The 108,113-nt window shown below is 63.8% G+C and carries 115 protein-coding genes; 62 read left to right on the top strand and 53 right to left on the bottom strand.

Going from position 1 to position 108,113, the window contains the following annotated elements; genetic code table 11:
- From LB565_RS22415 to LB565_RS22400, 4 genes are all read right to left on the bottom strand, one after another.
- Positions 1-195: hypothetical protein (locus LB565_RS22415; protein WP_224587870.1), on the bottom strand; the 195-nt coding region annotated here is incomplete at its 3' end.
- A gap of 114 nt (positions 196-309) precedes the next feature.
- A complete protein-coding gene (locus LB565_RS22410) occupies positions 310-918 on the bottom strand; it encodes a glutathione S-transferase family protein (protein WP_224587865.1) in 609 nt (202 codons plus the stop codon).
- 146 nt (positions 919-1,064) lie between these two features.
- The gene (locus LB565_RS22405; protein WP_224587864.1) at positions 1,065-1,925 is read right to left on the bottom strand and encodes an EAL domain-containing protein; all 861 of its coding nucleotides are present in this window, start codon (positions 1,923-1,925) and stop codon (positions 1,065-1,067) included.
- On the bottom strand, positions 1,922-2,821 hold the full coding sequence (locus LB565_RS22400; RefSeq protein WP_224587853.1) for an EAL domain-containing protein: 900 nt from the start codon (positions 2,819-2,821) through the stop codon (positions 1,922-1,924). Before LB565_RS22400 ends, LB565_RS22405 begins: the two co-directional genes overlap by 4 nt.
- Positions 2,822-3,040: 219 nt before the next feature.
- On the opposite strand from LB565_RS22400, the gene LB565_RS22395 reads away from it, so the two are divergent.
- Entirely contained in the window at positions 3,041-4,243 is a 1,203-nt protein-coding gene (locus LB565_RS22395) for a pyridoxal phosphate-dependent aminotransferase (RefSeq protein WP_224587851.1), read from the top strand.
- Between the two features lie 62 nt (positions 4,244-4,305).
- Here the strand turns inward: LB565_RS22395 and LB565_RS22390 are convergent, their stop codons facing one another.
- On the bottom strand, positions 4,306-4,701 hold the full coding sequence (locus LB565_RS22390; RefSeq protein ID WP_224587850.1) for a cupin domain-containing protein: 396 nt from the start codon (positions 4,699-4,701) through the stop codon (positions 4,306-4,308).
- A gap of 280 nt (positions 4,702-4,981) precedes the next feature.
- On the opposite strand from LB565_RS22390, the gene LB565_RS22385 reads away from it, so the two are divergent.
- The 3 genes from LB565_RS22385 to LB565_RS22375 all read left to right on the top strand — a co-directional run bounded on the left by LB565_RS22385 (position 4,982) and on the right by LB565_RS22375 (position 10,069).
- Entirely contained in the window at positions 4,982-6,511 is a 1,530-nt protein-coding gene (locus LB565_RS22385) for a putative bifunctional diguanylate cyclase/phosphodiesterase (RefSeq protein ID WP_224587847.1), read from the top strand.
- Between the two features lie 222 nt (positions 6,512-6,733).
- Complete coding sequence (locus LB565_RS22380; protein ID WP_224587846.1) at positions 6,734-8,782, top strand: elongation factor G; 2,049 nt, start codon at positions 6,734-6,736, stop codon at positions 8,780-8,782.
- Between the two features lie 789 nt (positions 8,783-9,571).
- Complete coding sequence (locus LB565_RS22375) at positions 9,572-10,069, top strand: methyltransferase family protein (RefSeq protein WP_224587843.1); 498 nt, start codon at positions 9,572-9,574, stop codon at positions 10,067-10,069.
- A 146-nt stretch (positions 10,070-10,215) separates the two neighbouring features.
- Here LB565_RS22375 and LB565_RS22370 read toward each other — a convergent pair whose 3' ends face one another.
- Positions 10,216-11,112 carry a LysR family transcriptional regulator gene (locus LB565_RS22370; protein WP_224587841.1) on the bottom strand — a complete coding sequence of 299 codons (897 nt, stop codon included), beginning with the start codon at positions 11,110-11,112 and terminating at the stop codon, positions 10,216-10,218.
- A 70-nt stretch (positions 11,113-11,182) separates the two neighbouring features.
- Complete coding sequence (gene trxB, locus LB565_RS22365; RefSeq protein WP_224587839.1) at positions 11,183-12,157, bottom strand: thioredoxin-disulfide reductase; 975 nt, start codon at positions 12,155-12,157, stop codon at positions 11,183-11,185.
- Positions 12,158-12,419: 262 nt separating this feature from the next.
- Between trxB and LB565_RS22360 the strand changes: the two genes are divergently transcribed.
- Complete coding sequence (locus LB565_RS22360; RefSeq protein ID WP_040989590.1) at positions 12,420-12,896, top strand: Lrp/AsnC family transcriptional regulator; 477 nt, start codon at positions 12,420-12,422, stop codon at positions 12,894-12,896.
- Positions 12,897-12,957: 61 nt separating this feature from the next.
- On the opposite strand, the gene LB565_RS22355 is transcribed toward LB565_RS22360, so the two are convergent.
- From LB565_RS22355 to LB565_RS22330, 6 genes are all read right to left on the bottom strand, one after another.
- Positions 12,958-13,587: a D-glycero-alpha-D-manno-heptose-1,7-bisphosphate 7-phosphatase gene (locus tag LB565_RS22355; protein ID WP_224587837.1), complete on the bottom strand. Its 630-nt coding sequence runs from the start codon at positions 13,585-13,587 to the stop codon at positions 12,958-12,960.
- Positions 13,580-14,152, bottom strand: a complete 573-nt coding sequence (locus tag LB565_RS22350; protein ID WP_112126837.1) for an SIS domain-containing protein — start codon at positions 14,150-14,152, stop codon at positions 13,580-13,582. Before LB565_RS22350 ends, LB565_RS22355 begins: the two co-directional genes overlap by 8 nt.
- Before the next feature lie 7 nt (positions 14,153-14,159).
- Positions 14,160-15,644: a D-glycero-beta-D-manno-heptose-7-phosphate kinase gene (rfaE1, locus tag LB565_RS22345; RefSeq protein WP_224587824.1), complete on the bottom strand. Its 1,485-nt coding sequence runs from the start codon at positions 15,642-15,644 to the stop codon at positions 14,160-14,162.
- 155 nt (positions 15,645-15,799) lie between these two features.
- On the bottom strand, positions 15,800-16,432 hold the full coding sequence (locus LB565_RS22340) for a LysE family translocator (protein WP_224587822.1): 633 nt from the start codon (positions 16,430-16,432) through the stop codon (positions 15,800-15,802).
- Positions 16,433-16,461: 29 nt separating this feature from the next.
- Complete coding sequence (locus tag LB565_RS22335; protein ID WP_318012185.1) at positions 16,462-16,875, bottom strand: hypothetical protein; 414 nt, start codon at positions 16,873-16,875, stop codon at positions 16,462-16,464.
- Positions 16,868-17,104, bottom strand: a complete 237-nt coding sequence (locus LB565_RS22330; RefSeq protein ID WP_217575619.1) for a type II toxin-antitoxin system Phd/YefM family antitoxin — start codon at positions 17,102-17,104, stop codon at positions 16,868-16,870. Before LB565_RS22330 ends, LB565_RS22335 begins: the two co-directional genes overlap by 8 nt.
- A gap of 141 nt (positions 17,105-17,245) precedes the next feature.
- Between LB565_RS22330 and rfaD the strand changes: the two genes are divergently transcribed.
- From rfaD to waaC, 3 genes are read left to right on the top strand one after another with little or no spacing between them, the layout of a single operon-like run.
- On the top strand, positions 17,246-18,196 hold the full coding sequence (gene rfaD / locus LB565_RS22325) for an ADP-glyceromanno-heptose 6-epimerase (RefSeq protein ID WP_224587820.1): 951 nt from the start codon (positions 17,246-17,248) through the stop codon (positions 18,194-18,196).
- The gene (gene waaF, locus LB565_RS22320; protein ID WP_224587818.1) at positions 18,169-19,176 is read left to right on the top strand and encodes a lipopolysaccharide heptosyltransferase II; all 1,008 of its coding nucleotides are present in this window, start codon (positions 18,169-18,171) and stop codon (positions 19,174-19,176) included. Before rfaD ends, waaF begins: the two co-directional genes overlap by 28 nt.
- Positions 19,173-20,147, top strand: a complete 975-nt coding sequence (waaC, locus tag LB565_RS22315) for a lipopolysaccharide heptosyltransferase I (protein ID WP_224587816.1) — start codon at positions 19,173-19,175, stop codon at positions 20,145-20,147. The genes waaF and waaC overlap by 4 nt, the downstream gene beginning before the upstream one ends.
- A 205-nt stretch (positions 20,148-20,352) precedes the next feature.
- On the opposite strand, the gene greA is transcribed toward waaC, so the two are convergent.
- Positions 20,353-20,826, bottom strand: coding sequence for a transcription elongation factor GreA (greA, locus tag LB565_RS22310; RefSeq protein WP_027168132.1), 474 nt, complete (start codon positions 20,824-20,826; stop codon positions 20,353-20,355).
- Between the two features lie 261 nt (positions 20,827-21,087).
- Complete coding sequence (locus tag LB565_RS22305) at positions 21,088-21,624, bottom strand: tetratricopeptide repeat protein (protein WP_224587814.1); 537 nt, start codon at positions 21,622-21,624, stop codon at positions 21,088-21,090.
- A gap of 178 nt (positions 21,625-21,802) precedes the next feature.
- Between LB565_RS22305 and LB565_RS22300 the strand changes: the two genes are divergently transcribed.
- From LB565_RS22300 to LB565_RS22280, 5 genes are all read left to right on the top strand, one after another.
- Positions 21,803-22,228: a DUF3775 domain-containing protein gene (locus LB565_RS22300; protein WP_224587811.1), complete on the top strand. Its 426-nt coding sequence runs from the start codon at positions 21,803-21,805 to the stop codon at positions 22,226-22,228.
- Positions 22,229-22,360: 132 nt separating this feature from the next.
- The gene (locus LB565_RS22295; protein ID WP_318012184.1) at positions 22,361-23,350 is read left to right on the top strand and encodes an extensin family protein; all 990 of its coding nucleotides are present in this window, start codon (positions 22,361-22,363) and stop codon (positions 23,348-23,350) included.
- 165 nt (positions 23,351-23,515) lie between these two features.
- Entirely contained in the window at positions 23,516-24,346 is an 831-nt protein-coding gene (locus LB565_RS22290) for an extensin family protein (protein WP_224587807.1), read from the top strand.
- 67 nt (positions 24,347-24,413) lie between these two features.
- Positions 24,414-25,121, top strand: a complete 708-nt coding sequence (locus LB565_RS22285) for an LssY C-terminal domain-containing protein (protein ID WP_224587806.1) — start codon at positions 24,414-24,416, stop codon at positions 25,119-25,121.
- A gap of 170 nt (positions 25,122-25,291) precedes the next feature.
- The gene (locus tag LB565_RS22280; RefSeq protein WP_224587804.1) at positions 25,292-26,602 is read left to right on the top strand and encodes a hemolysin family protein; all 1,311 of its coding nucleotides are present in this window, start codon (positions 25,292-25,294) and stop codon (positions 26,600-26,602) included.
- 40 nt (positions 26,603-26,642) lie between these two features.
- On the opposite strand, the gene LB565_RS22275 is transcribed toward LB565_RS22280, so the two are convergent.
- Complete coding sequence (locus tag LB565_RS22275; protein ID WP_224587802.1) at positions 26,643-27,236, bottom strand: GNAT family N-acetyltransferase; 594 nt, start codon at positions 27,234-27,236, stop codon at positions 26,643-26,645.
- On the opposite strand from LB565_RS22275, the gene LB565_RS22270 reads away from it, so the two are divergent.
- Complete coding sequence (locus LB565_RS22270) at positions 27,135-27,545, top strand: gamma-glutamylcyclotransferase family protein (protein WP_224587800.1); 411 nt, start codon at positions 27,135-27,137, stop codon at positions 27,543-27,545. The genes LB565_RS22275 and LB565_RS22270 overlap by 102 nt on opposite strands.
- A 129-nt stretch (positions 27,546-27,674) precedes the next feature.
- Here LB565_RS22270 and LB565_RS22265 read toward each other — a convergent pair whose 3' ends face one another.
- Positions 27,675-28,040 (bottom strand): avidin/streptavidin family protein, encoded by a 366-nt coding sequence (locus tag LB565_RS22265; protein WP_224587789.1) that lies wholly within the window; start codon positions 28,038-28,040, stop codon positions 27,675-27,677.
- A gap of 210 nt (positions 28,041-28,250) precedes the next feature.
- Positions 28,251-28,856 (bottom strand): NADPH-dependent FMN reductase, encoded by a 606-nt coding sequence (locus LB565_RS22260; RefSeq protein ID WP_224587787.1) that lies wholly within the window; start codon positions 28,854-28,856, stop codon positions 28,251-28,253.
- Positions 28,857-28,946: 90 nt separating this feature from the next.
- Here LB565_RS22260 and LB565_RS22255 point away from each other — a divergent pair, with 90 nt between their 5' ends.
- The gene (locus LB565_RS22255) at positions 28,947-29,315 is read left to right on the top strand and encodes a winged helix-turn-helix transcriptional regulator (RefSeq protein WP_224587785.1); all 369 of its coding nucleotides are present in this window, start codon (positions 28,947-28,949) and stop codon (positions 29,313-29,315) included.
- 170 nt (positions 29,316-29,485) lie between these two features.
- On the opposite strand, the gene LB565_RS22250 is transcribed toward LB565_RS22255, so the two are convergent.
- Together LB565_RS22250 and LB565_RS22245 are read right to left on the bottom strand one after the other, a co-directional pair.
- Positions 29,486-29,689 (bottom strand): hypothetical protein, encoded by a 204-nt coding sequence (locus tag LB565_RS22250; RefSeq protein ID WP_224587783.1) that lies wholly within the window; start codon positions 29,687-29,689, stop codon positions 29,486-29,488.
- A 117-nt stretch (positions 29,690-29,806) separates the two neighbouring features.
- Entirely contained in the window at positions 29,807-30,202 is a 396-nt protein-coding gene (locus LB565_RS22245; RefSeq protein WP_224587781.1) for an acyl-CoA thioesterase, read from the bottom strand.
- Positions 30,203-30,362: 160 nt separating this feature from the next.
- Between LB565_RS22245 and LB565_RS22240 the strand changes: the two genes are divergently transcribed.
- From LB565_RS22240 to LB565_RS22225, 4 genes are all read left to right on the top strand, one after another.
- Positions 30,363-30,923 (top strand): GNAT family N-acetyltransferase, encoded by a 561-nt coding sequence (locus LB565_RS22240; protein WP_224587779.1) that lies wholly within the window; start codon positions 30,363-30,365, stop codon positions 30,921-30,923.
- A 162-nt stretch (positions 30,924-31,085) separates the two neighbouring features.
- The gene (locus tag LB565_RS22235; protein ID WP_224587777.1) at positions 31,086-32,702 is read left to right on the top strand and encodes a GMC family oxidoreductase; all 1,617 of its coding nucleotides are present in this window, start codon (positions 31,086-31,088) and stop codon (positions 32,700-32,702) included.
- Complete coding sequence (locus LB565_RS22230) at positions 32,699-33,910, top strand: mandelate racemase/muconate lactonizing enzyme family protein (RefSeq protein ID WP_224587775.1); 1,212 nt, start codon at positions 32,699-32,701, stop codon at positions 33,908-33,910. The genes LB565_RS22235 and LB565_RS22230 overlap by 4 nt, the downstream gene beginning before the upstream one ends.
- On the top strand, positions 33,907-34,824 hold the full coding sequence (locus LB565_RS22225; protein WP_224587773.1) for an NAD(P)-dependent oxidoreductase: 918 nt from the start codon (positions 33,907-33,909) through the stop codon (positions 34,822-34,824). Before LB565_RS22230 ends, LB565_RS22225 begins: the two co-directional genes overlap by 4 nt.
- Positions 34,825-34,896: 72 nt before the next feature.
- Here the strand turns inward: LB565_RS22225 and LB565_RS22220 are convergent, their stop codons facing one another.
- Positions 34,897-35,835, bottom strand: coding sequence for a diacylglycerol/lipid kinase family protein (locus LB565_RS22220; RefSeq protein WP_224587770.1), 939 nt, complete (start codon positions 35,833-35,835; stop codon positions 34,897-34,899).
- Positions 35,836-36,792: 957 nt separating this feature from the next.
- On the opposite strand from LB565_RS22220, the gene LB565_RS22215 reads away from it, so the two are divergent.
- Positions 36,793-37,308, top strand: a complete 516-nt coding sequence (locus LB565_RS22215) for a hypothetical protein (RefSeq protein ID WP_224587768.1) — start codon at positions 36,793-36,795, stop codon at positions 37,306-37,308.
- Positions 37,309-37,490: 182 nt separating this feature from the next.
- Positions 37,491-37,973 (top strand): YegJ family protein, encoded by a 483-nt coding sequence (locus tag LB565_RS22210; protein ID WP_224587767.1) that lies wholly within the window; start codon positions 37,491-37,493, stop codon positions 37,971-37,973.
- A 3-nt stretch (positions 37,974-37,976) separates the two neighbouring features.
- On the opposite strand, the gene LB565_RS22205 is transcribed toward LB565_RS22210, so the two are convergent.
- Positions 37,977-39,050 (bottom strand): CapA family protein, encoded by a 1,074-nt coding sequence (locus LB565_RS22205; protein WP_224587765.1) that lies wholly within the window; start codon positions 39,048-39,050, stop codon positions 37,977-37,979.
- Between the two features lie 131 nt (positions 39,051-39,181).
- Here LB565_RS22205 and LB565_RS22200 point away from each other — a divergent pair, with 131 nt between their 5' ends.
- The 8 genes from LB565_RS22200 (at position 39,182) to LB565_RS22165 (ending at position 48,599) form a co-directional block, all read left to right on the top strand.
- On the top strand, positions 39,182-40,432 hold the full coding sequence (locus LB565_RS22200) for a hypothetical protein (protein WP_411970685.1): 1,251 nt from the start codon (positions 39,182-39,184) through the stop codon (positions 40,430-40,432).
- Positions 40,433-40,752: 320 nt separating this feature from the next.
- Complete coding sequence (gene uvrB / locus LB565_RS22195; RefSeq protein ID WP_224587761.1) at positions 40,753-43,863, top strand: excinuclease ABC subunit UvrB; 3,111 nt, start codon at positions 40,753-40,755, stop codon at positions 43,861-43,863.
- A gap of 122 nt (positions 43,864-43,985) precedes the next feature.
- Positions 43,986-44,903 (top strand): DMT family transporter, encoded by a 918-nt coding sequence (locus LB565_RS22190; protein ID WP_224587760.1) that lies wholly within the window; start codon positions 43,986-43,988, stop codon positions 44,901-44,903.
- A gap of 242 nt (positions 44,904-45,145) precedes the next feature.
- Positions 45,146-46,672, top strand: coding sequence for an ABC-F family ATP-binding cassette domain-containing protein (locus LB565_RS22185; protein WP_224587758.1), 1,527 nt, complete (start codon positions 45,146-45,148; stop codon positions 46,670-46,672).
- Between the two features lie 121 nt (positions 46,673-46,793).
- Positions 46,794-47,183, top strand: coding sequence for a nuclear transport factor 2 family protein (locus LB565_RS22180; protein WP_140689296.1), 390 nt, complete (start codon positions 46,794-46,796; stop codon positions 47,181-47,183).
- Between the two features lie 91 nt (positions 47,184-47,274).
- The gene (locus LB565_RS22175; RefSeq protein WP_224587753.1) at positions 47,275-47,457 is read left to right on the top strand and encodes a hypothetical protein; all 183 of its coding nucleotides are present in this window, start codon (positions 47,275-47,277) and stop codon (positions 47,455-47,457) included.
- Positions 47,458-47,719: 262 nt separating this feature from the next.
- Positions 47,720-48,136, top strand: coding sequence for a VOC family protein (locus LB565_RS22170; RefSeq protein ID WP_127864537.1), 417 nt, complete (start codon positions 47,720-47,722; stop codon positions 48,134-48,136).
- 109 nt (positions 48,137-48,245) lie between these two features.
- Positions 48,246-48,599 carry a DUF1428 domain-containing protein gene (locus LB565_RS22165; RefSeq protein ID WP_224587751.1) on the top strand — a complete coding sequence of 118 codons (354 nt, stop codon included), beginning with the start codon at positions 48,246-48,248 and terminating at the stop codon, positions 48,597-48,599.
- 55 nt (positions 48,600-48,654) lie between these two features.
- On the opposite strand, the gene LB565_RS22160 is transcribed toward LB565_RS22165, so the two are convergent.
- Together LB565_RS22160 and LB565_RS22155 are read right to left on the bottom strand one after the other, a co-directional pair.
- The gene (locus LB565_RS22160; RefSeq protein WP_411970684.1) at positions 48,655-50,289 is read right to left on the bottom strand and encodes a tetratricopeptide repeat-containing sulfotransferase family protein; all 1,635 of its coding nucleotides are present in this window, start codon (positions 50,287-50,289) and stop codon (positions 48,655-48,657) included.
- Positions 50,290-50,481: 192 nt separating this feature from the next.
- Positions 50,482-50,871 (bottom strand): Kazal-type serine protease inhibitor domain-containing protein, encoded by a 390-nt coding sequence (locus LB565_RS22155; protein ID WP_224587747.1) that lies wholly within the window; start codon positions 50,869-50,871, stop codon positions 50,482-50,484.
- Between the two features lie 451 nt (positions 50,872-51,322).
- Between LB565_RS22155 and LB565_RS22150 the strand changes: the two genes are divergently transcribed.
- The 3 genes from LB565_RS22150 (at position 51,323) to LB565_RS22140 (ending at position 52,713) form a co-directional block, all read left to right on the top strand.
- Complete coding sequence (locus LB565_RS22150) at positions 51,323-51,535, top strand: cold-shock protein (RefSeq protein ID WP_006202520.1); 213 nt, start codon at positions 51,323-51,325, stop codon at positions 51,533-51,535.
- 235 nt (positions 51,536-51,770) lie between these two features.
- Positions 51,771-51,983, top strand: coding sequence for a cold-shock protein (locus tag LB565_RS22145; RefSeq protein ID WP_006202521.1), 213 nt, complete (start codon positions 51,771-51,773; stop codon positions 51,981-51,983).
- A 319-nt stretch (positions 51,984-52,302) separates the two neighbouring features.
- Positions 52,303-52,713 carry a BA14K family protein gene (locus tag LB565_RS22140; RefSeq protein WP_224587744.1) on the top strand — a complete coding sequence of 137 codons (411 nt, stop codon included), beginning with the start codon at positions 52,303-52,305 and terminating at the stop codon, positions 52,711-52,713.
- Positions 52,714-52,785: 72 nt separating this feature from the next.
- Here the strand turns inward: LB565_RS22140 and LB565_RS22135 are convergent, their stop codons facing one another.
- From LB565_RS22135 to LB565_RS22125, 3 genes are all read right to left on the bottom strand, one after another.
- A complete protein-coding gene (locus tag LB565_RS22135) occupies positions 52,786-53,427 on the bottom strand; it encodes an MBL fold metallo-hydrolase (RefSeq protein WP_224587742.1) in 642 nt (213 codons plus the stop codon).
- A gap of 211 nt (positions 53,428-53,638) precedes the next feature.
- Complete coding sequence (locus tag LB565_RS22130; protein WP_224587740.1) at positions 53,639-53,944, bottom strand: hypothetical protein; 306 nt, start codon at positions 53,942-53,944, stop codon at positions 53,639-53,641.
- 146 nt (positions 53,945-54,090) lie between these two features.
- Positions 54,091-54,984 (bottom strand): branched-chain amino acid aminotransferase, encoded by an 894-nt coding sequence (locus LB565_RS22125; protein ID WP_224587738.1) that lies wholly within the window; start codon positions 54,982-54,984, stop codon positions 54,091-54,093.
- A 262-nt stretch (positions 54,985-55,246) separates the two neighbouring features.
- On the opposite strand from LB565_RS22125, the gene LB565_RS22120 reads away from it, so the two are divergent.
- The 4 genes from LB565_RS22120 to LB565_RS22105 all read left to right on the top strand — a co-directional run bounded on the left by LB565_RS22120 (position 55,247) and on the right by LB565_RS22105 (position 59,350).
- A complete protein-coding gene (locus LB565_RS22120; protein WP_224587736.1) occupies positions 55,247-55,780 on the top strand; it encodes a MarR family winged helix-turn-helix transcriptional regulator in 534 nt (177 codons plus the stop codon).
- Positions 55,767-56,486: a response regulator gene (locus LB565_RS22115; RefSeq protein WP_040989639.1), complete on the top strand. Its 720-nt coding sequence runs from the start codon at positions 55,767-55,769 to the stop codon at positions 56,484-56,486. The genes LB565_RS22120 and LB565_RS22115 overlap by 14 nt, the downstream gene beginning before the upstream one ends.
- Positions 56,487-56,537: 51 nt before the next feature.
- Complete coding sequence (locus LB565_RS22110) at positions 56,538-57,953, top strand: ATP-binding protein (protein WP_224587735.1); 1,416 nt, start codon at positions 56,538-56,540, stop codon at positions 57,951-57,953.
- A gap of 332 nt (positions 57,954-58,285) precedes the next feature.
- On the top strand, positions 58,286-59,350 hold the full coding sequence (locus LB565_RS22105; RefSeq protein WP_224587868.1) for a glycosyltransferase family 4 protein: 1,065 nt from the start codon (positions 58,286-58,288) through the stop codon (positions 59,348-59,350).
- On the opposite strand, the gene LB565_RS22100 is transcribed toward LB565_RS22105, so the two are convergent.
- From LB565_RS22100 to LB565_RS22090, 3 genes are all read right to left on the bottom strand, one after another.
- Positions 59,342-59,701, bottom strand: a complete 360-nt coding sequence (locus LB565_RS22100; RefSeq protein ID WP_040989641.1) for a tRNA-binding protein — start codon at positions 59,699-59,701, stop codon at positions 59,342-59,344. The two genes, LB565_RS22105 and LB565_RS22100, sit on opposite strands and share 9 nt — an antisense overlap.
- 18 nt (positions 59,702-59,719) lie before the next feature.
- Positions 59,720-60,220, bottom strand: a complete 501-nt coding sequence (locus tag LB565_RS22095) for a YbjN domain-containing protein (RefSeq protein WP_112098904.1) — start codon at positions 60,218-60,220, stop codon at positions 59,720-59,722.
- 313 nt (positions 60,221-60,533) lie between these two features.
- Positions 60,534-60,836: an accessory factor UbiK family protein gene (locus LB565_RS22090; RefSeq protein ID WP_224587733.1), complete on the bottom strand. Its 303-nt coding sequence runs from the start codon at positions 60,834-60,836 to the stop codon at positions 60,534-60,536.
- Between the two features lie 132 nt (positions 60,837-60,968).
- Between LB565_RS22090 and lgt the strand changes: the two genes are divergently transcribed.
- The 6 genes from lgt (at position 60,969) to LB565_RS22060 (ending at position 66,725) form a co-directional block, all read left to right on the top strand.
- Positions 60,969-61,823 carry a prolipoprotein diacylglyceryl transferase gene (gene lgt / locus LB565_RS22085; RefSeq protein WP_224587731.1) on the top strand — a complete coding sequence of 285 codons (855 nt, stop codon included), beginning with the start codon at positions 60,969-60,971 and terminating at the stop codon, positions 61,821-61,823.
- The gene (locus LB565_RS22080) at positions 61,820-62,887 is read left to right on the top strand and encodes a class I SAM-dependent methyltransferase (protein ID WP_224587729.1); all 1,068 of its coding nucleotides are present in this window, start codon (positions 61,820-61,822) and stop codon (positions 62,885-62,887) included. Before lgt ends, LB565_RS22080 begins: the two co-directional genes overlap by 4 nt.
- Positions 62,888-62,970: 83 nt before the next feature.
- Entirely contained in the window at positions 62,971-63,759 is a 789-nt protein-coding gene (gene pgeF / locus LB565_RS22075; RefSeq protein WP_224587726.1) for a peptidoglycan editing factor PgeF, read from the top strand.
- On the top strand, positions 63,759-64,910 hold the full coding sequence (locus tag LB565_RS22070; RefSeq protein ID WP_224587724.1) for a M24 family metallopeptidase: 1,152 nt from the start codon (positions 63,759-63,761) through the stop codon (positions 64,908-64,910). The genes pgeF and LB565_RS22070 overlap by 1 nt, the downstream gene beginning before the upstream one ends.
- Before the next feature lie 55 nt (positions 64,911-64,965).
- Entirely contained in the window at positions 64,966-65,592 is a 627-nt protein-coding gene (locus LB565_RS22065) for a hypothetical protein (protein ID WP_224587722.1), read from the top strand.
- 197 nt (positions 65,593-65,789) lie between these two features.
- Positions 65,790-66,725: a ribose-phosphate pyrophosphokinase gene (locus tag LB565_RS22060; protein WP_126081663.1), complete on the top strand. Its 936-nt coding sequence runs from the start codon at positions 65,790-65,792 to the stop codon at positions 66,723-66,725.
- Here LB565_RS22060 and LB565_RS22055 read toward each other — a convergent pair whose 3' ends face one another.
- Both LB565_RS22055 and LB565_RS22050 read right to left on the bottom strand, forming a co-directional pair.
- Positions 66,726-67,289, bottom strand: coding sequence for a dihydrofolate reductase family protein (locus LB565_RS22055; protein ID WP_224587720.1), 564 nt, complete (start codon positions 67,287-67,289; stop codon positions 66,726-66,728). It lies immediately after the preceding gene.
- A 124-nt stretch (positions 67,290-67,413) separates the two neighbouring features.
- Positions 67,414-68,283, bottom strand: coding sequence for an AraC family transcriptional regulator (locus LB565_RS22050; protein WP_224587718.1), 870 nt, complete (start codon positions 68,281-68,283; stop codon positions 67,414-67,416).
- A 109-nt stretch (positions 68,284-68,392) separates the two neighbouring features.
- Between LB565_RS22050 and LB565_RS22045 the strand changes: the two genes are divergently transcribed.
- A complete protein-coding gene (locus LB565_RS22045; protein ID WP_224587715.1) occupies positions 68,393-69,622 on the top strand; it encodes an MFS transporter in 1,230 nt (409 codons plus the stop codon).
- 79 nt (positions 69,623-69,701) lie between these two features.
- Here LB565_RS22045 and LB565_RS22040 read toward each other — a convergent pair whose 3' ends face one another.
- On the bottom strand, positions 69,702-70,559 hold the full coding sequence (locus tag LB565_RS22040; protein WP_224587713.1) for an alpha/beta fold hydrolase: 858 nt from the start codon (positions 70,557-70,559) through the stop codon (positions 69,702-69,704).
- A gap of 147 nt (positions 70,560-70,706) precedes the next feature.
- Between LB565_RS22040 and LB565_RS22035 the strand changes: the two genes are divergently transcribed.
- A complete protein-coding gene (locus tag LB565_RS22035) occupies positions 70,707-71,150 on the top strand; it encodes a MarR family winged helix-turn-helix transcriptional regulator (protein WP_224587867.1) in 444 nt (147 codons plus the stop codon).
- Between the two features lie 47 nt (positions 71,151-71,197).
- On the opposite strand, the gene LB565_RS22030 is transcribed toward LB565_RS22035, so the two are convergent.
- The 6 genes from LB565_RS22030 to LB565_RS22005 all read right to left on the bottom strand — a co-directional run bounded on the left by LB565_RS22030 (position 71,198) and on the right by LB565_RS22005 (position 76,636).
- Positions 71,198-71,959: an ABC transporter ATP-binding protein gene (locus LB565_RS22030; protein WP_224587712.1), complete on the bottom strand. Its 762-nt coding sequence runs from the start codon at positions 71,957-71,959 to the stop codon at positions 71,198-71,200.
- 17 nt (positions 71,960-71,976) lie between these two features.
- Positions 71,977-72,972 carry an ABC transporter substrate-binding protein gene (locus LB565_RS22025; RefSeq protein ID WP_224587710.1) on the bottom strand — a complete coding sequence of 332 codons (996 nt, stop codon included), beginning with the start codon at positions 72,970-72,972 and terminating at the stop codon, positions 71,977-71,979.
- A 47-nt stretch (positions 72,973-73,019) separates the two neighbouring features.
- Entirely contained in the window at positions 73,020-73,868 is an 849-nt protein-coding gene (locus LB565_RS22020) for an ABC transporter permease (RefSeq protein WP_224587708.1), read from the bottom strand.
- A 25-nt stretch (positions 73,869-73,893) separates the two neighbouring features.
- Positions 73,894-75,258 carry an LLM class flavin-dependent oxidoreductase gene (locus LB565_RS22015; RefSeq protein WP_224587706.1) on the bottom strand — a complete coding sequence of 455 codons (1,365 nt, stop codon included), beginning with the start codon at positions 75,256-75,258 and terminating at the stop codon, positions 73,894-73,896.
- Between the two features lie 36 nt (positions 75,259-75,294).
- On the bottom strand, positions 75,295-75,852 hold the full coding sequence (gene msuE / locus LB565_RS22010) for an FMN reductase (protein ID WP_224587704.1): 558 nt from the start codon (positions 75,850-75,852) through the stop codon (positions 75,295-75,297).
- A gap of 139 nt (positions 75,853-75,991) precedes the next feature.
- Positions 75,992-76,636, bottom strand: a complete 645-nt coding sequence (locus tag LB565_RS22005; RefSeq protein ID WP_224587702.1) for a glutathione S-transferase family protein — start codon at positions 76,634-76,636, stop codon at positions 75,992-75,994.
- Between the two features lie 344 nt (positions 76,637-76,980).
- On the opposite strand from LB565_RS22005, the gene LB565_RS22000 reads away from it, so the two are divergent.
- From LB565_RS22000 to LB565_RS21980, 5 genes are all read left to right on the top strand, one after another.
- Positions 76,981-77,625, top strand: a complete 645-nt coding sequence (locus LB565_RS22000) for a 50S ribosomal protein L25/general stress protein Ctc (protein WP_224587693.1) — start codon at positions 76,981-76,983, stop codon at positions 77,623-77,625.
- 112 nt (positions 77,626-77,737) lie between these two features.
- A complete protein-coding gene (pth, locus tag LB565_RS21995) occupies positions 77,738-78,460 on the top strand; it encodes an aminoacyl-tRNA hydrolase (protein WP_224587691.1) in 723 nt (240 codons plus the stop codon).
- Between the two features lie 92 nt (positions 78,461-78,552).
- Positions 78,553-79,656 (top strand): redox-regulated ATPase YchF, encoded by a 1,104-nt coding sequence (gene ychF, locus LB565_RS21990; RefSeq protein ID WP_224587689.1) that lies wholly within the window; start codon positions 78,553-78,555, stop codon positions 79,654-79,656.
- A gap of 91 nt (positions 79,657-79,747) precedes the next feature.
- On the top strand, positions 79,748-80,218 hold the full coding sequence (locus tag LB565_RS21985; RefSeq protein ID WP_224587682.1) for a MaoC family dehydratase: 471 nt from the start codon (positions 79,748-79,750) through the stop codon (positions 80,216-80,218).
- The gene (locus LB565_RS21980; protein ID WP_224587681.1) at positions 80,215-80,685 is read left to right on the top strand and encodes a MaoC family dehydratase; all 471 of its coding nucleotides are present in this window, start codon (positions 80,215-80,217) and stop codon (positions 80,683-80,685) included. Before LB565_RS21985 ends, LB565_RS21980 begins: the two co-directional genes overlap by 4 nt.
- 164 nt (positions 80,686-80,849) lie before the next feature.
- On the opposite strand, the gene LB565_RS21975 is transcribed toward LB565_RS21980, so the two are convergent.
- The 5 genes from LB565_RS21975 to petA all read right to left on the bottom strand — a co-directional run bounded on the left by LB565_RS21975 (position 80,850) and on the right by petA (position 85,178).
- Positions 80,850-81,395, bottom strand: coding sequence for an adenine phosphoribosyltransferase (locus tag LB565_RS21975; protein WP_040989677.1), 546 nt, complete (start codon positions 81,393-81,395; stop codon positions 80,850-80,852).
- Positions 81,396-81,587: 192 nt separating this feature from the next.
- The gene (locus tag LB565_RS21970; RefSeq protein WP_224587680.1) at positions 81,588-82,283 is read right to left on the bottom strand and encodes an acid phosphatase; all 696 of its coding nucleotides are present in this window, start codon (positions 82,281-82,283) and stop codon (positions 81,588-81,590) included.
- A 140-nt stretch (positions 82,284-82,423) separates the two neighbouring features.
- Positions 82,424-83,278, bottom strand: coding sequence for a cytochrome c1 (locus LB565_RS21965; protein WP_224587679.1), 855 nt, complete (start codon positions 83,276-83,278; stop codon positions 82,424-82,426).
- A 21-nt stretch (positions 83,279-83,299) separates the two neighbouring features.
- Positions 83,300-84,601, bottom strand: a complete 1,302-nt coding sequence (locus tag LB565_RS21960) for a cytochrome b (protein WP_224587678.1) — start codon at positions 84,599-84,601, stop codon at positions 83,300-83,302.
- Positions 84,602-84,617: 16 nt separating this feature from the next.
- On the bottom strand, positions 84,618-85,178 hold the full coding sequence (gene petA, locus LB565_RS21955) for a ubiquinol-cytochrome c reductase iron-sulfur subunit (protein WP_112126775.1): 561 nt from the start codon (positions 85,176-85,178) through the stop codon (positions 84,618-84,620).
- 312 nt (positions 85,179-85,490) lie between these two features.
- Here petA and LB565_RS21950 point away from each other — a divergent pair, with 312 nt between their 5' ends.
- Positions 85,491-85,835: a cupin domain-containing protein gene (locus tag LB565_RS21950; RefSeq protein ID WP_224587866.1), complete on the top strand. Its 345-nt coding sequence runs from the start codon at positions 85,491-85,493 to the stop codon at positions 85,833-85,835.
- Positions 85,836-85,839: 4 nt separating this feature from the next.
- Here the strand turns inward: LB565_RS21950 and LB565_RS21945 are convergent, their stop codons facing one another.
- From LB565_RS21945 to LB565_RS21925, 5 genes are all read right to left on the bottom strand, one after another.
- On the bottom strand, positions 85,840-86,151 hold the full coding sequence (locus LB565_RS21945) for a DUF6665 family protein (protein ID WP_224587676.1): 312 nt from the start codon (positions 86,149-86,151) through the stop codon (positions 85,840-85,842).
- Between the two features lie 9 nt (positions 86,152-86,160).
- Complete coding sequence (locus LB565_RS21940) at positions 86,161-88,044, bottom strand: ABC transporter ATP-binding protein (protein WP_224587674.1); 1,884 nt, start codon at positions 88,042-88,044, stop codon at positions 86,161-86,163.
- A 9-nt stretch (positions 88,045-88,053) separates the two neighbouring features.
- Positions 88,054-89,940 carry an ABC transporter ATP-binding protein gene (locus tag LB565_RS21935; RefSeq protein ID WP_224587672.1) on the bottom strand — a complete coding sequence of 629 codons (1,887 nt, stop codon included), beginning with the start codon at positions 89,938-89,940 and terminating at the stop codon, positions 88,054-88,056.
- Positions 89,941-90,171: 231 nt separating this feature from the next.
- Positions 90,172-92,052: an ABC transporter ATP-binding protein gene (locus LB565_RS21930; RefSeq protein ID WP_224587670.1), complete on the bottom strand. Its 1,881-nt coding sequence runs from the start codon at positions 92,050-92,052 to the stop codon at positions 90,172-90,174.
- A gap of 26 nt (positions 92,053-92,078) precedes the next feature.
- Complete coding sequence (locus LB565_RS21925; protein WP_224587668.1) at positions 92,079-92,696, bottom strand: hypothetical protein; 618 nt, start codon at positions 92,694-92,696, stop codon at positions 92,079-92,081.
- A gap of 284 nt (positions 92,697-92,980) precedes the next feature.
- Between LB565_RS21925 and LB565_RS21920 the strand changes: the two genes are divergently transcribed.
- From LB565_RS21920 to LB565_RS21910, 3 genes are all read left to right on the top strand, one after another.
- The gene (locus LB565_RS21920) at positions 92,981-93,442 is read left to right on the top strand and encodes a tRNA (cytidine(34)-2'-O)-methyltransferase (protein WP_224587666.1); all 462 of its coding nucleotides are present in this window, start codon (positions 92,981-92,983) and stop codon (positions 93,440-93,442) included.
- A gap of 146 nt (positions 93,443-93,588) precedes the next feature.
- Entirely contained in the window at positions 93,589-94,032 is a 444-nt protein-coding gene (gene soxR, locus LB565_RS21915) for a redox-sensitive transcriptional activator SoxR (RefSeq protein ID WP_224587664.1), read from the top strand.
- Between the two features lie 43 nt (positions 94,033-94,075).
- Complete coding sequence (locus LB565_RS21910) at positions 94,076-94,276, top strand: hypothetical protein (RefSeq protein WP_224587662.1); 201 nt, start codon at positions 94,076-94,078, stop codon at positions 94,274-94,276.
- Between the two features lie 6 nt (positions 94,277-94,282).
- Here the strand turns inward: LB565_RS21910 and LB565_RS21905 are convergent, their stop codons facing one another.
- Positions 94,283-94,540, bottom strand: a complete 258-nt coding sequence (locus LB565_RS21905) for a hypothetical protein (protein ID WP_112099415.1) — start codon at positions 94,538-94,540, stop codon at positions 94,283-94,285.
- 121 nt (positions 94,541-94,661) lie between these two features.
- On the opposite strand from LB565_RS21905, the gene hemF reads away from it, so the two are divergent.
- From hemF to LB565_RS21880, 5 genes are all read left to right on the top strand, one after another.
- Complete coding sequence (gene hemF, locus LB565_RS21900) at positions 94,662-95,576, top strand: oxygen-dependent coproporphyrinogen oxidase (RefSeq protein ID WP_224587660.1); 915 nt, start codon at positions 94,662-94,664, stop codon at positions 95,574-95,576.
- 259 nt (positions 95,577-95,835) lie between these two features.
- Positions 95,836-96,096, top strand: a complete 261-nt coding sequence (locus LB565_RS21895; protein ID WP_224516736.1) for a DUF1344 domain-containing protein — start codon at positions 95,836-95,838, stop codon at positions 96,094-96,096.
- A 239-nt stretch (positions 96,097-96,335) separates the two neighbouring features.
- Positions 96,336-96,521, top strand: a complete 186-nt coding sequence (locus LB565_RS21890) for a DUF1059 domain-containing protein (protein WP_040989704.1) — start codon at positions 96,336-96,338, stop codon at positions 96,519-96,521.
- 275 nt (positions 96,522-96,796) lie between these two features.
- Complete coding sequence (locus LB565_RS21885; protein ID WP_224587658.1) at positions 96,797-97,372, top strand: hypothetical protein; 576 nt, start codon at positions 96,797-96,799, stop codon at positions 97,370-97,372.
- 84 nt (positions 97,373-97,456) lie between these two features.
- Positions 97,457-98,416 carry a S8 family serine peptidase gene (locus tag LB565_RS21880; protein ID WP_224587656.1) on the top strand — a complete coding sequence of 320 codons (960 nt, stop codon included), beginning with the start codon at positions 97,457-97,459 and terminating at the stop codon, positions 98,414-98,416.
- A 28-nt stretch (positions 98,417-98,444) separates the two neighbouring features.
- Here the strand turns inward: LB565_RS21880 and LB565_RS21875 are convergent, their stop codons facing one another.
- Genes LB565_RS21875 through LB565_RS21865 form a run of 3 tightly spaced genes read right to left on the bottom strand, consistent with a single transcriptional unit; the run spans position 98,445 to position 101,031 of the window.
- Complete coding sequence (locus LB565_RS21875; RefSeq protein WP_224587654.1) at positions 98,445-99,713, bottom strand: CCA tRNA nucleotidyltransferase; 1,269 nt, start codon at positions 99,711-99,713, stop codon at positions 98,445-98,447.
- Positions 99,710-100,342: a CoA pyrophosphatase gene (locus LB565_RS21870; protein WP_224587652.1), complete on the bottom strand. Its 633-nt coding sequence runs from the start codon at positions 100,340-100,342 to the stop codon at positions 99,710-99,712. Before LB565_RS21870 ends, LB565_RS21875 begins: the two co-directional genes overlap by 4 nt.
- On the bottom strand, positions 100,342-101,031 hold the full coding sequence (locus LB565_RS21865; RefSeq protein ID WP_263488593.1) for a DUF1285 domain-containing protein: 690 nt from the start codon (positions 101,029-101,031) through the stop codon (positions 100,342-100,344). Before LB565_RS21865 ends, LB565_RS21870 begins: the two co-directional genes overlap by 1 nt.
- A gap of 154 nt (positions 101,032-101,185) precedes the next feature.
- Between LB565_RS21865 and LB565_RS21860 the strand changes: the two genes are divergently transcribed.
- The 4 genes from LB565_RS21860 to LB565_RS21845 are packed head-to-tail and all read left to right on the top strand — an operon-like array spanning position 101,186 to position 108,017.
- Positions 101,186-102,190 carry an AAA family ATPase gene (locus LB565_RS21860; protein ID WP_224587648.1) on the top strand — a complete coding sequence of 335 codons (1,005 nt, stop codon included), beginning with the start codon at positions 101,186-101,188 and terminating at the stop codon, positions 102,188-102,190.
- Positions 102,190-103,104 carry a DUF58 domain-containing protein gene (locus LB565_RS21855; RefSeq protein WP_224587646.1) on the top strand — a complete coding sequence of 305 codons (915 nt, stop codon included), beginning with the start codon at positions 102,190-102,192 and terminating at the stop codon, positions 103,102-103,104. The genes LB565_RS21860 and LB565_RS21855 overlap by 1 nt, the downstream gene beginning before the upstream one ends.
- Positions 103,101-105,926 carry a DUF4159 domain-containing protein gene (locus tag LB565_RS21850; RefSeq protein ID WP_224587644.1) on the top strand — a complete coding sequence of 942 codons (2,826 nt, stop codon included), beginning with the start codon at positions 103,101-103,103 and terminating at the stop codon, positions 105,924-105,926. The genes LB565_RS21855 and LB565_RS21850 overlap by 4 nt, the downstream gene beginning before the upstream one ends.
- Before the next feature lie 3 nt (positions 105,927-105,929).
- Positions 105,930-108,017, top strand: coding sequence for a hypothetical protein (locus LB565_RS21845; RefSeq protein WP_224587642.1), 2,088 nt, complete (start codon positions 105,930-105,932; stop codon positions 108,015-108,017).
- Positions 108,018-108,113 lie beyond the last annotated feature (96 nt).

Below are 108,113 nucleotides of genomic sequence, written 5' to 3'. Positions count from 1 at the left end.
TGCCTGTTCGAACGCCGAAGAATCGAGGCCATCAACAAGCCACCTCCGGTCAATCCCGGCCGCCGAAGCAACCGAACTTCCCCAAACCAGTTGGACTTCGCCTATGAATAACTTTCCCCGGACAGCCCTGCGTTCACGGGGAGAAGTGCCCGGCAGGGCGATGAGGGGCAGCGCCAACGTTTTCAGGACTGTCATTTTGGCTGACCTAGTAAGGCCGGCGCAGCCCCTCATCTGGCTGCCGCCATATTCTCCCCGTGAACGGGGAGAAGGAAGCTGTCCCCCAGCCTTTCGCCAATCGCCGGCGCTGCCTTAAGGCACCCACCCGATCGGCACATGCCCCTTATCCGCCTCGACCCGCTTCAGCCAGGCGGCGACGGCCGGATAGGCGTCGAGCTGAAAGCCGCCCATCCCGGCGGTGTGGGTATAGGCGTACAAGGCGATGTCAGCGACGCTATAGGCGCTGCCGGCGAAGAATTCGTTCCGCTGCAGATGCTGGTTCATAACGCCGAGCGCCTTGTTGCCGCGATCCAGTGTCTGCGCCAATCGTTCCGGCGTGGCGTCCTTCGCCCGTTCCGGGAAGGTCAGCAGCGCCTTGCGCACCGCGATATAGGGCTCATGGCTGTATTGTTCGAAGAACAGCCATTGGTAAGCCAGTGCGCGTTCATACTTGTCGGCCGGCAGGAAGCGCGTGCCTTCGGCAAGATAAAGCAGGATGGCGTTGCTCTCGGTGATGCGCCTGCCGTCGTCGAGCTCGAGCATCGGCACCATCGCGTTCGGATTTTTTGCGACGTAGTCCGGTTTGCGCGTCTCACCGGTATGCGAGCTCACCTCGATACGGGTGAAGGGAATGCCGAGCTTCGCCATCAACAGCCGCGGCTTGTAGCAATTGCCGCTGTCGGCCATGTCGTAAAGGATCATGCCTCTTACCCTCTCGCGTCTTGCCGGAAGGCTCTAGCGCGCGGGTCGGGTCTCATCCAGTGATTTGTTTTTGAGAAGAACCATCAGCGGCGCTGATGCGTCTTTGGATCTGCATCAGCGATGCCGATGCGCTTTTCGGGTTTGCATCAGCGATGCTGATGCAGGGGCACGACCTTGTTGCCAGCGCCGAGCAGGGCTTCTACGGAAAGCGGTTCTTCGTTGAAGATCGTGCCGGCGAGCGCAGGGCGGGCGAGATGGAAACCCTGCATCAGGTCGACGCCGCCCTCGAGCGCGACGCGTAAGTGCTGGGCGTTCTCGATGCCCTCGACCAGCACCTTGGCGCCTCGCTCGTGCAGCCTCGCCACCAGCGGCCGGAAGAAGCGCTCGGCGGCAGCATGGCGGCAGAGCTCGCCAAACCAGGCGCCATCGATCTTGACGATGTCGGGCGCAAGCAGATCGATGCGCGCCTCGGTCGAATGTCCCGTGCCGAAATCGTCGATGGCGATGCGGATGCCGTCACGCCGCATTTCACGCACCAGGCTGGCAAGAATGTGGTCGTCGGCTGCCTGCTCGGTGATCTCGCAGACCAGCAGGCCGGGCTCCAGCTCGAAATCGCCGAGATGCCTGGTCATCAGCCGGATCTCGGCCAGCGCTCGTCCGAGATGGTCGTTGACATTCGGATTATAGTTGAAGAACAGCGTCAATCCCTCGACGCCGATGTTGCGGTAGTTGCCGAGATGCAGCATCCGGCACATCGTTTCGACAAACAGCCGGTCGGATGCGGGAACGCCGCTGAAGAAGGTCGAAGGGGCTACCGGCTCCGCAATACGCCGCGGCTCGATCAGCCCCTCGACGGCAATCGCCCTGAGCACCTTGCCTTCCGGCGCAAAGATCGGCTGATAGGCGCTCCACAGCCGGAACTCGCCATAGACGCCGAAATGGAGGCCGATCTCGTCGGCGAAGATCGCCTCGGCGACGTTGCGCCGCCTGTCTGGTTGTCCGCTCATGGCGCGACCTTGCGCCCGAACACTCTTGCCGGCCGCGCCTGCGGCGCCGGGCCCGGGCTTGCGGCGACTTGCGCCTTGTTTTCTTCGGCCGAAGGCTGCCGCTCGACCTTGCCGAAGTCGCGAAAGCTGGTGGGGGCGAGTTCCGGCCGGGCCAGCACATAGCCCTGGACCATGGAGGCGCCGGACCTCTCGGCAAGCTCCAGCTGCCAGCCTTCCTCGATTCCTTCGAAGACGGTGCGGATGCCCTGGCTCTCGAAGCTCTGCACCATCGCCGTGAGCAAGGCGAAGCCGGCGCCGGACTCCATCAGCTGGGTGATCCAATGCGCGTCGAATTTGACGATGTCGGGCTTGAGTTCCTTGATCCGGTTGATGTCGGACTCATCGGCGCCGTAGTCGTCCACCGCAATGCGGAAGCCGTTCGCCCTCAGCGCCTCGACAAAATCGTAGAGCGTTTCCTGCGAAGCGGACTTCTGCTCGGTGACCTCGCAGACGATGCGGCGCGGATCGATACCGGCTTCGTGCAGCACCAGCCGCATGTCGCGCAGTGCGTTGTCGGCGATGTGGCGATCGGTGAAGACCGACGGGTCGAAATTGACGAAGATGGACGCCTCTTGCGGCAGGCAGGCGCCGGCGTTCAGAAGATGCAACGTGCGCGTCAGCGCCTCGATATGCAGCCGGTCGGCCGCCGGGCAGGTGCCGAAAAACGTCACCGGCGACTGCGGCTCGCCATCGCGGAACGGCCGGATCAGCCCCTCGAAAGCGGTGACCGAAAGCTTGCCCTCCTTGAAGGCGAAGATCGGCTGGAACGCGCTCTGCAGCGTATGGATGCCCCAGACACCCGTGGAGGTGCCGTCATCATGACGGATGATGTGGGCAAGCCCGATGCTGCGCGACAAGGTTTCTCGCTCCGCGAATAGGCGCAATCCGATCTGCGATCCTGCCAGCCAAGGGTTTACCGGCCGTTGATGAATTTAGCGTTGCCGCTCACGCAGGCTGACTTTGGTCACGCCTCCTTGACCTCTGGTTCATCGCACAATGCTTGCGCTTGGCGCGATGATGCGACATGAGAGGCGCCGCGGCCGCTCCTGGCCGCTTTTCCTAGGAGACATTTTGTCATGGCCTTTCTCGCCGACGCCCTTTCCCGCGTTAAGCCTTCCGCGACCATCGCGGTGACGCAGAAAGCGCGCGAGCTGAAAAATGCCGGCCGTGACGTGATCGGCCTGGGCGCCGGCGAGCCGGACTTCGATACGCCCGACAACATCAAGAACGCGGCGATCGAGGCGATCCGCCGCGGCGAGACCAAATATCCGCCGGTCTCCGGCATCGTGCCGCTGCGCGAGGCGATCGCGAAAAAATTCAAGCGCGAGAACAATCTCGACTACCGGCCGGAGCAGACCATCGTCGGGACCGGCGGCAAGCAGATCCTGTTCAATGCCTTCATGGCGACGCTGAACCCGGGCGACGAGGTCATCATTCCCCGCCCCTACTGGGTGAGCTATCCCGAGATGGTGGCGATCTGCGGCGGCACGTCGGTCTTCGCCGACACTTCGATCGACAACGGTTTCAAGCTGACGGCGGAAGTGCTGGAAAAGGCGATCACGCCGAAAACCAAATGGCTGCTGATGAATTCGCCGTCCAACCCCTCGGGCGCCGCCTACACCGAGGCCGAACTGCGCGCGCTGGCCGACGTGCTGCTCAGGCATCCGCATGTCTGGACGCTGACCGACGACATGTATGAGCACCTGACCTATGGCGATTTCGTCTTCAAGACTATCGCCCAGGTCGAGCCGAGCCTTTATGAGCGCACGCTGACCATGAACGGCGTGTCGAAAGCCTATGCCATGACAGGCTGGCGCATCGGCTATGCCGCGGGCCCGGTGCCGCTGATCAAGGCGATGGACATGATCCAGGGCCAGCAGACCTCGGGCGCCTGCACCATCGCGCAATGGGCTTCCGTCGAGGCACTCAACGGCCCGCAGGATTTCATCGCCAAAAACAAAGCGATCTTCCAGGGCCGGCGCGACCTCGTGGTCTCGATGCTCAACCAAGCACGCGGCATCTCTTGCCCCTCGCCGGAAGGCGCTTTCTACGTCTATCCGTCCTGCGCTGATCTGATCGGCAAGAAGACCAAGACGGGCAAGGTGATCGACAATGACGAGGCCTTCTGCTCCGAACTGCTCGAGGCGGAAGGGGTCGCGGTGGTGTTCGGCTCGGCCTTCGGCCTCGGACCGAACTTCCGCATCTCCTACGCCACGTCGGAGGCGCTGCTCGAGGAAGCCTGCACGCGCATCCAGCGGTTCACCGCATCGCTGACTTGATCGACGCGAACCCACCAATCGAGGAAAACCCGGCTCCGGCCGGGTTTTTTGTTGAGCGCTAGTCAGCCGCCATATTGCTCGTCGGAAACCTGCTCCAGCCAGTCGGCGTGGACGCCGTCCAGTGCCTCCTGCATGGCGATGTGGGTCATGGCGGTTTTCCGGCCGGCGCCATGCCAGTGCTTTTCGCCTGGCGCGAAGGAAACGACATCCCCTGCCCTGATCTCCTGCACAGCGCCGCCCCAGCTTTGCGCCAGACCGGCGCCGGCGGTGACATAGAGCGTCTGCCCAAGCGGATGCGTATGCCAATGCGTGCGCGCGCCGGGCTCGAAGCTGACCAGCGTGGCTCTCAGCCGCGCCGGCGCTTCCTTCTCGATGATCGGCGTCTGCAGCACCCGTCCGGTGAAATAGGTCTGAGGGGCGACGACCGTCGCCACGCCGCCGCACGCAATGATCTTCATCGTTCAGATCCTCGTCTTGATGAAACGTCCGCCGCGAGCGCGGCAGCTTCCAACCCAGTTTCACCCTCGCATCGCGATAGCGCAACCGGGCTTTGCAATTGTGGTCGAAGATAAGAACACGCGCTGGGGATGTTCAAAAAACTGTCACAAATCGTTGCTTTTTAACTATAAAAGCCGAGCAGACAGCCAAGCTTTGCCGAATGCGGCGCGGCGGCGGTCGCACTCAGTGTTTTTTAACGGCTGAGGTCCTAGCCATGGCGCGTGCTGTGGGGGCGCGGACATGAGCATCTTGGCGACGATCAGGGATCACAGCGGCCGCATCTATCGCGGCATCCAGGCCTTGCTCGTGGTGAGCATCGCCGCCACCGGCCTTGCCGCCTTCGCGCTGACGGACAACGCCTCCCGCGCCGGCGCTCTCGCGGTGTCGGTGACATCGACCTTAATGGCGCTTCTGGTGCTGATGTATATGCGCGCGAGCGTCGTCCAGCGCCTGCAATCGGCGGCGGACGCCGAGGCCGAGAAGCACCGCTTTCTCAGTGTCGATGCCATGACCGGCGCCACGGCCCGGCGCTATTTCATCGAAGCGCTGGGCGACTGGCTGGGCGGCTTGCGCAACCGTCGCCAGGCGAGTCTGCTTTTGATCGACCTTGATCATTTCAAGCAGCTCAACGACACGTTCGGACACCAGTTCGGCGATCTGGCGCTGGCCCATCTGGTCGCGGAAGCGCAACGCATTTTCGAAGACGGCGTCATCGGACGGCTCGGCGGCGACGAGTTCGGCGTCATGGTTCCGCATGGCGACATCGCCCTCATCAACAGGGACACGCGCCGGCTGCTGGATGCCATGCGCGCCGGCAAAAGGCACGAGGGCAAGATCATTCCGCTGTCGATCTCGATCGGCGTCGCGCTTGCGCCGCTGCATGCTTCGAACGCAACCGAATTGATGCTTTTGGCCGACCTCGCGCTCTACGAAAGCAAGGCCGGCGGGCGCGGCCGCGTCACCATCTTCGACGAGGAGATGCTGTCGGACAAACGCTATCGCCGGCTGGTGGAACGCGAGTTGCGCGCCGCGATTTATCTCGGCGAGCTGGAACTGCACTACCAGCCGATCGTCGATCCCGACGGCTCCGTCGACGCGCTGGAAGGATTGATCCGCTGGCGCCATCCCGTGCGCGGCTTGATCTCGCCGGCGGAATTCATTCCGATCGCCGAGCGCTCGACGCTGATCGACATGACCGGCGAGTGGGTCTTCAAGCGAGCCTGCGCCGATATCGGGCATTTTCCCGGACGGCGCATCTCGATCAACGTCTCCGGCGAGCAGTTGAAGCGCGACGAGATCGTCACGATGTGCGACCGGGTCCTGCGCGAAACCGGCCGGTCGGCATCGCAATTCATCATCGAGATCACCGAGACGGTGGCTACGGCCGCGACGCCCGAGGTGCTGAGGCGCCTGGAAGCGCTCCGCGGCCTCGGCTTCCACATCGCGCTCGACGACTTCGGCACCGGCCATTGCGGCTTCAACTATCTGAAGTCGCTGCCCATCGACAGCATCAAGATCGACCGCTCCTATATCCGCAGCCTCGCCCATGACCAGGTGGCGCAGATCTTCGTTTCTGCGCTTGCCCAGATCGCCCGCATCCAGGAGATCGCCATCGTCGCGGAGGGCGTCGAGACCGAGCAGGAATTCACCCTCGCCCGAACGGCCGGCTGCAGCCGCTTCCAGGGCTATTTCTTCGGCAAGCCGGCGCCGCGCGACAAGGCAAGCGCGTTGTGTGCCGCCGCCCGCGAGCCGCTCGCCCTCACAGCCTGACAAACAGGAAATGGCAGCCTGCCCAACCCAAGCCGGCGAACATCCTATTTTTCTTGCCCTCCCGGCAAACCCGTGTGACGATGGTTTTGGGAAGAGGTGAAAACCCCGCCCGCGACGGCCGAACAGGCCGGCCGCCGCTCTGCACAGGGTGCGATCGGACGCAAACCGGTTTCCACTTTTGCTGATCGTTCTCTTGGGAAACGCCTGAGTGGAGGTTCAGCCATGGGTACTCGCGCCGGAGGACGACGCACGGGACCGAAATGCATTGCCATAGTCGGTCCCTTCGCAAGCGGTAAGACGACACTTCTCGAAGCCATCCTCGCCCGCACGGGCGCCATCCCCCGCCAGAACCCCGTTTCGTCGGGCAACACCGTTTCCGATCATTCGCCCGAAGCCCGCGCTCATGCCATGAGCGTCGAGGCGACCTTCGCCACCACCGATTTCATGGGCGAGCAGATCACTTTCGTCGACTGCCCCGGCTCCATCGAATTCGCCTTCGAGGCCGAACCCGTGCTTGCCGCCTGCGACCTCGCGGTCGTCGTCGCCGAGGCCGACGAGAAGAAGATCCCGGCGCTGCAGCTCATCATGCGCAAGCTCGACGATCTCGCCATTCCGCGCATCCTGTTCCTCAACAAGGTCGACAAGGCGGTCGCAGGCGTGCGCGAGACGCTGAAGATGCTGCAGCCGGCAAGCTCGGTACCGCTGCTGCTGCGCCAGATTCCGGTGCGCAAGGACGGCATCGTCATCGGCTCGATCGACCTAGCGCTGGAGCGTGCCTACATCTATCGCGAATATGCCGAAAGCCAGGTCGCCGAGATCCCGAACGACGACAAGGCGCGCGAGCTGGAAGCGCGTTTCTCCATGCTGGAGACGCTCGCCGACCACGACGATCACCTGATGGAGCAGTTGCTGGAGGAGATCGAGCCGCCGAAGGACGCGATCTTCGACGATCTCTCGGCCGATCTGCGCGCCGGCGCGGTGACGCCGGTGCTGATCGGCACGGCCGAGAAAGGCAATGGCGTGCTGCGCCTGTTGAAAGCCATTCGCCATGACGCACCGGATGTCGAGGCGACGCGGACGCGCCTTGGCGCCCCGGACGGCCAGACGGTGGTGCAGGTGATGAAGACCATCCATACCGCGCATGGCGGCAAGCTTTCGGTGTCGCGCGTGCTTTCCGGCCAATTGGCCGACGCGGCGGAGCTCTTCCTGTCCAACGGCGACACGGCGAAGGTCTCCGGCATCTACAGGATGCTCGGCAAGGACCAGATCAAGCAGACGTCGGCCAAGGCCGGCGACACGGTCGCGCTCGGCAAGCTCGACAACGTCAAGACCGGCCAGACGCTGAGCTCGGCCAAGGGCGGCATCCGGCCCTTGGTCACGCTGGAGCCGCCGCAGCCGGTCTTTGCCTTCGCGCTTCGTCCCAAGGAGCGCAAGGACGAGGTCAAGATGTCGGCGGCGATCCAGCGGCTGGCCGAGGAAGATCCATCGCTCAGCTTGCGTCACAACCAGGACTCCGCCGAAACCGTCCTGTCGGGCCACGGCGAGATGCATCTGCGCGTGGTGCGTGAGCGCCTCGAGGGCAAGAACCAGATTCCGATCGAGGGCCATGCTCCGGCGGTGCCTTACCGGGAGACGATCCGCAAACCGGCACAGCAGCGCGGCCGCCACAAAAAGCAATCCGGCGGCCACGGCCAATTCGGCGACGTGGTGATCGAGATCAAGCCGCTGCCGCGCGGTTCCGGCTTCCAGTTCTCCGACACCATCACCGGCGGCGTGGTGCCGAAAACCTATATCCAGTCGGTGGAGACCGGCATTCGCGACTATCTGAAGACGGGTCCGCTCGGCTTCCCGGTCGTCGATGTCGCCGTCAACCTGTCGGACGGCTCCTACCATGCGGTCGATTCCTCCGACATGGCCTTCCAGATGGCGGCGAAGCTCGCGATGAAGGAAGGCATGGCCGCCTGTTCGCCTGTCCTGCTCGAGCCGATCATGAAGGTCGAGATCGTCACGCCGTCCGACGCGACCTCGAAGATCATCGCGCTGATCCCGCAGCGGCGCGGCCAGATCCTCGGCTATGACGCAAGGCCGGACTGGCCGGGCTGGGATGTCGTCGAGGCGACCATGCCTCAGGCCGAAATCGGAGATCTGATCATCGAGCTGCGCTCGGCCACCGCCGGCGTCGCCAGCTACAAGGCCACTTTCGACCACATGGCCGAGCTCACCGGCAGGCTGGCCGACGAGGCGATGAACGCCAACGGCAAAGCCGCCTAGAGCAATTCCAGGAAAAGTGTGAGCGGTTTTCCGTCCGGAATTGCGTAGGAACAAGGAGATAGTGCGGTTCGCCGTTTCCGTGAAACGGTGAAACGCACTCGCAGGCCGGCCTGCCTGACAGACTTCTGTTGGAAATACGAAAAACGGCGTCCGGATCATCCGGACGCCGTTCCTATCGCGGACCGTTTTCCTGGGAGGCAACGGCTGGTCCGCCGCATCCGGAAAAAAGGTTCGGACGCGGTGCTTGCCTGAGCCCGGCCTTTCGAGTGATGCCCCCATCTCCCGAACCGACCAACCGCGTCCTATCGTCTACTTAAACGATAGAGTGCGTCTGCAACATGTTACCCGATGTTACATGTCACTGTTACGTGGCGGATCCAGTCGTTTTTTTGCCGGCTCGAAGGCGTGCGGGCAACAAAAAAGCCGGATCAATAAAGATCCGGCTGAGTTTGATTGGAAGTGCCGATTAGGGCTAACCTCCAGAGGGGAACACTCAAGGGCGCTAATGGGAGGAGAACGCGCCCTGGAGATGTGACTATATATGTGCTCATCATGCTCAAGAAACAAGCATCTATTTTGCAACACACGCATGCAAAAAGACGCAGGCTGTGGTCCAACCTGTTCCTGGAACCCATAGGACCAGAAAAATCGCCGGTTCCGGGGCGTTTCTGGCTCTAAAGCGACTGCTTAAATGCAAAATCGAGCCCGATTTTGCTCGGAAATAGGCGAGTCGGTGAAATGGTGTCGATTTCGGCACGCCAAGTTTATTTTTATGGCAGGAGACGGCTAATGCGAACTTTTTCAGCAATCGCCGGCAGCGTGCTGTTCCTTGTCGCGGCACCCGGCGTTGTCGCCGGACTGGCGCCCTGGCTGTTGACCGATCATTATCGCAAACCGCCGTCGGCCCTGCCGGGCTTCGTGCCTGCGGGCTCGATTCTTGTGATCGGAGCGGCCGCCATCCTGCTTCATGCCTTCGCCCGCTTCGCCCTCGAGGGGTTGGGCACGCCCGCTCCCGTGGCGCCGACCGAGAAACTGGTCGTCGGCGGCATCTACCGCCATGTGCGCAACCCAATGTATGTCGCGGTGCTGGCGATCATCCTTGGCCAGGCACTGATCTTCTCGAGCTGGGGGGTGCTGGTCTACGGCCTCATCGCCGCGGCAGCGATGATCTCCTTCGTCAAGCTCTACGAAGAGCCGACGCTCGCCGACCGCTACGGCGAAGGATACGAGGCCTATCGCCGTGCCGTGCCCGGCTGGCTGCCGCGGCTGACACCCTGGCGCGGATGAGCCGCCCTATCCGAGGGGGGTGCCGATATTCAGGTCAGGCCGAGTCGAGAACGGTAGGCTCCAAGAACCGGAACGGAGCGTACTTCAGTACGTGAGTACCGGAAGCGCAGGAGCCTGCCGTTCGCAGACCGGCCTCACCTGAATATTCAGTAGGACCAGCTGCGCGCCTTCGCGATGATGAAGTCGCGAAAAACATGCAGCTTCGCCTGGTTCTTCATTGCGTCGGGATAGGCGAAATAGGTGTCGAAAGACGGCACCTCGGTCTCCGGCAGCAGCTGGACCAGGTTCGAATCCTTGTTGATCACATAGTCCGGCAGCATGGCGATGCCGGCGCCGCCCTGCACCGCCCGCTTGATCGACAGGATGTCGTTGATCTGCAGGGTCGGCACCCGCTGCGCGCCTTCGAAATCGCCCACCGTCTCAAGCCAGTTCAGCTCCGACAGATGCGAAGGCACTGGGAGGCCGAAAGTGACGATGCGGTGGTTCCTGAGCTCGGCGATCGACGCCGGCCTGCCGAACTTGGCGATATAGGACGGCGCCGCGTAAAGGTGGAAATGCACCGTGAACAGCCGGCGCTGGATTAGGTCCGGCTGTTGCGGCTGGCGCAGCCGGATGGCGCAATCGGCCTGGCGCATGGTGAGATCGAGCTCCTCATTGGCCAGGATCAGCTGCAAGCTGATCTCGGGATAGAGCTCGATGAATTCCTGCACGCGCTCGGTCAGCCAGCCGGCGCCCAGGCCCACCGTGGTCGTCACCCTGAGCACGCCCGACGGCCGGTCCTTGGTCTCGGTCAGCCGCGTCTTGATGGTTTCCAGCTTCATCAGCACGTCATGCGCCGTGCGGAACAGCATCTCGCCCTGCTCGGTCAGCACCAGGCCGCGCGCGTGGCGGTGGAACAGCGCGACGCCGACGTCATGCTCCAGCGCGCTGACCTGCCGCGAAATGGCCGATTGCGACAGATGCAGCGTCTCGGCGGCATGGGTGAACGACCCAGCCTCCGCCGCTGCGTGGAATACGCGTAATTTATCCCAGTCCAGCGCCATGATTCCCCTCGCGTTGCCTTTGGCGTCTGAATGAAAAATCAGGCTTTTAAACGGCTTTTTAGCCGATCTGTCATTCCGCCGCTTCGCGGTGGACCTCGATGCCCGCCAGATATTTTTCCGCCTCGAGCGCCGCCATGCAGCCAAGCCCGGCCGCAGTCACCGCCTGGCGGTAGACGTCGTCGGTGACGTCGCCGGCGGCGAACACGCCGGGCACGTCGGTGCGGGTCGAGTCGGGCGCCGTCCACAGATAGCCGTTCGGCTTCTGCTTCAGCTTGCCGACAAAGAGCTCGACCGCAGGCGCATGGCCGATCGCGACGAACACGCCGTCGACCGGCAGCTTCGATTCCTGGCCGGTCACGACGTTGCGCAGGGTGAGCCCTTCGACGGAAGGCGGCAGCGGCGCCTTGCCCGGCCGTCCGGTGATCTCGTCCACTACCGTGTCCCATATGACGCGGACATTGTCCTTCTTGAGCAGCCGCTCGCGCAGGATGCGCTCTGCACGGAAATCGCTGCGCCGGTGGATGACGGTGACGCTCTTGGCGAGATTAGACAGATAGAGCGCTTCCTCGACCGCGGAATTGCCGCCGCCGACCACCGCGACATCCTTGCCGCGGTAGAAGAAGCCGTCGCAGGTGGCGCAGGCCGAAACGCCGAAGCCCATGAAGGTCTGCTCCGACGGGATGCCCAGCCACTTGGCCTGCGCGCCAGTGGCGATGATCAGCGCATCGGCGCTGTAGACGGTGCCGGAATCGCCGGTGGCGCGGAACGGCCGCACATTGAGATCGACCTCGGTGATGATGTCGTTGATGATATCGGTGCCGACATGCTCGGCCTGCGCCAACATCTGGCTCATCAGCCAAGGGCCCTGGATCGGATCGGCGAAACCAGGATAGTTTTCGACGTCGGTGGTGATCATCAATTGGCCGCCCTGCTGCAGGCCGGCGACCAGCATGGGCTTCAGCATGGCTCGGGCGGCATAGATCGCCGCCGTGTAGCCGGCCGGGCCGGAACCGATGATAAGAACGGGCGCATGTTTGGTGTTCATGAAAGTCCCCTGCGGCGCGCAGCCGTGGTTTGTCGCGCGTAATGTAAGTGTTGCCCGTGGGACCAGCAAGGCAAGTTGGCCTTCGTCCCCGGAAAGCTTCGTCCACTGCATGTCGGGCCATATCGCCGCCCGTCACCAACGCGTGTCACCCAGAGGTGTGGCTCCGAGGCATCAAAATAAGGAGAAAATCATCGCAAAGGGATGGCCTCCCAGGCGAAACCAAATTACAAAATCACGAAAGATTCTTGCGCGAAAGCCGTCTATGCCGCTCAAAGCCGATCTCGACGCCATCGACTGGAAGATCCTGCGCGAACTGCAGGGCGACGGCCGCATGACCAATGTCGAGCTGTCCAACCGGGTCGGCATTTCGGCGCCGCCCTGCCTGCGCCGTGTCAGGCGGCTGGAAGAGGCCGGCATCATCCGCGGTTACCGCGCGCTGCTGAATGCGCCTGCGCTCGGCATGGATGTCGTCGCCTTCTGCCTGATCGGCCTGCATCATCAGGCCGATGCTGAGCTGAAGACCTTCGCCGAACGCACGCGCGGCTGGCCCATCGTGCGCGACGCCTGGATGGTTTCGGGCGAATCCGATTTCCTGCTGCATTGTGTGGCGAGCGACCTCGGCACCTTCCAGACCTTCGTCATCGAGGAACTGGCGTCGGCCCCGAATGTGGACACGGTACGCACCGCCTTGACGATCCGCCGGGTCAAGGACGAAGGGCTGGTGGCTTTTCCAACTTAATGTGCCGGCTTCCGGAAATTCGCTTGCGCAAACAAAGGGCTGGTTTTGAATCAATCCGCGATCAGAGCGACCGTATCGCGGCAAGCAGTCCCTCAAGGTCCGTGGCGTCGCGCAACGGCGAAACCGAAAACCCGCTTATCGTCGAGGCTTCGCCGTCGACGAGCCAGCCACGTATGAGGCCGGCGCGCCGACCGGCTTCCACGTCGGCCGGCTTGTCGCCGATGATCAGCGATCGCTTCAGGTCGAGGCCGAGGCCGCGGCCCGCCTCCAGCAGCATGCCCGGATTGGGCTTGCGCATCGGGTGATCGGCAATGGCGAGAGGACCTGAACCGGCTTCGTGATAGGCGCAGGCCAGCACCATGTCGACAAACGCGTTTTGCTCAGCCAGCAGCTTGAGCACGCGCCCGTTCACCCGCGCAAACGCGTCCCAGCCGAAATAGCCGCGCGCGATGCCTGATTGGTTGGTGACGACAACGACCGGAACGCCGCGCTGGTTCGCAGCCTCGATGACCGGCGCGATGCCGTCGCGCAGCACCATGGCCGCCGGATCGTCTGGATAGCCGGTATCGACATTGATCGTGCCGTCGCGATCGAGGAACAGCGCCGGCCCGTCGGCCGGAAAGCTCGTGGCGGTGGTCCGCTCGACCCAAAGGCCCGGCTCGGCCAGCGGAAAGCTTTCGTTTTCAGCCATTGCTGAGACGCGCTTCGACCGCCTCGCACAGATGGTGATAGAGGCACAGATGCCCCTGCTGGATGATCGGCGTCGAAGTCGACGGCACGTTGAGCAGGATGTCGGTCAGCGGCTTGAGCTTGCCGCCGGTCTCGCCGGTGAGGCTGATAACCGTCATCCCCATCGCCCGCGCCTGCTCGGCGGCGGCAAGGATGCTCGGCGAATTGCCGCTGGTGGAAATGGCGAGCAGCACCGCGCCTTCCGATCCATGCGCCTCGACCTGGCGCGAGAACACGGTGTCGAAGCCGTAGTCGTTGCCCCAGGCGGTCAGCACCGCGGCGTTGGCCGGCAGCGCGATGACGTTGTAGGCCTTGCGTTCCTTCAGGAAGCGGCCGACCAGCTCGCCGGCGATGTGGATGGCATCGCTGGCCGAGCCGCCATTGCCGCAGATCAGCAGCGCCTTGCCTTGCGAGAGCGCCGTCACCACGGTGCTCACGGCGCGTTCCATCTCGCCGGTGAGATCGCGCTCGACCATCGCCGAGATCGCCGCCGCGGAGCGGACCAGGTAGTCGTTCAAATCGGACATGAGACCCTCAGTTTGCGGCACGCAGCTTGCCGATCGTGTTCGTCGTGCTCTTGCCGGCGACGAGGTCGACCAGCACCACGCGCCCGCCCGCCTTCTGCACCACGTCGGCGCCGACCACGGTCTCGATCGTGTAATCCGCACCCTTGACCAGAATGTCCGGCAAAAGCGCCTCGATGAGCTTGAGCGGCGTATCTTCCTCGAAGACGACGACGGCATCGACCGAGGCAAGTGCTGCCAGCACGCAGGCGCGATCATGCTGATTGTTGACCGGGCGCCCCGGCCCTTTCAGCCGGTGCACCGAGGCGTCGCTGTTGAGGCCGAGCACCAGCCTGTCGCACTGACTGCGCGCGGCATGCAGCAGGCTGACATGGCCGGCATGCAGGATGTCGAAGCAGCCATTGGTGAAGCCGACGGTCAGCCCCTCCTCCTTCCACGCCGCGACCATCCGGGCCGCCGCATTGGCGTCGAGAATGGCATCGGTATGGGTCGTCGGGCCGTGCGAACGGAACAGCGCGCCGGACAATTCCTCGACATTGAGCCGTGCCGTGCCGCGCTTGCCGACCACGACGCCGCCGGCCGCGTTGGCAATGACGGCGGCATGCACCCGGTCGGCGCCGGCGGCGAGCGACAGCGCGAAGCTTGCGATGACCGTATCGCCGGCGCCGGAAACGTCGAACACTTCGCGCGCCTGGGTGGAGATGTGGCGGGCATCCTCGGCGGAGACCACGCTCATGCCCTTCTCGCTGCGCGTGGCAACGATGAACTCGAAATCATGCGTGGCGATCAGGTCGCGCGCCGCGGTCACGATCTCGTCGTCGCCGAACACCTTGCGTCCGACCGCCTCGCCAAGTTCCTTGCGGTTCGGCGTCACCGCCGTGGCGCCTGCATAGCGCGCGTAATCGCGCCCCTTCGGATCGACCAGCACCGGCTTGCCGGCATCGCGGCAGATCGCGATCAGCTCGCCGGCGACGCCGTCGAGCAGGATGCCCTTGCCGTAATCGGAGAGGATGACAATGTCGGCGCGGCCAAGCGCAGCCTGGAAGTGATCGATGAGCTTCGCCCGCTCAGCGGAGGTGAGCGGCTTGATCTCTTCCTCGTCAAACCGCAGCACCTGCTGGTTGAGGGCGCTGAAGCGGCTTTTCGATGAGGTCATGCGGTCCTGGCGCTGCAGGAGGCCGTCGGTGTCGACGCCGATTTCGCCGAGCATGCGCATCAGATTGTCGCCGGCCTGGTCGGCACCGATCACCGACACCGGGATCGCGGCCCCGCCCAGCGAAACGATGTTGGAGACGACATTGCCGGCGCCGCCGATATTCAACGTCTCGCCCTTGCCATGTAGCACGGGTATTGGGGCTTCCGGCGAGATGCGTTCGATCACGCCGCTGACGAAACGGTCGAGGATGAAATCGCCCACAATCAGTACGGAAACGTTGCCGAACCGGGCGATGGTGCGATGCAAAGGTTCCGGAGAGGGCGGATTGTGCTTGATCATCTCACTCGAGGCATGCCTGAAGAAGGCCGGACTTGATTAGGTTTCAGCGCCGGAATTGTGGCGCGGGTCGCTTAAAGCGATGCCGATATACCGCAATTCGGGCGAGTGCAACGGCAAGGCCGGGTGCGGACCGCAAGCCGAAGCCGGCTGGGCGATCAGCTCTTCTGCAGGGCGACATGGACGCCGAGGCCGACCAGCACGGCGCCGCCCGCGCGTCGCATTAGCCGCTGGGCGCGTCCCGAACGCCGCAATCGCGCGATCATCGCGCCGGCAAGGAAAACGCAAACGATGTCCGCCGAGGAGAACATCAGATTGACGATAGTTCCTAGCACCACGAATTGCAGCCAGACCGGCAGCGCCGCCGAGGCATCGATGAATTGCGGCAGGAACGCCATGAAGAAGATCGCCGTCTTCGGATTGAGCACCTCGACGGTGACGCTTTCGAAAAAGGCGCGACGGGCCGATTTCCGTTCGATGGCGGGCAGAGCCATATCGCCGTTCGTCCGTTTGCGGAACATCAAAACGCCGAGCCAGATCAGATAGAGCGCGCCGACGAGCTTGACCGCAAGATAGAGCGGCGGCACCGCGTGAAACAGGACGGACAGGCCGGCAGCGGCGGCAAAGACATGCACATAGCCGCCGAGATGGATGCCGAGAGCCGCCGTCAGCCCCGACCAGCGCCCGCGCGCCATCGTCTGCGCAGCGGCGTAGAGCATGGCGGGGCCAGGAATATAGGCGAAGACCGCGGTGGTGGCGAAAAAAGCGATGAGCAGTTCGGTCGACGGCATTTGTCCCTCATGATCCGGTCGCAGCCTGTTCAGTCCGCACGCGGGACGGCTTTGGATTGGCCTGTGCGGACAACCGCAATGAAAGCAGCCATGACTTTCTTGTGGAATGACGGACTGAACGCGCCGATGCGCGCGCCCGGCTCGAAATAGGCTGACGATTCCAGGATATCGTGATTGTATTCGTCGACTATGACCCAAAGAGGAATAGGGTCAAGGCCGGCGCGGCGGCGTTCGATTTCCGGAACGGAAACGGCAACACGATCGCGACCCGGTTGCGTAGAGGTGATTGCGAGGATGAAGAGGTTCGTGCCGCCGGCTTTCCCGGGAAGGACGGCCACGAAGGCAACGGGCCGTCTCTTGCGGCCTTCGGTCTCGCCGTCTCCATGCTGCCGATACCAAAGATATGGATATCGCCAGACGTCGGCGGCAACCGGCTTAATCACGATCCAACTCCGCAGCGTACTCCTCAAGCATCTCGACATGGTCTGACGGAGCATCCTTGGCAGCGTAAGCGCGACGGCTGTCGTTGGCAAAGCGAGCCTCGTAGGCCTCGATGCTCATTAGGACATATCTCGGCTTGTTGTGACGGGTAATGGAGACAGGCTGCTGGCTCGCGGCCGCAAGCACGTCACCGAGATTTTGTTTCAGATCAGTAGACGGGTATTGCTTCATGAAGTCCTCCATCTTGTACAAAATAGGCAAAACAGACGAAATAGACAAGCTCAACGACCTAAGACGGGACGATGCCTGCTTTGTCGACAGCCCGACTGGCCTCCCCTATAAGAGCCGGAATCGCAAGCAGCAGAGGCCTTCATGATCATCGTCACGGGCGGCGCCGGCATGATCGGCTCCAACATCGTCGCCGCTCTCAATGCCGAGGGCCATGATAACATCGTCGTCGTCGACGATCTCACCGACGGCCACAAGATCGCCAACCTCGCCGACCTGCGCATCGCCGACTATCTCGACAAGGACGAATTTCTCGCCCGGCTCGAGGACGGCGCGCTCGGCCGCATCGAGGCTGTGTTCCATCAAGGCGCCTGCTCGACCACCACCGAGTGGAACGGCAAGTTCATGATGGAGGTGAACTACGCCTATTCGAAGCGGCTGCTGCATGCCTGCCTGAAGCTGCGCGTGCCCTTCCTCTATGCGTCGTCGGCTTCGGTCTATGGCGGCGGCAGCGAGTTTCGCGAGGAGCCGGACTTCGAGCGGCCGCTCAACGTCTATGCCTATTCGAAGAAGCTGTTCGACGACTATGTCCGCCGCACCGTCTTCGACACCGATCATTCGCAGGTCGCCGGCCTGCGCTATTTCAACGTCTACGGCCCGCGCGAGGCGCATAAGGGCGCCATGGCCTCCGTTGCCTTTCATCTCTTCAACCAGGTCGAGCGCGGCGAAAATCCGAAGCTGTTCGGCGCCTATGGCGACTTCGGTCCAGGCGAGCAGAGCCGCGACTTCATCCATGTCGGCGACGTCGCCGAGGTGAATCTGTGGCTGTGGAAACGCGGCTTGAGCGGCATCTTCAACTGCGGCACCGGCCGCGCCCAGCCGTTCCGGGCGATCGCCGAGACGGTGATCGACACGCTGGGCAAGGGCGAGATCGAATTCATCCCCTTTCCCGATCACCTCAAGGGCAGCTACCAGAGTTTCACGCAGGCTGATATGTCCCGCTTGCGCGCGGCCGGCTACAATGGCCAATTCCGCACAGTCGAAACCGGCGTCAGGGACTATGTCGAATGGCTGAAGGCCCAACGATCCTCGTGATCGGCCCACGCTGGGTGGGCGACATGGTCATGGCGCAGTGCCTGTTTGCGGCGCTGAAGGAAAAACATCCGAATGCGGCCATCGACGTGCTGGCGCCGGCATGGGCGGCCCCGCTGGTCAAGCGCATGCCCGAGATCCGCAGCCAGATCGACTTTCCGTTGATGCCGGGAGCCCTCGAATTCCGCAGCCGCAGGCGCTTCGGCCGCCTGCTGCGCGGCCGCTACGACATGGCCTATGTGCTGCCGGGAAGCTGGAAATCGGCCTTGATCCCGTTCTTTGCCCGCATCCCGCACCGCGTCGGCAATTTGCGCGAAATGCGCTACGGCCTGCTGACCGACATCGTGCCGCTGCCCGAAACGCTGAAACGGCGCACGGCGCGCGCCTATTTCGGCCTCGCGCGCGGCGGCACCTTTCGCGCGCCGAGACTTGCCGTCGACGAGGCTAACCAGGCCGATCTGCTGGCGCGCTTCGGGCTGACCGGCCGCAAATTCGTGGCGCTCATGCCCGGCGCCGAATTCGGCCCGGCAAAACGCTGGCCGAGCGATCATTATGCCGGGCTTGCACGGGACATGATGGCCAAGGGCTTGGGCGTCGCGCTGCTCGGCTCGAAGAACGATGCCGACGTGACGGGCGAGATCGCAGCCCTTGCCCCAGGCGCCGTCGACCTTGCCGGCAAGACGCGGCTGGAGGACGCCATCGACCTAATCGCGGCGGCAAAGCTTGCGGTCTCGAACGACAGCGGGCTGATGCATGTCGCCGCCGCCGTCGGCACGCCGATCGTCGCCGTCTATGGTTCGACCTCGCCGGAAAACACGCCGCCGCTCAGCGAGCGCTCCGAGCTGATCTGGCTGCATCTGTCCTGTTCGCCCTGCCATAAAAAGATCTGCCCGCTCGGGCATCTCAACTGCCTCAAGACTCTTGATGTCGCTCGAGTCGCGGCCGCGGCCGACCGCTTGCTCAACGTTCCGGCAGCGGCATGAAAGTGCTTATCGTCAAGACATCGTCGATGGGCGATGTCATTCACACGTTTCCCGCCATCGAGGACGCGGTGCGCAATCGCCTCGATGTCAGCTTCGACTGGTGCGTGGAAGAACCCTTTGCTGGGATAGTGGCGCTACATCCAGCCATCGGAGTGATCCACAAGGTGGTGATCCGGCGCTGGCGCAAGCGGCTTTTCGGCGGCCAAACCTGGCGCGAGATGGCAAGTCTGCGGCGGGCCCTGCGAGCGGGAAACTACGACCTTGTCATCGACGCGCAAGGCCTGTTGAAGTCGGCCCTGGTCGCCATCCAGGCCGGCGCGCCGATTGCCGGCTTCGACCGGGCGAGCGCCCGCGAGCCTTCGGCAACGCTGTTCTATCAACGCAAATACGCCGTGCCGCGCGACCTGCACGCCATCGAACGCACCAGGCGGCTGTTCGGGCTGGCGCTTGGCTACCAGCCGGATTTGTCGGCGCTCAACTCCGGTATCGTGCCGCCGGCGGGCGGCCTGGCTGGCATTGAAGGCAAAACCGCCTTCCTGCTGCACGGCACCAGCCGCGCGGACAAGAAGTGGCCGGTCGAGGATTGGATCGAAACCGCGCGCCGACTGGCCGACCGGCAATTCACGCCGGTTGCCACCTGGTCGAACGAGGCGGAAAACAAAGTGGCGGAAGCCATTGCCGGTGCCGTGCCAGGGACGGTGCTGGTTGCAAAATCGCCGCTCGCGGATATCGCCGCGATCCTCGGCCGTTCGACGCTGGTCATCGGCGCCGATACCGGCCTCACCCATCTTGCCAGCGCCTTCGGCCTGCCGACGGTCGCCATCTTCTTGGCGACGGAACCCGGTCTCACCGGCCCGCGCGGGCCGTTCGCATCGACGTTGCTTGCGCCTGCTGGCGGCAGGGTGACGCCGGCTGAAGTAATGGCTGAGGTTGAGCGCATGCTGGCGCTCAGATCAAACGCGCCAGCGTGAGGACCTTTTCAGAATTCGCTCTGGTGAGTCGAATAGCGTGGTTTTCGAGAACCGGCCTACGCCGGCCGTAGCCTTCATAGAGCGGAGACGCTTATCAGGGCTTCGGCTGGCGAAGGCCGGAGCGGAGCGTACTTAAAGTACGTGAGCACCGAAAGCGCAGAAAACCGCGCTAGTCGGCCGCCAGAGTAGAATTATCAAAAGGTCCTTAGATAAACTGCACCTGGACGATCTCATACCCTCTGGCGCCGCCCGGAGCATTGACCTCGATGGCATCGCCGACTTCCTTGCCGATCAGCGCACGCGCGATCGGCGAGGAGATTGAGATACGGCCGGACTTCACGTCCGCTTCCTGGTCGCCGACAATCTGGTAGGTTTTCTTCTCTTCGGTGTCCTCGTCGACGAGCACGACAGTTGCGCCGAATTTCACCTTGTCGCCGGAAAGCTTCGAAACGTCGATAACTTCGGCCCGCGCGATCAGATCCTCGAGCTCGTTGATGCGGCCTTCATTGTGGCTCTGCGACTCCTTGGCCGCGTGATATTCGGCATTTTCGGACAGGTCGCCATGCGAGCGTGCTTCGGAAATCGCCTCGATGATACGAGGACGTTCCTCCTGCTGACGCCAGCGAAGTTCTTCCTTCAATGACGCGAACCCCTCGCCTGTCATCGGGACCTTGATCATGTGCCTGACCTTTCCTGCCGCCGCCCCCGTTTTCGGGAGCGGCCTTGTCAATGGGTACAAAAAGAAAACGGTCCGGCAGCCTCGGGCTAACGGAACCGTCTCACCACAATTTCCACGAATATAGCAATCTTCGCGCGATTTTCACGCCCAAAAATGAAATTCGGCAAAATGATCACCGCTTTCGCGGGTCCCCGGCTTCGCGGCAAACGAAAAACCGGCCGCGATTGCCCGCAGCCGGTTCGAGGAGCGTCGAAGCCCTGTTCAGCTCCTCAGGAAATGATCGATCTGCTCGGACAGCATGCCGTATTCGCGCGAGCTCTTGCCGGTCCGCTTTTCGATTTCCTGGAGCTGCTGCTGCGCGCCGGCGAGATCGCCGATCTGCAGATGCGCTTCGCCAAGATATTCGCGCACCAGCGTGTAGTTCGGGTCGATCCGCAGCGCTTCCTCGTAATAGCCGAGGCCGACGGTGACGCGGCCCGAATGGCGGTGCGAATAGCCGAGATAGTTGAGGATGCGCGGATCCTGCTTGTTGGCGGCGAGCGTCAGCACCGAGATCGCCTCGTCATAGCGCCCGGCCATCGCCAGATCGTGGCCCGCCTCATAGATGCTGTCGTCGTCCAGCATGCCATATTGCGGCTTTACGCATTTGCTCTTCTTCTTGTCCCAGACCTCGCCCTTCTTGCAGGTGCTGGTCGTCTGGCCACCGCTGCTGCCGCCTTCACCAGCCGCAAAAGCCGGTGCAATGAACAGCGGCAGCGCCGCAATAGCCATGACCTGAACAAGCAAACGTCTGCGCATCGAAGCCTCCGTGAGTGTGACAATGCCAGATTAACGCCGCCTTGGCGCGGTTTCATCCCGAAATGCGGACGACTACCGAACTATTTTGGGCTGCCGGACAGAGGCATTTACCAGCGGACGTGACGCGCGTTTTAATTCCGCTATCATCGGAACCAAGCGCATCACGTGGAGAAGGACCGTGCAGCGGCGCCTCGAGAACGAGTGGGAACTTTCGATAGATCCGGACACGGTGCGCCTGTTCATCCTCAAGGCCAAGGCGCTGAGCGCCGCCCTCAACGAAGACTATGACGACGGCGCCGAGCATGAGGTCGAGTTCGACGGCGACACGCATGCCAGCCACCACCATGACGGCCTTGTCGAGGAAGCCTCGGAAGATCTCACCGAGGAGGAATTCCGCGAGCTGATCAACGATCTCAACATCGACGAAGCGGCCGAGCTGATCGCACTCGCCTGGGTCGGGCGCGGCGACTATGACCCGTCCGAATGGGCCGATGCGGTGGCTGCCGCCAGGGAGCGTCCCAGGAAGCGCACGGCCAAATACCTGCTTGGCCTGCCGATGCTTGCCGACTGGCTGGAGGAAGGCCTTGAAGCCATCGGCGCGTAACGCGCCGGTAACCGATTGTGATCGGCAAGGCTGCCGGCGCAGGCAACTTCGCAACGCGACCGCCGTTTCGGGGCGATGGCAACGCTGAGCCCTTCCCGACTTTGCCGACTGGCGCTGCCTGTGGCGGCCGCGATGCTGCTGATTACCCCGGCCCTGGCCAAGCATCACCATCGAAATAAAAGACACCTGCCGCCGGCCAGCCAGAGCGCCGCTCCGGCACCGGAAACGCCTCCGGCGACCCCGGTTCCAGGGTCGCGTCCCCAGGACATGGAGAACGGCACTGAGAAGTCCGGGCAAGACAAAAGCCGCCTCGACAGCAGCGACGACTTCCTTAATCAGGAGAAATCGCATCCGAAATGGGACGCACGCCCGCCACGTTCGAAAAGCGCTCAAACCGCGCCGCGGACGGAATCCGAGCCGCTGACGCCGGATGTGGTGCCGACGCCACCGGAGAAGCCCACCGAGTTCGAGCCGGAGCCACCGGAAACCGCGCCGCAGCCATCGGAAAAACCCGAACCGCCGGGCGAGGAAAAGATGCTTCCCGATCCGCGCTCGGCCGATATGCCGGCCGACACGATGCCGGCGGAAGAAACCGCATGCCGCGAGCGGCTGAAGGCGCTGGGCGTCGAGTTCGAGGAGCACAAGGCCGAGCACGATGCGGAAATCGGCTGCTCGATCCCCTATCCGGTAGTTTTGAAGACGCTCGGCAAATCCATCGGCATCAGTCCCGGCACCGAGCTCAACTGCCAGATGGCCGAGGCCGTCGCGCGCTTCTTGGCCGATGTCGTCCAGCCTATGACGAAGGCCGAACTCGGCGCCGATTTGAAGTCGGTCGACCAGGGCTCGGCCTTCGTCTGCCGGCCGCGCAACGGCACGCGCAAACTGTCGGAACACGCCTTCGGCAATGCGCTCGACATCGCGAGCTTCACCTTGTCGGACGGCAGGAAGATCGAGGTCGGGCCGGCGCCGCCGGATCAGGACGCGAAGTTCCTCAACGCGGTGCGCAAGGCTGCCTGCGGGCCGTTCAAGACGGTGCTTGGTCCGGGCGCCGACCCCGATCACGCGCTGCATTTCCACTTCGATCTGGAGCCGCGCCGCCACGGCGGCACCTTTTGCCAGTAAGCACGATTTCGAAAGTTTCGGTCACGTCCGGGCAAGTTCAGCGCCGCAATTCCGCCCCAGGCATGAATGCCGGCGCTGATCTTTCCTTTACTGTTGAGGGTTAACCTTGTGTCATTTGGATCATGATCCCAACAGATCAGATCTTGGGGACAAGGACGCCTTTCGATGGCTCGAAGACTTGGCGCCATGCTGGCAGCGGCGCGACGGAGCAAGCGTGCGCGCATCATGCTCGTCGGGCTGGCCGCGGGCGTTGCCATTGCGACGATATCGGCCTGCACGACCGGTGACGTCTTTGCGCTGCAGCCGGCCGTCGATGTCGGCAGCCAGACGGCAGCCGTGCTGCAGCCCGACGCGCCGCAATACTCCGGCATGCAACGCCTCGTTCCGTCTAATCCCTACATGACCCAGGCCGCCTATCCGCGTATGGATGAGCCGATCTCGCCGACCGTGCAGATGCCGGCCAGCGAGATCGACTGCCGCAACGAGTTGAAGCGGATGGGCGTCGTCTATCAGGACATCCAGCCGATCCATGAAGGCCAGTGCGGCATCGACTATCCAGTGAAGGTCTCGGCGATCGGCAGCGTCGCCATGAAGCCGGCGGCGACGCTGACTTGCAACATGGCCGCCACCTTTGCCGCCTGGACGAAGAACGAGCTGCAGCCGGCTGCCCGCTGGCGCTATTTCTCCGGGGTCAGGGCGATCCACCAGGGCTCCAGCTATTCCTGCCGCAACATCGCCGGCGAAGGCGTTCTCTCCGAGCACGGCAAGGGCAATGCCCTCGACGTCATGAGCATCGAGCTCAACAATGGCGACGACATCGACGTCCGCAAGCCCGGCCTGTTCGCCTTCCGCACGCGCGGCTTCCTCAACAATGTGCGCGCCGACGGCTGCGAATATTTCACCACGGTGCTCGGTCCAGGCTACAATTACGACCACCGCAACCATTTCCATTTCGACATCAAGAACCGCAAAAGCGGTTACCGCGCCTGCCGCTGAGGCTGCTCTGCCCAAAACGGCCAACACCGCATAAAATGGTCGCGCGTGGATTTGGGAGCGGTTGGCTGTGGGTGAGCGAAGCCTGAGGCGGCGCGCGGCGATCTGGCTGGCGGCGGTTTGCGCCGTCTATCTGGCGCTCGCCTACGTCGCCGCGCCGGAATTCTGGACCTGGCGGGAGCGCGGTTTTCGTACCCGGCCCTTCGAGATGGTGACGCATACGCCGCAGGGCATTCCCGGCGATCCGATCAATGTCGGCCTTGTCGGCACGGAGAAGGAAGTTGTCCACGCCTTCGCGGTCGCCGGCTGGGACACGGCCGATGCCGTGACGCTCAGGACTGCAATCGATATCGGTGAAAGCGTTTTGTTCTCCCGCCCTTACCCGGATGCGCCGATGAGCCGCCTGCTGTTCGAGGGCCGCGCTCAAGATCTTGCCTTCGAAAAGCCGGTCGGCGACAGCGCCGACCGGCGCCACCACGTCCGCTTCTGGCAGACGGACACGGTCGGCGACGACGGCCGACCGCTCTGGCTGGGCGCCGCCAGCTTCGATCGCGGCGTCGGCCTCAGCCACGACACGGGTGCCATCACCCATCATATTGGTCCCGACATCGATGCTGAGCGCGACTTCCTGATCGGCGACCTGAAGACCGCCGGCCTGCTGGCATCCACCAGCGAGATACCGGGGATCGGCGCCACCAAGACCGGACGCAATGGGGGCGGCGATCCCTATTTCACCGACGGCATGGCCATTATCGGCGTTCTGAAGACGCAGCGGTGACGGCGCACCCATTACGCGCGCTGACGCCGAAGGTGCGCGTCGTCATCGACGCGCTTGTCGGGCATTTCTCGGCGCCGATCTGGGATGCGGCTTGAACGGCGCGCCTGTCATGTCCCAAAAATACCGACGGGCTATTTTCGAATGCACTGCAGCAATGCTATTGACCGCCCATGCTATATCTTGAAATCGCCGTCGTGGCCGTCCTCATCTTGGTGAACGGCCTTTTGTCGATGTCGGAGCTTGCCATCGTCTCGTCGCGGCCCGCCCGTCTCAAGGCGATGATCGACCGCAACGTCAACGGCGCCGGCCGCGCATTGGCGCTCGGCTCGAACCCCGGCAAATTCCTGTCATCGGTGCAGATCGGCATCACGCTCGTCGGCGTTCTTTCGGGCGCCTTCTCGGGCGCCACGCTCGGCGAAAGGCTGGCGCAATATCTGGCTTCGACCGGCATCCCCGAAAACATCGCCGATCCCGTCGGCGTCGGCATCGTCGTCGCCTTGATCACCTATGCCTCGCTGATCGTCGGCGAATTGGTGCCGAAGCAGATCGCGCTCAAGGATCCGGAACGCGTCGCCGTCAGGGCCGCGCCGGCAATGACCATCCTCGCAACCTTCTCGGCGCCGCTGGTCTTCCTGCTCGACCTCTCCGGCCGCGCCGTGCTTTGGCTGCTTGGGCAGGCCGGCGAGACCGAAGAGAAGGTCACCGACGAGGAGATTAAGATGCTGGTGGCCGAGGCCGAACATCACGGCACCATCGAATCCGACGAGCGCCGCATGATCGCCGGCGTCATGCGCCTCGGCGACCGCGCCGTGCGCGCCGTCATGACGCCGCGCACCGAGGTCGACTGGCTGAACCTGCAGTCGGACGAAACCGCCGTCAAAAGACTTCTGATGGACACCCAGCACTCGCGCCTGCCCGTCGGCGACGGCAATGTCGACGCCATGGTCGGCGTCATCCAGACGCGCGACGTGCTGGCCGCCCTTCTGGCCGGCAGGGTGCTGGATCCGCGCCAGCATGTGCGCGCCGCACCCATCGTGCATGACCAGGCCGACGCGCTGGATGTCCTGCAGAAGCTGAGGGAATCGGACGTGCCGATGGCGCTGGTCCATGACGAATACGGCCATTTCGAAGGCATCGTCACTCCGGCCGACATCCTCGAAGCTATCACCGGCGTGTTCCGCTCCGACCTCGAGGCCGGCGAGGAGGAAAATGCCGTCAAGCGCGAGGACGGCTCCTGGCTGCTCGCCGGTTATATGCAGGCCGACGAGATGGCCGAGGTGCTGGGCATCGACCTGCCCGAAAACCGCGACTACGAAACCGTCGCCGGCTATGTGCTGTCGCATCTCCACCATCTGCCGACGACCGGCGAGTGCGTCGACGCGCAAGGCTGGCGCTTCGAGGTGGTCGACCTCGACGGCCGCCGCATCGACAAGCTGATCGCCACCCGCCTGCCCGAAGGCCACCGCCCTGTGGCGCGCTGAGGATCGCCTCCCTCGATGCGGCTGCAACTGCCAGCACTGCTCAGGCAAGCTGCTTGCGAAAAAAGATGCGCGCCTGTCCGTCGACTGCGAAAGGAATGCGGCCGAATTCGTTATAACCATGCCGGATGTAGAATCCGGGTGCCTGAAAGCTGCTCGTTTCGACGACAGCGCCCCTGCAGCCGCGTCTTCTTGCGCCTTCCTCGACGGTTGCAAGCAACCGAGCGCCGTAGGATCGGCCGCGCAGATGCGCCGGCACGAAAAACATGTCGAGGAACAGTAGGCCGAACTCGGCTCGTCCCCAAAGCCCAGCGAGTGCCCTGCCCGAGCCGTCGTATAGCACGGCCCCGATGGGCAGGCGATCATCCACGCCTGTGGCGGCAACATTATAGCGATAGAGCGCCGCTGCCGCCTCGGCTTTGACGGCATCATCAGCCGACGGCAGGATTCTCAGATTCGGAGTCTCGTTCATTTCGCCTGTTCCGAACAACGGCATGGATTGTGAACTTCCAACCTCTGCCGACGTTCCTCCTGCATGGCTTCGAAAGTCTTCGTGTTCGGCACTTTGAAGATGGGCTATCCCCTGCACGAGCAGGGTTTGAGCGGGGCCGCGTTTCTTGGCAACTGTCGGACGCATGAGCGTCTTCCAATGCTGATTGCCGGGCCTCGCTTCGCTCCGATGATGTTCAACGAACCGGGTGCCGGCTTCCAGGTCGCCGGCGAACTTTACGAGGTGGATGAACGCATCCTCTCACGCCTCGACAGGCTTGAATCCGTCGGCGCGCCTGGCAATCTGCGCGTGCCGGTCGAGGTTGAGCCTTTCGAGGGCGGGACGTCGATCCTAGCGCAGGTCTATATGAAATCCCGGCATCTCGCCGATCCCGTACATTCCGGATATCTCGCTTATTACAATGACCGGCGCTTCGTGCTTCCCCCGAGCACTTAGCGACTTCGCCCGCCTCCGGAAGTTCCATTTTCCGATATTAAACGGGCTAAAGCGATCGCAATCAGAGCGCGCGAGCAGCAACGGCTTGCGCCGCTTCCCAGCAAATGCACTCGGTGCCCGCCAGCTTAGCTATTCTCGGACGAAGGTGTCGAGGCTGATGCCGAAGGCACGCCAGGTCCCCACCCGCTTGCGGGAAGCGGTTTCGCCCTCCTTGCCGGCGATGGTGCTGCCTGCCACCGTTAGCCACATCGTCTCCAGTTTGCCGTCCCGCAATATGCCGGTGTAGCTCACCGCGGCGGGGCCGGCCGTACCCTCGCCGGCGGCCGTTACTCCAATCACGTCGCCATGCGCGATGCCGGATATCGGCACGGTCTGTCCATAGAAGCTGCTGTCTTCGAGCGCCGTACGAAACGTGCCTTCAATCCGGCCGCCCTCCTCACCGGTGATGTCGAGGACGGACCCATATTGATTACGCCATCTGCCAAGCCAAGGCATTCCGCTCCTCCACGACTGTGCTGTCTTCGTCTTCGGTGAATTGTCTTCGGTGGATTCGGGCCTGCATCTAACGCGCTGTTCCGAGCGGTCAACAGCGCGACGGCCAAAGGGATCAACCTGGGATCCAGACAAGACAGGCAGCTCCGCAAACGGAAAGGGGCGGCGCTAGCGCCACCCCTTCCCACTGGGAGGACAATGTCGATCGACCGCTCAGGCGGCCTGGGCTTCGCCGGCGATCGCGTCGGCGGCGCGGGCGGCCTTCAGCACCTTCGCCCACCAGGCGACGTCGTTGACCAGCGCAGCGGCGGCCTGGTTCAGATGCTCGAGATCCTCGAGCTTCTTCTCGCCCTGGCGCACCGCAAGGAAATCGCCCCAGGCAATATGCACGGCCGACTTGACGGGAGCCATCTGCAGCTCGACGGCAATCAGGCGGAGCTGTTCGACCGCGCGCGCGCCGCCGACCGAGCCGTAGCCGACAAAGCCGGCCGGCTTTTTGTTCCATTCATTGGCGGCGTAATCGATGGCGTTCTTCAAGACACCGGTCGGCGCGTGATTGTATTCGGCGGCGGTGAAGATGAAGCCGTCGAACTCGGCGACCTTCTTCTGCCAGCGCTGCGCCACTTCGTTCTGCGACGGCGCCCAGGCGGAGGAGGCGACTTCGTCGAAGAAAGGCAGCGGCCAGTCGCGCAGATCGACGATCTCGACGTCGATATCGGCGTGGGTCTTGGCGATCTTGGCGATCCACTGCGTCGGCACGTCGGCGAAGCGGGCGGCGCGCGTCGAACCGACGACAATAGCGATTTTGGGCTTGGACATAAGGGGCTCTCCTTGCGGGAATTTCTGGTATCGTTTGGATACCGGCGCTATATGTGATACTGACAAATCGGCGCGCAAGGAGGCACGTTTTTGTTACTGAGGCACCCGCACAACACCGAGGACTGCCGGGCGGTGTCGGAAATCCTGCAACGGGTCGGCGACAAATGGACCGTGCTCGTCGTCGGCAAGCTCGGCGGCGGTGCGATGCGCTTCAACGAATTGCGCGCCGCCGTCGGCGGCATTTCGCAGAAGATGCTGACCACCACCTTGCGCGGCCTGGAGCGCGACGGCTTCGTCACCCGCAAAGTGTTTCCGACCATTCCGCCACGTGTCGATTACGAGCTGACCGAGCTCGGCCACGAGCTGCTCGTGCCGGTCGGCGCGCTCGGCGAATGGGCCCGCAAAAACACCAATCGGGTCCGCGAAGCGCGCGCGAGATTCGACGGCCAGCAGGCCTGAAAACCCTTGAAGTTCAAGGATTTCTGAACCATTGGATGAGCCATGCGGCTGGGCGCAGGGCCCGTCCTTCCTATGGCTTTGATCGGATCTGCTGCTGCGTCGCAGCGATCCTCGCCGGCGTCTCCGCGCAACCGCCTCGACAAGGATGGCTGTCTTTAACCAGCCAGCGATCAGGCGCTCGGGATGGTGCTGTCGCAGCACGTCGTCGAGCAATTCTCCGCCTGCGCAGCCTTCTTGTCGATCGCCTTCGGGCCTCGCATGCAGGCGACGCGTGGAAGGTCTTTGCTGACTTCCATGTAGGCCGTTATGCCGAGCAGGCAGACCAGAGCAATAAGGGCTGCCACGAGCCAGCCGTTCAGCATGTGTTGACGCATTGTTTTCCCCTCGCGCCCTCAAAGTGGGGCGCGATGGCAACCATTGGATGTCGCGAAGCGCATCTCCCGCGCGGATGTTGTTACAAAACGGCAGGTCTGGAGGAGAATCAGGGCCTGTCAGTTCTCGGCCGGAACCGGCTTCGGCTTGCCTTCGCCGTCGAGCGCCACCATGACGAAATCGGCATGGGTGACCTTCTCCATGAGGTCGGAAAGGTAGCGCTGCGCCCAGGCTTCGACCTTGAGCACCATCGAGGTGCGGCCGACGCGCTCGACATGGGTGTAGATGCAAAGCGTGTCGCCGATCTTCATCGGCTTGGCGAAGGACATCTCTTTGACCGCGGCAGTGACCACTCGACCCTTGGCGCGCTCGGCGGCGCGGATGCCGCAGGCAAGGTCCATCTGCGCCATCACCCAGCCGCCGAAGATGTCGCCGGCCGCATTGGCGTCGGACGGCATGGCGAGCGTGCGCAAGGTCAGATCGCCAAGAGGTTTTCCGTCCGCGTAATGCACCATGCAACTCCTCCGAGATCGATCGTTCTGATCCCGTACCGTCACCGTACGGACACGTCAACGCGCCGTCGGTCGTTGAAGGCATCGCGTGAAATTCGCCAGGGGATGGAGAGCGGCAGGCTTAGCGCTACATTACATGCGGCGAATTGAGGAGGCACCTGAAATGGAGTTCACCTTTCGTCCGCTGACGCCCAATCTATGGCCTGCGATTGAAGATCTGTTCTCCGAAAGCGCCGCGTGCAGTCGCTGTTGGTGCATGTACGGGCGGATCGGCAGTTCTTACAAGAAGAGACCTGGCGAGAAGAACAAGGCGGCGTTCAGGCAGATCGTCGAGCTAGGCCCACCTCCAGGCGTGCTTGCTTTTGATCGCGGTGCTGCCGTCGGATGGTGCCAGGTGACACCCCGAGATGCCGTGACCTGGCTCGATCGACTTTGGCAGCTCAAGCGTGTGGATGATACACCGGTCTGGTCTTTGTCTTGCCTCTATGTGCGAAAAAGATATCGCAGGCAGGGCATCACATCCCGCCTAATCCAAGAGGCGCAAGAGATCGCAAGGCGCGCAAATGCCGCCGCGCTTGAAGCCTATCCTTTTGATGCCGAGATATCGCCGAGCGCTTCCGGTAGCGGGTACGCCTCCACCTTCGCTCGTGCCGGGTTTTCAGTCGTGGCTCGCAGGATGCCGGCCCGCCCAATCATGCGTTATCATATCAAGAACATTGATTGACGGCCGGACACCTTTCCAGTGTAATGGCCACCTGCGATCACAAGCCGAAACCCAAACGAAGTTCGCGGTCGCTTTTTTCACAAGCCATGCCGGAAGGTCCGGCGACGCGGCGAGCAGGCAATGTCTAGGGTAAGCGCCGGATTCGGAGCGCGCCCGCTTATCATGCAGACTTATGATTTCATCGTCGTCGGCTCGGGTTCGGCCGGCTCGGTCGTTGCCGACAAATTGTCGGCGTCGGGCCGCTTCTCCGTGTTGGTGCTGGAGGCCGGCGGAACCGACCGGCGCTTCTACGTCCAGATGCCGCTCGGCTACGGCAAGACCTTCTTCGACCCGGCCGTCAACTGGAACTACAAGGCAGAGCCCGATCCCGGCCTCGGCGGCAATGCCGACCACTGGCCGCGCGGCAAGCTGCTCGGCGGATCGAGCTCGATCAACGCCATGGTCTTCATCCGCGGCGCGCGCGAGGATTTCGATGCCTGGGCCGCCGCAGGCAATCCCGGCTGGGCCTATGATGACCTCCTGTCCTCCTTCAAGGCGATGGAAGACAATGCGGCGGGCGCCGACCAGTGGCGCGGCGTCGGCGGGCCGCTGCACATCACCGACTGCACGAACGCGGTGCATCCGCTGACCAAGCGCTATCTTGCCGCCGCCGAGCAGGCCGGCCTGCCGCTCAATCCGGACTTCAACGGCGCCTCCCAGGAGGGCGTCGGCGTGTACCAGATCACGACGAAGAACGGCCGCCGCATGTCGGCCGCGCGCGCCTTCCTGCGGCCGGCGATGAAACGCGGCAATGTCCGTGTCGAGACCAGCGCCCTGGCGACGAAGATCCTGTTCGAGGGCAAGCGCGCCGTCGGCGTCGAATATGAGCAGAACGGGCAGAAAAAGACGGCACGCGCGGGCCGCGAGGTGATCCTGTCCGGCGGCTCGATCAACTCGCCGCAGCTGCTGCAGCTGTCCGGCATCGGCCCTGCCACGCTGCTCGGAAATCTCGGTATCCCGGTCGTCCGCGCCAATGACAATGTCGGCGCCAATCTGCAGGACCATGTCGGCATCAACTACACCTTCAAGGGCAAGCTGCCGACGCTCAACCAGATCCTGCGCCCATGGTGGGGCAAGCTTCTGGTCGGCATGCAATACATCCTCCTGCGCTCCGGTCCGCTGTCGCTGTCGATGAACAATGCCGGCGGCTTCTTCCGCACCGACCCGTCGATGACGCGGCCGAACATGCAGCTCTACTTCCAGGCCTTCTCGACCGTCATCCCGAAGAGCGGCGAACGGCCGATCCTGACGCCCGACCCCTGGCCGGGCTTCTCGATCGGCTTGTCCAACTGCCGGCCGTCGAGCCGCGGCGAGATCATGATCCGCTCGAACGATCCGCGCGACTATCCGAGGATCACGCCCAACGCCTATTCGACCAATGCCGATGTCGACGAGATGCTGGCGGCGGTGAAGTTCGTGCGCAAGATAGCCTCGATGCCTGCGATGGCCGAGATCATCGAGGAAGAGGTGCTGCCCGGCCCGTCGATCCAATCGGACGCCGATCTGATCCAGGATTTCAGGAAACGCTCCGGCACCGTCTATCACCCGGTCTCGACCTGCCGCATGGGACCTGACGCCGCGCGCGCCGTCGTCGACCCGCGGCTTCGGGTGCATGGGCTGGACGGTCTGCGCGTCATCGACGCTTCAATTTTCCCTGACAACATCACGGGCAACACCAACGCCGCCGCGATCCTGACCGGATGGAAAGGCGCCGACCTGGTTCTGGAGGATCACAAATGAAAATCACCGACGTGAAGACCTGGGTTGTCGGCAACCCGCCGCCCGGTATCGGCGGCAAATATTTCATCTTCGTCAAGCTCACCACCGATGGCGGCGTGGTCGGCTATGGCGAGGCCTACAACGCGACCTTCTCCGCGCATGTCACCGCGAAGATGATCGAGGATATGGCCGAGCGCTATCTCGTCGGCCGCGATCCGCACGACATCGAGAATTTCTTCCGCCGCGCCTATTCCTCCGGCTTCACCCAGCGCCCCGACGTCTCCGGCATGGGCTGCTTCTCGGCGCTCGAAATGGCCTGCTGGGACATTGTCGGCAAGGAAGCCGGCAAGCCGGTCTACAAGCTGCTCGGCGGCCAGGTCCACGAAACCCTGCGTTCCTACACCTACCTCTACCCGCACACCGGCAGCGTCCATTCGGAAGACGCGCGCGGCAAGAACGTCTACAACGATCCCGACATGGCTGCCGCCTGCGCGCTCGAATATGTCGAGCAGGGGTTTAACGCCGTGAAGCTCGACCCGGCCGGCCCCTACACCGCCTATGACGGCCACCAACCGCGCTTGATCGACATCGACCTTTCGGCGCGCATGGTCAAAGCGATCCGCGAAGCAGTCGGCACCAGGGCCGACATCCTGTTCGGCACGCATGGCCAGTTCACCGCGTCGGGTGCGCTGCGCATGGCGCGCGCCATCGAGCCTTACGATCCACTGTGGTTCGAGGAACCGGTGCCGCCTGATATGCCCGAGGTTATGGCGCAGGTCGCCCGCGGCACATCCATTCCGATCGCCACCGGCGAGCGGCTGACGACGAAATTCGAGTTCGCCCGCGTCATCGAGAACCGCGCCGCGACCATCCTGCAGCCGGATCTCGGCCGCTCCGGCGGCATTCTCGAAACCAAGAAGATCGCCGCCATGGCTGAGGCCTATCACATCCAGGTGGCGCCGCACTGCTACTGCGGCCCGATCGTCGGCGCCGCCAACATCCAGCTTGCTGTGACGCTGCCCAATTTCCTGATCCTGGAATCGCTCAAGCAGTGGGACGGTTTCCACGCAAAACTGCTCAAGAAGAAGATCGAATGGCAGGACGGCAATGTCATCCCCTCGAAGGAGCCGGGCCTCGGCGTCGAGCTCAACGAAGAGGTCTGCGAGGCCCATCCCTATAGCGGCAAGGACCTGCATCTGCAGATGATGCAGACGCCGCTGATGCCGTGACCCTCGCTTACGCCTTCATCGGCCTTGGCAATCTTGGTGGCAACCTTGCCGCCAGCCTGCTGCGCAACGGCTTTGCCGTCACCGTCTTCGACCGTGACGCGGCGGCGGTCGAGCGCCTTGTCGCGCTCGGCGCCACGGCGGCGGCGAGCCCGGCCGAGGCCGCTAGACGCGCCGGCAATGCAATCACCTGCCTGCCCTCGCCGAAGGTCAGCGAAACAGTGCTCGCCGGCCCCGACGGATTGCTCCAGGGCCTGCCCGCGGGCGGCACCTGGATCGAGATGTCGACCAATGGCCGTGACGAGATCCTGCAGCTGGCTGCCCTCGCCTCCGCCAAGGGCATCGAGACGCTCGAATGTCCGGTTACCGGCGGCGTGCATCTGGCGGCGGCGGGCCGGATCACGGCGCTCGTCGGCGGCGACGCGGCGCTCTACGAACGCCACCGGCCGGCCATCGAGGCGATGTGCGCGAAATCCTTCCTGATGGGGCCGGTCGGCTCGGCCGCGGTGATCAAAGTCATCACCAATATGCTCGCCTTCATCCATCTCGTCACCGCCGGCGAAGCGTTGATGCTGGCGAAGCAGGGCGGCCTCGACCTCGCCCAGGCCTACCACGCCATCGTCGCCTCTTCCGGCAACAGCTTCGTTCACGAGACCGAAAGCCAGCTGGTGCTCAACGGCTCCTACGACATCGGCTTCACCATGGACCTTGCGCTGAAGGACCTTGGCTTCGCGCTTGCCATGGCCAGGGATTTCGGCGCGCCGCTCGATCTGGCGACACGCGTCAACGCGATCTTCGAGGAGGGCAAGCGCGCCTATGGCGGCGATGCCTGGTCGACCCAGATCGTCAAGCTTTTGGAAGACGCGGTCGGCACGGAGCTTCGCGCGCCGGGCTTTCCGGCCAGGCTCGAACCATAGCCCGGCAAATATTTAGCCAGTTATTTCAATCATCTGGCCATACCGGCTGAATCAAAGCCTCAGTCGGTTGATTCAACCTCTCAAGGTCAGCGCGCCGGGCAGGATCTCGAACGTGGCCGGAATCCGCCCCGGCGACTCGCCGTCTATGTCGACCAGCGCTCCGTTCTTCTCGACATCGCCGAGTGGCTCGACCAGCACCTTGCGGCCACGCAGGATGGTGATTGCCGGATGGTTGCGATGCCGGCCGCCATAGAGCAGGCGGAGGTCGCGGATCAAGCCAAGCTTGCCGGCGGCGCGCAGGATGACGATGTCGAACTGGCCGTCGGCGAGCTCGGCGTCGGGCGCGATCATCATGCCGCCGCCGAAGAATTTTCCGTTGGCGACCGCCACCAGCGCCATGCGCGCCTCGACCGGTTCGCCGTCGTCGATGGTGATCCTCACGTCCTGGAAGCGGTAGCGGAGGAACTCCACGACCGTGCGCCAGAAGAACAGCGCCTTGACCGGGACCCTGCCCTTGCGCTTGTCGGCATTGACGGCGCGATCCGTCGCACCGGACAGGCCGAGGCTGGCGATGTTGATGAAGTGGCGGCTGGCCAGCGCGCCGTGGTCGTCGATGTAGCAGATGCGGCCGGCGTCGATCTTGCGGCTCTTAGCATCGGCGATTTTCTTGACCGCGGCGTCGATGCCGCGCGGCAGGCCTAGCCCGCGCGCGAAGTCAATGCCGGCGCCACAAGGCAGAAGCCCAAGCGCGGTTTCCTTGCCAGTTTCGTGCCGTGCCTGCAGCAGCCCGTCGGCCACCTCGCTGGCGGTGCCGTCGCCGCCTGCCGCGATCACCAGGTCACACCCGCCGGCGGCGAGATCGATCGCCAGCCGCTCGGCGTCGCCGCCGGCCTGCGTTTCACGCAAATCGAAATCGCCGAAATTCGTCTTGAGCAACGCCGCCGCTTCCGCCCAATGCCGCTTGAGCCTGCCGCCTCCGGCTATCGGATTGAGAACCACTCCGACTTTCAAGTCGACCTCCCTCGAGGCAAGTGGCGCAAAATGTGCGGCGGCACCTGTGCGGGCATCCAAAGTCTTTTGCCGGCCCAAACTCTTTTGCCGACATTGAAACGCGGACCGGGCGATGGAGCAAGGCTCCAACGTCGAGCGGTCACAGAAAAGCGGGACAGGCTGTCTAAGCGGTTCGGCCGGCGGATTCCTGGGCTTTTGCCACTGGTCCCCGATAATCCCGCTATCCACAGGCGCGCCGGCATTCCCCAAACCCGTTACCCGGCGTACATTCAACCCATCTCAGGCGGCCACCGAACGCCCAGCCGAAAGGCAAAAGCGCAGGGCGGATTTCCTGAGGCCCGTACGGCCCAGAACGAGAGCAGGCTCGCCTGTTGGAGGGACGGATGCCGAGACCTACGGGTGCCGCGGAAAGCGTGCCAACGCCGACGGCGGACCGATGCTGCCATGAAGGCCGGTAAAAACCTTCGATGGCACGCTGGGCGAAGCCCGCAAGGGTGGAGATCGGCGTGGTCTGGAACGGGCGCTGCCCTCGGGTGGCGACTGGCAGGACCGTCAAAATCAAGGCTGGCCTGGCGCGACGACTTTACGGAAGTTGCTGCCTTGACTGGTTCATGATCTGACAGGGAGGCGCTGGGAGAAATCCCAGCGCCGACTGTCTTTTTGAGGACGGCTTCGCCTCCTGTCAGGCCTATGATTCCGCCACCACCCGACATGTGCCGTGCCGCGCTGGCCGGCACCGTGCGCAAGCCGCACTTGGTCCTGCCGGCGTTCGCCAAGGCCGGTGCCAATTGGAACATGTCTACGCCGAGGACTGAGGCATTTCGGTCACAGTCGCCGGCTGAGTAAGCTTCGGAAACGTCCCGTCATCCACATTTCACAATGGCGGCCAAATCCCGCCTTGTTCGGCATGGATTGATGCAACCGGGTGGGGAGGGGCAATTTCGAAGGGACAAGACCGTGATCAAGACCGCCCTTGTCGCCATGACCATTGTCGGCTGCGACTGCGACGCCAAGCTGTGCGAATATATCGGTGAAACGCCGGCCAAATGGGCGACGATCGCCGACTGCGAAGCGGCGATGAAGAGCCAGATGCTGCACCAGCGCAATTTCAACTATCCGCTGGTTTCGGGCATCTGCCGCGTCAAGGGCTCGGCCTCTTCCTCGGAGCTTGCCGCCAAAGCCTCCAGGCCGGATCTGAAACCCAGGAACCGCGTCGTCGAAACCATCGCCCCGCTGCCGCCCGAGCTCGACCATCGCCCGAGCGCTCCGGTCGGCGGAACGGTGACCGCCAGCGAAACGGAATCGGCAAAGCCGGTCGCCTTCGACAGGTCGGTCGATGGCGGCCGCGCGGTGCTTTACCGCACCAAGGCCGGCTATGCCGTGGTCAAGACCGACCTTAGCCGCGCCGCTGGCGCAACGGTGGACGCGGCGAAGCGCTCGGCGAACTGGCTGGCCGGTTTGACCGGGCTGTAAGCCCGTCCAGGGCGCGTTGAGATTCAGGTCAGACCGAGCAGAAAGTTACGGCGAAGCCGCTCTCTTATCATTGCCCGATGACAATGGCGTAAGGCCGCTTCGCAACCGCAGATCGGATTGATTAAGCCGACACATTGCCCGAAGATAACGCACCAGGATGTTGGCCTTCACCGGGGGGCGTCATGACAATTGCCGTTCGTACCGCGTTATCCCTGCTGCTGGCGCTCGCTCCCTTGCATGCCCGGGCGGAAGGCGACGACAAGGCCATGGTGATCACCTCCGACGACGCCGACATGGCGGCGGCGATCGAGAAGGCGCGATCCAGCCTGGATGAATTCCTGGCTTTGTCCGACGCTCCGCCGCCGGGGACCGACAAGTTCAAGCTGAAGGTGATGATCGTCGACGGAAAGGCGACGGAGCATTTCTGGGTCATTCCCTTCAAGCGGACCGCCGACGGCTTCGTCGGCATATTGGCGAACGAGCCGGAGATCGTTCGCAACGTCGTCCTTGGCCAGAACATCGAATTCACCAGGGACGACATCTCCGACTGGGGCTACACCAAGAACGGCCGCCAGGTCGGCAGCTTCACCGTCTGCGTGATGCTCAAGAAGATGTCGAAGGAAGAGGCCGAGTACATGCGTTCTGCATACGGCTTCGATTGCTGAACCCTATCCGGCCACTTCATCTCGCGCGCCGATCTTGCGCTCCGACGTGGGAAAAATCGCCACCAGTCGGGCCGCGACCCGCTGCTTGAGCGCGCCATCCAGAGCCTCGACAGGCACCAGCCGCTCATGGTTGCCTGCTCGCAGGCGCATGAAGAAATGCATCCGGTAGGCGGCGATGGCGCCGCGAGTGGCCGGATCGGCGCTGACATCGACAACGAATATCGAGCTGATCTGTGCCGGCCATGGCTGCCTGGCAAGGGCGGTTCCGAGGAAATCGCCAAGCCCATAGGCGATCACGCTGTCGTCGATGCGCTCGGCGGGCTGCAAGACATGGGCGTGATGCCCGGCGATCAGCCGGACGCCGTGATCCGCCAGTCGCCTCGCGAGCGCCCGGGTCGCAGGTCGTGGAAAATGCCGGAACTCCCAATCCCAGTGCGGCACGGCGCAGATGAGATCGATGCCGGAAACGGCGTCGCTCGGCCATTCGGCGGCATGCATCGAGATACGTTCTTCGAACGGCGCGGCGTCCGTGTTGCGCCAGAGCGTGAAAGCCGCAAAGCCGATCGCCAGCGATCCGGCCGCATGACGCTGGACGTGCCCGCCGGCAACCGTGCCGATGGTTCGGATCCCGAGCCGGTTCAGCGCCGCGAGCGTTTCCTCGAAACCGGCGATGCCCTGATCGAGCATATGGTTGTTGGCCAGGGACAGAACGAGCCTGTCGCGCGCGATGCCGGCGGCTGCGAGCGCATCGGCCAGGAAATGCTCGCTCATCGCATGATGCGTGCCGAGCCGCGTGCCCATGACCGCGCGTGCGCGTTCGACGATCGGACTTTCGCAATTGCCGATCACGATGTCGGCGGACGAAAGCAGCGCGGCGATCACCGGATCGCACTCCGGCGCATCGCGATTGGCGACGGCCGAAATGTCGCCGACGAAGGCCAGCCGCACCTTCCGTGTGGGCTGCGGATCGAGCAGCGTCGCCGCGGGCGCCGCGAAGCCGCTTCTGTCGCCCGCAAGCGATGGTCTCAGCAGGCGCGGCAGCCAGGACAGTTTATAGGCAAGCGGATAGTTCGACACGGGCCCATCCAGTTTCGCCCTGTGTAGACTGTCTGACGGGCCGGTTGAAGCGGGTTGCTGGGGATCCCGCGGCGGGCATCTCGGACAGACCGAAATCCGTGTATGCTCGCGAGAAGTGGAGGGCGATGACGATGCGTAGAGTGATCCTTGCAGCAGCCTTGTTTGCATTCCCGCCGGCGTCCATTGCCTGGGCGGAGATGCCGGACGCGGCCAAGTCCATGTTCGAGGCAAAGAGCGTGGCCGACCGGAACACGGCGCTGTCGACGTTGGAGGCGGCAGCGGCCAGGGACCCGGCCGCGGCCTATGCGGCCGGCGCCGGCGAATTCTTCACCGCGCTCGAGCTCCTCGCCGGCGCCCTGCATCGCCACGGTTTCGAGAGCCCGAAATCCTTCATGCTGCCGCTGATGCGGTTGCCCGTGCCCGACAATCCTAACCCGCAGCCGCTGACCTACGAAGAATTCCGCGCCATCCTGGTCGCCTTCCGCGACCGGCTCGAAAAATCCGCCGCCAGGCTCGGCTCCGTGCCAAAAGATGCCGATATCGGCATGGTGGTCGACCTCACCCATGTCGGCATCGACCTCAACGAAGATGGCAAGCTCGCGCCCGACGAAAGCATCGCCGCCATCATGGCGTCGCTCTCACGCGGCAGCGTCGACATAAACGATGCCGCGCCTTCGCTCACCTTCCGCTTCGACCGCGCCGACGGTTTTTGGCTGCAAGGCTATGCCGAGTTCCTGATGGCGCAGGCCGATTTCTGGCTGGCGCACGATTTCCGCAATGCCTTCGACGGCTCGTTCCACATGTTGTTCCCGCGTGCGAAACTGCCATTGCAGGATACGCTCGTGCCACTGGACGGCGGCATGAGCGGCAACATGTTCGCCTTGGAATGGCGCTTCGCCGACTTCATTTCGCTGGTGCATCTCGTCAACTGGCCGGTGATCGAGCCGGAACGCCGGCAGGCCGCGCGACGCCACCTGCTGGAGATGATCCGCCTGTCGCGCGAAGACTGGAAATCGATCCTGGCCGAGACCGACAATGACCGTGAATGGCTGCCGGGACCGCAGCAGAAAGGCATCAACCCGCTGACCGGCCTCGAGGTCGGCGAGGAACAGGTGCAAGCCTGGCTCGCCACGCTGACGGTAGCCGAGGATCTTCTCGAAGGTCGCGCGCTGCTGCCGCATTTCCGCATCGCCGGCAAGGGCATCAACATGAAGCGCTTCTTCGACGAGCCGAAACCTTTTGACCTGGTCCTTTCGATCACCGGCCCCGGCATCGCGCCCTATCTCGAAAGCGGAAAAATCCTCACCAGCGACGATTTCGACCAGATCCAGCGCGAATTCGGCGGCGCTGGCTTTTTGACGTTTGCGCTGTGGTTCAATTGAGGCCCGCGATCTTAGGTTCCTCGCCCCCATGAAATGGGGGAGAGGTGGCTCGGCGAAGCCGAGACGGAGAGGGGGGCGCCGGTTCGAGCGGCAAAGCGCCTCGAAGAGAAGGGCTTACGCCTTACGAAGCCCCCTCTCCGTCCGCTTCGCGGACACCTCTCCCCCGCCTGCGGCGGGGGAGAGGAACCTGGTCGGCGTTAGCCTTCCCCATCGCATCATGACGCCTCTCCTGACAGCCTCCTGTCAGCAGCGTCCACGCGCGGCCGGAGCCCTTTCACTCGGCTCTTTCCATTTCGGCCGAGTCCACCCATATTCGGGCCATGGCCAGACATCCTGACAAGAAGACGCCTTCGCAAGACGGCGCGCCGAAGCGGCGCAGTCCGCTGACCGAATTCCTCGATGCCGCCGAACCGCTGGAGCCCGGCGGCTTTGCGGAAGCGCCGCAGGCCGATTTTGCCGGCGCGCCGCTGACCGGCTCGATCTCCGATTGGGCCGGACAGATCGAGCGCGAGGCGGAAAAGCAGCCGAAGGCGAAAGCCCCGAAGAAGATTCCTGAACGCTCATCAGCGCCCGGGCGCACCGCGCGCGGCACTTCGATGGGCGGCGCTGCCTCGGCCAAGGAGCGCGCGGCCGCCGGGCTCAACCCGGTGGCCGGCCTCGACATCAGCCTCGAAGATGCCGAGTCGGTTTCCTCCAGCGGCGTCACTGCAACAGTGGCGGCGCTCTCGGCGCTGATCGAATCCGGCAATCCGCTGCACAAGGACGGCCAACTCTGGACGCCGCACCGCCCGGCCCGGCCGGAAAAGTCCGAAGGCGGCATCGCCATCAAGATGGTGTCGGATTTCGAGCCCGCCGGCGACCAGCCGACCGCCATCAAGGACCTCGTCGAAGGCGTCGACCGGAACGACCGCACCCAGGTGCTGCTCGGCGTCACCGGCTCGGGCAAGACCTTCACCATGGCCAAGGTGATCGAGGAGACGCAGCGCCCTGCCCTGATCCTGGCGCCGAACAAGACGCTGGCCGCGCAGCTCTATGCCGAGTTCAAGAAGTTCTTCCCAGAGAACGCGGTCGAGTATTTCGTCTCCTATTACGACTACTACCAGCCGGAGGCCTACGTCCCGCGCACCGACACCTATATCGAGAAGGAATCCTCGATCAACGAGCAGATCGACCGCATGCGCCACTCGGCGACGCGCTCGCTGCTGGAGCGCGACGACGTCATCATCGTCGCTTCGGTGTCCTGCATCTACGGTATCGGCTCGGTCGAGACCTATACGGCGATGACCTTCCAGATGCAGGTCGGCGACCGGCTCGACCAGCGCTCGCTTCTCGCCGATCTCGTCGCCCAGCAATACAAGCGCCAGGACATCAACTTCGTGCGCGGCTCGTTTCGCGTGCGCGGCGACACGATCGAGATCTTCCCCGCCCACCTGGAAGACCGCGCCTGGCGCATCTCGATGTTCGGCGACGAGATCGAGCAGATCACCGAATTCGATCCGCTCACCGGCCAGAAGACCGGCGAGCTGAAGAGCGTCAAGATTTACGCCAACTCGCACTATGTGACCCCGCGCCCGACCTTGAATCAAGCCATCAAGTCGATCAAGGAAGAGCTGCAGCATCGCCTGCAAGAGCTTGAAAAGGCTGGCCGTTTGCTGGAAGCGCAGCGGCTGGAACAGCGCACGCGCTTCGACCTGGAGATGTTGGAGGCGACCGGCTCCTGCGCCGGCATCGAGAACTATTCGCGTTACCTCACCGGCCGCCGGCCGGGCGATCCGCCGCCGACCTTGTTCGAATATGTGCCCGACAATGCACTGATCTTCATCGACGAAAGCCATGTCACCGTACCGCAGATCGGCGGCATGTATCGCGGCGACTTTCGCCGCAAGGCGACGCTGGCCGAATATGGTTTCCGCCTGCCCTCCTGCATGGACAACCGGCCGCTGCGCTTCGAGGAATGGGACGCCATGCGCCCGCTGTCGGTCGCGGTTTCGGCGACGCCCGGCGCCTGGGAGCTCGATCAGTCCGGCGGCGTCTTCGCCGAGCAGGTCATCCGCCCGACCGGCCTGATCGATCCGCCGGTCGAGGTGCGTCCCGCCAAGAGCCAGGTCGACGATGTCGTCGGCGAGATCCGCGACACCACCCGGGCCGGTTATCGCACGCTGGTGACGGTGCTGACCAAGCGCATGGCCGAGGACCTCACGGAATATCTGCACGAGAACGGCATCCGCGTCCGCTACATGCATTCCGACATCGACACGCTGGAGCGCATCGAGATCCTGCGCGACCTGCGTCTCGGCGCCTTCGACGTGCTGGTCGGCATCAACCTGTTGCGCGAGGGCCTCGACATTCCCGAATGCGGCTTCGTCGCCATCCTCGATGCCGACAAGGAAGGTTTTTTGCGCTCGGAGACCTCGCTGATCCAGACCATCGGCCGCGCCGCCCGCAACGTCGACGGCAAGGTCATCCTCTATGCCGACCAGATCACCGGCTCGATGGAACGGGCGATGGCGGAGACCAACCGTCGCCGCGAGAAGCAGATGGAGTGGAACGCCGCCAACGGCATCACGCCGGAATCGGTCAAGTCGCGCATCGCCGATATCCTCGACTCGGTCTACGAGAAGGACCATGTCCGCGCCGACATCTCGCAGTTCACCGACGATGCCGGCGCCATGATCGGCAACAATTTGAAGACGCATCTCGAGGCGCTGGACAAGCAGATGCGCGACGCCGCCGCCAATCTCGACTTCGAGAAGGCCGCCCGCATCCGCGACGAGATCAAGCGGCTGCGCGAGATGGAGCTTGCCATCTCCGACGACCCGCTGGCGCGCGAGGTGGAAAGCCAAAGTCCTGCCTCAGGCCGCGAAAAGGGCAAGCACAACAAGGGCGTGGCCAGACACCGTACGGTCGAGGAACAGGAGCGCTTCCGCAGGCTCGATGAGGCACGCGCCGCCGAAGAGGCGGCAAAGGCTGCCCGGCCCAACCTGTTCCGCAAGCCGCATCTCGACGAGATGGGCGCCGACGGCGCCGTGCCGGTGAAGAAACCGCTCTTCGCCAAGCCGTCAATCGACGACATGGGACCCGGCACGGACATGGCGACGCCCGCCGGCGCGGTGTCACGCTCGCTGTTCAAGAAGCAGAGCGCGCAGGAAGCGCATGGCTCCGATTTCGGCATTCCCGGCGACCGGGCCAAGCCATTGTTCCGCAAGAACTCGCTCGACGAGATGACGGTGCGGCGCACGGAGAAGCCGGTCGAGGGCAAGAAGCCGACGAAGCCGCAGCCGGTCTCGCCGGAGGCGAGTGCCGCCAGAACCGAAGCGCGCGACGACAAGCCCATCGTCCGCCAACGCTCAGGCATCGGCTCCTACGAGGATCCGGCAGACGAGCGCCGTCAGAAACGGCGGCCGAGCAAGACGGGACGGCCAGGACAGTAAGGACATCGCTGGCGGCCACGAGGCGGGAAGCAAGCTGGCCCATCAGCCGCCGCTTGCCATGCGCACGCGCAAACGCTAGGCGACGGCTCCGCCCTCCGCTCTCAATCCTCGCCGCCGCCGACATGAAACCCAGAGACATCGCGTCCTATGTCTTCCTGGCCCTGACCTGGGGGCTGTCCTTTCTTGTTCTGCTGAAAACGGTTCAGGCCTTCGGCTGGATCGGCGCGGTGACGTTGCGTGCCTTGATTGCCGGCGGCGCGCTGTTTCTGCTGGCGACGGCCACGCGCCGGCGGCTCGACTTCAGCGCCGGCTGGCGCCACTTCGCGGCGGTCGGCGCTACCACGGTCGCCGCCCAGCTGATCGGGCTTTCCTTCGCCACACCGCGTATCGGCACCGCAATGGCCGCCATCCTCGTCGCCGCCATCCCGCTCTTTTCGATGATCCTCGGCCAGCTGTGGGGCCTGGAGCGCATCATGCTGCGCGGACTGTCAGGGCTGCTGATCGGCACGGCCGGCATCGGGCTTCTGGTCGGCTTCCCTGCGGTCCCGGTGACGCCGTCTTTCCTCATCGGTTGCGCCGCTTCGCTGTTCAGCTCGTTTTCGGCGGCCTTCGGCAGCAATTATGTCAGCCGCCACCTCCGCTCGGTCGGTTCGCTCGAAGTCACCAGCGCGGCTTTCCTTTTCGGCGGGCTGATGACGTTGCCCTTGTTGTTCTTCGTACCGGTGCCGGCGATGCCGCACATCGTCGATTTCCTCTATCTCGCCATCCTGAGCTGCGTGATGAGCGCGCTGACCTATGTCGTCTATTTCCGTCTCGTCGCGAGCATCGGCGCCACCAGGGCGATCAGCGTCGAATTCGCGGTCACGGTGGTCGCCGTCCTGGTCGGCACGATGCTGCTCAAGGAGCCGCTCTCGGCCGTGCAGGGTTTTGGCGCGGTCGCGATCATTGCCGGCTGCATGCTCGTTCTCGACCCTTTTCCGCGACGGGCCAAATCGCTGCCCCAGGCTGCACCATTGCCATCGGCCGCGCCTTTGGTGTAACCCCTGCCCATACTCGAACGTCCAGAAAGGAGGGCTGCGTGCATTTTTATCGCTACCGTCAGCGCGGCCCTGTCTGTGCCCTGCGAGCTTGCTTGCAGGGCTGACCAGGACGGTCCGGGTTTTCCCGCTTCGATTTTTGGTCTGCCCTTCGTGGTACCGCTGAACCGGGCCTGATGGCCCGCCGGCGCACCGTCAAAGTGCATCACAGCCCGAGTTCCTCCGGGCAGACCAGAGAAATCGAGATGGCCCTGATCAGCCTCAAATCCCTCGGCGTCACCATGAGTGCGCCGCTCTTCTCCAACCTCGAGCTCATCATCGGCGCCGGCGACCGGCTTGGCATCGTCGCGGCCAATGGCCGTGGCAAATCCACACTTCTCAAATGCCTGGCCGGTGCGTTCGAAACCACCGCCGGCGATATAGCAAGGTCGCGCGGCTTGCGCGTCGGCCATGTCGAGCAATCCGTACCCGACGCGCTGCTCGGCCGCAGCTTCCATGACGTCGTCGCCGATGCCCTGCCGCGCGAACAGCGCGAGAGCGAACTCTGGCGCGTCGACGTGGTTCTCGACTCCCTCGACGTGCCTGAAGAAATGCGCGGCCGGCCGATGCGCGCGCTGAGCGGCGGCTGGCAACGGCTGGCGCTGATCGCCCGCGTCTGGGTCACCGATCCGGACGTGCTCCTGCTCGACGAGCCGACCAATCATCTCGACCTCGCCAGGATCAGCCAGCTCGAGACATGGCTCAACACGCTGCCGCGCGACGTGCCGGTCATCATCGCCAGCCACGACCGCGCCTTCCTCGACGCCACCACCAACCGAACGCTTTTCCTGCGCCCGGAAGAGTCGCCGGTGTTCGCGCTGCCCTATTCCCGTGCCCGGCAGGCGCTCGACGAGCTCGACGCCTCGACGGCGCGCAAGTTCGAGCGCGACATGAAGATCGCCCAGCAGCTGCGCAAGCAGGCCGCCAAATTGAACAACATCGGCATCAATTCCGGCAGCGACCTTTTGACGGTGAAGACCAGGCAGCTCAAGGAACGGGCCGAGAAGCTGGAGGATGCCGCCATACAAGCGCATCGCGAGCGCTCGGCCGGTGCGATCAAGCTGGCGAACCGCGGCACCCACGCCAAGGTGCTGATCACGCTGGAGGACGCGGCGGTCGAAACGCCTGACGGCACGCTGCTGTTCGGGACCGGCAAGCACCACATCTGCCAAGGCGATCGCATCGTGCTGCTTGGCCGCAACGGCGTCGGCAAGACGCGCTTCATCGCGATGATCCGCGACGCCGTCGCCGAGCCGGGGTCGGTTGCAAACATCAAGGTGACGCCATCGACCGTGCTCGGTTACAGCGATCAGGCGCTGTCGGGCATCGATGGCGACGACACGCCCCTGGCGATGGTTTCGCGCCGCTTCGAGGTCGGCGAGCAACGCGCCCGGTCGCTGCTCGCCGGCGCCGGCGTCGCCATCGAGATGCAGGAGAGGAAGATCGGCGTCCTGTCCGGCGGACAAAGATCGAGGCTGATGATGCTGGTGCTCAGGCTCATCCATCCCAATTTCTATCTGCTCGACGAGCCGACCAACCATCTCGACATCGACGGTCAGGAAACATTGGAGGACGAGTTGCTGAAGCATCAGGCAAGCTGCCTGCTTGCCTCGCATGACCGCTCCTTCATCCGCGCCGTCGGCAACCGTTTCTGGCTGATCGACAAGCGGCGGCTGACCGAAGTCGATGATCCGGAGGCGTTCTTCCGCTCGATCGCCGAGATGCTGAACTGAGACCATACCTCTGTTGGGCCGGCGCTGCCGGCCCAACAGGCGTTGCTGTCGGCTCGGCGATACTTTTCCACTTGCTAAAAAAAGCGCATGCTGAACTGCTTAGCCATGGAGGGAATGGGCCATGCGTGCAGTGGAAATCGTCAGCAATCTCTATCAGGCTTATGCAGACCGCGACATCGAAGGCGCCTTGTCTCGGTGCGCCGAAGATGTCGTGTTCCGCTGGATTGCCGATCCCCGGCAATCGCGTCATGCCGGCACCGCGCACGGCAAGCAGGAATTCCTCGCCAGGCTCCTGGCGCTCGACGACGACTTCGAGTACCGGCACTTTGTTCCGGTCGAGATCATCGACGGCGGCGACAAGGTCGCCGCGCAGGTCGAGATCCACATGACGCGCCGCGCCACCGGCGAGGAGCTCATCATGCGCACCGCCAATTTCTGGACGGTGCGCGACGGCGAGATCATCGAGATGGTGGAATATTACGATACCGCGCTGGCGGCGTCGGTGTTCTGAAAAAAATCGAGGCGACCTGTCGGATCGCCGATTGCCGCCTCGTCCTTGGGATGCCGACACGATGATGCCGGCATCAACAGGGAGAGACATCATGTCGGTACTGTCATCCATCGGCCGTCTTGCCAACCGGTATGCCCAGGCGCGCGCCCGTCACCGCAGCGAGCGCATCCTGCTTTCGCTGCCGGCCGAACTGCGCAAGGACATCGGCTTTCCGGAGATTTTCGAAACACGCGAAAGCCGCCGCGCCGCCACCTTCTCCGCGAAGGTCATATAAAACAGCGCCTTCAATGCGATTGTTTCCTGGTCCCGCCGATTGTCCGGACCGTCGGGGACCGGCCCCCTAAAGATTTTTCGTCAGGCATGTAGGATCACCACCGCCTCATCCGTCCTCGGAGCAATTCCAGGAAAACCGTGAAACGGTTTTCCGTTTGGAATTGCGTAGAAATGAAAAAACAGGGGCGGTTCGCCGGTTCCGTGAAACGGTGAAGCGCCCGAGGCCGCAAGCCAGATCAAACCCCGTGAAGAGGAACACGAGAATGAACGACCAGACCCCGCCCCGCGCCAAGGTCCTTGGCGGATTGACCCCCTACCTGCAGGTCGACGGCGCCATCAAGGCCGCCGAATTCTACAAGAAGGCTTTCGGCGCCGAGGAAGTGTTCGCCTATCCGCCGGACGACAAGGGCCGCACCATGCACATCCATCTCTACGTCAACGGCTCGACGCTGATGCTGGGCGATGCCTATCCCGAACACGGCCATCCGCACCAGGCGGCACAGGGCTATACGCTGCAGCTTCATCTCGGCAGCGACGACATCGATGCCTGGTGGAAGCGCGCGGTGGATGCCGGCTGCGAGGTCGTCACGCCGCTGCAGGTGATGTTCTGGGGCGATCGCTGGGGCCAGGTGAAAGACCCCTTCGGCGTCGCCTGGGCGATGAATGCGCCGGTGAAGTGATTTCCTAGCGAGCAGCGGCGCCCGTCAATGGCGGGCACGACGCGCTCACTCGCGCCGGGTCGCACCCCCGCCGGCCCGGCGCCCGATTTCAGCAAAGAGGAGAACCACCATGTCCTATGTCGATGGTTTCGTACTTGCCGTGCCGAAGGCAAATCTCGATGCGTACAAGAAAATGGCTGAGAACGCCGGCGCCGTCTGGATGGAGCACGGCGCGCTCGCCTATGTCGAATGCGTCGGCGACGATGTGCCCTATGGCGAGCTGACCTCGTTCCCGCGCGCCGTGCAGGCGAAGGACGACGAGGTCGTCATCTTCTCCTGGGTCGTTTACGAATCCAGACAGAGCCGCGACGCGGTCATGGCCAAGGTGATAGCCGATGAGCGTCTCAAGATGGACTGGTCTGCCATGCCGTTCGACGGCAAGCGCATGATCTTCGGCGGCTTCCAGCCTTTCATCGAGCTTTAAGGAACTCGGCTCCAAGCTGGGTTGAGATTGAGGTCAGGCCGGCCTCACCTCAATATCAGCCCAGCTTGTCGAGCAGCGGCTTCAGCCGGTCCCCATACCGCTTCCACAGATCGACGGAGCCCTGATACATCGGCTGGCGCACCTGCGCGGCGGAAGCGGTGCGCACCGGCCGGTCCGTCTCGTGGAATGACAGCACCTTGTCGTCCCAGGGCAGGCCGAGATACGCCATCAGCGCCCGTGTCTGCCCTTCCTGGTCGGCGACGAAATCCTCATAGCGAACATCATGCACGACGCCCGGCAGCACCTTGTGCCAATGCGCCATGATGTCGGTGTAGAGGTTATGGAAATCGGCGAGCTCGCCGAGGTCGTAGCCGTAGCGGTGGCTGTCGCCGCGGAAATGCACCTTGAAGATCGACAGGCACGTGGCCGCCGCATCGCGCGCGCAATGGACGATCTTGGCCTTCGGCAGCATCATGTGCAGGAAGCCCACCAGAAGGAAGTTGCCCGGCATCTTGTCGGTGACATGGCGGTAGCCCGGATAGCGGCTATGCAGCATTTCGAGATAGGCCTGGCCCGCCTCGGCGAAGGCCTTGTCGGGCATGTCGGCGATCCCGGCGGGGAAGCCGCCCGGCATGCTCATCGGAAACTGCTTAGCGACGGCCGTCTTGAGGATGTTCAACTCGCCCGCGCCGAAAACCTGCGGATGGCTGGCGATGATCTGCTCGACCAGCGTGGTGCCGGAACGCGGCATGCCGACGACGAAGATCGGCGTGTCGTCGGAAATGCCGCTTGGCCTGTGCTGCTCGAAGAAGGCTGTGTCGAAAGCCGCCTTCATCGCCTCGAATTCGTCGCGCGTGCGCGCGGGATCGTAGTCGATCACCTTGCGGCGGATGGCATTGCCCTCGGCGAAATAGTCGAAGGCGCGGCCATAATCCTTGAGGTCGTCGTTGACTTTGCCCAGCCCGAAGGAGAGCTGCATGCGCGCGAGGCTGCCTTGCGGCGCCTTGGCATGCTCGGCCTCCATGCCGGCAAGCTCCTTGTCGCGCTCGGTTTGGCGTTTGACCTGCGTGAGCAGCAGCCAGGCCTTGGCCATGTTCGGGGCGATCGCCAGCGCCTGGCGGGCGCGGTCGGCCGCCTCGTCTAGCTTGCCCTTCTCCATCATCGCGACGCCCAGCCCGTAGAGAAGCTCGGCGTCCTTCGGCCGGATCGACAGCGCCTCGCTGAACAGCTTGATCGCCTCATCCAGCCGCCCGGCTTCCTGCATCGTCTCGGCAAGGCCGATGCGCGCACGGACATGGAACGGGTTGCGGCCGATGGTGCCGCGGTAGATCTCCTCGGCCGCGTCGAACTGGCCGAGTTGCTTCAGCGACGAACCGAGATTGTCGCGCGCGGCCAGCTGGTCCGGCCGGATATCCACGGCGCCGCGGAAAAAATCGACCGCGGCGGCGACGCGCCCGAGGTCGCGCATGACCGTGCCCATATTGTTGAGGAAGTCGGCATTCTCGGGCTGCAGCGTCACCGACTGCTCGATGAGATCGAGCCCTTCCTCGCTCCTGCCGGTCTGGTGCAGCAGCAGTCCGAGGAAATGCAGCGCAGCGGCATGGTTCGGCTGCTGCCCCAGGACCTGCCGATAGAGCGCCTCGGCCTCTTGCCGCCGGCCGGCCTGGTGCAGTTGCAGCGCCTTTTGCACATAAGGATCGAGCGGGTTCACCGAGCCACCTGGCCTGCCACCGGCGTTTGCCGCTCTTCTGCGATCTTTGTTAATGGGAAACCTGCCGTATTTGTTGGTCCGCCGGACCTAAGCCATGCGGACAAGAGATTCAAGACAAAGCGTCAGCGCACGTCGCGGTGGCCATTTGCGGGGATGGACTCCGCGGTCGTCTCAGCACGGCCCGTCGCCGACGATGCGATAGTCCGCCGCGCGTGCCTCGCATGCGTTCGGGAAGGTGCGCATTTGCCCATGGCGCCTCGCGCAGACCGGCGCGTATTCGCGCGTGCAGAAGGCTTGTTCGCCACCACCACCGCCGTCGCGGCAAGCACCCTCTCGCACAACGCGGTAGCCTTCCCTTTCAGCCAGGCAGGCATTGGCAAAGGTCTGCCGGTCGCCGCCGCGCCGAGCACAGACCGGTTGATACCGCATGGTGCAGAGCTGCGGATGCGGCCGGGGCGGCCGCGGGCGCGGGCCATCGTCGACGACGACGGTGCAGGCCGCCAGCAGCGCCGACAGCATGAAAACGACAACGCCCTGCCGTGACACCGCAAGAAACCGCATACACCCCTCCTCCGTCCCGGCGCGTGGTGCCGGCTCGCGGTATCCTCGCATCGTGCGCGGTAAACGCAACTGTCGTTTGTGGAGCCGCGGAACCCGTCGTCGCCACCTTCATTCTGGCCTATGCTTGGCCCGCCTCTGGCCGATGACCCGCGGTGGCACGGGTTCTATCGAAGCCCCAGCGTTGGACGCGCCGCAGGCCGCCCGCGAGCGTCGTCTTGCAACCATCACGTTTCCGTGTAATAAAAATCACGTTCGGGCATTTGCGACCCGGAGAGCGGAACGTTTTGGACGACCTTTCCCCGATAAGTGTGAATCTCTGACAACCCCGTTTTTCGGCGGGGGGTTTGACCATGCGCGAATGCATGACCGCCGAAGCAACCACCGGGATTTGCCCAAGGCGCGAGGCAGCGGGCGAACCACAAGACTGACACGGGTGAAGGAGTTTTCCCCAATGGCCCAGACCGGTACCGTAAAGTTCTTCAATGCCACCAAAGGCTTCGGCTTCATCACGCCGGATGGCGGCGCCAAGGACGTGTTCGTCCACATCTCGGCGATCGAGGCTTCCGGCCTGCGCACGTTGGTCGACGGCCAGAAGGTCACCTTCGACGTCGAGCCGGACCGCATGGGCAAAGGCCCGAAGGCGGTCAACCTGCGCGCCGCCTGATCGCCGGACCGGCCTGTCCTTGCGGACGCAACGGTGCGGCAGGTCATGAACCGGCTTCTGGACAGGCCTGAATTGCGAAGGCGCGGCCGAAACGGTCGCGCCTTTTTTGCGCGCAAATGCTTGGATCGGCAGGCGAAAACTTTCTCTTGCCGATAGCGCTAAAATAAAGGACAAATTTCCTCTCGGGCAGTTTGCCGGCCCGAGACTTGACTTGATGGGATCAAAGGAGTTTCCCATGCCGCAGACCGGCACCGTCAAATTCTTCAACCATGCCAAGGGCTTCGGCTTCATCACGCCCGATGATGGCGCGAAGGATGTCTTCGTCCACATTTCGGCCGTGCAGGCGTCGGGCCTTCCCGGTCTTGAGGATGGGCAGAAAGTGACATTCGACACCGAGCCGGACAAGCGCGGCAAGGGTCCGAAGGCCGTCAATCTGTCGATCGGCTAAAGCATGTCTCCCGAAAGTGGGAACCGGTTTCGGGATTAAAGACATGCGCCAAATCAAGAACCTAAAGCGCATGGAGCGAATCTGAAAGATTGCGACGCGCTTTAGGCCGGCTCACGACGGGTCCGACGGAGGCTATTTGAGGCGGGACCGCTCCCGCCCGGCACAAGGTTGTGCCCAAGCCTCGAAATCGCCAAGCCGCGAAAAATCGTTTTTGCCGATTCCGTTCAGCCTCCGTTCAGCCACGGTCTTCTATTAATTTTTGCTAAAGCCGGTCCGTATCCGCTGAAAAATGCGCGGGCCGGCGCGAAGGAGACCGAAAATGAACCGTTTTCTCAAGACTTCCATCCTGAGCGTTGGCATTGCCGCGACCACCCTGGCCACCTTCTCAGCGGCCAATGCCGACGACTGGCGCTGGCACCATCGTCACCATGGCGGCGACGCTCTCGCCGCCGGCGTTGTCGGCCTTGCGGCCGGCGCCCTGATCGGCAGCGCGCTGAGCAACCCCGGGCCGCGCTATTACGAACCGGCCTATGGTGACGACTATTATGTCGACCGGCCGGTGCGCCGCTACTACGTTGAGCAGCCCCGCGTCGTCTACGCCGACCGCTACGCCGAACCGTGGACCCGCGGCTGGTACGAGTATTGTTCGGACCGCTACCGCAGCTTCAATTCGCGGACCGGCACCTTCACCGGCAGTGACGGCGCTCAGCATTTCTGCGTCGCCAACTGACCCGTCGAACATCGCCTGGGTTCCCTGCCCAAGAAAAGCGCCGCCCCCCAGCGGCGCTTTTCTTTTTGAAGGTCAGGTCAGAAAGGGATTGGTCCGCCGTTCATCGCCAAAACGGCTGCCCGGGCCATGGCCGCAGATGAAACCTATGTCGTCGCCAAGCGGCAGAAGCTTTTCCTTGATCGAGGCGATCAGCGCGGCGTGGTCGCCGCCGGGCAGATCGGTGCGCCCGATCGAGCCGCGAAACAGCACGTCGCCGACATGCGCGAATTTGGCCGCTCGGTTGTAGTAGACGACATGGCCCGGCGCATGCCCCGGGCAATGCAGCACCTCGAACCGATGGCTGCCGAAGGACACGACCTCGCCTTCCGTCAGAAAACGGTCGGGCACGCAATTGCGCACCGGATCGGTCAGGCCAAAACGCTTGGCCTGGTTCTCGAGATTGGCAAGCAGGGGCTTGTCGGCCTCGTGCGGGCCGATAATGTCGATGCCCAGCGCGTCCTTCAGTTCCATCGCGCCGCCGGCATGGTCGATATGACCATGCGTGATCCAGATCGCGCCGGCGTTGATGGCATTGTCCTTCAGCACCGACAGTATCTTGTCGACATCGCCGCCGGGATCGACGACGACGCCCGTCTTGTCGTCCATGTCGAACAAAATGGTGCAGTTCTGCTGGAACGGCGTGACCGGCACGATACCGGCATTGAGCTGACCCATGGCATTCCTTTCCCCGCCGCTTTCCTTCGAAGTGTCGCCCTGATGTAGACAGCCCGGCGAACCTCGTCCACCATTGTCCGAACTTCGGGAGGAAATGCGCGGCCGAGGCCGCCGGCCATGTTCCAAAAGAATGGGCGGCCGAGGCCGCCGGCTATGTTCCAAAAGGAATGGGCGGCCGAGGCCGCCCATGGCAAAGTCCGAAAGAACCGACCTATTTCTTCATCGCATTCATGACCGCGCCGATGATGCCGGTCAGGATCGCGCCGCCACCAACGCCGCCAAGGAGGTTCTTCAGGTCGAGCGCGCTGCCGATGCCACCCGCCGCCGCTGCGGCGTCAACGCCGCCGCCGAGCAAACTGCCGAGAATGGCCGCGCCTCCGACGCCGCCGATCGCACCGCCGAGGATTTTGGTGAGTTGACCCATCGCCGCCTGCTTGAACGCCGCGCCAACCGCCTGGCCACCGATAACGCCGGCAATTACCTGTACAACGATCTGAATAATCGTGTTGCTGTCCATGTAACTAGTCCCTCCATAGCCGCCAGCCTCCTCGGGCCGACGCCATCATGAGACGCCGAATTGTTCGAAAGTCAAATGCGCGGGCGCTTAAATAAAAGGGGCGGCTAGAAAACCGCCCTTATTGCACAAAAAAGCTGTGACTATCGCTATTCTGCAGCGATTGCATGCTTCGGCTGCACTGCGGCGGAATAGTCATTCATCAATGTCTTGGCGATCTCGCCGACCTCGAATCGGTATGGACCGATCTCGGAAACCGGCGTGACCTCGGCGGCGGTTCCGGTGAGGAAGCACTGCTCGAAACCTTCGAGTTCCTCCGGCATGATGACGCGCTCGATTACTTCCAAACCGCGGTCCTTCGCCAGGCCGATCACCGTGCGGCGGGTTATGCCGTCGAGGAAGCAGTCGGGCGTCGGCGTATGGATCTTGCCATCCTGGACGAAGAAGATGTTGGCGCCTGTGGCTTCCGCCACCTGGCCGCGCCAATCGAGCATCATGGCGTCGGCGTAGCCCTTGGCCTCGGCGGCGTGCTTGGACAGCGTGCAGATCATGTAGAGGCCGGCGGCCTTCGACTTTGACGGCGCGGTGCGCGGATCGGGCCGGCGCCATTCGGCGACATCGAGGCGGATGCCCTTGAGTTTCTGCGCGGGGTCGAAATAGCTCGGCCACTGCCAGATGGCGATGGCGACGTTGATGCGGTTGTTCTGCGCCGAGACGCCCATCTGCTCGCTGCCACGCCAGGCGATCGGGCGCACATAGGCGTCCTGGAAACCCTGCTTCTTCAGCAGCGTGCGGCAGGCCTCGTCGATCTCGGCGACCGGATAGGGGATCTTGAAGCCGAGCAGGCGTGCCGATTCATGCAGGCGCTCATTATGCTCGGTCAGCTTGAAGATCTGGCCGCCATAGGCGCGCTCGCCCTCGAAGACGGCGCTGGCATAGTGCAGGCCATGGGTCAGCACGTGGATCTTGGCGTCGGCCCATTTGACGAACTCGCCGTTCATCCAGATGAAGCCGTCCAATTGATCGAAGGGAACGGATGCCATGGAAACCTCCCGCGGGCGGGCGCCCGCAAATCGTTGTGTTTTAAAGCCTTTTCGTACCGGCCCCGCCACAGGACCCGAAACGTTGGCCAATGCTTGAAAGCGTAGGCGGATATTCAATTCGTGGCAAACTCAGGAAGTTCCGGAAAAACGGCTTCCACTTGCCTTTTCGTTCGCAATCCGCCGAAAAGCTTGTCAAAAATTATCATTGCCCGGAAATTACGTCAATAGTACTGACATAATTCCCGCCTCGCATGGAGAAATGATGACGGATCCAAGCCCCGCAGCCGGAAAACCGATCAGGACGGCGATCGCCGACGAGGACGGCATCGACTTCGCCATCATCGAGCTATTTTTCTTCGCTTACCGCGATTTCACCTCCGACCCGGACCAGATACTCGCCGAGTATGGCTTCGGTCGCGCCCATCATCGCGTGCTGCATTTCGTCAACCGCAGGCCCGGGCTCACCGTCGCCGAACTGCTCGACGTGCTGAAGATCACCAAGCAGAGCCTGGCGCGGGTTTTGAAGCAGTTGATCGACACCGACCATATCGTCCAGGTGCAGGGTCCGCGCGATCGCCGGCAGCGCGAACTCTACCCGACCGCCAAAGGTCGCGCGCTGGCTTTGGCGCTGGCGCGGCCACAGTCGCGCCGCATCCGTGCGGCATTGGAGGATTCCGGAACCACCGAACGCGCCACGATCGAGCGATTCCTGGAGGCGATGGTGAATCCGGAACTAAGGGCGCAGATCGACATTGTGCCTGCGCAAACATCGGGGAAGAACCATGGAGACCATTGAGAAGGTTGATCATCCGGCCGCGCCCGACGATGACGCGCCGCATCTTCTGGTTGTCGATGACGACACGCGTATCCGCAACCTGCTCAAGCAGTATCTGTCCGAGAACGGCTTTCGCGTCACCGTCGCCGGCAATTCCGGCGAGGCCAGGCGCAAGCTCGCCGGCCTCGACTTCGACCTACTGGTGCTCGATGTCATGATGCCGGGCGAGACCGGCGTCGACCTCACCAAGGCGTTGCGGGCCGAGAAGAACGTGCCGATCCTGATGCTGACGGCGCTGTCCGAGACCGACAGCCGCATCACCGGGCTGGAGGCCGGCGCCGACGATTACCTGCCAAAACCGTTCGATCCGCGCGAGCTGATCCTGCGCATCAACAACATCCTGCGCCGTGGCGGCCCGGCAGCGACGCCGAAGGTCGAGCAGCTGGTGTTCGGACCCTATACGTTCCAGATCGCCAAGCGCGAATTGAAGCGTGGCGGCGAGGCGCTTAAGCTGACCGACCGCGAACAGGAGATCCTCGCGATCTTCGCCGCGCGGGCTGGCGAGACCATACCGCGCCATGAGCTGGTGGGCGATGAATCGGATGTCGGCGAGCGCACCATCGACGTGCAGATCAATCGGCTGCGCCGCAAGATCGAACGCGATCCGTCCAATCCGGTCTGGCTGCAGACGGTGCGCGGTATTGGGTATCGGCTCAGCGTCGAATAAACTACCGTCGAAGGCCCTTTGCTGAACGGCCATCGACGAGCGGAAGGGCGAATGGCGACCACGCAACTGGAACAGCCTGAAGGAGGCGGCCCCGGCGATCTCGCGCTGCGGACACTGAGGGCGATGCCGCGCGCCTGGAACCGGTTCTGGCGCCTGGTCGCGCTCTACATGCCGAAGCGGCTCTACGCCCGCTCGCTGATCATCGTCATCGCGCCGATGATCCTTTTGCAGTCGGTGGTCGCCTTCGTCTTCATGGAGCGCCATTGGCAGACGGTCACCCAGCGCCTGTCGCAGGCGACCATCTCGGACATAGCGGCCGTCATCGACATGATGGAGACCTATCCGCACGACGCCGACTACGCCAACATTATCCGCATCGCCCAGGACCGCATGCAGCTGAAGGTGGATCTGCTGCCGCCCGATCCGCTGCCGCCGCCCGGCCCGAAGCCGTTCTTCTCGATCCTCGACGAGGCGCTGTCGTCGGAGATCACCAGGCAGATCAACCGTCCGTTCTGGATCGACACGGTCGGCAACTCGAACGTCGTCGAGGTTCGCGTCCAGCTCGAAGGCAAGGTGCTGCGCGTCTTCGTGCGGCGCAGCCAGGCTTATGCCTCGAACACCCACATCTTCCTGATCTGGATGGTCGGCACCTCGCTGGTTCTGTTGATGATCGCCATTCCCTTCCTGCGCAACCAGATCAGGCCGATCCTGACGCTCGCCGAGGCTGCCGAAAGCTTCGGCAAGGGGCGGCCGATGCCGCGCGACTTCCGCCCGCGCGGCGCCGAGGAGGTCCGCCGCGCCGGTTTCGCCTTCATACAGATGCGTGAGCGTATCGAGCGCCAGATCGAGCAGCGTACCGCCATGCTGACCGGCGTCAGCCACGACCTCAGGACCATCCTCACCCGCTTCAAGCTGCAGCTGGCGCTGGCCGGTGGCAAGTCCGAGACCAAGGCCGCGCTGAACCAGGACATCGACGACATGCAGTCGATGCTGGAAGGCTATCTCTCTTTTGCCCGCGGCGAGGCCGCGGAGGATACCGGCCGCTTCGACCTCAATGCCTATTTCCAGAAGCTCGGCGAGGAAGCGCAGTTGCGTGGCTGCAAGCTCACGACGACGCTGACCGGCGATCCGGCCGTGCATGTGCGGCCGAACGCTTTCGCCCGGCTGCTGTCGAATGTCATCGGCAATGCATTTCGCTATGCCAAGGCCGTTGAAGTTCACGCCAACCATGGTCGCGGCTCGCTCACCGTCACCATCGATGACAACGGACCGGGCATCGCTCCCGAAAAGCGCGAAGAGGTGTTCAAGCCGTTCCTGCGGCTCGACGAGGCGCGCAACCTGGACGCCAGCGGTACCGGACTTGGCCTGTCGATCGCCCGCGACATCGCCCGTAGCCATGGCGGCGACATCAGCCTCGAGGACAGCCCGCTCGGCGGCTTGCGCGCCGTCATCAAGGTGCCCGCGTAGCGAGAGCATGATCCCGAACCGAAGGTCAGCGCAGCAAAAAGTGGAAGCCGGTTTTTGCTTCGCTGACCTTCGGTTCGGACAAGATCATGCTCAATCAAAAAACGGCTTCATCCGCCCGTCATGAAATCATGGTCAAGAGCGCGCATGAAGCGCGCGACCTTTGTTGATTCGGCCCTGCCGCCTCGCTTCGATCCCGTGCCCGTCCGGGTGCGCTGGAGCGAGGCGCGGGCTGCTGCATGGCTGCCGTTCCGGCACCGCGCCGGCGCGCCAAGGAGTTATCGCGGCAAGGAACCATCATGCGCATCGGGGTCGCCATGCGTATCGGGATCGCTATGCGTATCCTGATGGTCACTGACGCGTGGCGGCCCCAGGTCAATGGCGTGGTGCACACGCTGGAACGCCTGACCGAGGCGCTGAGACCCTTCGAGGTCGAGCTCGATTTCATGACGCCGAACCTCTTTCGCACCTTGCCGATGCCGACCTATCCCGACATCCGGCTTGCGCTGACGACGCCGGGTCATGTCGCGCGCCTGATCGAGGCCGCCAAGACCGACCACATCCACATCGTCACCGAGGGTCCGCTCGGCATCATGGCGCGCCGTTATTGCCGAAAGGTGGGCCGCCCCTTCACCACCAGCTATCACACGCGCTTTCCCGAATATCTCAGCGCCCGCCTGCCGGTGCCGGAGAGCTGGGCCTATAACTGGCTGCGCGGCTTCCACAATTCCGGACAGGGCACGCTTGTCGCCACGCAGTCGCTGGCGGATGATCTCGCCGCTCGCGGCTTCAACAAGCTGAGGCCCTGGACGCGCGGCGTCGACACCGACCATTTCCGGCCCGACAAGCGCAAGAAAACCGGGTTCCCTGGCCCGGTTTTCCTGTGCGTCGGCCGCGTCGCGATCGAAAAGAACCTGACCGCCTTTCTCGATCTCGACCTGCCCGGCAGCAAGGTCATCGTCGGCGAAGGGCCGGAACTGGCAAAGCTCAAGGCGCGCTATCCCAACGCGCATTTCCTCGGCCACCGCCCGAACGACGAGCTGGCCGAGATCTACGCGTCGGCCGATGTCTTCGTCTTTCCGAGCCGCACCGATACCTTCGGCAACGTCATCATCGAGGCGCTGGCCAGCGGAACGCCCGTCGCCGCCTATCCGGTGACCGGACCGATCGACATTGTCGGCGATGGCGTCGGCGGAGCCGTGTCGAACGACCTGGGCGAGGCGGCGATGAAGGCGCTTCACGTCGATCGCGCCGAAGCGCGCCAGCGCGCCATGCGCTACAGCTGGCAGGCCTGCGCCGAAATGTTCCTCGACGCGGTCGACGAGGCGTTGGGGATGCCAAGCAAGCGCGCCGATCAGGATAGGGTGGCTCCAGGTCGCCCCGGGCTCGCCCTAGAATAGGCGCCCGCCGTCCGGCACCTTGCGCTCGATGGCGCCGAGCACGACGGCGCCCTCTTCGTCGGGAAAGCCCAGCGTCAGCACCTCCGACATGAACGGGCCGATCTGGCGCGGCGGGAAATTGACCACCGCGAAGACCTGCCGGCCGACGAGCGTTTCCGGCGCATAATATTTGGTGATCTGCGCCGAAGACTTCTTCACCCCGATCGCCGGACCGAAATCGATCTTCAGCTTGATCGCCGGCTTGCGCGCCTCCGGAAACGGCTCCGCCTCGACGATCGTGCCGGCACGGATATCGACACGGTCGAAATCGGCAAAGCTGATCTCGGGCTTGCGCTCGCTGCTGGAACTCATCGGCGATATCGGCTTGGTTCAGGCGTTTCCGTGGGTCTCGAAGAGCACGCTGGAGAGCGCGTCCTTGGCCGATGTACCCGACCAGACGACGAACTGGAAGGCCTGGAAATAGCATTCGCAGGCCTCTAACGCCGACGACAGAAGCACCTCGACCTGCTGGCTCGACGGCTCGACACCGCCGGCAAGCAGCAGCGACTGCCTGAACATGATGGCGCCTTCCTGCTCCCACAGGTCGAAATGCCCGAACAGCATCTGCTCGTTGATCAGCGACAAGAGCCGCATCACTTCCAGCGTACGCGTCTCCGGCACCTTGATGTCGAAAGCGCAGGCCAGATGCAGTGCCTCGAAATCCTCCATCCAGGAAAAGGAGACATGATAGTCGGTCCAGCTGCCGGCCACCGAAATCGAAATCTCGTCGTCGCCGGCGCGCTCGAAGGACCAGTCATTGTTGTGGGCCACCTGCTCGATGACGTCCACCGGGTGGATTTCGCGGGAGAATTCGAGTTCGAGGAGTTCCATGAATGCTTCCTGTGTTCAGGGGAGCGCCACACGCTCCGCGGGGCACACACGACGAACAATCTTGTCTAGAACTCGGACGGTCAGGACTTTCCAACGCAAAGACCCAACCGGACCCCACCGCCCGGCGCATGACCCAGCTTCGAATCATGCAACAAATTCAGTCTATTGATCGGGAGTCGCGTGAACAGCCCAATTTTTCGCACTGCGTCATCCGCATGTGGAAAGGTGGCTGTCACGAAGATTCATGCAATGCCGGTAAGCGATTCACGGCAAAGCGATTTTTCGGATCGCGCTATGTGGAAAAGTTTAACGATTATTTTTTTGCGCGGGGCTTCGCAGCACCCGCTGGTGCGGCCTGTCCGGTCAGTTCGGCGAGCTGGGCCTCGAGCGCCTCGACGCGCGTCGCCAACTGGATGTTGTCTTCCCGCGCCTTGACCGCCATCTCGCGCACCGCCTCGAATTCTTCGCGCTGCACCACATCCATGGAATTCAGCATGCGCTCCGCCTGCGCCCGGAACGCCGTCTCCACTTCGCGCCGCACGCCCTGCGCGGCACCCGCGGCATCGGTCATGATCTTTGCGAATTCATCGAGAATGCGGTTCGGTCCGGTCGACATGGCAGATCCTCGCTTTGTCGTTTTGACGTAGTGGGGCGCGGCGCCGAATGCAAGCGAAGCCTTGCCTTGACCCCGCCAAAACCCTGCCGCATGGTCCGCGCCCAATCGTGACCGTCACCGGGGACCTCCGTTTTGAGCGAATATTTCTTGCTGCCGCTGGCCTCCCTGCCCTTCCCCAACATCGATCCGGTCATCGTCCATATCGGTCCGCTGGCGGTGCATTGGTACGGCGTCGGCTACATCGTCGGCATCCTCTTTGCCTGGTGGTACGCCAAGCGCCTCGTCACCAACCCTCGCCTCTGGCCGGATGACAAGCTGCCGATGAAGCCCGAGGACCTCGACGACTTCATCGTCTGGGCGGCGATCGGCGTCGTGCTCGGCGGACGCACCGGCTACGTGCTCTTCTACGACCTGCCGCGCTACATCGCGCATCCGCTCGACATCTTCGCTGTCTGGCAGGGCGGCATGTCGTTCCATGGCGGCCTGCTCGGCGTCATCCTCGCCATGACGCTGTTTTCGCTCAAGCGCCGCATTCCCACCTGGACGTTGTTCGATGTGGTGTCGGCTGGTGTGCCTGTCGGGCTCGGCCTCGTGCGTGTCGCCAACTTCATCAATTCGGAGCTTTGGGGTCGGCCCTCGGACGTGCCCTGGGCGATCGAATTCCCCAATGGCGGCCCGTTCACCCGCCACCCCAGTCAGCTCTACGAGGCCTTGCTCGAAGGCCTCGTGCTCTTTCTGGTGCTGCGCTACCTCACCCATTCGCGGCTGAAGCTGAAGACGCCGCGCTTCGTCGGCGGGGCCTTCATCTGCGGCTACGGCCTGTCGCGCATCTTCGTCGAGTTCTTCCGCGAGCCCGACCAGCAGCTCGGCTATCTGCTTGGCACCAGCTGGCTGACCATGGGCATGATCCTGTCCACGCCGATGGTGCTTGCCGGCATCTGGGCCATGGCCACCGCAAAGCGGGCGCCCGAGCCGCGGGCGGCATGACCCGGCTGAAGGAGCGCGTCATAGGCCTGATCGGCGCGGCGGGGCCGATCCCGGTCAGCGAATATATAGCGCTCTGCCTGTTCGATCCCGACGAGGGCTATTACACGACGCGCGAGCCCTTCGGCGCCGCCGGCGACTTCATCACCGCGCCCGAGATCAGCCAGATGTTCGGCGAGCTAGTCGCCGTCTGGCTCTACCAGGCCTGGCAGGGTGCCGGCCGGCCGTTGCCTGCGACCTTCGCCGAAATCGGTCCCGGCCGCGGCACCTTGATGAAGGACATGCTGCGCACCTGGTCGCGGCTCGACCCGGCGCTCGTGGCCGGCGCCTCCTTTGCCATGATCGAGACCAGCCCGCGTCTGGCTGAGATCCAGAAGCAGACGCTTGCCGGCCAGAGCGCGCCGCTTGCCTGGCACCAGACAATCGACACGCTGCCGCGGCAGCCGCTCTTCATCGTCGGCAACGAATTGTTCGACGCTGTGCCGATCCGGCAGTTCGTCTATGTCGGTACGGGCTGGCGCGAGCGCGTTGTCGGCCTCGACGGCGCCGATGAACTGCACTTCTTCGCCGGCGCGGGGTCCGTCGACCCCGCACTGCTGCCGGCCGCCGCTGCCGATGCGCAGCAAGGCGCCATCGTCGAAGTGGCACCCGCCCGTTCGGCGCTGATGTCGCAGATCGCCGAACGCATAGCCGGCCGGGGCGGCGCCGGCCTCTTCATCGACTACGGCCATCTGCAGGCAGGGATCGGCGACACTTTCCAGGCGCTGCGCCGGCACCAGCGCGAGGACGTTTTGGCCAATCCGGGCGAGGCCGACCTCACCGCCCATGTCGATTTCGCCGCGCTTGCCGACACGGCGCGCGCTCACGGTCTCGATGTGCAATTGTCAACCCAGGGCGAGTTCCTGCTCGGCATGGGCCTGCTCGAGCGCGCCGGCACGCTTGGCGCCCATGCCGATCCCGAGACACGTCAAGCCATCTCTGACGCCGTCGAACGCCTGGCTGGCCCCGACGCGATGGGCGAGCTGTTCAAGGTCATGAAGGTCCTGCCGGCGGCGAAAGCCGCCTGAGATCGCGGCCTCACCGTCTGGTCCGCTTCGTTCTCCGAACTTCGCCTTGACGAGACCGCCCCGCACGGACGACAAACCCGACCATGCTGAATCAGACCAGACCCGATCCAGTACGCTCGCCGCTGCTTGAAAAGGCGCCAGGCATGCGCCACGGCTATTTCACCCGCGTCGGCGGCGTCTCCGACGGCATCTATCGGGGGCTCAACATCGGCACGGGCTCTAGCGACGATCAGACGCTGGTCGCCGAGAACCGGCGGCGCGTTGCCGCCTGGATGGGCGTGCCGGCGGATCATCTGTTGACCGCGCACCAGGTCCATTCGCCGGATGTCGTTGTCGCCAGGGAGCCCTTCGCCGGTCCTCGCCCGAAGGCCGACGCCATCGTCACCGACCGTCCCGGCATTGCCATCGGCGCCTCGACCGCCGATTGCGGGCCGGTTCTCTTCGCCGATGCCGAGGCGCGCGTCATCGGCGCCGCCCATGCGGGCTGGAAGGGCGCCTTCACCGGCGTGCTCGAAAACACCGTCCTTGCCATGGAGGGCCTCGGCGCCCACCGCGACCGCATCGTCGCCGTGCTTGGCCCCTCGATCGGCCCTGACAATTACGAGGTCGGGCCGGAATTCGTCGCCCGCTTCGTCGAGGCCGATGCCGGCAATCACCGCTATTTCAGACCGTCGAAGACAGCCGGCCACTCGATGTTCGACCTCAACCGATATACGGTCGACCGGCTGCGCAAGGCAGGCGTGACCGCCGAGGGCCTTGGCCGCTGCACTTACGCGGAAGAAGAGCTTTTCTATTCCTACCGGCGCACCACACACCGCAGGGAAGCGGATTACGGGCGCCAGGTTTCGGCAATCGTTCTGGAGAAAGAGTAATGGCGCTGCATTTCGAACGTTCTGAATTCGACGCGCGGCGCGACCGGCTGCTGATCGAGATGGCCGAGAAGAAGCTCGACGCTGTGCTTTTGTTCGCGCAGGAGAGCATGTACTGGCTGACCGGCTACGACACCTTCGGCTTCTGCTTTTTCCAATGCCTGGTGGTAAAGGCCGACGGCTCGATGGTGCTGCTCACCCGTTCGGCCGATCTGAGGCAGGCGCGCCATACCTCGACCATCGAAAACATCGTGCTGTGGACCGATCGTCAGGGCGCCAATCCGGCGATCGACCTGCGCAACCTGCTCAACGACCTCGATCTGCTCGGCGCCCGCATCGGCGTCGAATACGACACCCATGGCCTGACCGCCTATAACGGCCGCCGCCTGGACGAGCAGTTGCAGACCTTCGGCCAGATCGCCGATGCCTCCGGCATCGTCGGCCGGCTGCGCCTGTTCAAGAGCCCGGCCGAAATCGCCAAGGCGGAAAAGGCAGCCAATTTGTCCGACGACGCGCTGGACGCGGCGCTACCGCTGATCAAGCAAGGCGGCGACGAAGGGCTTATCCTTGCCGCCATGCAGGGAGCGGTCTTTGCCGGCGGCGGCGACTATCCCGCCAACGAATACATCATCGGCTCCGGCGCCGATGCCTTGCTCTGCCGCTACAAGGCTGGCCGCCGCAAGCTCACCAAGAACGACCAGCTGACGCTCGAATGGGCCGGCGTCTTCCACCACTATCATGCCCCCATGATGCGCACCGTTCTGACCGGCAAGGTGTCGAAACGTCACCAGGAATTGTTCGACGGCTCCCGTGCCGCCCTGCTCGCGGTCGAAAAGGCGATGACGCCGGGCAACACTTTCGGCGACGTCTTCGACGCGCATGCCCGCACGCTCGAAGCGCACAATCTGACCAAGCACCGGCTGAACGCCTGCGGCTATTCGGTCGGCGCCCGTTTCACGCCGTCCTGGATGGACATGCCGATGTTCTACCAGGGCAATCCGGAGCCGATCGCACCCAATATGACGTTGTTTGCGCATATGATCATCATGGACTCCGAAACCGAGACCGCGATGACCCTTGGCCGCACCTACCTCACCACGGAATCGGCGCCGAAGCCGCTGTCGCGCCATGATCTCGACTTGATCGTGCAGTGAATCCATAATGGTTGGTTCGCGCGGGGGCGTTCGCCAACAGGGAGTTTTCAGGCAAATGAGACGATCGCAAGTGACGACCGTGTCATTGCTTGCGGTGTTGGCGCTGGGCGCCTGCACCAATGCCAAGGACGTCCTGGAACCTTCGGCGATCACCCCGCCGGCGAACTCGGCCCAGTCTTCGGCCACCCCGCAAAGCACATCGACAACGGCCACATCTGCGACCACGACCGCGCCTGCTCCTTCGCCCGCGCCTTCCACCACGGCGTCACCCGCGACACGCGTAACGCCGGCGCAAACCGCCGCCCTCGCCAAGACGCGGCTACAGGTTGCGCCGATCGTCGGCGCATCGGTGGACGCGGCGGCACCGTTGACGGCGGAACTGCAGACCCGTGCCAAACAGCGTGGCCTGACCCTTGTCGGCAGCACGGACCAGACGGCGACGCATGTGCTGAAGGGCTATTTTTCAACCATGTCCGAGGGCAAGGACACGACCGTCATCTACGTCTGGGACATTTACGACCCCTCCGGCAACCGCCTCCACCGCATCAATGGCCAGCAGAAGGCGCCCTCCGTCGGCAGCGGCGAGGGCTGGCCCACGGTGGCGCCCGCCACCATGCAGGCCATCGCCGACCAGACGATCGACCAGTTCGCTGCCTGGCTAGGCAGCGGCGGCGCCGGTTGACCGGACTGGCCGAGCTGTTGCCGGCCAAATTGTTGCCGGCAGCCTGTTGCCGGCTTGCGATCTTTTGCGTGTTTGTTGCGGCCGCCGGAAGGATTCCCCACAACGAGGCTTGCAATACCGGCGCGGGCCGCTAAAAGCCCGCATAAAAGGCGCATGAGAGTCTCTCCGGCCTCTCCATCCTTCACCAGGAACGGTGCATGAAGCTTTTCGCGGGCAATTCCAACCGGGTGCTGGCCGAGGCGGTCGCTCGCTATCTCAACGTCCCGCTCGGGAAGGCCAGCGTCAGGCGCTTCGCCGACCAGGAAATCTTCGTCGAGATCCAGGAAAACGTACGCGGCGAGGATGTGTTCATCCTGCAGTCGACCTCTTATCCGACCAACGACCATCTGATGGAACTGCTCATCATGATGGACGCTTTCATGCGCTCCTCGGCGCGGCGCATCACGGCGGTCATCCCCTATTTCGGCTATGCAAGGCAGGACCGCCGCGCCTCGGGACGCACGCCGATCTCGGCCAAGCTGGTCGCCAACATGATCACCCGCGCCGGCGCCGACCGCGTGCTGACGCTCGACCTGCATGCCGGTCAGATCCAGGGTTTCTTCGACATCCCCACCGACAATCTGTTCTCGGTGCCGGTGATGGCCCGCGACGTGAAGGCCAAGTACAAGCAGCTCGGCAATGTCGTGGTCGTGTCGCCCGACATCGGCGGCGTGGTGCGGGCGCGGGCGCTTGCCAAGCGCTTCGATGCGCAGCTCGCCATCGTCGACAAGCGCCGCGAGCGTCCCGGTGAATCGGAAGTCATGAACATCATCGGCGCGGTTGCCGGCAAGGATTGCCTCTTGATCGACGACATCGTCGATTCCGGCGGCACGCTTTGCAACGCGGCCGACGCGCTGCTCGCCAATGGCGCGACCTCCGTCACCGCCTATATCACCCATGGCGTGCTCTCCGGCGGCGCTGTTGCCCGTATAGCCGGCTCGAAGCTGCAGGAGCTGGTGATCACCGATTCCATTCAGCCGACGCAGGGTGTGCTCGACGCCCCGAACATCCGCGTTATTTCGATCGCCGACCTGATGGGCGAGGCGATCTCGCGCACGGCGACGGAAGAATCGGTCTCGAGCCTGTTCGATTAATCAGAGCTGACCGCCGGGCGCATAGCGCAGCAGCGTGACGCCTTGAGCAAGGCGCTCCGTGCCGAGCGGCTTCAAGGCCAGCGACAGGCCGGACCGGAAATACGGCTTGCCGCCGCCCAGCACGGCCGGATGCATGTAAAGCCGGTACTCATCAATCAGGCCGGCACGCGCAAGCTGCCCGGCAAGATCGGCACCGGAGACGGAAATCTCGCCATCCGTATCCGCCTTGAGCGACCTTGCCACCGTCTCGACATCACCCTTCATAAGACGGGCATTCGGCCCGACCTCCTGAAGCGTGGTCGAAAACACGATCTTCGGCGTTTCCCGCCACGCGCGTGCAAAATCCTTCTCGACTTCGTCAGCCGCGATCTCCCGCTCCGGGCTGTCCCAGAAGCGCATGGTTTCATACATCCTGCGCCCGCACAGCGCGATCGATGTCCGCCGCATCTCGTCGTTGAAATGCCGGTGCAATTCTTCTTCAGGAACCGGCAGGTCAATGTCTCCGCTCGACCCGGTAATGTAGCCATCCAGCGATGTCAGCATGGCATAGACAATCGTTGCCACCAGCGTTCCTCCGACTTTGCCTCCTCGCAAAGGGAAGCATAACCGATTGCAATTTGCAATCAGTATTCGGCAAACTGAACCAGACTGAGAACCGACATATCAACTGAATGCTGACGGCGCTGTCTCACGCGGCGATCGGACCACCTGTACGGCGCGGGTTTTCACTGGCATCGCGCGCGCCGCGCATATAGCCGCGCGGCGAGGCGCCGAGCATGCGCTTGAACATGGTGATGAAGGCCGGCACGCTGTCATAGCCGAGATCGAGCGCCACCCTGGTGATCGGCTCACCGTCGGCGAGCCTCGGCAGCGCCGCGAAAAGGCAGGCCTGCTGGCGCCAGGTCGAGAGCGACAGCCCGGTCTGGCGGTGAAAGGCGCGGGTGAACGACCGCCGGCCCATGCCCGCCGCGTCCGCCCATTCGTCGATCGTCGCATGCGGCGAAGGAGCCGCCACGAAGCGCCGGCAAAGCGCCGCGAGCTTCGGATCGGACGGGAAAGGCAGGCCGAGCGGCCGTTCCGGCAGGTTCGGGATCTCGTGCAGCAGCAGTCCCATGACAAGTGCCGCCCGCCCTTCAAGCTCGCCGCCCTGCGGCAGTTTCTCGGATTCCACGATCAGGCTGTGCATCAGCTCGGTGATGCCGACGACGCGCAAGCCTTCCGGCAGGCCGGCAATGGCGTCCGGCATCACATAGACCGAGCGCATCGAGACGTCGCCCAGCATCTCGACCGAATGCTCGATGCCGGCCGGTATCCACATCGCGTGATCAGGCGGCACCATCCAGCGGCCATGCCTGGTCGTCACCAGGACCACGCCGACCAGCGCATGCAGAAGCTGACTGCGGCTGTGGCGGTGCTGCGGCACGTGATAGCCGTCCGGATATTCGGTCGGCAGCGCGACCGCCGGCCCGACCGCCTGTTCCAGCCATTGCCAGCGGCTTTCATGCAGCCGGCCGAGCTCGGCGGCGTTGCCCTTGAATATCTCCTTGCCATGCGGCATCGATGTGGCCCACTTGCGAAACTATTGGACCAAACCACGAAAGAAGTCGCTTGGCAACGGGCTTATAAGGCCGGCTGCGGTTCGCCGCCAAAGACTACGGAGCATTGCCTTGACTGATACGACCGCCACCTCCGTCGCCGCACCGGCGCCGGCAAGCAACATCTCGGCGCAAGCGACGGCCTTTACCGTCATTCTTGCGGTGAGCTTCTGCCACTGCGTCAACGACATCATGCAGTCGCTGCTTTCGGCGATCTATCCGCTGCTCAAGGACAATTACGGTCTCGATTTCTGGCAGATCGGCCTTCTGACCTTCACCTTCCAGGTGACGGCCTCGCTGCTGCAGCCGGTCATCGGCATGATCACCGACAAGAAGCCAATGCCTTACTCCTTGCCCTGGGGCATGGCCTCGTCGCTGGTCGGCCTGATTGTCCTCGCTCATGCCGGCCATTACTGGCTGCTCCTGATCGGCGCCTCGCTGATCGGCATCGGCTCGGCGATCTTCCATCCGGAATCCTCGCGTATCGCGCGCTTCGCCTCGGGCGGCCGCTTCGGCCTGGCGCAATCGCTGTTCCAGGTAGGCGGTAATTTCGGCCAGGCGATGGGACCGTTGCTCGCCGCCTTCATCGTCGTGCCGTTCGGCCAGATCAGCATTTCCTGGTTCGCTGTCGGCTCGCTGATCGGCATCGTCGTGCTGTGGCAGGTCGGCGGCTGGTACAGCCGGCTGCGCGCCTCGATGGCCACCCGCAAGCAGGCTGCCCATGTCTCGCCTTTTGCGCGCAAGAAGGTCATGTGGGCGCTGGCCGTGCTGACGCTGCTGGTGCTGACCAAGAACGCCTATATCGCCTCGCTCTCAAGCTACTACACCTTCTACGCCATGCATAAATTCGGCGTTTCGGTGCAGATGAGCCAGGTGATGCTGTTCCTGTTCCTCGGTGCCTCGGCGCTGGGCATCCTGCTCGGGGGCCCGTTCGGCGACCGCTATGGACAGAAGGCGATGATCTGGTTCTCGATTGTCGGCGTGCTGCCCTTCACGCTGGCCCTGCCCTACGCCAACCTGGAATGGACGATGGTGCTCACCGTGCTGATCGGCCTGATCCTGTCGTCGGCCTTCTCCAACATCGTCGTTTTCGCGCAGGAACTGGTGCCGGGTCGCGTCGGCATGATCGCCGGCATCTTCTTCGGCTTCGCCTTCGGCGTGGGCGGCATCGCCGCCGCGGTGCTCGGCGTCGTCGCCGACATGAAGGGCATCGACTTCGTCTACCAAATCTGCTCGTACCTGCCCTTCCTCGGTCTGCTGACGGTATTCCTGCCCAACATGAAGGAAGCGCGGAAGGCCTGATTGCCCGGCCACTTCGAACGATTTCCAAAGATCAGAGCACCCGCCGCTTGGCGGGTGCTCTCGTGTTTGGCGACCGGCCTCAGGCCTTGAAGAAAGCCAGCAGGTCAGCGTTGATGACATCCGCATGGGTCGTTGCCATGCCGTGCGGAAAGCCCTTGTAGACCTTGAGCTCGCCCTTCTTAAGCAGCTTGATCGAGATGAGCGCGGAGTCCGCGATTGGCACGATCTGATCGTCGTCGCCATGCATGACCAGCACCGGCACGTCGATCTTCTTCAGGTCTTCGGTGAAGTCTGTTTCAGAGAAGGCCTTGATGCAGTCGTAATGCGCCTTGGCGCCGCCCATCATGCCCTGGCGCCACCAATTGTCGATGACTCCTTCGGAAACCTGCGCGCCCGGGCGGTTGAAGCCGTAGAACGGCCCGGCCGGCACGTCATGGAAGAACTGGGCGCGGTTGGCCGCCAGCGCCGCGCGGAACCCGTCGAATACCTCGATCGGCAGGCCGCCGGGATTGGCCGGCGTCTTCAACATGATGGGCGGCACCGCGCCGATCAGCACGGCCTTGGCGACGCGGCCTGCGCTTCCATATTGCGCGACATAGCGCGCCACCTCGCCGCCGCCCGTCGAATGACCGACATGGATGGCGTCCTTGAGGTCGAGATACGCCGTGAGCTCGGCTACATCGGCGGCATAGGTGTCCATCTCATTGCCGGTATCGGTCTGGCTGGAACGGCCATGGCCGCGCCGGTCATGCGCGATGACGCGGTAACCCTTTGACAGGAAGAACAGCATCTGGGCGTCCCAGTCGTCGCTGCTCAGCGGCCAGCCATGGTGGAAGACGATCGGCTGTCCCGTGCCCCAATCCTTATAGAAGATCTGCGTTCCGTCCTTGGTGGTGATCGTGCCGCTGCCCGAGCCTGACTTGGTCTGCGAGGTCATCTCAATCTCCTTCTGTTGATACCGCGATAAACAATATCGCGATAATCTCCTCTAACTGAGGTCGGACGCCGCGTCCACAGAAATATGTATCGCGATATCATTTTCCGTGGTACACAACAGATACTCAGTCGGCAAAAGGAATGCGCCGTGCCTCTTCCGTTGGACAATCAGCTCTGCTTCACGCTCTATGCCACCAGCATGGCGATCAACCGCACCTACAAGCCGATGCTGGACGAGATGGGCATCACCTATCCGCAATATCTCGTGCTCAATGCGCTGGGAGAGGCGGACGGCATATCGGTGGGCAGCATCGCGCATCGGCTGGCCCTCGAATCGAGCACGATCACCCCGCTGGTGAAGCGAATGGAGCAGGCAGGCCTTGTCACCCGGCAGCGCAGCCAGACCGACGAGCGTCAGGTGCAGGTCGATCTGACCGCCGCCGGACGTGCGCTGCTCGTCCGGTGCAATTGCCTGAACGAGACCCTGATCGAGCGCTCAGGCATGAAGCTGGCTGAACTCGATGCCCTGAACCGGCAAATCCAGGCCTTGCGCAATGCTTTAAGTGGCGGCCAGACGACGGACACCGCCTAAGCCTAAATTGAGATTCAAGATCGGGCCGGCATCACCTGAATATCACCTTAGTGAAGGCCGAACTCGCGCAGCAACTCCTCGCGATAGCGCACGAAGCGGCTCTCGCTGCGCTCGCGCGGCCGCGGCAGGTCGACATCGATCAGTCGCACCGCGCCGCCTTTCTCCCTGGGCAGGATCAGCACCCTGTCGGCAAGATAGATCGCCTCTTCAAGGTCATGGGTGACCATGACCATGGTGACATTCTCCTCGCTCCAGATGCGCGCCAGCTCCTCCTGCATGGAGATCTTCGTCATGGCGTCGAGTGCCCCGAGCGGCTCGTCGAGCAGCAGGATTTCTGGCTGCACCGTCAGTGCCCTGGCGATGCCGACCCGCTGCGCCATGCCGCCGGAGAGCTGCCGGGGATACGCATCGCTGAATTCGGCAAGGCCGACCAGGGCGATATAGAAACGCGCCCGCTTCTCGGCCTCCGCCTTGGCAATGCCGCGCACTTCGAGACCGAAGGCGACATTGCCGAGCACCGTCAGCCAGGGCAGCAGCCGCGGCTCCTGGAAGATCACCGCCCGCTCTTCGCCGACACCCTCAATCCGCTTGCCGTCGATCGCGACGGCGCCGCCGTCGGCCCGCTCCAGCCCGGCAAGGATGCGCAGCAGCGTCGTCTTGCCGGAACCGCTTGCGCCGACAATGACCAGGCATTCGCCGGAGCGGATATCGAGATCGAGCGAGCGCAGCACGGCAAGCTGCCGCCCGCCGATTGCGAAGGATTTCGACAGGTCGCGGATCGTGACATCGCCGCCGCGTGCCGTGGCCATGGTTTGCGTCTCTGTGCTCAATTGGTTTTGGTTTCGCCGAGACGATAGAGAATGTCGGAAGCCTTGAGCTTGCCTTTCGGCAGCCGACCGTCGCGATCGAGGATATTCACCCAGAAGTCGACATCGCGGTCGGTGACCGCCGCCTTTTCGCGCAGGCCGAAGCCGGTCCAGTAGCGCGCCAGCTCGCCATTCTCGCCACGCCTGTTGAGGATGTCGGCGAGCAGCTTGCGCGTCTCGTCCGGATTTTGCCGCGACCAGTCCGACGCACGCGCCGACTGTTCGACGAAGTTGCGGGCCGCATCCGGATTTGCCGTGATGAAATCACGGCGCAGCACGACGAAGCCACCAGCGATTTCGCCGAGCACGTCGGTATCGTTGAAGACGCCGCGCACGCCGCCATTGCTGACCAGTTGGCCGGCAAACGTCGCTTGCCAATAACCCAGCCCGGCAATATCGACCTGACGCGAGCGCAAGGTCTGTTCGAGCTGCGGTCCGGGCACCACCACCAGCTTAGCCGCGTCCGGCGGCAGGCCAACGCTGTGCAGCGCCTCGCGCACCGTATAGTCGAGATGGGCGCCGAGCGTGTTGACCGAGATCGTCTTGCCGGCAATGTCGGCGATCGATTTGATCGGACTGTCTTCCAGCACGTAGAAGACACTCTTCACATCCTTGTTGATGCCGTTGCTGGGATAAACCGCGACGAAGTCGTTGCCGCCGGCGATCGAGTTGATCACCGCCGGCGTGGCTGCCGAGCCCAGGTCGACGCTGCCGGACGCGAGCGCAAACAGCGATTCCGGGCCGCCCGCGGCATAGCCGACGTTTTCGAGCTCGATGCCGAGGCCCTTGAAGTAGCCGAGCGCGTCGGCCAGCTCATGCGGGGAGATGCTACCGCGGCTGGCGAGATAGCGGATCTTGACGGATGAGGCTTGCGCCATGGCGATCGACGGCAGGCCAGCGAGAATGCCGGCGGCAAGCGGAGCGCGCAGGAGAAGCGAACGGCGGGTGATGCTCATGATCAAGCCTTTCGTTGTTTCAGGAATGACGGTGAAGGTTTGGGTGCTTAGCTGGCTGAAACATTCCAACGACACAGCCGCCGCTGCAGGACGACCAGCACCTGGTTGGCGATCAGGCCGAGTGCCGCCAGGATGACGATCGCCGCGAACATCAGCGGAATCTGGAAATTGTACTGCGCATTCATCACCTGGAAGCCGATGCCCTTGTTGGCGCCGATCATTTCCGAAGCGATCAAGAGCAGCAGCGCGGTCGTGGCGCCGAGCCTCAGGCCGACAAAGATCGACGGCACCGCGCCCGGCAGCACGACGCGGCGGAAAATCGTCAGCCGCCGAGCGCCATAGGCGCGCGCCATTTCGATCAGCTTCGGGTCGACCTCCTTGACGCCGCTGATGGTGTTGAGCAGTAGCGGAAACAGCGTCGCCCAGAAGATGACGAACACTTTCGAAGCTTCACCCAGCCCCAGAAGCAGGATGAACACCGGGTAGAGCGCCAGCGCCGAGGTCTGACGGAACAGCTGCAGGATCGGGTCGAGCGCTGTCTCCACGGCACGCGCCTGGCCCATGACCAGGCCGAGCGGAATAGCGACGACGACGGCCGCCGCGAATGCAAGCCCGGCACGCTGCAGGCTGATGGCGATGTCGCCGAGCAGGCTGCCGCCAATGAGGCCCTTCCAGAGCGCCGCGACGATCGTGTCGACCGGCGGCAGCACGGCCGAATTGACCCAGCCGCTGCTCGCCGCCACCTGCCAGAACACGAGGAAGCCGACGAGCACGCCATAACGCGACAGAATTCGCGCCGAAGTCCGCGTCAGGAGGCGCAGCGGCTCCATGCCGGTGCCGCTGCGACCCTCATGCCGGCCGATAGCGACTGTCTTTTCGATATACTGCAAAGTCATCGTCTTGCCCTCTCGCGTCAGGAAATCATTCGGCGGCGAGCACGGTCGAGCGCGCGGCGGTCCACGGATTCTGAGGCCGCCTGAGGCCAAGATTCTCACGCAGCGTCCTGCCCTCGTAAGCGGTACGGAACAGGCCGCGACGCTGCAGCTCCGGGATCACCAGGTCGACGAAATCGTCGAGCGCGCCGGGCAGCCAGGGCGGCAGGATGTTGAAGCCGTCGGCGGCCTCGCCCGTGAACCATTCCTCCAGCTGATCGGCGACCTGGGCGGCACTGCCGATCACCGTGTAATGGCCGCGCGCGGTCGCAACCCACTGATAGAGCCGGCGGATCGTGAAATTATGCTCGTCCGCGATCTGGCGGATCAGCGCCTGGCGGCTCTTCATGCCTTCGGTCTCCCTGCTCGGCGGCAGCGGGCCGTCGAGCGGATAGTCCCTGAGGTCGAGCGTCTGGCCGGCAAGTCCGTTGAGCAGCGCCACGCCGTCCTCCGGCAGGATCAGGTCGTTCAGCTGCTGGTATTTGGCACGGGCCTCTTCCTCGGTGCGGCCGACGAAGGGCGCCACGCCCGGCATGATAAGCACCTGCGCCGGATCGCGCCCGGCCGCCGCGACGCGCGCCTTGATGTCGCGATAGAACTCCTGCGCCGAGGCAAGGTTCTGATGCGCGGTGAATATCACCTCGGCCGATGCCGCCGCGAGCCCGCGACCGTCCTCCGACTGTCCCGCCTGCACGACCACCGGATGACCCTGCACCGGACGCGGCACGTTGAGCGGCCCCTTGACGCTGAAATGCGCGCCCTTGTGGTTCACGTCATGCAGCTTGTCCTTGTCGTAGAAGCGGCCCGTCTTCTTGTCGCGGATGAAGGCGTCGTCTTCCCAACTGTCCCACAGCGCCTTGACCGTTTCGACATGCTCATGCGCCCGCGCGTAACGCTCGGCATGATTGGGCTGGACGTCACGATTAAAGTTGCGCGCCGTGTCGTCGCCGGCCGACGTCACGACATTCCATCCCGCGCGCCCGTTAGACAATAGGTCGAGCGAGGCGAATTTGCGCGCGAGTGTGTAGGGTTCCTCATAGGTGGTCGACGCCGTGGCGATGAAGCCGATATGCTTGGTCAGCGGCGCCAGCGCGGCAAACAGCGTCACCGGCTCGAAACCGGCGATCTTGGCGTTGCCGCCTTCACGGGCACCGAGACCGATGGTGAGATTGTCAGCCAGGAAATATGCATCGAACAGGCCCCGCTCGGCGGTGAGCGCGAGTTGCTTGTGGAACTCGAAATTGGTGGCGCCATCGGCCGGCGCGTCCGGATGGCGCCAGGCCGCGATGTGCTGGCCGCCGCCGGGCAGAAAGGCGCCGAGCTTGATCTGTCTGGACGTGCTGGAGTTGGTCATGGCTGATCCTTCGGGTTCCAAAACGACTGCCTGTAGTCAGGCGGCGAGGCCGACGCTGCGAGTTTCGCCGACGATGCGCAAAACCTCGACGACGGCCTGGCGGGCGCGGGCGTGGATGGCTTCCGAGACCAGCACGCCGTCGGCAAAATCCTTGTCGGAAGCGTAGATCGCTGTCGGCATGGTGAGCGCTTCGAAGAAGCCGAACAACGGCCGCAATTGATGCTCGACGATCAGCGAATGGCGCTCGCCGCCGCCCGTGGCAACGAGAATGATCGGCTTGCCGCGCAGCGACGACGGATCGAGCAGATCGAACAAGTGCTTGAATAGTCCGGTATAGCTGCCTTTGAAGGTCGGCGATCCCACCACCAGAACATCGGCGCCGAGCAATTGCTCAACGATATTGCGCGCTGTTTGATCGAGATCGGAAATGCGCCGTGCCGACGGGAACGATAGACCGAGATCTTCAATGTCGTGGATCGCCAAGGCCGCCCCTATGCGGCCAGCCGCCTCGTCCGCAATCTGCGTGATAAATGCCTTGGTCTTTGACGGGCGGGTCAGATTGCCGGAAAATCCAACCACCAGCTTCTTTGTCATGTTCGGGCTCTCCTCGCGGGCACTTCTTCATTAAGACTACGGATTTTGTAGAATTAAATGAGCGAGAAGATTTCAAAACGCGCCGCGCAAACGGATTGAGTTTGCGCGGGAGAAGCGTTGATTGGTCAGCTCATACGGGTCAGGCCTCGAACTTGACCGGCGCCAGTGGAGGCGCCTGAAGTCCCTGGAACGGGTTGCGCCAGGCATCGATCGCCTCGAGCCGGCCATACCAGCGGCGAATAGAGGGGTAGTCGCCGAGCGGCAATCGGGCGGCATCGTTGAAAGGCAGGAACGTCGCCATGCGGAAGTCGGCATAGGAGACGGAATTGCCGACCAGCCAATCGCGTCCGGCAAGCTCAGGCTCGAGGATTGCGGCGGCGGCGTGGAACTGCCTCAACCCCTCCTCGACCAGCGCGTGGTCGATAGGACCGAGCCCGTAGCGCTGCTTGGTGCCGCGCTCGAAATGCACCATGTCGCAAGCAAAGGCGAACCGTTCCTTGCCCCAGCTGATCCAGCGGATCATGTCCGGCTCGTCATCGCCGCTGCGCCAGAAATCCGAGCGAAGGTCACGAGAAAGCCGGCAGGCGATGGCGTCGGCCTCCCACAGGCTCCATCCCGGACCGACCAGGATAGGCAAGGTCAGATTGGGATTGAGCGGGCGGTAGCGCTCGGCTTGCCCGGGCGCCATTGGCGATGCGAACTCGAACGCGATCTTGGCCTCGAGATAGCGCGCCGCCGCGACCGCGAGGCGAGGATTGGGATTGCGGCTGAACAGAAGTTTCATATTGGTCCCCACGGGGTCTGGTTGCATGCCGCAGGACGGCTGAGAACCGCGCGATCCTACATTCGCCGCAAATGTATCCGGTTTATATGCTCGGCGCCGAAAACCACCTGCAAGCCTTCCAGCCCAGCCGCTTGCACCCTCGGCCGCCTTCCGCTATAGAGCCGCCACCCGCGTAGACACCCTTGGAGGCAACGCGGAGGAAGGCCGGCCAGGCCTCGCAGATCCCCAGACGCATTTGGATCGCCAAACGCATCGGACAGATCGTGCAAGGCCGCGACGGCTTTCGACGTTTACGGCTGGGCTTGCCCGCCGTGAGCGCTCCATAACACGCGAAAGGAAATGCCATGAGCCACGATGCTTACGAGCTCAAGGCCGAAGCGCGCGAACAGGTCGGTAAGGGGTCCGCCCGTGCAGTTCGCCGCAACGGTAAAGTGCCTGCAGTCATCTACGGCGACAAGCAGCCTCCCCTGGCGATTGCGCTGAACTACAAGGACATCTTCTACAAGATCCATGGCGGCGGGTTCCTGACCACGATCGCCACGATCGATGTCGACGGCAAGAAGATCCAGGTCCTGCCGAAGGATTTCCAGCTCGACCCGGTCAAGGATTTCCCTGTCCATGTCGACTTCCTGCGCATCGGCAAGGACACCGAGGTCAATGTCGACGTGCCTGTCCACTTCATCAATGAGGACAAGTCGCCCGGCATCAAGCGCGGCGGCGTGCTCAACATCGTTCGTCACGAAGTCGAGTTCCACTGCCCGGCTAACGCGATCCCGGAATTCATCACCATCGATCTCACCGGCACCGACATCGGCGACTCGATCCACATCTCGGCGGTCAAGCTGCCGGCCGGCGTCAAGCCGGTCATCTCCGATCGCGACTTCACCATCGCGACCATTGCCGGCTCGTCGGCGATGAAGCCGGAGACGGAAGCCACCACCGAGCCGGCGGCGACCGAGACGGCGGCCCCGGCGGCCGAAGAGAAGTAATTCTCCGAGCCGGATGATTTCATCCGGCTCTAAATCAAAGAAATAGAGCATGATGTTTTCCGAAAACCGCTTCATACTTTTCGGCATCATGCTCTAACGCTCGGAGACAGCGATGCTTGTCTTTGCGGGCCTCGGCAATCCGGGCGCGAAATACGAAAACAACCGGCACAATGTCGGCTTCATGGCGGCGGACGCGATTGCCCGCCGCCATTCCTTTTCGCCCTGGTCGAGAAAATTCCAGGGCCTGATCTGCGAAGGCACGCTCGGCGGCGAGAAAATCCTGCTGATCAAGCCGCAGACCTTCATGAACCTCTCCGGACAATCGGTCGGCGAAGCGCTGCGCTTCTACAAGCTCGAACCGGCTGCGCTCACCGTCTTCTACGACGAGATCGACCTCGCCGCCGGCAAGCTCAGGATCAAGGTTGGCGGCGGCTCGGGCGGCCATAACGGTATCCGCTCGCTCGACCAGCATGTCGGCAACGCCTATCGCCGGGTGCGCATCGGCGTCGGCCATCCGGGCGTCAAGGAGATGGTGCACGGCCATGTGCTTGGCGATTTCGCCAAGGCGGACCGCGAGTGGCTCGATGTCCTGCTGGACGCAATCGCCGACGATGCCGCGCTGCTCGCCAAGGGCGACGACAGCTCGTTCATGAACCGCGTCACCCTGACCTTGCGCGACAAGCTCGTGCCGACCGGCGATGACGACCGCCCGCCGCCCAAGCCGCCGAAGCAGCAAAGCCGGGTCCGCCAGGCGCGCCCGCAGCAGCCGGCGGCGAAACTTCCCGAGAGCGGCCCGATGGCCGCCATGCTGAAGAAGCTGTTCGGCAAGGAGTGAGCGTCGAACGGACGACGCCTGGGACTTGACGTTCGTCACCCCTATCGCCCATAGCCCACATCAAAATCGAATTCCGACAGGACTGGACGAACATGGGTTTCAAATGTGGCATCGTTGGCTTGCCCAACGTCGGCAAGTCGACGCTGTTCAATGCGCTGACCAGGACGGCCGCCGCGCAGGCCGCCAACTATCCTTTCTGCACCATCGAGCCGAACACCGGCGAGGTGGCGGTGCCTGACCCGCGCCTGCAGAAGATCGCGGCGATCGGCAAGTCGAAGGAGATCATCCCGACCCGCATCTCCTTCGTCGATATTGCCGGCCTGGTGCGCGGCGCCTCCAAGGGCGAAGGGCTGGGCAACCAGTTCCTCGCCAACATCCGCGAGGTTGACGCCATCGTGCATGTGCTGCGCTGCTTCGAGGACGACGATATAACCCATGTCGAGGGCCGCATCGATCCTGTCGCCGACGCCGAGACGGTGGAGACCGAGCTGATGCTCGCGGACCTCGAAAGCCTTGAGCGCCGCATCGCCCAGATCCGCAAGCGCGCCGCCGGCAAAGACAAGGAAGCCATGGCCGTGCTGCCGATGATGGAGGCCGCGCTTGAATTGCTGCAGGCCGGCAAGCCGACGCGCGTCCTGCTCAACGGCATCGCGCCGGAAGACCTGCGCATCCTGCAGGGACTGAACCTTCTCACCTCGCATCCCGTGCTCTACGTCTGCAACGTCGCCGAGGCGGACGCCGCCACCGGCAACGAGCACACCAGGGCGGTCGAGAAGATGGCGGCCGCGCAGGGCGCCGGCACGGTGGTGATATCGGCGGCGATCGAGGCGGAAGTCGCCCAGCTTTCCGACGAGGAGGAAATGGAGTTCCTGGCCTCGATCGGTCTCGACGAGCCGGGCCTCAACAAGGTGATCCGCGCCGGCTACGATCTCCTGCATCTGATCACCTATTTCACCGTCGGGCCGAAGGAGACGCGCGCCTGGACGATCCACAAGGGCGATAAGGCGCCGCAGGCGGCCGGCGTCATCCATACCGATTTCGAGCGCGGCTTCATCCGCGCCCAGACGATCTCCTACAACGACTTCGTCACGCTCGGCGGCGAAGTGGCGGCCAAGGAAGCCGGCAAGGCGCGTGACGAAGGCAAGGAGTACGTCGTCCAGGACGGCGACATCATGCTGTTCAAGTTCAACACGTGAGTGCCTGACTGGCTTACCAGAAATAACTTGACCAAATCGTCCCAGGCCTGCATCCGGGTTGCCCGATCTTTGGGATAACCGGATTGCCGACATGACCGGAAAGACCTGGGCTTATGAGGATTTCGTCGAGGGCGTCTCGCTGGACCTCGGCAGCAAGACCGTAAGCGCCGCCGAGATCATCGAATTCGCCGCGGAGTTCGATGCCCAGCCGATGCATCTCGACGAGGAAGCCGGCAAGGCCAGCATCCTTGGCGGGCTTTCGGCCTCGGGCTGGCACACCTGCGCGATGTTCATGCGCATGCTGTGCGACGCCTTCCTGCTCGATTCGACGTCGCAGGGCTCGCCGGGCATCGAGCATGTGAAATGGAAGAAGCCGGTGCTGGCCGGCGATACCTTGCGCGGCACGGTCACGATCCTGTCCAAGCGCCAGTCCAAATCGCGGCCCCAGCTCGGCTTGATCACCATGCGCAGCGAACTCGTCAACCAGCGCGGCGAGAGCGTCTTCGAGCTGGAGAACACCGGCATGTTCCTCGCGCGTGATGCAGCAAGGGACCTGTCATGACTTTGGACGAGTACTTCCTGATCGGCGAAACGGTCACGCTCGGCTCGCATAAGTTCGAGGCGGACGAGATCAAGGCATTCGCCAAAAAATACGATCCGCAGATCTTCCACGTCGATGAAGAGGCGGCGAGGAAGAGCGTGCTTGGCGGGCTCTGCGCCTCGGGCTGGCACACCGCCGCCACCTGGATGAAATACAATCTCGAAAAGCGCATGGAGACCGAGGGCGTGCGCTGGACCGGTCCCGGCCCGCAGCCCGAATTCGGCCCCTCGCCCGGCTTCCGCAATTTGAAATGGCTGAAGCCGGTCTATGCCGGCGAGACGGTGACCTTCACGCGCACCGCGCTGGCACACCGCCCGCTTGCAGGGCGTCCGGGCTGGAACCTGCTCACGCTGCGCTCGGAAGGTTTCGATTCGACCAGCGACAAGGTGATCGAGTTCGACAGCGCCGTGCTGGTGAAGGTGGGATAGTGAACCCTCTCCCTTCTCCCCTTGTGGGAGAAGATGCCGCCGAAGGCGACGGAGGAGGGGTGCTCCAGGAAACACCAGCGTGTCACTCCGCTGGAACACCCCTCATCCGTCTCGGCGCTTCGCGCCGATCCACCTTCTCCCACAAGGAGAGAAGGGAAAGCGCTTCAATGCCCCTCGAACCCGATCAGCGTCCTGACCGGCACGCCGAGCGCTTCGAGCTTCCGGCGGCCGCCGAGGTCCGGCAGGTCGATGACGAAGCAGGCGGCGACGATGTCGGCGCCGATTTGCCTGAGCAGCTTCACCGCCGCTTCCGCCGTGCCGCCCGTGGCGATCAGGTCGTCGACCACGATCACCTTCTCGCCCGGCGAGACGCCGTCCTTGTGCATCTCCATCTCGTCCAGCCCGTATTCGAGGCTGTAGGCCACGCGCACCGTCTCGTAAGGCAGCTTGCCTTTCTTGCGGATCGGCACGAAGCCGGCCGACAGCTGGTGCGCAACGGCGCCGCCGAGGATGAAGCCGCGCGCTTCGATGCCGGCGATCTTGTCGATCTTCAATCCGGCATAGGGATGCACCAGTTCGTCGATGGCTCGGCGGAAGGCGCGCGCGTCGCCAAGCAGCGTGGTGATATCGCGAAACAGGATGCCGGGCTTCGGATAGTCCGGAATCGTGCGGATAGCCGCAAGCAGCGTGTCTTCTAGGGAGGATTTCATCGAGGCTTCCGCGTGTCCGGCTGTCGGATTTGGCGGCGTCGGCCATTCCTGCCCGACGCGACCGACAAGGGCTACCGCGATGTCGCGCCAGAGACAAGCACATCCGGCAAAGGATCGGCATCGACTGGCCTCGGCCAATATGGAAAGGGCGCCCGCGAAGGCGCCCTTCGAAAGGCGGGCGCTACCGCGCGGCTACATGCCGAGGTCCGAGCGCAGCTCGGAGCGCGCCACTTCGTACTCGGCCTTGAAATCGGGACGGTCGAGCAGGACCGCGGCGATCACGCTGCCGGAAATCTTGCCCATCTCGATGTCGGACGGATAGTGAATGCCGCCGACCACGCGGTTATGGGCGAATTCGGCCGCGCGCGCCATGATCTCGGCCCGCTTCTCCGGCACCATGTCGGCAAGGATGATACCCATCATGGTGCCGACCGTCGCATGACCAGACGGCCAGGAGCCTGAGTTCGACAGCTTCACGACCGGCTTGACCAGATCGCTGAGCTGATGCGGGCGCGGACGCTTCCAGACATCCTTGGCCGGATCGACGACGGCGCCTTCGGTCGCCACGACGCGATCGAAGAAGGCGCCGAACTTCGGCAGCGTTTCCTTGTTGAACTTCGGTCCCATGACATCGGCAAAGCGCCACACATTCTCTTCGGCATCGGCGATGGCTCGCTTTTCCATTTCCGGTGTGCGCGTCACCTGCAGCGTCAGCACCTCGCCGAGCTCGGCCTTGGTCTCAGCCGAATCGTTGGCGGGCGGCGGCGGCAGGATCATCGTCAGGTCGATGTCCTTGTTGGTGACGAAGGGCTGCGCCTCGTCGGCATGGGCGGCATATCCGGTGACAAGCAGCAGGAAACCCGCCGCGAGCGATGCGAATCTTTTCATGGGTACGATCCTTTGAAGTAGGGGCAAGACAGGATCGCCACGCACAATGACGGCCATGTGACATGGCCGGTCAACGCTGTTCCGAAATATGGAAAAGGGCGCCTGAGGGGCGCCCTTCGAGCTTTCCGCTTTACCGCGCCTCAGTGTGCGACGTCGGCCCACACCCTGCGCTTGGTCATGTAGACCAGTGCGCCGAAGAGCAGCAGGAAGACCATCACGCGGAACCCGGTCTTCTTGCGTTCCTCGAGATGCGGCTCGGCCGCGAACATCAGGAAGGCCGCGACGTCGCGGGCATACTGGTCGACCGTCTGCGGCGAGCCGTCGTCATAGGTCACCTGGCCGTCGGAGAGCGGCTTCGGCATCTTCAGCGACACGCCGGACAGGAAGTACGGATTGTAGTGCGTGCCTTCCGGGATCACCATGCCGGCCGGCGGCGTCTGGTCGTAGCCGGTGAGCAGCGAGTGGATGTAGTCCGGGCCGCCCTGCGCGTACTGGGTGAAGATATCGAAGATGAAGCGCGGAAAGCCGCGCTCGACGCCGCGCGCCTTGGCAAGCAGCGACATGTCGGGCGGCGCGGCGCCGCCATTGGCGGCGGCAGCGGCCTGCTCGTTCGGGAACGGCGCCGGGAAGTGATCCGATGGCTTGCCGGGACGGTCGAACATGTCGCCGGCATCGTTCGGGCCGTCATGGATGGTGTATCCGGCGGCCAGCGTCTTGATCTGCGCGTCCGAATAGCCGAGCCCTTCCAGCGTGCGGAAGGCCACCAGGTTCATCGAGTGGCAGGCCGAGCAGACTTCCTTGTAGACCTTGAGACCGCGCTGCAGCTGCGCCTTGTCATAGGTGCCGAACGGCCCGGCGAAGCTCCAGCTCATTTCCTTCGGTTCGTTGATCGGGAAATGCGTCGGCGCGGCCGGGTTCTGCTCTTCCGCGGCGATGGCAGCGGTACCCGCAACCATCAGGCCGAGCAGCGCCAGCGAGGTGAGAATCTTCTTCATACCCAAAATCCCCTCAGATTCTCAGCCCTTGGTTTCCGGCGCGGCGGTCATGCCTGCCAGATGTCCGCTGCCGCCCTTCTTCTTTTCCAGCACCGCCTCGGTGATCGAGTTCGGCAGCCTGCGCGGCGTCTCGATGAGGCCAAGCACCGGCATGACGACCAGGAAGAAAGCGAAGTAGAACAAAGTCGCCATCTGCGCCATGAACACGTAGCTGCCTTCCGCCGGCTGCGAGCCCAGCCAGCCGAGCAGGATGGCGTCGGCCACGAACAGCCAGAAGAACAGCTTGTACCACGGACGGTAGACCGCCGAGCGCACCTTCGAGGTGTCGAGCCACGGCACCAGGAACAGCATGGCGATGGCGCCGAACATGCACAGCACGCCGCCGAGCTTCGAGTTGATCGGGCCGATGTTGAAGGTGATGGCGCGCAGGATCGCGTAGAACGGCAGGAAGTACCATTCCGGAACGATATGGGCCGGCGTCTTCAGCGGATTGGCAACCGTGTAGTTGTCCGGGTGGCCGAGATAGTTCGGCAGATAGAAGACGAAATAGGCGAACACGAACAGGAACACGATCATGCCGAACGCGTCCTTGATAGTCGCATAGGGGGTGAAGGCGACGGTGTCGGTCTTCGACTTGACCTCGATGCCGGTCGGGTTCGACTGGCCCACGACATGCAGCGCCCAGATATGCAGCACGACGACGCCGGCGATCATGAATGGCAACAGGTAATGCAGCGCGAAGAAGCGGTTCAGCGTCGGGTCGTCGACGGCGAAGCCGCCGAGCAGCAGCTGCTGGATCCAGTTGCCGACCAGCGGGATGGCGCTGAAGAAACCGGTGATGACGGTGGCGCCCCAGAAGCTCATCTGACCCCAGGGCAGCACATAGCCCATGAAGCCGGTGGCCATCATCAGGAGGTAGATGATGCAGCCGAGGATCCACAAAAGCTCGCGCGGCGCCTTGTACGAGCCGTAGAACAGGCCGCGGAAGATATGGATGTAGACGGCGACGAAGAAGAACGAAGCGCCGTTGGAATGGAGATAGCGCAACAGCCATCCCGAATTCACGTCACGCATGATCTTCTCGACCGAATCGAAGGCGAGATTGGTATCGGACGTGTAGTGCATCGCCAGCACGATGCCGGTCAGGATCTGCGAGACCAGCATGATCGCCAGGATGCCGCCGAACGTCCACATGTAGTTGAGATTGCGCGGCACCGGATAAGCGACGAAGCTGTCATAGACCAGCCGCGGCAGCGGCATGCGGGCGTCGAACCAGCGCTCGATACCGGTCTTGGGCGTATAGGTCGAGTGTCCCTCGCTCATCGAAATGTCCCCTGCCTCAACCGATAAGGATCTTGGTATCGGAAATGAACTTGAATACCGGGATCGCCATGTTCTCCGGCGCCGGGCCTTTGCGGATGCGGCCGGCGGTGTCGTATTGCGAACCGTGGCACGGGCAGAACCAGCCGCCGAAATCGCCTTCCTGGCCAAGCGGGATGCAGCCGAGATGGGTGCAGACCTGCACCATCACCATCCAGGCTTCCTTGCCCGGCGTGGTGCGGTTGGCGTCGGTCGCCGGCGCGTCGGCCGGCAGGTTGGCGTTGCGCGCGATCGGATCCTTGAGATCGGCAAGATTGACGGCTTCGCCGTCCTTCATTTCCTTTTCGGTGCGGTTGCGCACCACCACCGGCTTGCCGCGCCATTTGACGATCAGCGAGCTGCCCGGCTGCAGCGAGGAGACATCGACCTCGACCGAAGCAAGCGCCAGCGTCGAGGCATCAGGGCGCATCTGGTCGATGAACGGCCACGCGACGGCTCCAGCGCCGACAACGGCGGCCATGCCGGTGGCTACGTAGAGAAAATCGCGACGGTTGGGATCGTGGATGTCGGTTGCGCTCACGGGTGCCTGATCCTTTCGCCTCTTCCTAACCGGAGGCCGAGCCTTGTCCCCGCTCAATCGCACCTGCCCGACAGCGCATGGCGAACAGGCTAGCGAATTCCTCCGGCATTTGGATTTTCGGTTTATGCGGGCAGCCTGTTTTTGTCCAGCGGGGTGAGGCCACAAGGGCAGATTGTCGCGGGGATGCGCGGCGGCGAAGGGCGACGCGTCCCCGCCAGGCCGCCGGACAGGATGAAACAGCGGGAAATCCGGGGAGAAATCGGGCCGGTGTTCGCCTCGACATCGGCTCCTGGCCCGGTCTATTCTGGCGTCATGGCGCATGTCATTGAACGCGACAGCTGGGCCGAAGCCCCCGACCGCTGGAAAGGCGAGCTGCAATGCGGTCAGTTCGGCGCCAATTCCTGCCTGATCTTCAACTATCAGCCGACGGTCGGCGGCGGCCCGCGCCTTCACAGGCACCCCTATGCGGAAATCTTCGTCATCCGCTCCGGCACCGGCCTGTTCACGATCGGCGACCGGGAAATCAAGGCCACGGCCGGCCAGATCCTGATCGTGCCGCCCGACACGCCGCACAAATTCACCAATCTCGGCCCCGGTCCGCTCGAAAGCACCGACATCCACGAGAACGGCCACTTCATCACCGAATGGCTGGAATAGCTGGTTAGCTGGCGCCCAGCCTGACCAGCACAGCCCTTGGGATGTCGTATTCGCGGATCACCGCATCATGTTTGCGCAGACCGCAAAGCTCACGCTGGATGAAATAGGCGTGGACGGCCGCGGCCGCTTCCTTGAGCAGCCGGTTGCGCTGTTCGCCCTCGCCGCCTTCGCGCAATTTGGCAAGGGTTTGCTCCACGCGCTGGCCGGCGCGGCCGAGCGCGGCCGCCTTTTCGGCGAGTATCTCGTGGCCGAGGAGATCGAGCGCGCTTTCCTGCGCGCCTGACCGTCCGAAATTGGTAGGCATGCGTACGGACATGATGCCGTTCTACTCCGCCGGCCGCGTCTCTTCCAGCGCGCTTTCCTCGTTGAACAGGAAGCCGCCGGACTGGCGTTTCCAGAGCCGCGCATAGACCCCGTCGAGCGCCACCAGCTCGTCATGAGTGCCCTGTTCGATGATGCGGCCGCCGTCAAGCACCACCAGCCGGTCAAGCGCTGCGATGGTGGACAGCCGGTGCGCGATGGCGATCACGGTCTTGTTCTCCATCAGCCTGGTCAGGTTCTCCTGGATCGCCGCCTCGATGTCCGAATCGAGCGCCGAGGTCGCCTCGTCGAGGATGAGGATCGGCGCATCCTTGAGGAAGACGCGCGCGATCGCCACGCGCTGCCGCTGCCCGCCGGACAGCTTCACGCCGCGCTCGCCGACATAGGCCTCGTAGCCGGCGCGATCTCTGGTGTCGCGCAGCCCCAGGATGAAGTCATGCGCCTCAGCCTTCCTGGCCGCGGCGATCACTTGCGCATCGGTGGCGTCCGGCATGCCGAGCTTGATGTTGTCGCGCAGCGAGCGGTGGAACAGTGCTGTATCCTGGCTGACGACGCCGATATTGCCGCGCAGCGAGTTCTGCGTGACCCCGGCAATATCCTGGCCGTCGATCAGGATCTTGCCGCCTTCCAGGTCGTAGAGGCGCAGGATCAGATTGGCCAAGGTCGTCTTGCCGGCGCCGGACGGGCCGACCAGGCCGACCTTCTCGCCCGGACGCACGACGAGGTCGATGCCGTCAAGCACCCCTGCCCCCTTGCCGTAATGGAAGGTGACGTTGCTGACGTCGATGCGTCCGCCGGTGACGACCAGCTCCCTGGCGTCCGGCTTGTCTGTCAAACCAAGTGGTTGCGAGATCAGCGCCTTGGAATTCTCCAGCACGCCGAGATTTCGCAGGATGCCGTTGAGCTGCATCATCAGCCTTCCCAGCAGCATGTTAAGCCTCAGCACCAGCGACAGGGTGAAGGCGACGGCGCCGACAGTGATCGAGCCTTCGACCCACAGATAGATGGCGAAGGCCGCGATCGCGGTGATCATGACGCCGGAGAGCATGGTCAGCGCCATGCGCACGCCGGTCAGCCGGCGCGTGAACGGCCGCAGCGCGTCGAGATAGATGCCGAAGCCGCCGCGGATATAGCGATCGTCGCCATCGGCCGAAAACAGCTTCAGCGTCTGCACATTGGAATAGGAATCGACGATGCGGCCGGTGATCATCGAGCCGGCCTCGGCCGTCGCCTCGGCATGCTTGCGGATCGCCGGCAGATAGAGTTTCGCCAGCCAGCCGAACGCGGCGATCCAGATCACCACCAGCACCGCCAGCCGCAGATCCAGCCCCGCGACCAGCGCCAGCGTGGTGACCGTATAGACGATCATGAACCAGACCACCTCGATGAAGCTTTCCATCAGGTCGCCCGTCGCTTGCCCTGCCTGCCAGACTTTGGTCGCGATGCGGCCAGCGAAATCATTCTGGAAAAAGGCGTAGGACTGGCGCGAGACATGCCGGTGCGCCTGCCAGCGCACCAGATTGTAGAAGCCTGGCGTGATCGTCTGCTCGTCGACCAGCGCCGACAGGCCGACCACCAGTGTGCGGATGACCAGCACCACCGCGCCCATGAACAGGAGTTCCGGACCGGCGGCGGTCCACAGCGCGTGCCAGTTGCGCTCGCCGGGCAGCTGGTCGAGGATATCGACCAGCCTTCCGACGAAATAGAACAGCCCGGCTTCGACCAGCGGGGCGATGCCGCCGATGATCAGCATGGCGAAGAAGGCGAGCTTCGCCTGCCCGACATAGTGCCAGAGGAAGCCGCCGACGCTGGCGGGCGGCCGCAGATTCGCGGGCTCGCGGAACGGGTAGACCCAGTGCTCGAACCAGCGATAGATGGCCTGCATCATTCGGCGGCTTCACCTTTCGTCGCCAGACCGTCGGCCGCCGGCCGCCGGCTTTTCCTCGAGCAGGAATCCGCCGGACTGGCGCCGCCAGAGCTGGGCATAGAGCCCGCCTTTGGCGATCAGCGCCTCATGCGTCCCGTCCTCGACGATGCGCCCCTTGTCCATCACCACCAGCCTGTCCATCGCCGCGATGGTCGACAGGCGATGGGCGATGGCGATGACGGTTTTGCCCTGCATGAGCTTGTAGAGGTTCTCCTGGATGGCGGCTTCCACTTCCGAATCGAGCGCGGAGGTAGCCTCGTCGAGGATAAGGATCGGCGCGTCCTTCAGCATAACGCGGGCAATTGCGATGCGTTGCCGCTGGCCGCCGGACAGCTTCACCCCGCGTTCGCCGACAAGCGCCTCATAGCCGCTCTGCCCATGCGGATCGGTCAGCCCCGCGATCACATCGTCGATCTGGGCGGCCTTGGCGGCGCTGAACATCGCCTCGTCGCTGGCCGACTGGCGGCCATATTTGAGGTTCTCGCGAACGGATCGATGCAAGAGCGAGGTGTCCTGGTTGACGAAGCCGATCGCCGCCCGAACGCTTTCCTGCGAGACGTTGCGGATGTCCTGCCCGTCGATCAGCACCTTGCCGTCCTGCACGTCGAACAGCCGCAGCACGAGATTGACCAGCGTCGACTTGCCGGCTCCCGAACGGCCGATCAGGCCGACCCGCTCGCCCGGCGCAATCTTCAGCGACAGATTGTCGATGACGCCGCCTTTGCCGTCCTTGCGCCAGTAGTTGAAGTTCACCCGGTCGAACTCGATGCCGCCGGCGGTCACGACAAGGGCCGGTGCGTCGGGCTGATCCTGCATGACGATCGGCCGCGCGATCGTCGTCATCGAGTTGCTGGCAACACCGATCTGCCTGAAGACGTTGGCGCCGACATCGAGGATCCTGCCGGAGATGTTGGCGATCTGCAGCGCGAACGGTATCGCGGTCGCCACGGCCGCGGTGGTCATGGCGCCGGCGTTCCAGCCGGCGAGCGCCAGCCAGCTCACGGCGATGAGCAGCGCCGCGTTGAGGATGAACAAGGCCGACCACATCAGCGTGAAAACGCGCATCAGCTGGTAAAACGTGTCGGCGTGCTCGACCACCGCTTGCGAGACATATTTGTCTTCATGCTCGCCGGTCGAGAATGTCTTGAGCGTCAGGATGTTGGTGTAGCTGTCGACCATCCGGCCGCTCACCTGCGACCACCGCTCCGACAGTTGGGACGAGCGTTGCGTGATCCTGGGCATCGCAGACCAGAAGATCAGGCAGTAGACCACCAGCCACACCGCCACCACAGCCAGCAACAGCGGATCGAGCCGCGCCAGCACCACGATGGCGACCGCAACGAAGACCAGCGCGTACCAGACGGCATCGACGGTGAGGTTGATGCTCATCTCCACCGAATCGCCGCTTTGCATGACCTTGGTTCCGATGCGGCCGGCAAAGTCGTTCTGGAAGAACGACCAATCCTGGCGCACGACATGCCAATGGCTCTGCCAGCGGATGAGGTCGATGAGGTTCGGCGCTATGGCGTGGTTGCGGATGAGCCCGTCGATAACCATCGACAGCGGACGCAGCAGCACGACGAAGGCCATCATGGCGAGCAGCGGCCCATGCGCGGCAAAGAAATCGCCTGGCTTGGTGCTGGCGAGCAGGCCGACGATCAGGCCGACGAAAATCGGCAGCATCGCGTCCACTATCGCCGCGACGGCAACGATGACGATGCGCAGCCAATAGGCGGCGCGAAACTGCCTTATGAAATACCAGTAGAACGGCCAAAGCCCCATTGGCGGCTGCCTGTCGTCGGCCAGCGCCACCGGCGAGTAACGGCTTTCGAACCACGTGAAAATGCGATCGAACATTTTTCTCCCGTAGAGGCCCAAAACCCGCCGGCGCCCGATCTGGTCGCAGGCGGCCTCTGTACCAAGTCGTGGTTACGCCCGGGATCGTTTCCCGGCAATCGCCGTAACTTTTGATGCCGGAGCGGCTCGACGGCTCACAGAACCGCCGGGCCGCTCCAAGTCTTTGTTTTACGCATTCCCGACAGAAAACCGCTACGCGCTTTTCCTGGAACTGCTGCAATCGCGATCGCGTTACTCCGCCGCCATCTCGGATTCAGGCGCCTTGGCATCGGGCCCGGCCGGCACGTCATCGAGCAGGAAGCCGCCCGACTGGCGCTGCCAAAGCTGGGCATAAAGCCCGCCCCTCGCGACGAGCTCCTCATGCGAGCCTTCCTCGATGATGCGGCCCTTGTCCATGACGACGAGCCTGTCCATCGCCGCGATCGTCGACAGCCGGTGCGCGATGGCTATGACGGTCTTGCCCTGCATCAGCTTGTAGAGGTTCTCCTGGATCGCCGCCTCGGCTTCTGAATCGAGCGCCGAGGTCGCCTCGTCGAGGATGAGGATCGGCGCGTCCTTCAGCATGACGCGGGCGATCGCGATGCGCTGCCGCTGGCCGCCAGACAGTTTGACGCCACGGTCGCCGACATGGGCGTCGAAACCCTTGCGGCCATTGTGGTCCGAAAGCCCGCCGATGAAATCGAGCGCCTCCGCCCGCCGCGCCGCCTCGATGAGCATTTCGTCGGTTGCGTCCGGCCGGCCATAGAGGATGTTCTCTTTCACCGAGCGGTGCAGCAGCGAGGTGTCCTGCGTCACCATGCCGATCTGCGCGCGCAGGGAATCCTGCGTCACCGCCGCGATCTCCTGGCCGTCGACGAGGATCCTGCCGCTTTCCAGGTCGTAGAAACGCAGCAACAGATTGACCAGCGTCGACTTGCCGGCGCCGGAGCGTCCGACAATGCCGACCTTCTCGCCAGGCTTCACGGTGAGCGACAGGTTCTCGATGACGCCCTTCTGCTTGCCGTAATGGAAGCGGATGTCCTCGAAGCGGATGTCGCCCCGGGCGACGGTGATGTCCTTGGCGCCCGGCCTGTCTTCGACCAGGCGCGGCAGCGAGATCGACTGGATGCCGTCCTGCACCGTGCCGATATTCTCGAACAGCCCGGACATTTCCCACATGATCCATTGCGACATGCCCCACATGCGCAGCACAAGGCCGATGACCACCGCGACGGCGCCGATCGTCACCGCCTGGCCGAGCCACAGCCACAGCGAGATCGCCGTGACGGAGAACAGCAGCAGCGAGTTCAGGATGTAGAGCAGCCCGTAAAGCACCGTCACCAGCCGCATCGAGCGGTACACGGTGTCGAGGAAGCCTGCCATGCCTTCCCTGGCGAAGGTCGCCTCGCGGCGCGCGTGCGAAAACAGCTTCACCGTCTGGATGTTGGCGTAGCTGTCGACGACGCGGCCGGTCATGGTCGAGCGGGCATTGGCTTGCTCCTCGCCGACCTTGCCCAGCCGCGGAATAAAATGCCACAGCAAGGCCATATAACCGATCAGCCATACACCCAAGGGCGCGGCCAGCCGCAAGTCTGCCGAACCGACGATGAAGAGCATGCCGAGGAAGTAGACGATCACGTAATTGAGGACGTCTATCAGCTTCATGACGCAGTCGCGCACGGCGAGAGCGGTCTGCATCAGCTTGGTGGCGATGCGGCCGGCGAACTCGTCCTGGTAGAAGGCCATCGACTGTTTCAGCAAATAGCGATGCACCTGCCAGCGGATGCGCATGGGATAGTTGCCCATCAGCGCCTGCTGGTTGAGCAACGAACGCAGCCACACCGTACCGGGCAGCGCAAACAACACGATGAAGGCCATGCCGGCGAGTTTCCAGCTCTCGGTCTGCAGGAAAGTTTCCCGGTTCTGCGCCGACAGCCAGTCGACGATGCGGCCCATGAAACCGAACATCCACACTTCTGCGATAGCGATCGACGCCACCAGCACCGCATCTACGGCGATGTAGGGCCAGACGCCGCGCGTATGATGCACGCAGAAGGCGATCAGCGTCTTCGGCGGCTCGACCGGCTCCGCGGCGGGAAACGGATCGAGCCTGTTTTCAAACCAGCGGAACATTCCGGGCACTCGACTTATCTATGCGCTCACGCGGCGCGGGATTGATGAACTAGGCTTTGCGGCCGCGCGGCATTGCGGGTCGGCGATACGGAATCATCCGTTTCGCCGGCCTTGCTACGCGCAATATAGGGTTTCGCCGGCATTTCGCCGACAGGCTCGTTTGATGTCCCTGACGGCCCCGAACTTCCCGACGAAAGGCCGGAGCCTGCCCGGCTCCTGTCGCCCGGCCGGATCAAACGGATGATCCGGCGCACCAGCGTGGGCCGGCTGTGGTCGGGCACCGCGCGCGAGAAATCGACGTCCGGCAGCATGCCGCGATGCGGCCTGCGCCGTTCCTCGGCATGCACGGCCGACGAATAGGTCTCGCCGATCAGCAGCGCCCAGGTAGCCGCCTTGCGCTCGTGCAGGCTTCTTGAACCAGGTATTTTGTAGGGATCGAACATCGGCCCGTCCTCCATATGCAAATGCGTTAAAAAGGGTGATGCGTCCTCGACCTCCGGCATTCGACCGAAGGCGCGGATCGAACCGGTCGAGACGGGACGGCAGGCGTCGATTGGGACGCGACAAGCGTCGGCCTCGACACGAGCGTCGGTCTTGACACGTTCATCTGGGGCGCGGCGCCCCTTTGGCAGTTTGAAAAACATCGCAAGATTCCTTCGAAGGCCGAAAACTGGGTTCGGCGGGAATCGGTGCGATGAGGACTTAAAGTGTCAGAAGAATCGTCGTACCGAAACCGCCTGCGGGCATACGTGAGCCCCGGATGGGAGCTGGATGTGCATGGTCATCATGTGTTCCCCTCCGTTCGGTTCGGGTTGACGATGGTGGGCATATACTCGACTTCGCAGAAAATGGCCACCCGCCAGTCCAGAAATCGCCGAAAGCGGGAGATGCCTGTGGCCGATCTGCCACTTATTAGCAGGATGCGAAAATGAATGATCGTCTCCGCATCGCGCTCTACCAGCCGGATATTGCCGGCAACACCGGGACGATCCTGCGCTTCGCCGCCTGCCTCGATATCGGTGTCGATATCATCGAGCCGGCTGGTTTCCCGCTCGCTGACCGGGCGCTGAAACGGGCCGGCATGGGCTACCTCGAAATGGCGGCGCTTTCCCGCCATGCCGACTGGCACGCCTTCGAGGAATGGCGAAAGGCGCATGCGCGCCGCCTGGTGCTGCTCACCACCAAGGCCGCGACCGCCTATACCGATTTTGCTTTCGGCGCCGGCGACATTCTTCTGTTCGGCCGCGAATCCGCCGGCGTGACGGAAGAGGTCCATGAGGCGGCCGATGCGCGACTGACCATTCCGATGCGAGCAGGCGCGCGCAGCATCAATGTCGCGCTGTCGGTCGCCATGGTCGCGGGTGAAGCGCTCCGCCAGCTCGGAAAATAGCTTTCGCACTTCCGCGCTATCCCGAACCGCCGTGCCTTCCGCCGTCATTCTTGCCCAGACGCACATCGCCTTCTCCTGCAATTGCCCTATCGACGTTTCTTGGCTACAAGCTCAACTTAACTTGAGGTCAAGCGGGAATTTGGGAAATGGCCCCGGTGAGGGAATTGACGGTCGGCCAGGTGGCGATGCGCAGCGGTGTTGCGGTATCTGCGCTGCATTTCTACGAGGCGCGCGGCCTGATCCGCAGTGACCGCACGTCCGGCAACCAGCGGCGCTACAGCCGCGACGTGCTGCGCCGCGTGGCGATTATCCGCGTCGCCCAGGAAGTCGGCATCTCGCTGGCGGAAATTGCCGCCGCGTTCCAATCCCTGCCTGAAGAGCGCACGCCGACGCGTGAGGATTGGAACCTGCTTTCGACAGCCTGGCGCGACGGGCTCGACCATAAGATCAGCCAGTTGAAGAAATTGCGCGATGGCCTGACGGATTGCATCGGCTGCGGCTGCATGTCGATCGACAAATGTCCGCTGAGGAACAGGGACGACCGTCTGGCCAGGGAAGGTACCGGCGCGAGGCGACTAATTGCGCCCTGAATTGAAGCAACGCGCTTGTCGCGCATAGACAGAGGAAGGAACCATGCTAGGACACCTGATCCAAGTAGAGGAGGAGACCAAGGTCATCGCTATCTACCGGATCGATTCTGGCGGTGTGCCAACCCTCTATACCTCCGTGAGCTTCGATGAGGCGCGGAAAATGGGTCTGGAAAAATTCGGCAAGCTACTTGGCGAGAACCTAATTCTAGATTCTCCAAAATTGCGTGACCTATTTTTGCCGTGACATTCCTTAATCCGCCGCCGGCAGCCGCCGCATGGTGAATTCGATCACATCGCCCGGGCGTTCGAACCAGCTTTCGATCTCGGTCCAGTAGGCCTGCTTGGGGAAACGCTCGAACCATTCCTTCGCCTTGAGGCGCGCGGCGGGCCTCGGCAACACGAAAGTCTCGCGCAGGAAACCGTCGCGCGGCTGGCCTGCACGCTCGGCCCGCGAGCGCTCCAGCCTCTTCTTCAAACCATCCAGCGGCGGTCTTGCCGGGGTGCGCACGAAGGAACTCCTTTGCGCCTTGGTCAGACAGGACTTGACCCTTGCCTCTAAGAGATTAGGGATCGCGCGCAGAAAAAACGAGTCATTTGTCAGGCAAGCGAGCCTGTGACTGGAGACGGATTTGGAACGACCTGACCTTCCGGTGGGACTGCCGGCCGACATCGAACAGAAAAAGATGAAGGCCCGCCTCTGGTTCGAGGCGCTGCGCGAGCGCATCTGCGCCACCTTCGAGCAGATCGAGCAGGAACTCATCGGCCCGCAAGCATCATGGTCGCCCGGCCATTTCGAAAAGACCCAGTGGGAGCGCGACGAAGGCAAGGGTGGCGGCGGCACCATGTCGATGATGCGCGGCCGCGTCTTCGAGAAGGTCGGCGTGCATACCTCGACCGTCCATGGCGAATTCTCGCCCGAATTCAGGAAACAGATTCCGGGCGCCGAGGAAGACCCGCGCTTCTGGGCGAGCGGCATCTCTCTGATTGCACATCCATGGAACCCCAATGTGCCGGCCGTGCACATGAACACCCGCATGGTCGTCACCACGCGCCAGTGGTTCGGTGGCGGCGCCGATCTGACGCCGGTGCTCGACCGTCGCCGCACCCAGGACGATCCCGACACGGTTGCCTTCCATCGCGCCATGCAGTTCGCCTGCGAGAAGAACGCCGCCGTCGCCGACTATCCCAAATTCAAAGCCTGGTGCGACGAGTATTTCTTCCTGCCGCACCGCAACGAGCCGCGCGGCATCGGCGGCATCTTCTTCGACTGGCTGCATTCGGACGAGGACAAGGGCGGCTGGGACGCCGATCTCAATTTCGTCCAGGACGTCGGCCGCTCTTTCCTCGTCGTCTATGCCCATCTGGTGCGGGGCAATTTCAACCGGAACTGGACCGATGGCGAGCGCGACGAACAGCTCATCCGGCGCGGACGCTACGTCGAATTCAACTTGCTTCACGATCGCGGCACCATCTTCGGCCTGAAGACCGGCGGCAATGTCGCCTCGATCCTGTCCAGCCTGCCGCCCGAGGTAAAATGGCCGTAACGATCCGGTGAGTGCGGCGATGGCCGCATTGCTGTCCAATTCGCCGAATCTTGGCCGGCAATGTGGCAGGGACGATATCTTTTTCGTCTAATATCCTTTTGAAAAAATTGAGCTATTTAAGGTCGTCGGGTCGGGAAGCGCCGGCGGTCGAAGCGGAGATCATTTGTCTCCCGGCGGCCGTGACCCGACGCGACTTGACGACCCTGATCACGCGAGGTGCCTTGCCAAATCGGGCACCCGCATTCCAGGAGAGCACGCCATGCGCAAGCTTATCGTGACGGCAGCAACCGCCGCCCTTCTCGCCTCCGGCGGCGCCGCGTTCGCAGCGGTCAAGCACACCACCGGCACCGTCAAGAGCTTTGACGGAACGGCCATGAGCCTTGTTCTGGAGGATGGATCCACATTCAAGCTGTCCAAAGCCTTCAAGGATCCCGGCATTCAAGCCGGCGAGAAAGTCCGCGTGTCCTGGGACATGAGCGGCAAGAACAAGATCGCCGAGGCCGTCAAGATCATGAAGTAACGGCCTTGCTCTGAAGGTCCAGTTCTCAGGCGGCAGGGAAAGGCGGGGCATAGCGCTCCGCCTTTCCTTTCCAATCCGAGACAGGGGCTTTCGATGCAACCGAACCGTTGCACAGGTGTTATGATATTCCGGCAGAGCAACCGGAAGAGGCGCGTCGCTCCCTGCCGGACTGCCAAGACAAGACATCAGGGGCGGCCGGCCAAGGTCGAACCACCCCGCGCTAGGAAAGGAAGAGGGTCATGAAGGAATTCCAATGCGGATCGCTGGTTCCCGGCTGTGACTGGCACACGCGTGCCGAGGAGGAGGCGGAGGTCATGCGCCGCGCCGTCGAGCATATGCGCGAGACGCATGGCGAGACCATCATCCGCGAGACGATGATCGAGGCGATCCGCTCGCGCATCCAGAAGGTTCGCGACGCCGCCTGAGCGGCCAAATTCCAGAATTCGACCAGATGGGCCGACACGCAAGAGCGGAACGCCGCTTACGGCTGCGCCCAACTCTCTGCCGGCGATCTCCCGGGTCGCCGGCAGAAGCATTTTCCCTATAATTCAAGCAAATTCTTATATTCGTAACGGCTCGGATAACCTTGCAGTAACGATGCGCGTGCGATTTTCCGACCCATGATCCGGCCAGAGGGGCTGCCCAAGCGGCCTTCGCCATCAAGGCGCCGCCCGGAACGGTGAGGCGAGGTGGTTCGCGCATGCGCGAGCGGTCCAACATCGGAGTCGGTCTCTGCGCGGCGCTCCTGTCGAGCGCCTTACTCTTTGTGTCCGCGGCAATGGCCCAGGAATGGACGACCTCGCTCGTCGATATTCATCAGGGTTCTCCACTCAGCGATCGCGCCAGGAGCCTCGGCAACGGCGGCTATGAGTTGCAGGGCGGAAGCTGGGTATCGCTCACCCATTGGTACCATGCGAGCTGGGTCGATATGCATGCCGACTTTCTTACCCAGATCACACCCGATACCGGCATTCTTTGGGGATTTGGCACAGGCGAGCAAGCCGAGAAATATCGTATCGAGCCCAGCCTGAAGCTTGGCTTTCTGACCCAGATCCATCCCAATTCGAACAGCACGCTGTCGCTTTCGGTCACCTCGACCATCGGCGGCGGCCTCACTGAAAAGCCTTGCGAAGCCGACTATGGCGACCTGGGCACCTACAGCGTCAATTGCCGGCTCGCGGCGGGCGAGACGGCGCCGGAGGAAACCTTGAAATATCTGGTCAGCGCCAAGCCGGAGACCATGCATCTCTGGTTGAATTACCATCTCACATTCTGATTGCGGGAGCCGCAAATGAACATCATCTCGTGCCCAAATTCGCGCCCGTCCCGGTTCTCGTTGGACTGGAGAATAACCCTGAAGTTGGGCGTTGCAGCCGCTTTAGCCATCCTTTGGGCGCCGATTGCCTCGGCGCAGGAGGTTCTCAGCGCGGACGAGATGGCCGCGCTCTGCCATGGCGGCGGCTCCATCTGCGTGAGCGCAAAGATTCCGGTCGCGCGCACGACGCAAACGGTACAGAACTGGATGAGCCCCGACGTCGGCGCCGCATGGGCCGCCGGCTACAAGGGCAAGGGCGTCACCATCACAATGGTCGACGACTTCAGCAGCACGTCGCGTTTTTCCGGCAATTTCGGGATCGGCGTGCAAACCCAGCGGCACGGCGAATGGACGCGCGAGGAGGCAAGCATGATTGCTCCAGCCGCGACCATTCGCTCCAAGGATTTCTCGACGGGCACGGCCGTTTCGCTGGCACGCGGCCTCAACGTGCTTAACCTGAGCTACGGCATGTACACAACAGCAGGCTACAGCACCAACCAGATCTGGTGGGCTCCAGAGGAGTCCTCGATCATCTCCTACGCCACCAACGGTTCGGCCGTCGTCTCGAAGGCGGCCGGCAATGACTCTGTCGCTGTCGGCGGGGTCACCGGTGGCCAGCAGGACTATCTCGACCTTGCCCTGATCGGCAAACCGACGGCGATCTTCGTCGGCGCGCTGTCGACGAACGGCACCACAGCCAACAAGGCCCAGCTCGCCTGGTATTCCGACTATGCCGGCTCCAACACGGCTGTGCAGAGCCACTTCCTGGTGGTCGGCGTCGAGGGCGACAAGACCGGTCTCTACGGAACGTCTTTCGCGGCGCCGATCATCTCCGGCTATGCTGCGATCATCGGCAGCAAGTTCACCAAGGCGACGCCGGTGCAGATCACCAACGACCTGCTCAACACGGCCCGCACCGACACGCTGGCCAATTACGACCCATCCATCTACGGCAAGGGCGAAGCAAGTCTCTCACGCGCTCTCGCTCCGGTGGCCATACATTGACACGCACTGGCCGTTCCGGCTAGCCCGTCTAAGTCTCCAGCGCTTGCGCGGCGCGCTCCATCAGCACGCCGCGTTCCAGGGTGAAGCCCGACTCGACCCATTCCTTCTCGAGGTTCTTCAGCGTGGCGCCGAGCTTCGGCCCCGGCGAGGCGCCAAGCGCGGTCAGGTCCGCGCCTTTGATCGGAAACACCGGCTTTTGCCATTTCAGCGTGAAATTGAGCAGGCGTGAAAAACCGCCAGCCTCCATCATCGCCTGATTGTCCTCGACGGCACGCGTCCGCGCCGCGGCAAGCGCCAGCCGGATGCGGTCGACATAACCATTGCGATCGCCGTGATAGAGTTTCTTGGCCAGTTCGGTCTCGGTCACCTTCGCATCCGGCGCAATGGTCAGCGCCCAATGCCGCAGGCGGTCGGCCTCGTCGTTCGACAACCGCAGCCGCTCGCCAAGCGTCTTCATGCGCACGGCATCGGGCGGGACGATCGCCTCCAGCCTCAGCACAGGATCGGCGGCCCAGCCGAGATCTTTTCCAGCCTTGACCAGGCCATGGATGGCGTCAATGCCCCATTTCTCGCTCTCCGGCAGCACGGCGGTGAGCACGCCGGCCTGGCGCATCCACAACAGCGCGCGCGAGGGATCGGGAGCCGACAGCAGCTTCTTCAGTTCGGACCAGACCCGTTCGGCCGAAAGCCGCGCAAGCCCGTCCTTCAGCCTTGCGCAGGCCTTCAGCCCATCCGCGTCCGGCCGCCCGTCGCCATACCAGGCAAAGAAACGGAAAAAGCGCAGGATGCGCAGATAATCCTCGCGGATGCGCGCTTCCGCGTCGCCGATGAAACGTAGCCGCCGCGCCTCGATATCGGCGACGCCGCCGACGAGGTCGACGATCATGCCATCGGCTTCGGCATAGAGCGCGTTGATGGTGAAGTCGCGCCGTTCGGCGTCCGCTTTCCAGTCCCGCCCGAAGATCACTTTTGCCCGCCGGCCGTCGGTCTCGACATCCGCCCTGAGCGTCGTCACCTCATAAGGCTTGCCGCCGGCGATCACCGTGACCGTGCCATGCTCGATGCCTGTTGGCACCGTCTTGAAGCCGGCCGCCTCGGCGCGCCGGATCGTTTCCTCGGGCACGGTGGTCGCGGCGATATCGATGTCGGCGACCGGCTGACCGATCAGCGCATTGCGCACCGCGCCGCCGGCGACACGCGCTTCCTCGCCGCCCTGCTTCAGCGCCGCAAGCAGCTTCTGCAGATGCTTGTCGGCCAGCCAATCGGCCCTGCCCGAAAGTGACGCCTCAGCGCTCAACCGTAAAGCCTTTCATAGAGCGTGCGGATGATGCCGGCGGTGACGCCCCAGATGCGCTGGCCGCCGTAGGGCATCTCGTAGAAGAACCATTCGAGCTCGTTCCACATGCGGCTGTCGCGCGCGTGGTTGGTCGGGTCCATAAGGAAGCTCAAGGGCACCTCGAAGGCGGCATCGACCTCGTCGGCATTGAGCGTCAGCGAAAAGCCGGGCCGCACGATGGCAAGCACCGGCACGATACGGTATCCGCTGCCCGCGACGTAGTCCGGCATGCGGCCGATGATCTCGACATGGCCACGATCGAGGCCGATCTCTTCGAAAGTCTCGCGCAAAGCGGTGGCCTCGGGGCTTGGATCGGTCGTATCGATGGTGCCCCCCGGAAAAGCCACCTGGCCGGAATGGCTGCGCAGCTTCTCGGCGCGTTTGGTGAGCAGCACCATGGCGCCCTCGGCACGGTCGATCACCGGGATCAGCACCGCCGCGTCGCGCAACGGCTTGATGTGCTTGAGCCTGGGATGGCCGGGATTGAAGCGATGGTCGCCGAAATCGTCGCCAGGGCCGATCGCGGCCTGCGCGGCGACGCGCGCCCGAAAGTCCGCGATCGAAAACGGCGCCGGCGTCACCTGGTCCATCACGCGCTCAGCCGTTTCAGCTTCTCGGCCGGCATGATGGGATAAACCTCGCCGCCCGAGCGGACGGCGAACATCGCCCTGCCGTCGATGTCGATCTCTTCGCCATGCTCGACCAGTTCGTACATCACCGGCCGCGCCACCAGCGCTTCCAACCGTCCGCGCACCAGCACATAGGGCTTCAACCCACCGGTTTCGTCCTCGTCGACGAAGCGCAGCGGATGACCGGGGCCGGCCGCAACGACGTCGCCGACATTGGTGCGGAAGGTGATGACCTGGTCGTCCCCGCTTCCGGACACGTTCATTTCGACGGCGATGAAGGGCGCGTCGACGACGCGGATCCCGACCCGCTCGACCGGCGTCACCAGATAGGTCTTGCCGTCGGCATCCTTGCGCAGCACGCTGGAAAAGAGCTGCACAAGCGGCATGCGTCCGATCGGCGTGCCGAGATAGAACCAAGTGCCGTCGGCCTTGATCTCCATGTCGAGATCGCCACAGAAATCCGGATTCCAGCGCTCGACCGGTGCCGGCCCCTTGCCGGCCCGCGCCGCGCGCGAGATCAGCGCCTCCAGGCCCCGCGCCTCGGTGGCCCCGGTCAGACTCTGGTTGCTCAGACTCTGGTTGCTCAGGCTCTGTTTGCTCAGGCTCTGCTCGTCCGGGCTTGGTTCACGATGTTCGCTGCGTTCGGCCATGGTCACGAAATAGTCACTGTTGTCCCGATTGTCAGCCTTGTCCGCCCGAGTCTGTGATTTAAGTTCAATTACAGGCGCCAGGTGAGGCCGAATCGCGGCATTCTGCGGCATTGAGAATGCAGGCCGGCATTTCCAACCACAAGGATCGAACGGCATGAGCGTGATGATCAAGGAGAGCCCGATCAGCGAAAAAGCGATGATCGAGGAAGCCGAAAAGGCGCTGGCCGACATCTCCAGGGTCCGCGACGCGGTCGGCCGGGTGATCTTTGGCCAGGAAGCCGTCGTCGAGCGCACGCTGGTGGCGCTGCTGGCGGGCGGCCATGCGCTGCTGGTCGGCGTGCCGGGCCTCGCCAAGACCAAGCTGGTCGAGACGTTGGGCATCGTGCTCGGCCTCGATTCGCGCCGCGTCCAGTTCACGCCCGACCTGATGCCGTCGGACATTCTCGGCTCCGAGGTGATGGAGCAGGACGAGTTCGGCAAGCGCTCCTTCCGCTTCATTTCCGGGCCGATCTTCACGCAATTGCTGATGGCAGACGAGATCAACCGCGCCTCGCCGCGCACGCAGTCGGCGCTGCTGCAGGCGATGCAGGAATATCACGTGACCATCGCCGGAGCCCGCCACGACCTGCCCTCGCCCTTCCATGTGCTGGCCACACAGAACCCGCTGGAGCAGGAAGGCACCTATCCCCTCCCCGAGGCCCAGCTCGACCGTTTCCTGATGCAGGTCGACATCCTCTATCCGGAGATCGAGGCGGAACGCCGCATCCTGCTCGAAACGACCGGGGTCGACGAGGCAAGGGCCGACAACATGCTGCAGCCGGCCAGGCTCAGGGAAATCCAGACGCTGATCCGCCGCATGCCGGTGCCGGAAAGCGTCGTCGAGGCGATCCTCAAGCTGGTGCGTTCGGCCCGGCCGGGCCAGGGCAATGCCGAGACCGACAAGCACGTCGCTTGGGGGCCGGGCCCCCGCGCCAGCCAGGCGCTGACCCTGTGCGCCCGCGCACGCGCCCTATATGATGGCAGGCTGGCGCCTTCGGTCGACGACGTTCGCGCCTTGGCCGAACCAGTGCTGCAGCATCGCATGGCGCTGACTTTCGCCGCCCGCGCCGAAGGCACTTCCGTGCGTGACGTGGTGGCGAAGCTGGCAAAAGGCATCTGATGGGTCGAATAGGCGAGGTCCAGTCACCGGTTGCCACGCGCGACGCGCTCGCCCGTGGCCGGTTGCGGGCTTCACTGGTGCCGGACCTGCTGGTCGAGGCGCGCCGTATCGTCAATACGGTGATCGCCGGCTGGCATGGCCGCCGCAAGCGCGGCATCGGCGAGAATTTCTGGCAGTTCCGGCCCTATGTCGAAGGGGATTCCTCGCGCATCGACTGGCGCCGCTCGGCGAGAGACGACCATACCTATGTGCGCGACCGCGAATGGGAAGCCGCGCACACGGTCTGGCTCTGGGCCGACCCCTCGTCTTCCATGCTCTACAAATCCGCCGCGGCAAGCGTTTCCAAGGAATCGCGCGCGCTGGTGCTGGCGCTCGCTTTGGCCGAGCTTTTGTCGCGCAGCGGCGAGCGCATCGCCTGGCCAGGCCTGACCGACCCGTTCACCGCCCGCAATGGCGCAGAGCGTATCGCCGCCCAGCTGAGCCATGCCGCCGCGCTTCCCGCCAAGCCGGATCTGTCTGCCATCCGCCGCTTCTGCGACATCGTGCTGGTCAGCGATTTCCTCGATCCGGTCGAGGAAACCATGGCCTGGCTCGACGTGCTCGCGCGCCATGGCGTGCGCGCGCATCTGATCGAGGTGGCCGATCCGGCGGAGGAAACCTTCCCCTATGCCGGCCGCACCGAGTTCACCGATCCCGAGACCGGCGACAAGCTGACCGCCGGCCGCGCCGAGATGCTGGCCGAGGAATATCGCCTGCTCTACAAGGCCCGCCGCGAGGAACTGGCCGCCTGGTGCAAGCGTCTCGGCTGGAGCTACACCGTCAACCACACCCACCGCCTCGCCTCCGAGGCGCTGGTGCGCGTCCACATGGCGATGACCGCTGACGGCACCAATTTCGGAAGGGCGGTCGCATGAGCTGGCTGCCGCTTTCCTTCGGGGCGCCCATGGTGCTGTGGGGCCTTCTGGCGCTGCCGGTGATCTGGTGGCTGCTGCGCCTCACCCCGCCCAGGCCGCAGACGGAGGTTTTCCCGCCGCTGAGAATCCTCGCCCGGGTCCTCAGGCGCGAAGAAACCCCGCAGCAAAGCCCGTGGTGGCTGACGCTGCTTCGCTTGCTGATGGCGGCGCTCATCGTGATGGCGCTGGCCGAGCCGGTCTTCAATCCGCGCGAAAAACTGCCTGCGGAAGGCGCCGCCCTGGCGCTTGTCATCGACAATGGCTGGGCGAGCGCCGCCGACTGGAACAAGCGCATCGCCACCGCCGAGCGGCTGATCGCCGACGCCGGCTCGAACGGCGTGCCGGTCGTGATCGCCTTCACCGCCGAGAAGCCCAATGCCGAGATCGGTCCTTTCGACGCCTCGGCCGCGCTCGATCACCTGCGTGCCGCTAAGCCGCGGCCGATTCCTACCGACAGGCCCGCCGTCTACGCCCGCGTCGCCGCCGCGTTGGAGCGCCTGCCGGGCGCCAGCGTCGCGGTGCTCGCCGATGGGCTTGCCGCCAAGGGCGACGAGGCCGCTTTCAAGACGCTGCTCGAAAAGAATGCGGCACGGCTGGTCTGGGCCACGTCCGACCGGCCCTCCGTGACCGGCCTGATCGGCGCCGACAACCAGGTCGATGGTTTCGCTTTGACCGCCATTCGCGCGCCGGGCAATCCGGCGCCGGCGCAGGTCACCGCTGGCGCCTTCGATGACAAGGGCCGCCGCATCGCCGATGCGACGCTGACCTTCGCGCCGGGCGAAGCCACCGCCACGGGAACAATGGCGGTCCCCTTCGAGCTGCGCAACGATTTCGCGTCGATCGCGCTGGACGGCGAGCGCCAGGCCGGCGCCGTGCGCGTGCTGGACGAGAGCTCCAAACGCCGCCGCGTCGGCCTTCTGTCGCAGGCCGAGGCCGACCAGGCGCAGCCGCTTCTGTCGCCGCTTTATTACATCCGCCGCGCCCTGCAGCCCTTTGCCGATCTGGTCGAGCCGTCGAGCGCCGATCTGGCCGACGCCATTCCGCAGCTTCTCGACCAGAAGCCGGCGATGATCATCATGGCCGATGTCGGCACCATCCCGGCGCAGGTCAAGCAGCGGCTGGTCGACTGGGTCGACAAGGGCGGCACGCTGGTGCGCTTTGCCGGTCCCCGCCTTGCCGCGGCCGGCAATGACGACGATCTTTTGCCGGTCAGGCTGCGCAGCGGCGAGCGCGCGCTGGGCGGCGCTCTGTCCTGGACGACGCCGCAGGCGGTGACCGAATTTCCGAAGAACGGTCCCTTCGCCGATCTTTCGCCGCCCTCCGAGGTGACGGTGAGCCGGCAGGTTCTGGCCGAGCCGACGCCCGACATCGTCGAGCGCACCTGGGCCACGCTCGCCGACGGCACGCCGCTGGTGACGGGCATGAAGAAGGACAAGGGCACGCTGGTGCTCTTCCATGTCACGCCCGAGGCGACCTGGTCGAACCTGCCGATCTCCGGCAGCTTCGTCGAAATGCTGAGACGCGTCGTGCAGCTGTCGCGCAACCAGGGCGCCGCGATCGCCAATGCCGAGGCCGCCGCCGCGTCGCTTGCGCCCTACCGCATGATCGGCGCCGACGGCATGTTGACGCCGCCCTCGCCGGATGCCCGGCCGCTGGTGCCCGGCGCCGGTCCGCTGCCGGTGACGCTGGAGAATCCGCCCGGCCTTTACGGCTCGGAGACGGGCGTCTTCGCGCATAATCTGCTCGACGCGTCGAGCACGTTCATGCCGCTGGTCCGTCCGCAGGTTTCGCTTCCGGTGACAGCTATCCCTTACGCCTTCGATGAATCGGAGAACCTGAAGGGGCCGCTGGTCGCCATTGCGCTCCTGTTGATGGTGCTCGACACTTTGGCCGTGTTCTGGATGGGCGGCTTGCTGGCGCGCCGGCCGCGCCGCGCGGGCACGGCGGCGGCGACCACCGCGGCCATTCTGGTCGTGCTGGGCGGCCTCTTCGGCCATGCCGATCTTGCCCGCGCCGACGATTCTAAGCCCGGCGACACCCAGGCGATCGAGGATATTTCGAAAACCCGTATCGCCTATGTCATCACCGGCGAGCCGGGCGTCGATTCGATCAGCCGCGCAGGCCTTGAGGGTCTCACCCGTTTCCTGGTCGAGAAGACCGCGCTTGAGCCCGGCCCGCCGGCCGGCGTCGACATCGCCAAGGACGAGCTGTCCTTCTTCCCGCTGATCTATTGGCCGATCGATGCGACGGCGCCCATGCCCAGCCAGGCGGCGATCGCCCGCATTGACGCCTATATGCAGCAGGGCGGCACGGTTCTGTTCGACACGCGCGACCAGTTTTCCAACGGCATCGGCGCCGGCTCGGCAAGCCCGGCGACCGAGCGGCTGCGCGACATTCTGGGTAATCTCAACGTGCCGCCGCTGGAGCCGGTGCCGTCGGACCACGTGCTGACCAAGTCCTTCTTCATCCTTCCGGAATTCCCCGGTCGCTTCAACGGCAGCCCGCTCTGGGTCGAGGCCTCGCTCGAGGCCAGCAACACCGAGAACCGCCCCGTGCGCACCGGCGACGGCGTCTCGCCGATCATGATCACCGCCAATGATTTCGCCGGCGCCTGGGCAACCGACGAGAACGGCGATCCGATGCTGCCGACCGTGCCGCCGGATCCGATGCAGCGCATCTACGCGCTTCGCGCGGGTGTCAACATCATGATGTATATGCTGACCGGCAACTACAAATCCGATCAGGTGCATGTGCCGGTGCTGCTCGAACGGCTGGGGCAGTAGGTCATGAACTGGTCCATCTCGTTCGAACCGCTTCTCTCCTGGCCGCTCTTCGGCCTGCTCTTCGTGCCGTTGCTCTTGCTGGCTCTGGTCGGCCTGTGGTTCCGCCAGCGCGGCTCGGCATTGCGCTTCATCGCGCTGCTCGCGCTCGCCGCTTCATTGCTCAATCCCGTTTTCCTCGCCGAGGAGCGCGAGGCGCTGAAGAGCGTCGTCGCCCTCGTCGTCGACCGCAGCCAGAGCCAAGACATCGGCGACCGCACCAAGCAGACCGACGAGGCTCTGGCCGGCCTGCAGCAGCGTCTTGCCCGCTTCAAGCAGTTCGATGTCCGTGTCGTCGAGGCCGGCAAGTCCGAAGCCGCCGACGAGCGCACCGAAACCAGGCTGTTCAGCGCGCTGGAAGGCGTCTTCCGCGACGTGCCGCCGTCGCGCATCGGCGGTGCCGTCATGATCACCGACGGCGAGGTGCATGATGCGCCTGCCGGCGCGCCGGAGTTCAACGCCCCGCTGCACGCGCTGATCACCGGTAACGAGCATGAGAAGGACCGCCGCATCCGCTTCGAGAACGCGCCGCGCTTCGGTCTCGTCGGCAAGCCGCTCGACATGACCTACCGCGTCATTTCGACGGAAGGCGACGGCGCACCTGTGGACGTGCGCGTCTCGGTCAATGGCGAGCAGGTCTCGGTCGAGCATGCGACCGTCGGTCAGCCGATGAAGCTCTCGGTCGCGATACCCAATGCCGGCCGCAACATCGTCCAGCTCGGCATCGACCGGGAGCCCGGCGAACTGACCGACGCCAACAACAGGGCGATTGCCTTGGTCGACGGCATCCGCGAGAACCTGCGCGTGCTCTTGGTCTCCGGCGAGCCGCATGCCGGCGAGCGCACCTGGCGCAACCTTTTGAAGTCGGACGCGTCGGTCGATCTCGTCCACTTCACCATCCTGCGCCCGCCGGAAAAGCAGGACGGCACGCCGATCAACGAATTGTCGCTGATCGCTTTCCCGACGCGCGAGCTGTTCGTCGAGAAGATCAAAGATTTCGACCTGATCATCTTCGACCGCTACCAGCACCGCGACGTGCTGCCGATCCTCTATTACGATTACATCTCCGAATATGTCGAAAAGGGCGGTGCGCTGCTGATTGCCGCCGGCCCCGAATATGCCGGCGAAAACTCCATTGCCCGCACGCCGCTCAACGCCGCGCTGCCGGCCATGCCGACCGGCGAAGTGGTGGACAAGGCCTTCTATCCGCGCCTGACCGATCTCGGCCAGCGCCACCCGGTGACGCGCGGGCTCGACGGTTCGGCAAGCGAGCCGCCGCATTGGAGCCGCTGGTTCCGCACCATCGGCGTCAAGAACCCGGAAGGCGAAGTGGTGATGAAGGGCGCCGACAACCGGCCCCTGCTCCTGCTCGACCGCAAGGGTGAAGGCCGTGTCGGCATGCTCCTGTCAGACCAGGGCTGGCTGTGGGCGCGCGGCTTCGAAGGCGGCGGTCCGCATGTCCAGCTCTACCGGCGCATCGCCCACTGGCTGATGAAGGAGCCTGAGCTTGAAGAGGAGCGGCTGACCGCCGACGGCCGCGGCATGATGCTGGAAATCCGCCGCCAGACGATGAGCGACGATCCGGGTCCCGCGCAGGTGATCACGCCGTCCGGCAAGACCGTGACGGTGAAGCTCGAGAAGGCCGAGCCCGGCATCTTCACCGGCAGCCTGCGGACCAGCGAGATCGGCCTTTACCAGATCGGCAATGGCGATCTCACCGCGCTTGCCCATGTCGGCCCGATCAACGCACCGGAATTCTCCGACGTGGTTTCGACCGAGAACAGGCTGAAGGCACCGGCCGAGGCGACCGGCGGCAGCGTGCGGCGGCTGGCGCCGTCGTCGACGCTCGCCAATCTCGCCGGCGGCGTGACCCTGCCGTCGATCGTGCCGGTCCGCTCCTCGGCGGCCGCTTCGGGCGACGATTGGATCGGCCTGCGCACGACCGACGACAGCACGCTCAAGGCCGTGTCGCGCGTGCCGCTGTTCGGCGGCTTCCTCGGCCTCGGCCTCCTGCTGCTCGCCATCGGCTCGATGTGGTATCGCGAAGGGCGGTGAGTTCTTACCTCCCCCTTGTGGGCCTGTTGCGCAGTTAGCGAGGACAGGCTCGCGGAGCGATTTGGTCGCGAGGTCTCGCTCCGTTTTGGCTTTGGG

The organism is Mesorhizobium sp. CA14 (genome assembly GCF_020165195.1).
GTDB lineage: Bacteria > Pseudomonadota > Alphaproteobacteria > Rhizobiales > Rhizobiaceae > Mesorhizobium.
The sequence above is the reverse complement of the archived record's forward strand: the minus strand, read 5'-3'. Positions and strand labels throughout refer to the sequence as shown.

Coding starts and splice junctions, on each gene's coding strand:
- LB565_RS22410 (WP_224587865.1), bottom strand. CDS start 918: ATGATCCTTTACGACATGGCCGACAGCGGCAATTGCTACAAGCCGCGG.
- LB565_RS22405 (WP_224587864.1), bottom strand. CDS start 1,925: ATGAGCGGACAACCAGACAGGCGGCGCAACGTCGCCGAGGCGATCTTC.
- LB565_RS22395 (WP_224587851.1), top strand. CDS start 3,041: ATGGCCTTTCTCGCCGACGCCCTTTCCCGCGTTAAGCCTTCCGCGACC.
- LB565_RS22390 (WP_224587850.1), bottom strand. CDS start 4,701: ATGAAGATCATTGCGTGCGGCGGCGTGGCGACGGTCGTCGCCCCTCAG.
- LB565_RS22385 (WP_224587847.1), top strand. CDS start 4,982: ATGAGCATCTTGGCGACGATCAGGGATCACAGCGGCCGCATCTATCGC.
- LB565_RS22380 (WP_224587846.1), top strand. CDS start 6,734: ATGGGTACTCGCGCCGGAGGACGACGCACGGGACCGAAATGCATTGCC.
- LB565_RS22375 (WP_224587843.1), top strand. CDS start 9,572: ATGCGAACTTTTTCAGCAATCGCCGGCAGCGTGCTGTTCCTTGTCGCG.
- LB565_RS22370 (WP_224587841.1), bottom strand. CDS start 11,112: ATGGCGCTGGACTGGGATAAATTACGCGTATTCCACGCAGCGGCGGAG.
- trxB (WP_224587839.1), bottom strand. CDS start 12,157: ATGAACACCAAACATGCGCCCGTTCTTATCATCGGTTCCGGCCCGGCC.
- LB565_RS22360 (WP_040989590.1), top strand. CDS start 12,420: ATGCCGCTCAAAGCCGATCTCGACGCCATCGACTGGAAGATCCTGCGC.
- LB565_RS22355 (WP_224587837.1), bottom strand. CDS start 13,587: ATGGCTGAAAACGAAAGCTTTCCGCTGGCCGAGCCGGGCCTTTGGGTC.
- LB565_RS22350 (WP_112126837.1), bottom strand. CDS start 14,152: ATGTCCGATTTGAACGACTACCTGGTCCGCTCCGCGGCGGCGATCTCG.
- rfaE1 (WP_224587824.1), bottom strand. CDS start 15,644: ATGATCAAGCACAATCCGCCCTCTCCGGAACCTTTGCATCGCACCATC.
- LB565_RS22340 (WP_224587822.1), bottom strand. CDS start 16,432: ATGCCGTCGACCGAACTGCTCATCGCTTTTTTCGCCACCACCGCGGTC.
- LB565_RS22330 (WP_217575619.1), bottom strand. CDS start 17,104: ATGAAGCAATACCCGTCTACTGATCTGAAACAAAATCTCGGTGACGTG.
- rfaD (WP_224587820.1), top strand. CDS start 17,246: ATGATCATCGTCACGGGCGGCGCCGGCATGATCGGCTCCAACATCGTC.
- waaF (WP_224587818.1), top strand. CDS start 18,169: ATGGCTGAAGGCCCAACGATCCTCGTGATCGGCCCACGCTGGGTGGGC.
- waaC (WP_224587816.1), top strand. CDS start 19,173: ATGAAAGTGCTTATCGTCAAGACATCGTCGATGGGCGATGTCATTCAC.
- greA (WP_027168132.1), bottom strand. CDS start 20,826: ATGATCAAGGTCCCGATGACAGGCGAGGGGTTCGCGTCATTGAAGGAA.
- LB565_RS22305 (WP_224587814.1), bottom strand. CDS start 21,624: ATGCGCAGACGTTTGCTTGTTCAGGTCATGGCTATTGCGGCGCTGCCG.
- LB565_RS22295 (WP_318012184.1), top strand. CDS start 22,361: ATGCTGCTGATTACCCCGGCCCTGGCCAAGCATCACCATCGAAATAAA.
- LB565_RS22290 (WP_224587807.1), top strand. CDS start 23,516: ATGGCTCGAAGACTTGGCGCCATGCTGGCAGCGGCGCGACGGAGCAAG.
- LB565_RS22280 (WP_224587804.1), top strand. CDS start 25,292: ATGCTATATCTTGAAATCGCCGTCGTGGCCGTCCTCATCTTGGTGAAC.
- LB565_RS22270 (WP_224587800.1), top strand. CDS start 27,135: ATGGCTTCGAAAGTCTTCGTGTTCGGCACTTTGAAGATGGGCTATCCC.
- LB565_RS22275 (WP_224587802.1), bottom strand. CDS start 27,236: ATGCGTCCGACAGTTGCCAAGAAACGCGGCCCCGCTCAAACCCTGCTC.
- LB565_RS22265 (WP_224587789.1), bottom strand. CDS start 28,040: ATGCCTTGGCTTGGCAGATGGCGTAATCAATATGGGTCCGTCCTCGAC.
- LB565_RS22260 (WP_224587787.1), bottom strand. CDS start 28,856: ATGTCCAAGCCCAAAATCGCTATTGTCGTCGGTTCGACGCGCGCCGCC.
- LB565_RS22250 (WP_224587783.1), bottom strand. CDS start 29,689: ATGCGTCAACACATGCTGAACGGCTGGCTCGTGGCAGCCCTTATTGCT.
- LB565_RS22245 (WP_224587781.1), bottom strand. CDS start 30,202: ATGGTGCATTACGCGGACGGAAAACCTCTTGGCGATCTGACCTTGCGC.
- LB565_RS22240 (WP_224587779.1), top strand. CDS start 30,363: ATGGAGTTCACCTTTCGTCCGCTGACGCCCAATCTATGGCCTGCGATT.
- LB565_RS22235 (WP_224587777.1), top strand. CDS start 31,086: ATGCAGACTTATGATTTCATCGTCGTCGGCTCGGGTTCGGCCGGCTCG.
- LB565_RS22230 (WP_224587775.1), top strand. CDS start 32,699: ATGAAAATCACCGACGTGAAGACCTGGGTTGTCGGCAACCCGCCGCCC.
- LB565_RS22210 (WP_224587767.1), top strand. CDS start 37,491: ATGACAATTGCCGTTCGTACCGCGTTATCCCTGCTGCTGGCGCTCGCT.
- LB565_RS22200 (WP_411970685.1), top strand. CDS start 39,182: ATGCGTAGAGTGATCCTTGCAGCAGCCTTGTTTGCATTCCCGCCGGCG.
- uvrB (WP_224587761.1), top strand. CDS start 40,753: ATGGCCAGACATCCTGACAAGAAGACGCCTTCGCAAGACGGCGCGCCG.
- LB565_RS22190 (WP_224587760.1), top strand. CDS start 43,986: ATGAAACCCAGAGACATCGCGTCCTATGTCTTCCTGGCCCTGACCTGG.
- LB565_RS22185 (WP_224587758.1), top strand. CDS start 45,146: ATGGCCCTGATCAGCCTCAAATCCCTCGGCGTCACCATGAGTGCGCCG.
- LB565_RS22180 (WP_140689296.1), top strand. CDS start 46,794: ATGCGTGCAGTGGAAATCGTCAGCAATCTCTATCAGGCTTATGCAGAC.
- LB565_RS22175 (WP_224587753.1), top strand. CDS start 47,275: ATGTCGGTACTGTCATCCATCGGCCGTCTTGCCAACCGGTATGCCCAG.
- LB565_RS22170 (WP_127864537.1), top strand. CDS start 47,720: ATGAACGACCAGACCCCGCCCCGCGCCAAGGTCCTTGGCGGATTGACC.
- LB565_RS22165 (WP_224587751.1), top strand. CDS start 48,246: ATGTCCTATGTCGATGGTTTCGTACTTGCCGTGCCGAAGGCAAATCTC.
- LB565_RS22155 (WP_224587747.1), bottom strand. CDS start 50,871: ATGCGGTTTCTTGCGGTGTCACGGCAGGGCGTTGTCGTTTTCATGCTG.
- LB565_RS22150 (WP_006202520.1), top strand. CDS start 51,323: ATGGCCCAGACCGGTACCGTAAAGTTCTTCAATGCCACCAAAGGCTTC.
- LB565_RS22145 (WP_006202521.1), top strand. CDS start 51,771: ATGCCGCAGACCGGCACCGTCAAATTCTTCAACCATGCCAAGGGCTTC.
- LB565_RS22140 (WP_224587744.1), top strand. CDS start 52,303: ATGAACCGTTTTCTCAAGACTTCCATCCTGAGCGTTGGCATTGCCGCG.
- LB565_RS22135 (WP_224587742.1), bottom strand. CDS start 53,427: ATGGGTCAGCTCAATGCCGGTATCGTGCCGGTCACGCCGTTCCAGCAG.
- LB565_RS22130 (WP_224587740.1), bottom strand. CDS start 53,944: ATGGACAGCAACACGATTATTCAGATCGTTGTACAGGTAATTGCCGGC.
- LB565_RS22125 (WP_224587738.1), bottom strand. CDS start 54,984: ATGGCATCCGTTCCCTTCGATCAATTGGACGGCTTCATCTGGATGAAC.
- LB565_RS22120 (WP_224587736.1), top strand. CDS start 55,247: ATGACGGATCCAAGCCCCGCAGCCGGAAAACCGATCAGGACGGCGATC.
- LB565_RS22115 (WP_040989639.1), top strand. CDS start 55,767: ATGGAGACCATTGAGAAGGTTGATCATCCGGCCGCGCCCGACGATGAC.
- LB565_RS22110 (WP_224587735.1), top strand. CDS start 56,538: ATGGCGACCACGCAACTGGAACAGCCTGAAGGAGGCGGCCCCGGCGAT.
- LB565_RS22105 (WP_224587868.1), top strand. CDS start 58,286: ATGCGTATCCTGATGGTCACTGACGCGTGGCGGCCCCAGGTCAATGGC.
- LB565_RS22100 (WP_040989641.1), bottom strand. CDS start 59,701: ATGAGTTCCAGCAGCGAGCGCAAGCCCGAGATCAGCTTTGCCGATTTC.
- LB565_RS22095 (WP_112098904.1), bottom strand. CDS start 60,220: ATGGAACTCCTCGAACTCGAATTCTCCCGCGAAATCCACCCGGTGGAC.
- LB565_RS22090 (WP_224587733.1), bottom strand. CDS start 60,836: ATGTCGACCGGACCGAACCGCATTCTCGATGAATTCGCAAAGATCATG.
- LB565_RS22080 (WP_224587729.1), top strand. CDS start 61,820: ATGACCCGGCTGAAGGAGCGCGTCATAGGCCTGATCGGCGCGGCGGGG.
- pgeF (WP_224587726.1), top strand. CDS start 62,971: ATGCTGAATCAGACCAGACCCGATCCAGTACGCTCGCCGCTGCTTGAA.
- LB565_RS22070 (WP_224587724.1), top strand. CDS start 63,759: ATGGCGCTGCATTTCGAACGTTCTGAATTCGACGCGCGGCGCGACCGG.
- LB565_RS22065 (WP_224587722.1), top strand. CDS start 64,966: ATGAGACGATCGCAAGTGACGACCGTGTCATTGCTTGCGGTGTTGGCG.
- LB565_RS22060 (WP_126081663.1), top strand. CDS start 65,790: ATGAAGCTTTTCGCGGGCAATTCCAACCGGGTGCTGGCCGAGGCGGTC.
- LB565_RS22050 (WP_224587718.1), bottom strand. CDS start 68,283: ATGCCGCATGGCAAGGAGATATTCAAGGGCAACGCCGCCGAGCTCGGC.
- LB565_RS22040 (WP_224587713.1), bottom strand. CDS start 70,559: ATGACCTCGCAGACCAAGTCAGGCTCGGGCAGCGGCACGATCACCACC.
- LB565_RS22030 (WP_224587712.1), bottom strand. CDS start 71,959: ATGGCCACGGCACGCGGCGGCGATGTCACGATCCGCGACCTGTCGAAA.
- LB565_RS22025 (WP_224587710.1), bottom strand. CDS start 72,972: ATGAGCATCACCCGCCGTTCGCTTCTCCTGCGCGCTCCGCTTGCCGCC.
- LB565_RS22020 (WP_224587708.1), bottom strand. CDS start 73,868: ATGACTTTGCAGTATATCGAAAAGACAGTCGCTATCGGCCGGCATGAG.
- LB565_RS22015 (WP_224587706.1), bottom strand. CDS start 75,258: ATGACCAACTCCAGCACGTCCAGACAGATCAAGCTCGGCGCCTTTCTG.
- msuE (WP_224587704.1), bottom strand. CDS start 75,852: ATGACAAAGAAGCTGGTGGTTGGATTTTCCGGCAATCTGACCCGCCCG.
- LB565_RS22005 (WP_224587702.1), bottom strand. CDS start 76,636: ATGAAACTTCTGTTCAGCCGCAATCCCAATCCTCGCCTCGCGGTCGCG.
- LB565_RS22000 (WP_224587693.1), top strand. CDS start 76,981: ATGAGCCACGATGCTTACGAGCTCAAGGCCGAAGCGCGCGAACAGGTC.
- pth (WP_224587691.1), top strand. CDS start 77,738: ATGCTTGTCTTTGCGGGCCTCGGCAATCCGGGCGCGAAATACGAAAAC.
- ychF (WP_224587689.1), top strand. CDS start 78,553: ATGGGTTTCAAATGTGGCATCGTTGGCTTGCCCAACGTCGGCAAGTCG.
- LB565_RS21985 (WP_224587682.1), top strand. CDS start 79,748: ATGACCGGAAAGACCTGGGCTTATGAGGATTTCGTCGAGGGCGTCTCG.
- LB565_RS21980 (WP_224587681.1), top strand. CDS start 80,215: ATGACTTTGGACGAGTACTTCCTGATCGGCGAAACGGTCACGCTCGGC.
- LB565_RS21975 (WP_040989677.1), bottom strand. CDS start 81,395: ATGAAATCCTCCCTAGAAGACACGCTGCTTGCGGCTATCCGCACGATT.
- LB565_RS21970 (WP_224587680.1), bottom strand. CDS start 82,283: ATGAAAAGATTCGCATCGCTCGCGGCGGGTTTCCTGCTGCTTGTCACC.
- LB565_RS21965 (WP_224587679.1), bottom strand. CDS start 83,278: ATGAAGAAGATTCTCACCTCGCTGGCGCTGCTCGGCCTGATGGTTGCG.
- LB565_RS21960 (WP_224587678.1), bottom strand. CDS start 84,601: ATGAGCGAGGGACACTCGACCTATACGCCCAAGACCGGTATCGAGCGC.
- LB565_RS21950 (WP_224587866.1), top strand. CDS start 85,491: ATGGCGCATGTCATTGAACGCGACAGCTGGGCCGAAGCCCCCGACCGC.
- LB565_RS21945 (WP_224587676.1), bottom strand. CDS start 86,151: ATGTCCGTACGCATGCCTACCAATTTCGGACGGTCAGGCGCGCAGGAA.
- LB565_RS21940 (WP_224587674.1), bottom strand. CDS start 88,044: ATGATGCAGGCCATCTATCGCTGGTTCGAGCACTGGGTCTACCCGTTC.
- LB565_RS21935 (WP_224587672.1), bottom strand. CDS start 89,940: ATGTTCGATCGCATTTTCACGTGGTTCGAAAGCCGTTACTCGCCGGTG.
- LB565_RS21930 (WP_224587670.1), bottom strand. CDS start 92,052: ATGTTCCGCTGGTTTGAAAACAGGCTCGATCCGTTTCCCGCCGCGGAG.
- LB565_RS21925 (WP_224587668.1), bottom strand. CDS start 92,696: ATGTTTTTCAAACTGCCAAAGGGGCGCCGCGCCCCAGATGAACGTGTC.
- LB565_RS21920 (WP_224587666.1), top strand. CDS start 92,981: ATGAATGATCGTCTCCGCATCGCGCTCTACCAGCCGGATATTGCCGGC.
- soxR (WP_224587664.1), top strand. CDS start 93,589: ATGGCCCCGGTGAGGGAATTGACGGTCGGCCAGGTGGCGATGCGCAGC.
- LB565_RS21910 (WP_224587662.1), top strand. CDS start 94,076: ATGCTAGGACACCTGATCCAAGTAGAGGAGGAGACCAAGGTCATCGCT.
- LB565_RS21895 (WP_224516736.1), top strand. CDS start 95,836: ATGCGCAAGCTTATCGTGACGGCAGCAACCGCCGCCCTTCTCGCCTCC.
- LB565_RS21890 (WP_040989704.1), top strand. CDS start 96,336: ATGAAGGAATTCCAATGCGGATCGCTGGTTCCCGGCTGTGACTGGCAC.
- LB565_RS21885 (WP_224587658.1), top strand. CDS start 96,797: ATGCGCGAGCGGTCCAACATCGGAGTCGGTCTCTGCGCGGCGCTCCTG.
- LB565_RS21870 (WP_224587652.1), bottom strand. CDS start 100,342: ATGGACCAGGTGACGCCGGCGCCGTTTTCGATCGCGGACTTTCGGGCG.
- LB565_RS21865 (WP_263488593.1), bottom strand. CDS start 101,031: ATGGCCGAACGCAGCGAACATCGTGAACCAAGCCCGGACGAGCAGAGC.
- LB565_RS21860 (WP_224587648.1), top strand. CDS start 101,186: ATGAGCGTGATGATCAAGGAGAGCCCGATCAGCGAAAAAGCGATGATC.
- LB565_RS21855 (WP_224587646.1), top strand. CDS start 102,190: ATGGGTCGAATAGGCGAGGTCCAGTCACCGGTTGCCACGCGCGACGCG.
- LB565_RS21850 (WP_224587644.1), top strand. CDS start 103,101: ATGAGCTGGCTGCCGCTTTCCTTCGGGGCGCCCATGGTGCTGTGGGGC.
- LB565_RS21845 (WP_224587642.1), top strand. CDS start 105,930: ATGAACTGGTCCATCTCGTTCGAACCGCTTCTCTCCTGGCCGCTCTTC.